Origin of the sequence: Aurantimonas manganoxydans SI85-9A1 (genome assembly GCF_000153465.1) — a bacterium.
In the GTDB taxonomy this organism is placed as follows: domain Bacteria; phylum Pseudomonadota; class Alphaproteobacteria; order Rhizobiales; family Rhizobiaceae; genus Aurantimonas; species Aurantimonas manganoxydans.
In genome coordinates, this window is record NZ_CH672387.1 from 3,987,710 (window position 1) to 4,093,837 (window position 106,128).

The 106,128-nt window shown below is 67.7% G+C and carries 90 protein-coding genes, 1 tRNA gene and 1 riboswitch (1 of these 92 running past the window's edge); of the genes, 55 read left to right on the forward strand and 36 right to left on the reverse strand.

Annotated features, from left to right (window positions below; genetic code table 11):
- On the reverse strand, positions 1-971 hold the 5' portion of the coding sequence (locus SI859A1_RS18745) for a GNAT family N-acetyltransferase/peptidase C39 family protein (RefSeq protein ID WP_009211243.1). 301 nt of this gene lie to the left of the window's left edge; 971 of the gene's 1,272 nt are visible here — the first part of the coding sequence; its start codon is at positions 969-971; the stop codon falls past the left edge of the window.
- A gap of 745 nt (positions 972-1,716) precedes the next feature.
- Complete coding sequence (locus tag SI859A1_RS18750; protein ID WP_040326028.1) at positions 1,717-1,935, reverse strand: hypothetical protein; 219 nt, start codon at positions 1,933-1,935, stop codon at positions 1,717-1,719.
- A gap of 170 nt (positions 1,936-2,105) precedes the next feature.
- Here SI859A1_RS18750 and SI859A1_RS18755 point away from each other — a divergent pair, with 170 nt between their 5' ends.
- The gene (locus SI859A1_RS18755; protein ID WP_009211246.1) at positions 2,106-2,837 is read left to right on the forward strand and encodes a glutathione S-transferase; all 732 of its coding nucleotides are present in this window, start codon (positions 2,106-2,108) and stop codon (positions 2,835-2,837) included.
- Positions 2,838-2,919: 82 nt separating this feature from the next.
- Here SI859A1_RS18755 and SI859A1_RS18760 read toward each other — a convergent pair whose 3' ends face one another.
- Both SI859A1_RS18760 and SI859A1_RS18765 read right to left on the reverse strand, forming a co-directional pair.
- Positions 2,920-3,747 (reverse strand): lytic murein transglycosylase, encoded by an 828-nt coding sequence (locus tag SI859A1_RS18760; protein WP_009211247.1) that lies wholly within the window; start codon positions 3,745-3,747, stop codon positions 2,920-2,922.
- A 305-nt stretch (positions 3,748-4,052) separates the two neighbouring features.
- Entirely contained in the window at positions 4,053-5,003 is a 951-nt protein-coding gene (locus tag SI859A1_RS18765) for a TAXI family TRAP transporter solute-binding subunit (protein WP_009211248.1), read from the reverse strand.
- Positions 5,004-5,191: 188 nt separating this feature from the next.
- On the opposite strand from SI859A1_RS18765, the gene SI859A1_RS18770 reads away from it, so the two are divergent.
- The gene (locus SI859A1_RS18770) at positions 5,192-7,363 is read left to right on the forward strand and encodes a malate synthase G (protein WP_040326758.1); all 2,172 of its coding nucleotides are present in this window, start codon (positions 5,192-5,194) and stop codon (positions 7,361-7,363) included.
- A 214-nt stretch (positions 7,364-7,577) separates the two neighbouring features.
- On the opposite strand, the gene SI859A1_RS22465 is transcribed toward SI859A1_RS18770, so the two are convergent.
- From SI859A1_RS22465 to polA, 5 genes are all read right to left on the reverse strand, one after another.
- Entirely contained in the window at positions 7,578-9,542 is a 1,965-nt protein-coding gene (locus tag SI859A1_RS22465) for a polyhydroxyalkanoate depolymerase (protein ID WP_009211250.1), read from the reverse strand.
- A gap of 256 nt (positions 9,543-9,798) precedes the next feature.
- Positions 9,799-10,092, reverse strand: a complete 294-nt coding sequence (locus tag SI859A1_RS18780) for a DUF1330 domain-containing protein (RefSeq protein ID WP_040326029.1) — start codon at positions 10,090-10,092, stop codon at positions 9,799-9,801.
- Between the two features lie 72 nt (positions 10,093-10,164).
- On the reverse strand, positions 10,165-10,872 hold the full coding sequence (gene pyrF, locus SI859A1_RS18785) for an orotidine-5'-phosphate decarboxylase (protein WP_040326760.1): 708 nt from the start codon (positions 10,870-10,872) through the stop codon (positions 10,165-10,167).
- Between the two features lie 5 nt (positions 10,873-10,877).
- Entirely contained in the window at positions 10,878-12,125 is a 1,248-nt protein-coding gene (locus tag SI859A1_RS18790) for a PAS domain-containing protein (protein WP_009211252.1), read from the reverse strand.
- A 92-nt stretch (positions 12,126-12,217) separates the two neighbouring features.
- A complete protein-coding gene (polA, locus tag SI859A1_RS18795) occupies positions 12,218-15,148 on the reverse strand; it encodes a DNA polymerase I (RefSeq protein WP_009211253.1) in 2,931 nt (976 codons plus the stop codon).
- Positions 15,149-15,784: 636 nt separating this feature from the next.
- Here polA and SI859A1_RS18800 point away from each other — a divergent pair.
- From SI859A1_RS18800 to SI859A1_RS18815, 4 genes are all read left to right on the forward strand, one after another.
- Entirely contained in the window at positions 15,785-16,894 is a 1,110-nt protein-coding gene (locus SI859A1_RS18800) for an S-(hydroxymethyl)glutathione dehydrogenase/class III alcohol dehydrogenase (RefSeq protein ID WP_009211254.1), read from the forward strand.
- Positions 16,894-17,730: an S-formylglutathione hydrolase gene (gene fghA, locus SI859A1_RS18805; protein WP_009211255.1), complete on the forward strand. Its 837-nt coding sequence runs from the start codon at positions 16,894-16,896 to the stop codon at positions 17,728-17,730. The genes SI859A1_RS18800 and fghA overlap by 1 nt, the downstream gene beginning before the upstream one ends.
- A 170-nt stretch (positions 17,731-17,900) precedes the next feature.
- On the forward strand, positions 17,901-19,292 hold the full coding sequence (locus tag SI859A1_RS18810; protein WP_009211256.1) for a M20/M25/M40 family metallo-hydrolase: 1,392 nt from the start codon (positions 17,901-17,903) through the stop codon (positions 19,290-19,292).
- A 278-nt stretch (positions 19,293-19,570) separates the two neighbouring features.
- Positions 19,571-20,404 (forward strand): MipA/OmpV family protein, encoded by an 834-nt coding sequence (locus SI859A1_RS18815; RefSeq protein WP_009211257.1) that lies wholly within the window; start codon positions 19,571-19,573, stop codon positions 20,402-20,404.
- 94 nt (positions 20,405-20,498) lie between these two features.
- Here SI859A1_RS18815 and SI859A1_RS18820 read toward each other — a convergent pair whose 3' ends face one another.
- Entirely contained in the window at positions 20,499-21,293 is a 795-nt protein-coding gene (locus tag SI859A1_RS18820) for an SDR family NAD(P)-dependent oxidoreductase (RefSeq protein WP_009211258.1), read from the reverse strand.
- A 431-nt stretch (positions 21,294-21,724) separates the two neighbouring features.
- On the opposite strand from SI859A1_RS18820, the gene SI859A1_RS18825 reads away from it, so the two are divergent.
- The 9 genes from SI859A1_RS18825 to SI859A1_RS18865 all read left to right on the forward strand — a co-directional run bounded on the left by SI859A1_RS18825 (position 21,725) and on the right by SI859A1_RS18865 (position 32,394).
- Entirely contained in the window at positions 21,725-23,992 is a 2,268-nt protein-coding gene (locus SI859A1_RS18825; RefSeq protein WP_009211259.1) for a transglycosylase domain-containing protein, read from the forward strand.
- Positions 23,993-24,496: 504 nt separating this feature from the next.
- Positions 24,497-26,425, forward strand: coding sequence for a molecular chaperone DnaK (gene dnaK, locus SI859A1_RS18830; RefSeq protein ID WP_009211261.1), 1,929 nt, complete (start codon positions 24,497-24,499; stop codon positions 26,423-26,425).
- A gap of 239 nt (positions 26,426-26,664) precedes the next feature.
- Entirely contained in the window at positions 26,665-27,747 is a 1,083-nt protein-coding gene (locus tag SI859A1_RS18835; protein ID WP_040326030.1) for an acyltransferase family protein, read from the forward strand.
- Positions 27,748-27,897: 150 nt separating this feature from the next.
- The gene (gene dnaJ / locus SI859A1_RS18840) at positions 27,898-29,040 is read left to right on the forward strand and encodes a molecular chaperone DnaJ (RefSeq protein ID WP_009211263.1); all 1,143 of its coding nucleotides are present in this window, start codon (positions 27,898-27,900) and stop codon (positions 29,038-29,040) included.
- 118 nt (positions 29,041-29,158) lie between these two features.
- A complete protein-coding gene (locus SI859A1_RS18845; protein ID WP_009211264.1) occupies positions 29,159-29,785 on the forward strand; it encodes a class I SAM-dependent methyltransferase in 627 nt (208 codons plus the stop codon).
- Positions 29,786-29,815: 30 nt separating this feature from the next.
- Complete coding sequence (locus SI859A1_RS18850; RefSeq protein WP_009211265.1) at positions 29,816-30,457, forward strand: class I SAM-dependent methyltransferase; 642 nt, start codon at positions 29,816-29,818, stop codon at positions 30,455-30,457.
- Entirely contained in the window at positions 30,454-31,038 is a 585-nt protein-coding gene (locus SI859A1_RS18855; protein ID WP_009211266.1) for an NADPH-dependent FMN reductase, read from the forward strand. The genes SI859A1_RS18850 and SI859A1_RS18855 overlap by 4 nt, the downstream gene beginning before the upstream one ends.
- A gap of 101 nt (positions 31,039-31,139) precedes the next feature.
- Positions 31,140-31,745: an HdeD family acid-resistance protein gene (locus SI859A1_RS18860; protein WP_009211267.1), complete on the forward strand. Its 606-nt coding sequence runs from the start codon at positions 31,140-31,142 to the stop codon at positions 31,743-31,745.
- 1 nt (position 31,746) lies between these two features.
- On the forward strand, positions 31,747-32,394 hold the full coding sequence (locus SI859A1_RS18865) for a hypothetical protein (RefSeq protein WP_009211268.1): 648 nt from the start codon (positions 31,747-31,749) through the stop codon (positions 32,392-32,394).
- A 9-nt stretch (positions 32,395-32,403) separates the two neighbouring features.
- On the opposite strand, the gene SI859A1_RS18870 is transcribed toward SI859A1_RS18865, so the two are convergent.
- Positions 32,404-33,159, reverse strand: a complete 756-nt coding sequence (locus SI859A1_RS18870) for an SDR family NAD(P)-dependent oxidoreductase (RefSeq protein ID WP_009211269.1) — start codon at positions 33,157-33,159, stop codon at positions 32,404-32,406.
- Between the two features lie 143 nt (positions 33,160-33,302).
- On the opposite strand from SI859A1_RS18870, the gene SI859A1_RS18875 reads away from it, so the two are divergent.
- The 4 genes from SI859A1_RS18875 (at position 33,303) to hrpB (ending at position 39,481) form a co-directional block, all read left to right on the forward strand.
- On the forward strand, positions 33,303-34,547 hold the full coding sequence (locus tag SI859A1_RS18875; protein WP_050767599.1) for an ABC transporter substrate-binding protein: 1,245 nt from the start codon (positions 33,303-33,305) through the stop codon (positions 34,545-34,547).
- A gap of 67 nt (positions 34,548-34,614) precedes the next feature.
- Positions 34,615-36,345: an ABC transporter permease gene (locus tag SI859A1_RS18880; protein WP_009211271.1), complete on the forward strand. Its 1,731-nt coding sequence runs from the start codon at positions 34,615-34,617 to the stop codon at positions 36,343-36,345.
- Positions 36,342-36,998: an ABC transporter ATP-binding protein gene (locus SI859A1_RS18885; protein WP_009211272.1), complete on the forward strand. Its 657-nt coding sequence runs from the start codon at positions 36,342-36,344 to the stop codon at positions 36,996-36,998. Before SI859A1_RS18880 ends, SI859A1_RS18885 begins: the two co-directional genes overlap by 4 nt.
- Positions 36,995-39,481, forward strand: a complete 2,487-nt coding sequence (gene hrpB, locus SI859A1_RS18890; RefSeq protein ID WP_009211273.1) for an ATP-dependent helicase HrpB — start codon at positions 36,995-36,997, stop codon at positions 39,479-39,481. Before SI859A1_RS18885 ends, hrpB begins: the two co-directional genes overlap by 4 nt.
- Before the next feature lie 277 nt (positions 39,482-39,758).
- On the opposite strand, the gene SI859A1_RS18895 is transcribed toward hrpB, so the two are convergent.
- Positions 39,759-41,936, reverse strand: coding sequence for a TonB-dependent siderophore receptor (locus SI859A1_RS18895; RefSeq protein ID WP_050767600.1), 2,178 nt, complete (start codon positions 41,934-41,936; stop codon positions 39,759-39,761).
- 434 nt (positions 41,937-42,370) lie between these two features.
- Between SI859A1_RS18895 and SI859A1_RS18900 the strand changes: the two genes are divergently transcribed.
- From SI859A1_RS18900 to SI859A1_RS18920, 5 genes are all read left to right on the forward strand, one after another.
- Positions 42,371-42,447, forward strand: a tRNA-Arg gene (locus SI859A1_RS18900).
- Positions 42,448-43,318: 871 nt separating this feature from the next.
- Positions 43,319-44,254, forward strand: a complete 936-nt coding sequence (locus SI859A1_RS18905; protein ID WP_009211276.1) for an SMP-30/gluconolactonase/LRE family protein — start codon at positions 43,319-43,321, stop codon at positions 44,252-44,254.
- The gene (locus tag SI859A1_RS18910) at positions 44,248-45,276 is read left to right on the forward strand and encodes a catalase (RefSeq protein ID WP_040326032.1); all 1,029 of its coding nucleotides are present in this window, start codon (positions 44,248-44,250) and stop codon (positions 45,274-45,276) included. The genes SI859A1_RS18905 and SI859A1_RS18910 overlap by 7 nt, the downstream gene beginning before the upstream one ends.
- A gap of 4 nt (positions 45,277-45,280) precedes the next feature.
- Positions 45,281-45,991 (forward strand): hypothetical protein, encoded by a 711-nt coding sequence (locus tag SI859A1_RS18915; RefSeq protein WP_040326033.1) that lies wholly within the window; start codon positions 45,281-45,283, stop codon positions 45,989-45,991.
- Positions 45,988-47,433, forward strand: coding sequence for a Dyp-type peroxidase (locus tag SI859A1_RS18920; protein ID WP_009211279.1), 1,446 nt, complete (start codon positions 45,988-45,990; stop codon positions 47,431-47,433). The genes SI859A1_RS18915 and SI859A1_RS18920 overlap by 4 nt, the downstream gene beginning before the upstream one ends.
- Here SI859A1_RS18920 and SI859A1_RS18925 read toward each other — a convergent pair.
- Positions 47,430-50,582 carry an ATP-binding protein gene (locus SI859A1_RS18925; protein WP_009211280.1) on the reverse strand — a complete coding sequence of 1,051 codons (3,153 nt, stop codon included), beginning with the start codon at positions 50,580-50,582 and terminating at the stop codon, positions 47,430-47,432. The two genes, SI859A1_RS18920 and SI859A1_RS18925, sit on opposite strands and share 4 nt — an antisense overlap.
- Positions 50,583-50,885: 303 nt before the next feature.
- Here SI859A1_RS18925 and SI859A1_RS18930 point away from each other — a divergent pair, with 303 nt between their 5' ends.
- Together SI859A1_RS18930 and SI859A1_RS18935 are read left to right on the forward strand one after the other, a co-directional pair.
- The gene (locus SI859A1_RS18930; protein ID WP_009207891.1) at positions 50,886-52,085 is read left to right on the forward strand and encodes an IS256 family transposase; all 1,200 of its coding nucleotides are present in this window, start codon (positions 50,886-50,888) and stop codon (positions 52,083-52,085) included.
- Between the two features lie 651 nt (positions 52,086-52,736).
- Complete coding sequence (locus SI859A1_RS18935; RefSeq protein ID WP_148233896.1) at positions 52,737-53,663, forward strand: glycoside hydrolase family 113; 927 nt, start codon at positions 52,737-52,739, stop codon at positions 53,661-53,663.
- Positions 53,664-53,677: 14 nt separating this feature from the next.
- On the opposite strand, the gene SI859A1_RS18940 is transcribed toward SI859A1_RS18935, so the two are convergent.
- The 6 genes from SI859A1_RS18940 to SI859A1_RS20510 form a co-directional block, all read right to left on the reverse strand.
- Positions 53,678-54,481, reverse strand: coding sequence for a hypothetical protein (locus SI859A1_RS18940; RefSeq protein ID WP_009211282.1), 804 nt, complete (start codon positions 54,479-54,481; stop codon positions 53,678-53,680).
- Positions 54,478-55,422 (reverse strand): response regulator, encoded by a 945-nt coding sequence (locus SI859A1_RS20505; protein ID WP_050767601.1) that lies wholly within the window; start codon positions 55,420-55,422, stop codon positions 54,478-54,480. The genes SI859A1_RS18940 and SI859A1_RS20505 overlap by 4 nt, the downstream gene beginning before the upstream one ends.
- 83 nt (positions 55,423-55,505) lie before the next feature.
- A complete protein-coding gene (locus SI859A1_RS18950) occupies positions 55,506-56,981 on the reverse strand; it encodes a hypothetical protein (RefSeq protein ID WP_040326035.1) in 1,476 nt (491 codons plus the stop codon).
- Complete coding sequence (locus SI859A1_RS18955) at positions 56,978-58,891, reverse strand: glycosyltransferase family 2 protein (RefSeq protein ID WP_009211284.1); 1,914 nt, start codon at positions 58,889-58,891, stop codon at positions 56,978-56,980. Before SI859A1_RS18955 ends, SI859A1_RS18950 begins: the two co-directional genes overlap by 4 nt.
- Before the next feature lie 5 nt (positions 58,892-58,896).
- Positions 58,897-60,948 (reverse strand): cellulose biosynthesis cyclic di-GMP-binding regulatory protein BcsB, encoded by a 2,052-nt coding sequence (locus tag SI859A1_RS18960; RefSeq protein ID WP_040326036.1) that lies wholly within the window; start codon positions 60,946-60,948, stop codon positions 58,897-58,899.
- Complete coding sequence (locus SI859A1_RS20510) at positions 60,945-61,283, reverse strand: Hpt domain-containing protein (protein WP_050767603.1); 339 nt, start codon at positions 61,281-61,283, stop codon at positions 60,945-60,947. The genes SI859A1_RS18960 and SI859A1_RS20510 overlap by 4 nt, the downstream gene beginning before the upstream one ends.
- 391 nt (positions 61,284-61,674) lie before the next feature.
- Here SI859A1_RS20510 and SI859A1_RS18970 point away from each other — a divergent pair, with 391 nt between their 5' ends.
- Positions 61,675-62,478 carry a DUF2189 domain-containing protein gene (locus tag SI859A1_RS18970; protein WP_009211287.1) on the forward strand — a complete coding sequence of 268 codons (804 nt, stop codon included), beginning with the start codon at positions 61,675-61,677 and terminating at the stop codon, positions 62,476-62,478.
- 15 nt (positions 62,479-62,493) lie between these two features.
- Here SI859A1_RS18970 and SI859A1_RS18975 read toward each other — a convergent pair whose 3' ends face one another.
- Positions 62,494-63,771, reverse strand: a complete 1,278-nt coding sequence (locus SI859A1_RS18975) for an adenylate/guanylate cyclase domain-containing protein (protein WP_009211288.1) — start codon at positions 63,769-63,771, stop codon at positions 62,494-62,496.
- A 425-nt stretch (positions 63,772-64,196) separates the two neighbouring features.
- Here SI859A1_RS18975 and SI859A1_RS18980 point away from each other — a divergent pair, with 425 nt between their 5' ends.
- The 8 genes from SI859A1_RS18980 (at position 64,197) to SI859A1_RS19015 (ending at position 69,692) form a co-directional block, all read left to right on the forward strand.
- Positions 64,197-64,562: a DUF4087 domain-containing protein gene (locus SI859A1_RS18980; RefSeq protein ID WP_040326768.1), complete on the forward strand. Its 366-nt coding sequence runs from the start codon at positions 64,197-64,199 to the stop codon at positions 64,560-64,562.
- 79 nt (positions 64,563-64,641) lie between these two features.
- Positions 64,642-65,064: a hypothetical protein gene (locus tag SI859A1_RS18985; RefSeq protein ID WP_040326037.1), complete on the forward strand. Its 423-nt coding sequence runs from the start codon at positions 64,642-64,644 to the stop codon at positions 65,062-65,064.
- A gap of 205 nt (positions 65,065-65,269) precedes the next feature.
- Complete coding sequence (locus SI859A1_RS18990; RefSeq protein ID WP_040326038.1) at positions 65,270-65,641, forward strand: hypothetical protein; 372 nt, start codon at positions 65,270-65,272, stop codon at positions 65,639-65,641.
- A 58-nt stretch (positions 65,642-65,699) separates the two neighbouring features.
- Positions 65,700-66,212 carry an SH3 domain-containing protein gene (locus SI859A1_RS20515; protein ID WP_050767607.1) on the forward strand — a complete coding sequence of 171 codons (513 nt, stop codon included), beginning with the start codon at positions 65,700-65,702 and terminating at the stop codon, positions 66,210-66,212.
- 66 nt (positions 66,213-66,278) lie between these two features.
- The gene (locus SI859A1_RS19000; protein ID WP_050767608.1) at positions 66,279-66,701 is read left to right on the forward strand and encodes a hypothetical protein; all 423 of its coding nucleotides are present in this window, start codon (positions 66,279-66,281) and stop codon (positions 66,699-66,701) included.
- Positions 66,702-66,750: 49 nt separating this feature from the next.
- A complete protein-coding gene (locus SI859A1_RS19005; RefSeq protein WP_148233898.1) occupies positions 66,751-67,176 on the forward strand; it encodes a hypothetical protein in 426 nt (141 codons plus the stop codon).
- A 195-nt stretch (positions 67,177-67,371) separates the two neighbouring features.
- Positions 67,372-68,376 carry a helix-turn-helix domain-containing protein gene (locus tag SI859A1_RS19010; RefSeq protein ID WP_040326040.1) on the forward strand — a complete coding sequence of 335 codons (1,005 nt, stop codon included), beginning with the start codon at positions 67,372-67,374 and terminating at the stop codon, positions 68,374-68,376.
- The gene (locus SI859A1_RS19015) at positions 68,373-69,692 is read left to right on the forward strand and encodes an MFS transporter (RefSeq protein WP_081451443.1); all 1,320 of its coding nucleotides are present in this window, start codon (positions 68,373-68,375) and stop codon (positions 69,690-69,692) included. The genes SI859A1_RS19010 and SI859A1_RS19015 overlap by 4 nt, the downstream gene beginning before the upstream one ends.
- 79 nt (positions 69,693-69,771) lie before the next feature.
- Here SI859A1_RS19015 and SI859A1_RS19020 read toward each other — a convergent pair whose 3' ends face one another.
- From SI859A1_RS19020 to SI859A1_RS19050, 7 genes are read right to left on the reverse strand one after another with little or no spacing between them, the layout of a single operon-like run.
- Entirely contained in the window at positions 69,772-70,977 is a 1,206-nt protein-coding gene (locus SI859A1_RS19020; protein WP_009211293.1) for a BatD family protein, read from the reverse strand.
- Entirely contained in the window at positions 70,971-71,612 is a 642-nt protein-coding gene (locus tag SI859A1_RS19025) for a tetratricopeptide repeat protein (protein WP_009211294.1), read from the reverse strand. The genes SI859A1_RS19020 and SI859A1_RS19025 overlap by 7 nt, the downstream gene beginning before the upstream one ends.
- The gene (locus tag SI859A1_RS19030; protein WP_009211295.1) at positions 71,612-72,538 is read right to left on the reverse strand and encodes a vWA domain-containing protein; all 927 of its coding nucleotides are present in this window, start codon (positions 72,536-72,538) and stop codon (positions 71,612-71,614) included. Before SI859A1_RS19030 ends, SI859A1_RS19025 begins: the two co-directional genes overlap by 1 nt.
- A complete protein-coding gene (locus SI859A1_RS19035; protein ID WP_009211296.1) occupies positions 72,535-73,497 on the reverse strand; it encodes a VWA domain-containing protein in 963 nt (320 codons plus the stop codon). The genes SI859A1_RS19030 and SI859A1_RS19035 overlap by 4 nt, the downstream gene beginning before the upstream one ends.
- Positions 73,494-73,925 (reverse strand): hypothetical protein, encoded by a 432-nt coding sequence (locus SI859A1_RS20520; protein WP_009211297.1) that lies wholly within the window; start codon positions 73,923-73,925, stop codon positions 73,494-73,496. Before SI859A1_RS20520 ends, SI859A1_RS19035 begins: the two co-directional genes overlap by 4 nt.
- Complete coding sequence (locus tag SI859A1_RS19045; RefSeq protein WP_009211298.1) at positions 73,909-74,847, reverse strand: DUF58 domain-containing protein; 939 nt, start codon at positions 74,845-74,847, stop codon at positions 73,909-73,911. The genes SI859A1_RS20520 and SI859A1_RS19045 overlap by 17 nt, the downstream gene beginning before the upstream one ends.
- Positions 74,847-75,866, reverse strand: a complete 1,020-nt coding sequence (locus tag SI859A1_RS19050) for an AAA family ATPase (protein ID WP_050767612.1) — start codon at positions 75,864-75,866, stop codon at positions 74,847-74,849. Before SI859A1_RS19050 ends, SI859A1_RS19045 begins: the two co-directional genes overlap by 1 nt.
- 206 nt (positions 75,867-76,072) lie before the next feature.
- Here SI859A1_RS19050 and SI859A1_RS19055 point away from each other — a divergent pair, with 206 nt between their 5' ends.
- Together SI859A1_RS19055 and SI859A1_RS19060 are read left to right on the forward strand one after the other, a co-directional pair.
- Entirely contained in the window at positions 76,073-77,428 is a 1,356-nt protein-coding gene (locus SI859A1_RS19055) for an ATP-binding protein (protein WP_009211300.1), read from the forward strand.
- Positions 77,425-78,063, forward strand: a complete 639-nt coding sequence (locus tag SI859A1_RS19060) for a response regulator (protein WP_009211301.1) — start codon at positions 77,425-77,427, stop codon at positions 78,061-78,063. Before SI859A1_RS19055 ends, SI859A1_RS19060 begins: the two co-directional genes overlap by 4 nt.
- 30 nt (positions 78,064-78,093) lie before the next feature.
- On the opposite strand, the gene dhaL is transcribed toward SI859A1_RS19060, so the two are convergent.
- Both dhaL and SI859A1_RS21100 read right to left on the reverse strand, forming a co-directional pair.
- On the reverse strand, positions 78,094-78,732 hold the full coding sequence (gene dhaL, locus SI859A1_RS19065; protein WP_040326776.1) for a dihydroxyacetone kinase subunit DhaL: 639 nt from the start codon (positions 78,730-78,732) through the stop codon (positions 78,094-78,096).
- Positions 78,733-78,771: 39 nt separating this feature from the next.
- Positions 78,772-80,853: a bifunctional sugar-binding transcriptional regulator/dihydroxyacetone kinase subunit DhaK gene (locus tag SI859A1_RS21100; protein ID WP_009211303.1), complete on the reverse strand. Its 2,082-nt coding sequence runs from the start codon at positions 80,851-80,853 to the stop codon at positions 78,772-78,774.
- A gap of 166 nt (positions 80,854-81,019) precedes the next feature.
- Here SI859A1_RS21100 and SI859A1_RS19075 point away from each other — a divergent pair, with 166 nt between their 5' ends.
- The 9 genes from SI859A1_RS19075 (at position 81,020) to SI859A1_RS19115 (ending at position 90,523) form a co-directional block, all read left to right on the forward strand.
- Positions 81,020-82,513 carry an ABC transporter substrate-binding protein gene (locus SI859A1_RS19075; protein WP_040326041.1) on the forward strand — a complete coding sequence of 498 codons (1,494 nt, stop codon included), beginning with the start codon at positions 81,020-81,022 and terminating at the stop codon, positions 82,511-82,513.
- 73 nt (positions 82,514-82,586) lie between these two features.
- Positions 82,587-83,522 (forward strand): carbohydrate ABC transporter permease, encoded by a 936-nt coding sequence (locus SI859A1_RS19080; protein ID WP_009211305.1) that lies wholly within the window; start codon positions 82,587-82,589, stop codon positions 83,520-83,522.
- Positions 83,519-84,346, forward strand: a complete 828-nt coding sequence (locus SI859A1_RS19085; RefSeq protein WP_009211306.1) for a carbohydrate ABC transporter permease — start codon at positions 83,519-83,521, stop codon at positions 84,344-84,346. The genes SI859A1_RS19080 and SI859A1_RS19085 overlap by 4 nt, the downstream gene beginning before the upstream one ends.
- Positions 84,347-84,348: 2 nt before the next feature.
- Entirely contained in the window at positions 84,349-84,633 is a 285-nt protein-coding gene (locus SI859A1_RS19090; protein ID WP_024350930.1) for a hypothetical protein, read from the forward strand.
- Positions 84,634-84,638: 5 nt separating this feature from the next.
- On the forward strand, positions 84,639-85,709 hold the full coding sequence (locus SI859A1_RS19095) for an ABC transporter ATP-binding protein (RefSeq protein WP_009211307.1): 1,071 nt from the start codon (positions 84,639-84,641) through the stop codon (positions 85,707-85,709).
- 42 nt (positions 85,710-85,751) lie between these two features.
- Positions 85,752-86,813, forward strand: a complete 1,062-nt coding sequence (locus tag SI859A1_RS19100) for an ABC transporter ATP-binding protein (RefSeq protein WP_009211308.1) — start codon at positions 85,752-85,754, stop codon at positions 86,811-86,813.
- A gap of 17 nt (positions 86,814-86,830) precedes the next feature.
- Entirely contained in the window at positions 86,831-87,784 is a 954-nt protein-coding gene (locus SI859A1_RS19105) for a carbohydrate kinase family protein (RefSeq protein ID WP_009211309.1), read from the forward strand.
- Positions 87,785-87,922: 138 nt separating this feature from the next.
- A riboswitch (FMN riboswitch) is annotated at positions 87,923-88,069 on the forward strand.
- Positions 88,070-88,150: 81 nt separating this feature from the next.
- Complete coding sequence (locus SI859A1_RS19110) at positions 88,151-88,612, forward strand: 6,7-dimethyl-8-ribityllumazine synthase (RefSeq protein WP_040326778.1); 462 nt, start codon at positions 88,151-88,153, stop codon at positions 88,610-88,612.
- 165 nt (positions 88,613-88,777) lie between these two features.
- Positions 88,778-90,523 carry a glycerol-3-phosphate dehydrogenase/oxidase gene (locus tag SI859A1_RS19115; RefSeq protein WP_009211311.1) on the forward strand — a complete coding sequence of 582 codons (1,746 nt, stop codon included), beginning with the start codon at positions 88,778-88,780 and terminating at the stop codon, positions 90,521-90,523.
- Positions 90,524-90,568: 45 nt separating this feature from the next.
- Here SI859A1_RS19115 and derI read toward each other — a convergent pair whose 3' ends face one another.
- Genes derI through SI859A1_RS19130 form a run of 3 tightly spaced genes read right to left on the reverse strand, consistent with a single transcriptional unit; the run spans position 90,569 to position 92,579 of the window.
- Entirely contained in the window at positions 90,569-91,030 is a 462-nt protein-coding gene (gene derI, locus SI859A1_RS19120) for a D-erythrulose-4-phosphate isomerase (protein ID WP_009211312.1), read from the reverse strand.
- A 14-nt stretch (positions 91,031-91,044) separates the two neighbouring features.
- Positions 91,045-91,809: a triose-phosphate isomerase gene (locus SI859A1_RS19125; protein ID WP_009211313.1), complete on the reverse strand. Its 765-nt coding sequence runs from the start codon at positions 91,807-91,809 to the stop codon at positions 91,045-91,047.
- Complete coding sequence (locus SI859A1_RS19130) at positions 91,809-92,579, reverse strand: DeoR/GlpR family DNA-binding transcription regulator (RefSeq protein WP_040326780.1); 771 nt, start codon at positions 92,577-92,579, stop codon at positions 91,809-91,811. The genes SI859A1_RS19125 and SI859A1_RS19130 overlap by 1 nt, the downstream gene beginning before the upstream one ends.
- 275 nt (positions 92,580-92,854) lie before the next feature.
- On the opposite strand from SI859A1_RS19130, the gene SI859A1_RS19135 reads away from it, so the two are divergent.
- Complete coding sequence (locus SI859A1_RS19135) at positions 92,855-93,823, forward strand: hydroxymethylglutaryl-CoA lyase (protein ID WP_009211315.1); 969 nt, start codon at positions 92,855-92,857, stop codon at positions 93,821-93,823.
- Positions 93,824-93,873: 50 nt separating this feature from the next.
- Here the strand turns inward: SI859A1_RS19135 and SI859A1_RS19140 are convergent, their stop codons facing one another.
- The gene (locus SI859A1_RS19140) at positions 93,874-95,175 is read right to left on the reverse strand and encodes a GGDEF domain-containing protein (protein WP_148233899.1); all 1,302 of its coding nucleotides are present in this window, start codon (positions 95,173-95,175) and stop codon (positions 93,874-93,876) included.
- Positions 95,176-95,344: 169 nt separating this feature from the next.
- Between SI859A1_RS19140 and SI859A1_RS19145 the strand changes: the two genes are divergently transcribed.
- From SI859A1_RS19145 to SI859A1_RS19170, 6 genes are all read left to right on the forward strand, one after another.
- Entirely contained in the window at positions 95,345-95,584 is a 240-nt protein-coding gene (locus SI859A1_RS19145) for a sulfurtransferase TusA family protein (RefSeq protein ID WP_009211317.1), read from the forward strand.
- A 424-nt stretch (positions 95,585-96,008) separates the two neighbouring features.
- Entirely contained in the window at positions 96,009-96,983 is a 975-nt protein-coding gene (locus tag SI859A1_RS19150; RefSeq protein ID WP_009211319.1) for a YVTN family beta-propeller repeat protein, read from the forward strand.
- A 67-nt stretch (positions 96,984-97,050) separates the two neighbouring features.
- Positions 97,051-97,650: a cupredoxin domain-containing protein gene (locus SI859A1_RS19155; protein ID WP_192847199.1), complete on the forward strand. Its 600-nt coding sequence runs from the start codon at positions 97,051-97,053 to the stop codon at positions 97,648-97,650.
- A gap of 133 nt (positions 97,651-97,783) precedes the next feature.
- Positions 97,784-98,572 carry a lanthanide ABC transporter ATP-binding protein PedB/LutE gene (locus tag SI859A1_RS19160; RefSeq protein WP_040326783.1) on the forward strand — a complete coding sequence of 263 codons (789 nt, stop codon included), beginning with the start codon at positions 97,784-97,786 and terminating at the stop codon, positions 98,570-98,572.
- A complete protein-coding gene (locus SI859A1_RS19165) occupies positions 98,569-99,417 on the forward strand; it encodes a lanthanide ABC transporter permease protein PedC (RefSeq protein WP_009211322.1) in 849 nt (282 codons plus the stop codon). Before SI859A1_RS19160 ends, SI859A1_RS19165 begins: the two co-directional genes overlap by 4 nt.
- A gap of 62 nt (positions 99,418-99,479) precedes the next feature.
- The gene (locus SI859A1_RS19170) at positions 99,480-100,292 is read left to right on the forward strand and encodes a hypothetical protein (protein WP_050767614.1); all 813 of its coding nucleotides are present in this window, start codon (positions 99,480-99,482) and stop codon (positions 100,290-100,292) included.
- A gap of 31 nt (positions 100,293-100,323) precedes the next feature.
- On the opposite strand, the gene SI859A1_RS19175 is transcribed toward SI859A1_RS19170, so the two are convergent.
- From SI859A1_RS19175 to SI859A1_RS19185, 3 genes are all read right to left on the reverse strand, one after another.
- Positions 100,324-101,112 (reverse strand): ATP-binding cassette domain-containing protein, encoded by a 789-nt coding sequence (locus tag SI859A1_RS19175; protein WP_009211324.1) that lies wholly within the window; start codon positions 101,110-101,112, stop codon positions 100,324-100,326.
- Positions 101,109-102,179, reverse strand: coding sequence for an ABC transporter permease (locus SI859A1_RS19180; RefSeq protein ID WP_009211325.1), 1,071 nt, complete (start codon positions 102,177-102,179; stop codon positions 101,109-101,111). Before SI859A1_RS19180 ends, SI859A1_RS19175 begins: the two co-directional genes overlap by 4 nt.
- A 111-nt stretch (positions 102,180-102,290) precedes the next feature.
- Positions 102,291-103,319, reverse strand: a complete 1,029-nt coding sequence (locus SI859A1_RS19185) for a sugar ABC transporter substrate-binding protein (RefSeq protein WP_040326042.1) — start codon at positions 103,317-103,319, stop codon at positions 102,291-102,293.
- Between the two features lie 266 nt (positions 103,320-103,585).
- On the opposite strand from SI859A1_RS19185, the gene SI859A1_RS19190 reads away from it, so the two are divergent.
- Positions 103,586-104,839, forward strand: a complete 1,254-nt coding sequence (locus SI859A1_RS19190) for an ROK family transcriptional regulator (protein ID WP_009211327.1) — start codon at positions 103,586-103,588, stop codon at positions 104,837-104,839.
- 219 nt (positions 104,840-105,058) lie between these two features.
- Positions 105,059-106,123, forward strand: coding sequence for a fatty acid desaturase (locus SI859A1_RS19195; RefSeq protein ID WP_009211328.1), 1,065 nt, complete (start codon positions 105,059-105,061; stop codon positions 106,121-106,123).
- Positions 106,124-106,128: the final 5 nt, after the last annotated feature.

Here is a 106,128-nt window from a genome sequence, read left to right on the forward strand (position 1 = left end):
TCGATGGCGTAGCGCTCGGCCCGGCGGCGGAAATCCTCCTGTGCGAGCCCCATCACCACCTGCTTCTCGGGATTGCGGACGCCTTCGAGAAACAGGTCGCCCGGCTCGGACACATGAATCTCGGCGGCAAGGCCCGCCTCATGGGCGGCGACGGCCAGGCCGTAGGGCTCGCAGCCGCCCGGCCCCGACATCATGAAGATGGTCGTCGCCTCGCGCCACAGCCGGATCTCGGTCACCGGCTCCAGCACGAAGCCCGGAATGTCGCGGCCCATGGCCATCATCAGGCAGCAGGCGCCGCAGGTGAAATCGGTGGTCTGCTCGTAATAGGGCACGCCGGTGTCGATCGGATGGTCGCCGCGCAGCGTCTTCTCGAAGCGCAGCGCCGTCTCGTGATCGGCGTAATAGTCGAGATAGGTGCCGATGGGGCGGAAGCCCTCGCCGCGATAGAGGGCGATGGCGGCGGCGTTGTCGGCGCGCACTTCCAGCCGCAGGGCGATGCGATCGCGGTCGAAGGCAGCGGCCTCCGCCGCCTTCAGGAGCGCCCTGCCGATGCCGCGTCCCGCCGCCTGGGGAGAGACCGCGATGGAATAGAGCCGGGCGAGACCGGTGCCGCGCCGCACGAGGAGCGCGGCATAGGCGAGAATCGGGCCGGATCGCGGCGCATCGCCAGCAGGGCGCGGCGCGGCTGCTTTTGTGGCTTCGACGCTCCCCTCGCCTGCGTCGCCGACACCGGTCGCCTCGACGACGAGGACGACGGCGCTGGGCGAGGCGATGAGATTGCGGAAGGAGCGCCGGGAAATCCGGTCGGCCTCGAAGACGGCGGTCTCGATCGCCACGAGGGGCTCGAGATCACCCGGCCGCGCGGGACGGATGACATATCCGGTGTGCGCGGCAGTTTCGGGTTGGTCATGGGATCGGGGGCGCCCGTCTTCCCTGGGGGAGACCGAACTGGTCGACGGCTGGTGCAGCATCGGGGTGTCATCGGCAGGGAGGTGACGCAAACGACACGATGCCGCCGCCTGTCCCTTCATAGGCTATCGCTTATAGGCCTGCGCAAAGGGGAATGCGACGGGAATCGGTGGCGGTGACACGCAGGTGATGGGCATCGCACAGCGTCGCATCGGCGCGACCAAGCCTGCCATACAGGTGGCCGAAAGCGCCGGATTGCTGCCTTGCAAAGACTTTTCGGCCAACCGGTTCGTGCCGCCGCAACTCCGGCCCGCAGCCATCGCCACAACGCGATCAGCGCCGTCAGCGCGCGATGACACGACGCCGAGCGACAAGCGTCGCAATGCCCTGAAGGCTCCCCTCTGCAGGCATACACGCAAGCATCCGCATCGCAGAACATCGCGATCCGGCGCTCGGAGTTGGTTCAGATCACACCCGCAGTCATGCGGACTGGGCGCAAAGGAGACTTGGGAGCAGCTATGGTTCGGGCCTTCGACGAGTGCAACAGCCCGTCAGCCGCTCCCAAGGCCTGTCAGTGAAAATGCCGCTATGCGGAGGCCCGTACAACAACCTCGGCAGTCCGTGCGGCGACATGCATAGGTGGTTCCATTCGACACCTCCCGCAGCGTCATTGACGCAGATATCAGCCTACGCTTTCAGGCCTCTGCGTCAAGTCCATGGCAGCAAAATCGGTTGCCGCTCCGTCAGCCTCGACCAAGGCTCGCGCCATGCCCATCGAGGGTCGGCCGCCTTCATCGGCCGCCGTCGTCAGCCCAAACCGGCAACGAAAGGCCGGCGCCCGGTCGGCGTGATCGTCTCGACGTACCGCAGGGCCTGCAGCCGCTGGTGGGGCGTCAGCGTGTGCAGCTTCACCTCCGCTTCCGTCGAGACCCGGTATTCGCCGCAGTGCTCGCAGTGGATTGCTCTCTGGTCCGGCTTTTCCGGCTCGAGCAATGTCGCGTCGCCCTCGCAGATCGGGCATTTCATACGCTTCCTCCTCGATTGTCAGACGCCGGCGATGATACGCGACGACGGGCTCCCCGACGAGGGCCTGCGGGGCGATTGCGGAACAGGGGTTCAGACGCGGCCTGCGGCCCCTATAGTCATGGCCGATGGACGGGCGAGCGATCGCCGCTTTGCTGCCGGCAGGAGCGACAATGGCCTATGATCTCTATTACTGGCCGATGATCCCGGGCCGCGGGGAATATCCGCGGCTGGTCCTAGAGGCTGCCGGTGTTGCCTATCGTGACGTCGCCCGCCTGCCTGAATCCGAGGGCGGTGGCATCGCCGCGATGCAGGCCTTCATCGGCGGAAAGACCGGCCATCTGCCGCCATTCGCGCCGCCCTTTCTGGTCGATGGCGATCTCGTCGTCTCGCAGGCGGCGGAAATCTGCATCCTTGTCGGCGAGCGCCACGGTCTGGCGCCGAAGGGCGAGGCGGAGCGGCTGTTCGCCCGCTCGATCGCGCTCACCACGGCCGATCTCGTCGCCGAGGCCCACGACGTCCATCATCCGCTCGGCGTCGGTCTCTATTACGAGGACCAGACGGATGCCGCGCGCGAACGCGCCCTCGGGTTTCGCGAGGAGCGCCTGCCGAAGTTCCTCGGCTGGTACGAGCGGATCCTGACCCGCAATCCGGCCGGCTCCGGCTATCTCGTCGGCGATGCGATGAGCTATGCCGATCTCGGCGTGTTCCAGACGATGGCGGGCCTGCGCTACGCCTTCCCACGGCGCATGAAGACGCTCGCGCCCGACTATCCGCGCATCGCGGCACTGGTCGAGCGGGTGGCCGCCGCGCCGCGCATCGCGGCGTATCTCGCCAGCGACCGTCGCATGGCCTTCAACGAGGACGGCATCTTCCGCCACTACCCGGAACTCGACGCGGACTAGCCGTCAAACGAAAGCGCCCCGGCGAGGGGCCGGGGCGCAGAACGCAGCAGAGGGCCGGATCTTGGTCCGGCCGGCTGGCCGATCAGTTGGCGAGCTTGGAGGCGAAGAGCGCCAGGGCCTTCTGGTAGACGCCGGCCCGGTTCCAGTCGCGCAGGATGGCGAAGTTCGGCTCGCCCTGCTGGTAGCCGGCACCCGGACGCCAGCCGTGCTGACGCAGGAAGTTCGCCGTGGAGGCGAGCACGTCGGCCTTGGAGTTGATCAGGTCGCGGCGACCGTTGCCGTCGCCGTCGACGGCGAAGCGCAGGTAGTTCTTGGCGAGGAACTGGGTCTGGCCGATCTCGCCGGCCCAGGCGCCCTTCATCTGGCTCGGCTTCATGTCGCCGCGATCGACGATCGCCAGGGCCGCCAGCAGCTCTTCGGTGAAGAAGGCCGAGCGGCGGCAGTCATAGGCCAGCGTCGCCAGCGAGTTGAAGATGTTCATCGAGCCGGAATTGGCGCCGAAGCCGGTTTCCATGCCCCAGATCGCGACGATGATCTCCTTGGGGACGCCGTAACTCTTCTCGATCGAGTTGAGCAGCCCGGCATTCTGCTGGATGATGCGCTTGCCCTTGTTGACGAAGGAGGCCGGCGCGCGGCGCTGCATGAACGCCTCGAGCGAGATGTTCATCGAATGCTGGTTGCGGTCCAGCTTGATGACCTGATTGGAATAGCTGGTCGGCATCAGCGCCGACTGCACGGTGCCCTGGGAGATGCCGGCGCGCACGGCTTCCTGGGCGAATTCCTGCTTCCACTGGTTGAAGCCACCGCCACTGTTGCCGCACTGGGCGGCAAGGGCCGGAGCGGCGCCGAGGCCGATGGTCAGGGCGAGCGATGCGGCGAGCGTCCGCAGGGACGTCAGGCGTACCTTCATGGGTCTGCTTCCTCGTTTCAGGTCGTGGGGCCGCAAGGGCCGCGTTGCGTCGAATGGGGTGAACGGCGGCGCCGGGGCGCATGGCCATCGGCGGCGGACACCGTCCGTGTGCATCCTATCACCCACTTTCCTAACCGATTGCGCGGGGTCTGCGTAGTGCAGCACTGCGACACGGGGAACGGGAAGTGCCGCGCGGGCGCTCTTCGGGCCGCAGCTCCGCCCTCAGACGCGAACGGCCGCGCCACCCCCGGGGCGACACGGCCGTCACGGGTCTGCGGCGCCCGAAAGCGCCGCACGTCGTTTGGCTAGAGCAGGCCGGCTTCCTTGTAGTAGCGCTCGGCGCCCGGATGCAGCGGCACCGGCAGGTTCTTGCCGGCGGTCTTCGGATCGATGCCCTCGGCCGCGTTGTGGGCGGCGATGAGCTCCGGCAGGTTCTCGAAGAGCTGCTTGGTCATCTGGTAGGCGAGTTCCTCGTCGACTTCCGCGGAGGTCACGAGAATGTTGGTGATCGCCAGGGTCGGAACAGCGGCGTCCTGGCCGTCATAGGTGCCGGCCGGGATTTCGGCCGCAGCGAACGGCGCACCGAGCTTCTCGGCGATCTCGGCGGGGACCGCCACGACGGTGATCGGCAGCGAGGAGGCCAGATCGCGGATCGAGGCGACGCCGAGGCCGGCGGACTGGAGCGTCGCGTCGAGCTGGCGGTTCTTGATCAGCTCGACGGATTCGGCGAAGGGCAGATATTCGGTCTTGCCGAGATCGTCATAGCTCATCTCGGCGGCGCCGAAGATCGCCCGGGCGTTCAGCTCGGTGCCCGAGGCCGGGGCGCCGACGGACAGGGCCTTGCCCTTCAGGCCGGCCAGATCGGTGATGCCGGATTCCTGCGAGGCGACGATCTGCACATAGTTCGGATAGATCGCGGCGATGGCGCGCAGGTTCTCGACCGGCTGCTGGAAGCCGGCGTCGGCATTGCCTTCGGCGGCGGCCTTCACCGTGTCGCCGAGGGCGAAGGCGATCTCGCCGCGACCCTGGGTGACGAGGTTGACGTTCTCCACCGACGCCTTGGTCGACTGGACCTGCGTCTTCACGCCCTCGATGTTGTCGGCATAGACCTTGGCCAGCGCCACGCCCAGCGGATAATAGACGCCCGAGGTGCCGCCCGTCAGGACGTTGATGAACTGCTGGGCCGAGGCGGTGGCCGGCGCGAAGGCCAGACCCGCGACCACGGCCGAGGCGGCGATGCGGTGGAAAAGCTTCATGATGTGTCCTCCCAGTGGCGAGCCGACGGGCCCGTTCGGCCAATAAGTACCAGCCGTACGGGAAAGCTCAAGGGTCCGGCACCCCGACCATCGTCGGTGGCAACTTGGCCGGGCGCGGTGCCGCGCCTCGATTGACTTCGCCGATGCCATGTCCGATGTCGATCGCAAAGCATCTCTGGAGGAAGCGCATGCCTGAAATGACAGACGTCCACGGCTTGAGCGTCGCGACGACCCTGAAGACCTTCATCGACAGTGAAGCCCTGCCGGGCACGGGCCTCGAGCCGGACGCCTTCTGGAAGAACTTCTCGGACCTCTTGAACGGCCTGGCGCCGAAGAACCGCGAATTGCTGCAGATCCGCGCGGACATGCAGCGCGCCATCGACGAGTGGCACGTGGCCCGTCGCGGCAAGCCGCAGGACATGAAGGAATACCGCGCCTTCCTCGACCAGCTCGGCTACATCGTGCCGGAAGGGCCGGACTTTGCCATCGAGACCGCCAATGTCGATCCGGAGATCGCGCTGGTGCCGGGTCCGCAGCTCGTCGTGCCGCTGATGAACGCGCGCTACACGCTGAACGCCGCCAATGCTCGCTGGACCTCGCTCTACGACGCGCTCTACGGCACCGACGCGATGGGCGACATGCCCGAGGGCAAGGGCTATGACCGCGCCCGCGGCGCGCGCGTCGTCACCTGGGCCAAGAGCTTCCTCGACGGCGTCGCGCCGCTGGAAGGCATCTCCCATATCGACGTCACCCGCTACACCGTCGACAGCGGTGCGCTCGTCGCCGAATTCGGCGCGGGCAAGACGGCACGGCTGAAGACCCCCGCCGCCTTTGCCGGCTATCGCGGCGACGCCGCGGCCCCGACGGCCGTGCTGCTCAAGCACAACGGCCTGCATGTCGAGGTGACGATCGACGCCGAGCACCGGATCGGCAAGAACGACACCGCCCATGTCGCCGACATGCTGATGGAATCGGCCATGTCGACGATCTGCGACTGCGAGGATTCCATCGCCGCGGTCGACGCCGAGGACAAGACTGCCGTCTATCGCAACTGGCTCGGCCTGATGAAGGGCGACCTCGAGGACAGCTTCGAGAAGGGCGGCGAGACCGTCATCCGCAAGCTGAATCCGGATCGCGACTATACCGGCCCCGACGGCTCGACCCTGACGCTGCCGGGCCGCTCGATGCTGCTGATCCGCAATGTCGGCCACCTGATGACCAACCCGGCGATCCGCCTCAAGGACGGCTCGGAGGCGCCGGAAGGCCTGATGGACGCGATGATCACCTCGATGATCGCGCTGCACGATCTGAAGAAGACCGGCGGCCTGCGCAATTCGCGCGCCGGCTCGGTCTACATCGTCAAGCCGAAGATGCACGGCCCCGACGAGGTCGCCTTCTCCAACGAGATCTTCGGCCAGGTCGAGGATGCACTGGGTCTTGAACGCTACACGCTGAAGATGGGCATCATGGACGAGGAACGCCGCACCACGGTGAACCTCAAGGAGTGCATCCACGCCGCAAAGCACCGTGTCTTCTTCATCAACACCGGCTTCCTCGATCGCACCGGCGACGAGATCCACACCTCGATCGAAGCCGGCCCGGTCGTGCGCAAGACCGTCATGAAGGACCGCACCTGGATCCAGGCCTATGAGGACTGGAACGTCGATGTGGGCCTGGCCTGCGGCCTGCGCGGCAAGGCGCAGATCGGCAAGGGCATGTGGGCCATGCCGGCCAAGATGAACGACATGCTCGCCGCCAAGATCGGCCACCCGCAGGCCGGCGCCAATTGCGCCTGGGTGCCGAGCCCGACCGCCGCGACGCTGCACGCGACCCACTATCACACGGTCGACGTGCTCGCGCGGCAGGAAGAGATTGCGCAGAAGGGCCGCCGCGCGGTGCTTCCCGACATCCTGACCATCCCGCTGGCCAACCGCGCCAACTGGCCGGAAGAGCAGGTGAAGGCCGAGTTGCGCAACAACGCCCAGGGCATCCTCGGCTATGTCGTGCGCTGGGTCGACCAGGGCGTCGGCTGCTCCACCGTTCCCGACATCAACGATGTCGGCCTGATGGAGGATCGCGCGACCTGCCGCATCTCGTCCCAGCACATCGCCAACTGGCTGCATCACGGCGTCGTCTCGAAGGACGAGGTCATGGACGCGATGCAGGAGATGGCCGCGAAGGTCGACGCGCAGAACGCCGGCGATCCGGCCTACGAGCCGATGGCCGGTCATTTCGACACGTCGATCGCCTTCAAGGCCGCCTGCGAACTGGTCTTCGAGGGCCGCGAGCAGCCGTCCGGCTACACCGAGCCGGTGCTGCATCGCCGCCGGCTGGAGAAGAAGGCCCAGCAGGCCGGCTGATCAGCCGAGCAACAGCATCGACCGCGCCGGTTTCCCGCGCGGCCGATGTTGCTTTGGAGAGTAGCGGTTCGGGAGGCTTCCGGCGCGGAGATCGGCTCACGCATGGGCCATCGCCGGCATGCGGATGACGCGGATGCGCTTACGATGAGCTGACAATGCAACGCGGACGACGCACTCGGCGCCGTCCGTCATGCCATTCGGTCGCGACGCTGGTTTAGCGACGGCGGCGCGTGGCTGCGGCGCGCCGTGTCTGGCGGTTGCCGCCGGTCTCCGGCTTGCCCGCCACCGGCGCCGCAGTCTTTGCCTCCGGCGCCGTGTTCCCTGCGGATGCCGAGGCCGCCACCTGTTCGGGCTTCGCGATATCCGGCTTGGCCGCTGCAACGTTCTCGCCGGGCTTTGCGGCCTCCGCTGCCGGCTTGGCGGCGGCGATGGGTCCGGCCGGCTTTTCCACCTTCGCTGCCGGCTTCACCGCTTCGACCACTGGCTTCGTCTCGGCCACCGGAGCCGGCTTGGCGGCATCGGCCGAGGCCGGCTGATCGTTGGCCGCCGGGCGCGGCTGCGGCGCAGGCGCCTTCGCTGGCTTGGCTTCCGTGACGGGTGCGGATTTGGCAGCAGCCTTGCGCGCCGCCGGCTTTCGGGCACTCGCTGGGGACTTGGTGGTCGGCTTTGCCGCGGCCGTCTTCGCCGCGCCCACGGCGCTCTTCTTCGCCTTGGCCGGGCCAACAGCCTCCGATGCCGGGGTCACGGCCGCCCGCGCGGCGGCTGCCACGGCCTTGGCGGCGCCACTCTCAGAGACGACGGCGCCGGCCAGAACCGTCTCGCCGGCACCGGTCACATCCTTGCCGAGGGTCTCGGCCTTGGCTTCGCGCTCGGCGACGGCGCCTTCACGCTCGGGCGTGCCCGTGGCCGTTGCCGGCTGGCCCCGCTTCGGCAGCGAGGCGGCCGAATGGGTGGTGCCGTGGGTCAGGGCGAAGTCGACGATGCGCGGGCAGATCTCGGCCCGGAAGCGCGAGCCGTTGAAGACGCCGTAATGCCCGACCTTGGGCTGCACGTAATGGACGCGCTTGTCGTCGGGGATGTTGACGCACAGATGCTGCGCGGCCTCGGTCTGGCCGACGCCGGAAATGTCGTCGTTCTCGCCCTCGACGGTCAGCAGCGCGGTGCGCCTGATCTTGGTCAGGTCGATCCGCTGGCCGCGATGCATCATCTCGCCTTTCGGCAGCGAGTGCTTGATGAAGACCTCGTCGACGGTCTGCAGGTAGAACTCGGCGGTCAGGTCCATGACCGCGTTGTATTCGTCGTAGAACTCGCGGTGCTTGTCGGCGGAGTCGCCGTCATCCTTGACCAGATGCCAGAAGAATTCCTTGTGGGCGGTCATGTGCCGATCGAGATTCATCGACATGAAGCCGGTAAGCTGCAGGAAGCCCGGATAGACTTGGCGCATGAAGCCCGGCTGCGGGAACGGCACCGGCATCACGACATTGTCGCGGAACCAGTCGATGCCCTTTTCCTGGGCGAGCTGGTTGACCGAGGTCGGATTGATGCGGGTGTCGATCGGGCCGCCCATCAGCGTCATCGTGGCCGGCGCGCAATCGTCGCCATCGGCCTCCATGCGTGCCACCGCCATCATCACCGGCACGGCCGGCTGGCAGACGCCGATGACGTGGGTGTCGGGCCCGAGGAACTGCAGCATCTCGATCAGGTAATCGACATAGTCGTCGAGATCGAACTTGCCGTCGGCCAGCGGCACCTTGCGGGCATCGCGCCAGTCGGTGATGTAGACGTCGGCATAGGGCAGCAGCGCCTCGACCGTGCCGCGCAGCAGCGTCGCGTAGTGGCCGGACATCGGCGCCACGACGAGGAAGCGCGGGTCATTGCCGTGCCGCTTGGGCAGCTCGCGTTCGAAATGCAGCAACTGACCGAAGGGCTTCTGCCAGACGACCTTGTCCTGCACCGGAATGCGCTGGCCGTCGACGACGGTCTCGTGCAGGCCGAATTCCGGCTTGCCGTAGACCCGGGTGGTGCGCTCGAACAGCTCGGCCGCGGCCGCCATGGAGCGACCCACAGGCATGTGGGACAGGGGATTCAGCGGGTTTTTGTAGAACAGCTTCGTGGCGTCCGCGGCGGCGCGGAGCGGGACGAGCGCGGCATGGTTCCATTCATAGAAGTGGTACAGCATCGGCTCTCGCTCGTATTGGTTTCCGGCAATCTATCAATTATTGCTGCAATGCACAAATCCGCTCCCGGTGCGGCACGCCGGGATGTGCCGTCACCGACGGATCTCCCCACGTTGCAACGCAGCGACGACCCCGGCGTTCCGGAGCCGCCGACGACGTTCGGTCAAGCATGCGCCGAAATGCTTGCGCCAGACAGTCACGGGACCGTTACACCCGGCTATCCAGCTCGGGTGCTGGGCCCATGCGCTGCGGCCGTTCTCAGCCGTCATAGCCCTCGACGATGACCATCTCGGCGTCGGCATATCGCTGCCGGATCGCCTTGGCCTTCTGGTACTGCTCGCTCTCGTAGCAGGCACGCGCCGTCTCGACGCTGTCGAACTCGATCACGACGTTGCGGCTGCGCGCCGTGCCTTCCAGTTCGACGAAGGGGCCGCCGCGCACCAGGAAGCGTGCGCCGTATTCCCTGAAGGCCGGCCCCGCGGTCTCGACATAGCCCTTGTAGCCCTCGGCGTCGTGCACATCGACGCGTGCGATCCAGTATCCCTTGGCCATGAGTTTCCCTCCGGTTGCACCACGTCCCCAGCGGCCGCGGCGGCGATGCGTGACATCGGCTTGATATTGTCGTCAGCCCAGCGCGGCGGCCATCTCGTTGAGAATGGCGATAGCGGCCTGGCGCGGATCGCTGGCGGCCACGATGGGCCGTGCCACCACCAGATGCGAGGCCCCTGCCTGCAGCGCGTCGCCGGGTGTCGCCACGCGCTTCTGGTCGCCGGCGGCGGCGCCGGCCGGGCGGATGCCAGGCGTGACGATCGCCATGTCCGGACCGATCAGTTCGCGCATCGGGCCGGCTTCGGATGCGGCCGAGACGATGCCGCCCATGCCGATGTCGCGCGCCTGCTGCGCCCGCCGGGCCACCAACTCGGGCACGGAGAGGCCGTAGCCCGCATCCTTCAGATCGGCATCGTCCAGCGAGGTCAGAACGGTGACGCCGAGGAGCGTCAGGGGCGAGCCGCTGGCCGCCTCGACCGCCGCCTTCATGGCGTGGGGATAGGCATGGATCGTCAGCATCGCGGCGCCGAGCGCCTGGGCGCTCTCGACGCCCTTGGCGACGGTGTTGGAGATGTCGAGGAGCTTGAGGTCGAGGAACACCTGCTTGCCGGCGCGGGCGAGCTCGCTGACCAGCGGCAGGCCGCCGGCATAGGCGAGCTGGTAGCCGATCTTGTACCAGAGCACCTCGTCGCCGAGCGTATCGACGATCGTCTCCGCCTCCGCCCAGGTGGGCACGTCGAGGCCGACGATCAGCCGGTCACGGGCTGCCCCGCGGCTTGTCACTGCATTCAATTGGAATCCTCCGGGGGAATGTCGACGGTCACGACCGTCCCCGCCATCTCGCTGCTGACATCGATCCGGGCGTTCAGCCCCTGCACGAGCGATAGGGTGATCCGTCCGCCAAGGCCACCCTGCCCATGGGTCCGACGCTGGCGGGCGAGCGCGTTGCCGCTGGTATCGACGACCTCGCTGCCGGTCTCTGCATCACCGTTGTCGTCGCGGCCGGCACGGCCATGGCCGATGGATTCGGCGATCTGGCGCGCGACATTGGGCTCCTGCGCCGCATCGGCGGCGCGGGCGCGATCGGCCGGCCGGTCGTCGCTCAGGTAGGGCCACTGGCTGCCGTCGGGCAGGCCGATGCCATCGTCGGACACGGTCATGCGGATGACGCCGGAAGACAGCATCTTGAGGCGCGCCTCGACCAGCCCTTCCTCGCGCCCCTCGAAGGCGTGCTTGAGCGCATTCGTCAGGAGCTCGGAGAACAGGAGCCCGATCCGCGCCGCCCGCTCGACATCGTCCTCGATGGCGTCGCAGTCTGTGTTGACGCGGATCGAGCGCCGTCCGTCGAGATGGCCGATGGTCGACGCGATCCGGCTGACATAGGCCCCCAGCGGTACGCGCTTGGACCGCGTCGACGCGATCCCGGCTTCGGTCATCTCCTGATAAAGCAGCTGCAGGCTCTCGATGCGCCGCGCCAGCGCGTCGAAGGCTTCCTTGCTGGTCTTGGCCCGGGCCTGCATGCGGATCATGCCGACGACCATGGCCAGGTGGTTCTTGACCCGGTGCTGGACCTCGCCGAGCGCCGCATCGATCCGCTCCGCCTCGCCGACCTGCCGCGACGGGTCGAAATCCGCCCCCTCGCTCATGTCCCGCTGGACGCCGAGGAAGCACTGGAGATGGCGTTCCTCGTCATAGAGCGGCGTGATCATCAGCCGGTTCAGGAACCTGGTACCGTCAGAGCGGTAATTGACGATGTCGACGGAGAAGTCGCGCTCCTCGCGCACGGCCTGCGCCAGTTGGCGAACCTGTGCGGGGTCGGTGTCGTCGCCCTGCAGGAAGCGGCAATTGCGGCCGATCACCGCGTCGGCGGAATAGCGGGTGATCTTCTCGAAGGCGCGGTTGGCGTAGACAATGGGATTGTCGTCCAGATTGGGGTTGGTCAGCACCAGCGCCAGCGGCATCTTGGCGAGGGCAGTCGTGCTGATGTCCTCGGGCATGGCGGGCGTGCCATGCGCATCTCCGTCGAAACGCCCCATCGATCCTCTCTCACCATCATCCGCCCGCGTGCCGGGCCGTTGGGCAAAGATAAAGCCGATTGCCCGCCAGGCAATGTCCGGATGCCGCCGACCTAGTGCGCCTCGTCCCAGTTCGCCGCCGCCTTGGCATCGACCTCGATGGGCACCGACAACTGGACGACCGGCAGGGCCGCTTCTTCCATCACCCTGCGGACCACCGGCAGGGTCGCGTCGATCTGATCGTCCTCGACCTCGAAGATCAGCTCGTCATGGACCTGCAGCAGCATGCGCGCCGACAGGCCGGCGTCGGCCAGCGCCGGTTCCATGCGGATCATGGCGCGGCGGATGATGTCGGCCGCGGTGCCCTGGATCGGCGCGTTGATGGCCGCCCGCTCGTTGAAGGCGCGAACCGAGGCATTGGGCGAGCGGATGTCGGGATAGTGCACCCGCCGGCCGAACAGGGTCTCCACATGGCCGTGTTCCTTGGCGAAGGCCTTGGTGGAATCCATGTAGTCGCGGATGCCGGGGAAGCGCTCGAAATAACGCTTGATGTAGGTGCCGGCCTCGTCGCGCGGGATCGACAGCTGGTTGGCGAGGCCGAAGGCCGAGATGCCGTAGATGATGCCGAAATTGATCGCCTTGGCGCGGCGGCGGATCTCCGACGGCATGCCCTCCACCGGCACCCCGAACATCTCCGACGCGGTCATGGCGTGGATGTCGAGCCCTTCGCGGAAGGCCTCCTTCAGCTGCGGGATGTCGGCGATATGGGCGAGGATCCGCAATTCGATCTGGCTGTAGTCGGCCGAGACCAGGCTGTGGCCGGCCGGCGCGACGAAGGCGGTGCGGATCGCCCGCCCCTCTTCGGTGCGCACCGGGATGTTCTGCAGGTTCGGCTCGGAGGAGGACAGCCGCCCCGTGGTGGTCGAGGCCATGGAATAGGAGGTGTGGATGCGTCCCTGTGCATCCATGTGACCCGGCAGCGTGTCGGTATAGGTGCCCTTCAGCTTGGTGAGCTGGCGCCAGTCGACGATGCGCCGCGGCAGCGGATGGCCTTCGGCGGCCAGGTCCTCGAGGACGCGCACGTCGGTCGACCACTGACCGCTCTTGGTCTTCTTGCCGCCGGGCAGGCCAAGCTTGCCGAACAGCACCTCGCCGAGCTGCTTGGGCGAGCCGGGATTGAAGGTTTCCCCGGCGATCTCCGCGATCTCGGCTTCGAGGCCCGCCTGCTTCTGGGCGAAGCGGCCGGACAGGCGCGACAGGATCTGCCGGTCGACCTTGATGCCGCGCTCTTCCATACGGGCAAGGACCGCGACCAGCGGCCGCTCCAGGCGCTCGTAGACGGTGGCGAGCCCCTCGGCGACCAGGCGCGGCTTGAGCACCTGCCACAGCCGCAGCGTGACGTCGGCATCCTCGGCGGCGTAGGCGGTGACCTTGTCGATGGCGCAGGCGGCGATCGGCCTGGCGCCCTTGCCGGAGCCGCAGAGTTCCTTGTAGCTCATCGGCTTGTGGCCGAGGAAGCGCTCCGACAATTCGTCCATGCCGTGGCCGGCCAGCGAGGCCGAGGCGTCGAGGGCGTAGGAGATCAGCATGGTATCGTCGAAGGGCGCCATGGTGATGCCGTGGCGGCGCATGACGAGATAGTCGTATTTGACGTTCTGGCCGATCTTCAGGACGGCGTCGTCCTCCAGCACCGGCTTCAGGATGGCCAGTGCCTCGTCGATCGGCAGCTGCGGACCGATCTCGTCCTCCACCGCCTTGTCGGACAGGAGGTCGGCCTCGCCCGAGGGCGAGACATGGGCGAGCGGCACATAGGCGGCGCGGCCTGCACGGGTCGCGAACGACACGCCGACGAGGTCGCATTTCATCGCCGACAGCGAACTCGCCTCGGTATCGAAGGCGAGAAGGCCGGTCTCGCGCGCTTCGTCCATCCATGCCAACAGCGTCGCCGCGTCGCGAATGGTGACATAGGCGCTGTGGTCGAAGACCGAGGCCGCGGCGGCGGCCCGGCGGCTTTCGACGAGGGCGGCGGGCGTCAGCGGCAGGGCGGCGTCGCCGGCACCGGGTGCGGCGACGGCCGATCCGGCGGGGTCGAGGTCGGGCCCGCGCGCCGGCGTGTCGACGGCGATCGCCGCGCTCTCGACCTCGGAGGCGTCGGTGCCAAGCTGGGCCGCGGCCCGCCGGGTCAGGGAGGTGAACTCCATCGCCTTCAGGAAGGAGATCAGCTTCTCGCCGTCAGGCTCGTGGATGAACAGGTCGTCCAGCGGCACGTCGAGCGGCGTGTTCTGGTCGAGCGTGACCAGCGTCTTCGACAGCCGCGCCTGGTCGGCGAAGGCGATCAGGTTCTCGCGGCGCTTGTTCTGCTTGATCTCGGCGGCGCGCTCCAGCAGCGTTTCGAGATCGCCATATTCATCGAGCAGCTGCGCGGCGGTCTTCGGCCCGATGCCCGGCACGCCCGGCACGTTGTCGGAGGTGTCGCCGACCAGCGCCTGCAGGTCGATCATCTTGTCCGGATGAACGCCGAACTTCTCCTTCACCTCGTCGGGGCCGAGGCGCTTGTCCTTCATCTGGTCGTAGAGGATGACCCGCGGCCCGACGAGCTGCATCAGATCCTTGTCGGAGGAGACGATGGTCACGTCGCCGCCCGCCTCGACCGCATGGCGCGTATAGGTGGCGATCAGGTCGTCGGCCTCAAAACCCTGCTTCTCGATGCAGGGCAGGTCGAAGGCACGCACCGCCTCGCGGATCAGCGCGAATTGCGGGACGAGGTCCTCGGGTGGCGCCTCACGATTGGCCTTGTAGTCGGCATAGAGCTCGTTGCGGAAGGTCGTCGAGGAATGGTCGAAGATCACCGCGAAATGGGTCGGCGCGACGCCGACCGAGGTGTCGCGGGATTCCTCGACCAGCTTCCACAGCATGTTGCAGAAGCCCGAGACGGCGCCGACCGGCAGGCCGTCGGACTTGCGCGTCAGCGGCGGCAGCGCGTGGTAGGCCCGGAAGATATACGCCGATCCGTCGACGAGGAAGAGATGGTCGCCCTTGTTCATGGGCCGGTCGTAGCTTGGCGTCTCGCGCGAGTCCATCCGGTTTGCGGCCTCCCCAGAGCGTGTGCCGACATAGCCCGGAGAAGGGGTTGGCGCCGCCATTTCCGCAGCTTTCCCGGTCCGCGGCAAGGCGCGCCCACGCACAAATTAGCCCGCCCCCCTTGCAATCACACGATTGTTGCTGTTTGTTACGGTTTGGCAATGGTGCGATCACGGCGATGTGATCGCCCTTCACGAGTCCATTGCTTGATTTCCCTTACCCCACGACGCATCTCTTGTTCAACGGCGCCCCGAGCGTCGTGTTCGGCCACAAGCACGTCCCCCGCTTATGTGCCGGAATGAGAGCGACACGGCCCCTTTCCCCCTCTCCGGGGCGCGCCGCTCGGACTAAGCGAGAGAGTCGTTGCGGTGTATCCCCCTCCAGGCCGCGGCGGCTCTCTTCTCGCGTCCCCACCCCCTCTTCCAGACCATCATCGTCGCAGGCTGAATCTCGTCGGCTGCTGTCGCGTCGGCGCTGATCGCAAGCGTTTGTCGCGGCTTGCCGGCTGTCATTTGTCGCCGGCGACCGCCTTTCGGGGTATTTGCATCGCGGCCCGAAACGTCTAGCAGGAACCCGGCACCGACAGTCTGGAGACCTCTATGAAGACCCGCGCCGCCGTCGCATTCGAAGCCAAGAAGCCGCTGGAGATCGTCGAACTCGACCTCGAAGGCCCCAAAGCCGGCGAGGTCCTCGTCGAGATCATGGCGACCGGCATCTGCCATACCGATGCCTACACGCTGGACGGCCTCGATTCGGAAGGCCTGTTCCCCTCCGTCCTCGGCCATGAGGGCGCGGGCATCGTCCGCGAGGTCGGCGCCGGCGTCACTTATGTGAAGCCCGGCGACCACGTGATTCCGCTCTACACGCCGGAATGCCGCCAGTGTAAGTCGTGCCTGTCGGGCAAGACCAATCTGTGCACCGCCATCCGTGCCACCCAGGGCAAGGGCGTCATGCCCGACGGCACCTCGCGCTTCTCCTACAAGGGCAAGCCGATCTACCATTACATGGGCTGCTCGACCTTCTCGAACTTCACCGTGCTGCCGGAGATCGCGGTCGCCAAGATCCGCGAAGACGCGCCCTTCAAGACCTCCTGCTACTGCGGCTGCGGCGTGACCACCGGCGTCGGCGCCGTGGTCAACACCGCCAAGGTCGAGCCGGGCGCCAATGTCGTGGTCTTCGGCCTCGGCGGCATCGGCCTGAACGTGATCCAGGGCGCCCGCCTCGTCGGTGCCGACAAGATCATCGGCGTCGATCTCAACAACGACAAGAAGGAATGGGGCGAGCGCTTCGGCATGACCCATTTCGTCAATCCGAAGGAGATCGAGGGCGACATCGTCGCGCATCTGGTCGAGCTGACCGGCGGCGGCGCCGACTACACCTTCGATTGCACCGGCAACACCATGGTCATGCGCCAGGCGCTGGAAGCCTGCCATCGCGGCTGGGGCGTCTCCGTCGTCATCGGCGTCGCCGAGGCCGGCAAGGAGATCTCCACCCGGCCGTTCCAGCTGGTCACCGGCCGCGTCTGGAAGGGCTCGGCCTTCGGTGGCGCGCGTGGGCGCACCGACACGCCGAAGATCGTCGACTGGTACATGGACGGCAAGATCCAGATCGACCCGATGATCACCCACACGCTGACGCTCGAAGAGATCAACAAGGGCTTCGACCTGATGCACGAGGGCAAGTCGATCCGTTCGGTGGTGGTGTTCTGATGGAGACCGTCTCCACCAACACCGCCCATGGCGGCGTGCAGGGGGTCTACCGCCACGCCTCGAAGGAAACCGGCACCGAGATGACCTTCTCGGTGTTCGTGCCGCCCCATGCGGACGGCGCGAAGCTGCCGGTGGTCTGGTACCTGTCGGGCCTCACCTGCACCCATGCCAACGTCACCGAAAAGGGCGAGTACCGGCGCATCTGCGCCGAGCTCGGCCTGATCTTCGTGGCGCCGGACACCAGCCCGCGCGGCGAAGGCGTGCCGGACGATGCCGAAGGCGCGTACGATTTCGGCCTTGGCGCCGGCTTCTACGTCGACGCCACGCAGGCGCCCTTCGCCAAGAACTACCGCATGTGGTCCTATGTGACCGAGGAACTGCCGGCCCTCGTCGCGGCCGAATTTCCGGCCGTCATGGCCCGGCAGTCGATCCTTGGCCATTCCATGGGCGGCCATGGCGCGCTGACCATCGGCCTCACCCATCCGGACCGCTACAAGGCCGTCTCGGCCTTCGCGCCGATCGTCGCGCCCGGCCAGGTACCGTGGGGCCACAAGGCACTGCCGCTCTATCTCGGCGACGACAGGGCGGCATGGCGCAAGCACGACGCGGTGGCGCTGATCGAAGACGGCGCGCGGGTGAAGGACCTTCTGGTCGACCAGGGCGAGGCCGACAATTTCCTCGCCGAGCAGCTGAAGCCTGAACTCCTGGAAAAGGCCTGCGCCGATGCCGGGATCGCGCTGACGCTGCGGCGCCAGCCGGGCTACGACCACAGCTACTACTTCATCTCCTCCTTCATGGAAGACCATCTGCGCTGGCACGCCGAACGGCTCGGCTGAAGCGCGCGACATCCTGCCGGGCGGCGCCGCGACGCGCCGCCCGGCACCGGCCTTGATCCCCACCCGATGTCTCCCGTAACGAAGGACATCGCGTGCCTGCGCCCCATCTTCACGGGCACGACCCGGCCCCGCCCGCCGCGCGGCCGCTCCCTTGCAGAAACGGATCTCCCATGGCCAATCTCGACAGCGTCCTTGCCTGCCTCGACCTCAATCTCGAGCGCTCGCTCGGCCGGCTTACCGACCTTCTGAAAATCCCGTCGATCTCCACCGATCCGGCCTATGCCGCTGACTGCCGCCGCGCGGCGGAATATCTCGTCGGCGATCTCGACGCGATCGGCTTCGACGCCTCGCTGCGCGAGACGCCGGGTCACCCGATGGTCGTCGCCCATCACGACGGGCCGGAGGGCGCGCCGCACGTCCTGTTCTACGGCCATTACGATGTCCAGCCGGTCGACCCGCTGGAGCTGTGGGAGACCGCGCCCTTCGAGCCCGTCGTCAAGGACGGCCCGGACGGCACCGAGCGCATCGTCGCGCGCGGCTCGGCCGACGACAAGGGCCAGCTGATGACCTTCATCGAGGCCTGCCGCGCCTACAAGGCCGAGACCGGCGGCCTGCCCTGCAAGGTCACGATCTTCCTCGAAGGCGAGGAGGAATCCGGTTCGTCCTCGCTGACCCCGTTCCTCGACGCCAATCGCGACGAACTCTCGGCCGACGTCGCGCTGGTCTGCGACACCAACATGTGGGACCGCGAGACCCCGGCGATCTCGACCGGCCTGCGCGGTCTCGTCGGCGAGGAAATCGTCCTGACGGCGGCGAACCAGGACCTGCATTCGGGCTATTTCGGCGGCGCCGCGCAGAACCCGATCCGCGTCCTCGCCCGCATCCTTGCCGACATCCACGACGCCGACGGCCGCGTCACCGTCCCCGGCTTCTACGACGGCGTCCAGGACATTCCGGACGAGGTGCGCGCCATCTGGGACGGGCTCGACTTCTCGGCCGAGGAATTCCTCGGTTCGGTCGGCCTGTCGGTGCCCGCCGGCGAGACCGGCCGCTCGGTGCTGGAGCAGGTCTGGGCGCGCCCGACGGCGGAGTTCAACGGCATTTCCGGCGGCTATACCGGCAAGGGCTTCAAGACCGTCATCGCCTCGCAGGCGATGGTGAAGGTCTCGTTCCGGCTGGTCGCCGGCCAGGACCCGGACAAGATCCGCGCCGCCTTCCGCGCCTTCGTCGAGGCCCGCCTGCCGGCCGACTGCTCGGTCGAATACCATCCCCATGGCGGTTCGCCGGCGATCCAGCTCCCCTTCGATTCGCCTTGGCTCGGCAAGGCACGCGCCGCGCTCTCGGACGAATGGCCGAAGCCCGCCGTGATGATCGGCATGGGCGGCTCGATCCCCGTGGTGGGCGAGTTCAAGGCGCGGCTCGGCATGGAATCGCTGCTGATCGGCTTCGGCCTCGGCGACGACCGCATCCATTCGCCGAACGAGAAGTACGAGATGAGCTCCTTCCACAAGGGCCAGCGTTCCTGGGCCCGCGTGCTGGCGGCGTTGGGCGTCGGCGACTGAGGTCGCCCGGGCTCTCCGACCGCTCGAACGAAAGGGCGCGGCGCCAATCGGCTGCCGCGCCCTTTCACATCGGAGCGGGGTTTTCCCGGCGCGCCATCGCACCCTGCCGGCCTGCGCCATCCTGTCACTGTGCCTGCCGCGCAACGGCGCCCCGGCAAAGCGTCGGCCGGGCTCTTCCGGCAATTGATGGATTGCGAATTTCCCGTATGAACGAAGGCAACAACACGCCACGCGGTCCGACGGATCGAAGAATGGCGTGACAGGCTGGAGTATCAGACATGCGCATTCGTACCGCCGCCTCGGCCCTTGCCCTGCTGCTCGCGACCTCGCTGAGCGCGGCTGCCGCCGATGCCGTCTACGCCCCCTACGACCCGGCACCGGCGCCGCTGGCGCCCGCCGCCAACGACTACGGCGATACCGACTTCGTCTTCGAGCTCGGCATCTCCGGCATCGTGTCGCCGGAATATCTCGGCTCGGACGAGTACCAGATCAATCCGTCGCCGATCATCAGCGTCGAATATCTGAACCTGCCGGGCATCGGCTCGTTCGGCGGCAAGGACGGCCTCGGCCTGTCGATCGGCCCCTCCTTCGACTATATCGGCGACCGCGACGCGAGCGACTATTCGGAGCTGACCGGCCTCGACGATCTCGACGCGACCTACGAGCTCGGCCTGAAGGCCGGCTACGAGTGGCAGAATGCGGAAGTCTACGGCGCCGTGCGCTACGCCTTCGGCGGTGCCGACGGCTTCGTCGGCGACATCGGCGCGAACCTGATCGCCCGGCCGACCGAGCGTCTGGTGCTGAAGGCCGGCCCGACCGTCAGCTTCGCTTCCAGCGACTACATGGATTCCTATTTCGGCGTCAGCGCCCGCGAATCGGTCGCGTCCGGCTTCCGCCTCGGCGCCTACGATCCCGATGGCGGCTTCAAGAGCGTCGGCGTCGCCGCTTCGGCGCGCTACGAGATCTTCACCGACTGGTTCATCAATGCCGACGCCAAATACGACCGGCTGGTCGGCGACGCCAAAGATTCGCCGATCGTGCAGGCCGGCGACGAAAACCAGTATTTCTTCGGCCTCGGCGTCTCCAAGCGCTTCTCGCTCGACCTCTGGTAGGACGGCAGGCTTTCAGCGCTTTTCTCTTCAAGGGCCCGGTCGCCAGCGACCGGGCCCTTTTCGTATCGGGCGCCGCGTGCCGGTATCCTAGGCGTCAGGCGATGGTGTCGACCACGCCGCCGTCGACGCGCAGCGCCGCGCCGGTGGTCGCCGAAGCCTCCTTCGAACAGGCATAGACGATCATGTTGGCGACCTCCTCGACCGTCGCGGGCCGGCCGATGATCGAACTCGGCCGTGCCGCCTTGACGAAGGCAACGCCCGCCTCCTCGATCGAGATACCCTGTTCCGACGCCATGTCCGCCAGCATTCCCTCGACGCCTTCCGACATTGTGGGCCCGGGCAGCACCGAATTGACGGTGACGCCGGAGCCGCCGGCGAGTTTGGCGAGCCCGCGCGAAATCGACAGCAGCGCGGTCTTGGTGAAGCCGTAATGGATCATGTCGGCGGGAATGTTCAGCGCCGATTCCGACGACAGGAACACCACGCGACCCCAGCCGCGCTCCATCATGGCCGGCATCCACGCCCGCGACAGACGCACGCCGGACATGACGTTGAGCTGGAAGAAATCCTCCCAGACATCGTCCCCGATCTCGAAGAACGGCTTCGGTCCGAAGATTCCGACATTGTTGACGACGATGTCGGGGTCCGGCACCGCTCTGACCAGGGCCTTGCAGCCGTCGGCGGTCATCAGGTCGGCGGCCGCGCCCGAGACGTCGGCCCGCGGCACGGTGTCGACCACCTTGCGCACGGCGGTCTCCACCCGGTCCTCGCCGCGCCCGTTCACCACCACGCTGGCGCCGGCGCGGGCCAGGCCGGTGGCGGCGGCCAGGCCGATGCCGCCGGTCGAACCGGTGACGACGGCGCGCTTGCCGGACAGGTCGATATTCATGGCGTCTTCCTTCTCGCGAATGTCTGCGGACGGGTCGCGCCGTCCCGCTTCGGCGCAGGACATGGCGCGCCACCCGGCCGGCATCAACGGCGGCGACCGTGCGGCAAACTCCACCGCCGCGGCCGTCAGTAACCTCTCCGGATCGCTGCCGCATTGCTTAACGTCCCGTTAATTCGCCGCATTTAGGCTTCATCGCAGATTGGCAGAAATGTATGCGACGGGGCTTGGGGTCCTGTCGGTTCGTGCGTGGCCGTTCGGCCATGCCGGCGTTTCGGCTCTGGGACGTCCGATCGGGCGCGCAGGCTCCTCGACGGCGCCCGTCGCCGCGAGGCATGGGGTTGAGAGCCGACGTTCGCCCGGTGCGGCGCGACTCTCCGAAAACGAAAAGGACCGGACGCGACGGCGTCGGTTCGTGAGGGAAAGACGTCCGAATGGCGGCACGACGGCACGAGCGCATCGAACCCAGCTTCGGCGGTTCCGAACTCGGCGACGACGATTTCCGCATCAGCGCCGACGATCGCGCCGTTCCGAACGCTTCCAGCGGTCCGCGCCGCAAGACCGCGAAGAAACCCGTCAACGACCGCAAGCCGGCGAAGCCCGCCGCCTCCAGCCGACGCGGCCGCGGCAAGACGCAGGGCGGCGGTGGCTCGGGCCGCGGCAGCGGACGCCGCCGGCGCAGCTTCCTCGGCCATGTCTTCCGGCTGTTCCTGATGCTCGGCGTCGTCGGCGGGCTCACGGTGGCGGCCGTGGTCGGCTACATGGCCGCCAAGCTGCCGCAGGAAGCCTGGGCGATCCCGGACCGGCCGCCCAACGTCAAGATCGTCTCGGTGGGCGGCGAGCTGATGGCCAATCGCGGCCTGACCGGCGGCAAGGAAGTCTCGCTGGACGAGATGAGCCCCTATATCCCGCAGGCGGTGATCGCCATTGAGGACCGGCGCTTCTACGACCATTGGGGCGTCGATCCGATCGGCATCACCCGTGCCTTCATGCAGAACATGGCGGCGGGCGAGACCGTGCAGGGCGGCTCGACCCTGACCCAGCAGCTCGCCAAGAACGTCTTCCTCAATCCCGACCAGACGATCCGCCGCAAGATCCAGGAAGCGATCCTGGCGTTGTGGCTGGAGCAGAAATTCACCAAGGACCAGATCCTCGAGATGTATCTCAACCGGGTCTATTTCGGCTCCGGTTCGACCGGCGTCGAGGCGGCGTCCCGGCGCTATTTCGACAAGCCGGCCGAAGAGGTGAATCTCGGCGAGGCCGCGCTGCTGGCGGGCCTCCTGAAGGCGCCTTCGCGGCTGTCGCCGGCCAACGATCCGGCGGCCGCCAAGGCGCGGGCCGAGGTGGTGCTGGCGGCGATGCGCGACGAGGGCTTCATCAGCCAGGCCGAGTATGCCGACGCCAAGGCGCAGAAGCCGACCAATGCCAAGAGCTACTGGACGGGCGGCGAGCATTATGCCGCCGATCTGGTGATGCGCGACATCAAGCAGCTGGTCGGCGACATCGATCAGGACGTCATCGTCGAGACCACCATCGATCTGGGTCTCGAGAAGAAGGCCGAGGAGGTCGTGCGCAAGACCGTCGACGGCGCCTCGCAGAATGTCAGCCAGGGCGCCCTCGTCTCGGTCGACGGCACCGGCGCGATCCGCGCGCTGGTCGGCGGTCGCGACTATGCCCAGAGCCAGTTCAACCGCGCGGTCGACGCCAAGCGCCAGCCGGGCTCGACCTTCAAGCCCTTCGTCTACGCCACCGCGCTGGAAAAGGGCTGGCGGCCGGAATCGATCATCGACGACGCGCCGGTGCGGATCGGAAACTGGTCGCCGCAGAACTACGACAACAAGTTCCGCGGTCCGGTCACCGTCGCCGACGCTCTGCGCCAGTCCCTCAACACCGTCGCGGCCCGGCTGGTGGACAGCGCCGGCGCCGACGCGGTGATCGAGACGGCGCATCGCATGGGCATCAAGTCCGACCTCGTCGACAACGCCTCCATCGCGCTCGGCACGTCGGAAGTGTCGCTGGTCGAACTGACCGGTGCCTTCGCGGCGCTGGCCAATGGTGGCTACCGGGCGACGCCGCATCTGGTGAACCGCGTCGTCACCGAGCAGGGCAAGGTGGTCTGGGAACGGGGCGCCGAAGTGCCGCCGGTCGTCGTCTCACCGGAGATCGTCGGCATGATGAACGCCATGCTGACCCGCGTCGTGTCGGCCGGCACCGGGCGCCGGGCGGCGATCGACGGCTGGCAGGCCGCCGGCAAGACCGGCACGACCCAGGACTTCAAGGACGCCTGGTTCGTCGGCTACACGGCCAACCTGACCACCGGCGTGTGGCTGGGCAATGACAACGGCGCCAAGATGCGCAAGGTCACCGGCGGCTCGCTGCCGGCCGAGGCCTGGCACGATTTCATGACGGCCGCGCATGAGGGGCTGGACCCGATCCCGCTGCCCGGCGACTACCGGATCGGCGAGGCGCAGGCGCCGCTGACGGCCGATAGCGGCTATTCGGATGGCGGGTTCTACGAGGGGGAATCGGCCGATCCCTATTACCGCCAGAACGGCGAGGCGCCGATCCCGCCGCAGGGTCTGCCGGCCGAAGGGGGCGGCCGCGTCTATGACAGCGCACCGCCGCCGGGGGTGACCGTCGAGGGCCCGGCCCGGGGCCGCTCCAGCGACCGTTCGCTGTTCAGAAGCATCTTCGGGGGCTGACCGGCCTTGCATTGGCCGGCGGCATGTCCGCCGGCTGTCTTTGTCGGTCTGCGCGTTCAAGGCCTTCCGCGACCCTCGTGGCCGCAGGAGGTGGACGCGTCGCGTCGAGTCCTTAGAGGACGCCGAGCAGCGACAGGACGATGGCGACGACGACGACCAGGCCGACGAGATAGATGATGCTGTTCATGGCTTGTCTCCTTCAGACCGGCAGGAGGCGGACCATCCGCGCGCCGGCGTATTCGGTGGGGTAAGTCCCGACCGTCCGTTGCGGTTCCAACCATTTTCGGATTCAGCCGCCCCAAGGCCCGGGGAAAGCGAACTCACGAAAGCGCGACCGTCCGTCTTGCACCCCCAAATGCCACTTCATATATACCCGCCAGCCCCGCCGAAGCCGGCGACGCAGTCGTTTCGGCCCTGCGGTTCATCCCAGAATTTCCAGGGGCTGCCCAATCCGGAATGCCTCTTCGAGGGTCCCGGGCGGCTCGCTAAACAAGGAGACTATGCATGGCGAAGGTAATCGGAATCGACCTTGGCACGACCAATTCCTGCATCGCGGTCATGGACGGCAAGAATGCCAAGGTGATCGAGAATGCCGAGGGCGCGCGCACCACGCCCTCCATGGTGGCCTTCACCGACGACGGCGAGCGCCTCGTCGGCCAGCCGGCCAAGCGCCAGGCGGTCACCAATCCCGAAGACACGCTGTTTGCGATCAAGCGCCTGATTGGCCGGACCTTCCAGGATCCGACGACGCAAAAAGACAAGGGCATGGTCCCCTACAAGATCGTCAATTCCGACAATGGCGACGCCTGGGTCGAGGCGGCCGGCGAGAAATATTCGCCGTCGCAGATCTCGGCGATGATCCTGCAGAAGATGAAGGAAACCGCCGAGGCCTATCTCGGCGAGAAGGTCGAGAAGGCGGTCATCACCGTTCCGGCCTACTTCAACGACGCCCAGCGTCAGGCGACCAAGGACGCCGGCAAGATTGCCGGTCTCGACGTCCTGCGCATCATCAACGAGCCGACCGCGGCGGCGCTGGCCTACGGCCTCGACAAGAACGACGGCAAGACCATCGCCGTCTACGATCTGGGCGGTGGCACCTTCGACGTGTCGGTCCTGGAGATCGGTGACGGCGTCTTCGAGGTGAAGTCCACCAATGGCGACACCTTCCTCGGCGGCGAAGACTTCGACATGCGTCTGGTCGATTACTTCGCGTCGGAGTTCAAGAAGGACCAGGGCATCGACCTGAAGAACGACAAGCTCGCCCTGCAGCGCCTCAAGGAGGCCGCCGAGAAGGCCAAGATCGAGCTGTCCTCGGCCTCGCAGACCGAAATCAACCTGCCGTTCATCACCGCCGATGCGTCGGGTCCCAAGCACCTGACCATGAAGCTGACGCGCTCCAAGTTCGAGAGCCTGGTGGACGACCTCGTGCAGCGCACGATGGATCCGTGCAAGGCGGCCCTCAAGGATGCCGGCGTCACCGCGTCGGACATCGACGAGGTCGTTCTGGTCGGCGGCATGACCCGCATGCCGAAGGTCCAGGAAGCGGTGAAGAACCTGTTCGGCAAGGAGCCGCACAAGGGCGTCAACCCGGATGAGGTCGTCGCGATGGGCGCCGCCATCCAAGCCGGCGTTCTGCAGGGCGACGTCAAGGACGTGCTGCTGCTCGACGTGACGCCGCTGTCGCTCGGCATCGAGACGCTGGGTGGCGTGTTCACCCGCCTGATCGATCGCAACACCACGATCCCGACCAAGAAGAGCCAGGTGTTCTCCACCGCCGAGGACTCGCAGAACGCCGTGACCATCCAGGTCTTCCAGGGCGAACGCGAGATGGCGCAGGACAACAAGTCGCTCGGCCGGTTCAACCTCGAGGGCATCCCGCCGGCACCGCGCGGCGTGCCGCAGATCGAGGTCACCTTCGACATCGACGCCAACGGCATCGTCAACGTGTCGGCCAAGGACAAGGGCACCAACAAGGAGCAGCGGATCACCATCCAGGCTTCCGGTGGTCTGTCCGACGCCGATATCGAGCAGATGGTCAAGGACGCCGAGGCCAATGCCGACGCCGACAAGAAGCGTCGCGCGGCCGTCGAGGCGAAGAACCAAGCCGAGAGCCTGCTGCATTCGGCCGAGAAGTCGCTTGAGGACTATGGCGACAAGGTCTCCGAGGAGGATCGCGCCGCGATCAGCGCGGCGATCGAGGACCTGAAGGCCGAAGTCGAGAAGCCGGAAGCCGACGCCGAGGCCATCAAGGCCAAGAGCGACCGGCTTGCCGAAGCGTCGATGAAGCTCGGCCAGGCCATGTACGAGGCGGCCCAGGCCGAACAGCCCGAGGGCGAGGACGGCGCCGATGCGTCGGAAGCGGCCAAGGACGACGTCGTCGATGCGGACTTCGAGGAAGTCAACGACGACGCGGACCAGAAGAAGTCCGCCTGATCCATCAGGCAACGGGCAGGCCGGATCGGCCTGTCCCCCCGATCGCCAAGACCTGCAAAGCCCCGGCCCCCGTGCCGGGGCTTTGTCGTTCGGGCACCACATCGGTCCCGAGGAGCGCGGCGTTTACCGTTAATTCATCCTTGGCTTGCAGGCTGCGGTGTCTCGCGCGCCTATGGGCTCGGCGGACAGGGCGCGCGGCGCAAGGCCCCCGTTCCGATCGGGTCGCGACAGGAGCAGCCATGCACTTCCGTGTCTTCGATTGCTGGCGTCTGACCGCAGCGATGTTGATCATGGCCTATCACTTCCTGTTCTTCGCGCCCTACGGCGTCGAGGCCGGTACGCAGTTCCTGCACCGGTTGCTGCCGCTGCTCGACATGTTCTTCATGATCTCGGGCTTTCTGATCGCCAGCCGCTACGCGACCCGCATCGCCTCGGTCGCCGACTACGCCAATTTCATGCGCCGGCGCATCGCGCGGCTCTATCCGCTGCATTTCCTGACCACGATGTTCTTCGCCGCCATCGCGCTGGTGGCGCTGGTCGTCGGCTCGGCCCACCATCCCTGGGCCCGCGACCTCGCGGCGCTGCCGCTGCACCTTCTCGCCCTCCACGGTCTCGGCACGACGGACGAGCTGGCGCTCAACTATCCGTCCTGGTCGGTGAGTGCGGAATTCTTCGCCTATGCGCTGTTCCCGGTCATCCTCCTGGCGTTCCGCTGGAAGGGGCTCGCCGGATTGTTCGCGCTGCTGGCGGTCTGGGTCGGCGGGCTGGAATACGCCTCCTGGCGTGGCGTGTTTCCCTCCGGCCACTGGACCGGCGCCGACACGATGGGCGCCTACCGCGCCTTTGCCGACTTCATCGCCGGCTCGGCGATCGCCGTCGTCGTCGGGCGGCGGATGATCTCCATTACCGCCCACTGGCCCGGCATCGTCCTCAGCGTCGCGGCCGTCGCGGCGATGATCCTGCAGGCGCCGCCCTACCCGACGCTCCTGCTGCTGGCGCTGGCGCTGACCGCCACGGCACTGGCCGAGACGGCCCGGCCGGACTCCACCGCCATGCTGGCACCGCTGATGCCGGTGACGCGGGTGTCCTTCGGGATCTATCTCCTGCATCCCGTCATGGAGTTCGTCTTCCTGACGGTGATCTGGCAGCGCGTGCTGGAGCCCCTCGGGATCATCAGTTTCTACGTCTACTGGACCCTGCCGATGGTCGCGACGGTGGCCGTGGCGATGCTCTCCGACCACTTCGTCGAGCGCCGGTTCGGCGGCTGGATCGCCGGTCCGCGCCGGCCCGAAGGCAAGCCCGCGCGCATGGCCTCGGCCTGAGCCGCAAAGGAAGCCGCGGTTCCTTTCGGGACGCCGCTATGGTATCGCGCCCCAACCGTTCCTACATCGAAGGCATGTTGTCGCGGGCGCGGCGGGCGAAAGCTCCTGCTGCCGCGCAAATCGTCTGTCCAGAACCCATGGAAGTCCTGAATGAAGGCCGATTACTACGAGATGCTCGGCGTGCCCCGCGATGTCGACGAAAAGGGGCTGAAGTCCGCGTTTCGCAAGCTCGCGATGCAGTATCACCCCGACCGCAATCCCGGAAACGCGGACGCCGAGGTGAAGTTCAAGGAACTCGGTGAAGCCTATGAGGTCCTGAAGGACGGGCAGAAGAGGGCCGCCTACGACCGCTTCGGTCATGCCGCCTTCCAGAATGGCGGCGGCGGCAATGCCGGCTTCCGTGGCGATTTCTCCTCCTCCATGGCCGACATCTTCGACGACATCTTCGGCGAGATGATGGGCGGGCGCGCCCGCGCCGGACGCCAGCCCGGCAACGGCCGCGAGCGCGGTTCGGATCTGCGCTACAACATGGAAATCAGCCTCGAAGAGGCCTATGACGGCAAGACTGCCGAGATCGGCGTGCCGACGACGATCCAGTGCGACGAATGCACCGGCAGCGGCGCCAAGCCCGGCACCAGCCCGAAGACCTGTCCCACCTGCGCCGGTGTCGGCCGCGTCCGCGCCGCCCAGGGCTTCTTCTCCATCGAGCGCACCTGTCCGAACTGCCAGGGTCGCGGCCAGGTCATCGCCGACCCCTGCGGCAAGTGCGGCGGCGATGGCCGGCTGCCGGAAGAGCGCAGCCTGTCGGTCAACATTCCGGCCGGTATCGAGGACGGCACCCGCATCCGCCTTGCCGGCGAAGGCGAGGCGGGCCTGCGCGGCGGACCGCCGGGCGATCTCTACATCTTCCTGTCGGTGAAGCCGCACGAATTCATGCAGCGCGACGGCGCCGACCTGTTCTGCCAGGTGCCGCTGTCGATGGTGACCGCCGCGCTGGGTGGTCATTTCGACGTCTCGACGCTGGACGGCAACACCACCCGCGTGAAGGTGCCCGAGGGCACCCAGACCGGCAAGCAGTTCCGGGTGAAGGGCAAGGGCATGCCGGTGCTGCGCTCGCCGCAGGTGGGCGACCTGTTCATCCAGGTCTCCGTCGAGACGCCGCAGAACCTGTCGCGCCGTCAGCGCGAACTGCTGGAGGAATTCGAGGAGATTTCCTCTTCCGACAATTCTCCGCAGTCCACAGGCTTCTTCTCGCGGATGAAGGAGTTCTTCGAGGGGTTGAGTGAAAATTGATCCGCGACATGTTTATTGAGACGCAGAGCGCATCGACGGCTGCGTCGTAAAGCCGTTACACAGGCACGGCATCACGTGTTGCCGGACCTCGGCCGTCGGGCCGGACTGGAGGACACGAGTGTTGGGAACCCCGGAGCCGCGCCAAGCCACCCCGCTGCGCAAGCGCAAGAAGGTCAGCGACGAGGCGCGTTTTTTCCGGGGATGGCTGCAGCGGCCACTGGTGATGGGGGCGGTGTCGCCCTCCTCGCGCACGCTCGGCAGGGCCATGGCCGCCTATGTGCCCGATCCCGCCGATTTCGACGCGGATTCTCGCGTTCTCGAACTGGGTCCCGGCACCGGCGTCGTCACCCAGTGCCTCGTCGACCAGGGCGTGCCGGAAGCTGCCCTCGTCCTCGTCGAATATTCCCCCGAATTCTGCATCCTGCTGCGGGCGCGCTTTCCCGCCGCGCTGGTCATCCAGGGCGATGCCTACGCGCCCAGCGCCGCGGTGACCCGTGCGATGGACGGAAAACGCCTGGAAGCCGTGGTTTCCAGCCTGCCGCTGTTCACCAAGCCGGACGCCAAGCGCGAGGCCGTCATCGGCGGTTCGCTGTCGCGCATGGCCCGCGGCGCGCCCTTCATCCAGTTTTCCTACGCGCTGACCATGCCGGTGAAACCCGAGCGGATCGGCGCCGAACTGATCACCAGCCCGTGGATCAAGCGCAACCTGCCGCCCGCCCGCGTGTTGGTGTATCGATCCGCCTGACGGCGGCAGCATCACGGGAGAGGACGGCAGATGGCGGGCAACGGCGCACGGGGCGAGACGACGCAGGCAGGTGAACGCTACGAAGGCGACTGGGCGCGCTTCTTCGCCAACTGGGTTCGCCATCCGGTGAAGATGGGTGCGGTCGCCCCCTCCAGCCGGGCTTACTGCAACATGATGGTCCGGCACGCCACGATCGATCTCGACGGACCGATCCTGGAACTGGGACCCGGCCTCGGCGTCGTCACCCGCACCCTGCTCGAGCATGGCGTCGCCCCTGAGCGCATCACCTCGATCGAGTATGATTCCGAGTTCGCCCGGCAGCTCCAGCGCCGCTTTCCCGGCGTCAACGTCATCAACGGCGACGGCTTCGACCTCGACCGGACCCTCGGCGGTCGCCGGGACGAAAAATTCGCCGCGATCCTGATGGCCATCCCGATCGTCAGCTTCTCGCAGGAAAAGCGCCAGGCGCTGTTCACCGACTATCTGTCGCGGCTCATGCCCGGCGGCAATCTGACGGAGCTGTCCTACATGCTCACCCCGCCCGTGAGGCCGGTTCCGGGCGTGTTCTCGGTGTCGTCCTCGCCGCGGGTCTGGAACAACATCCCGCCCGCCCGGGTGTGGATCTACTCGCAGGACACGGCCCCGGCAGAGAATGCGGCGTCGGCTTCGTGAGCGCCAACATCCTCGTCCTGCCGGGTTCGCTGCGGCTTGCCTCGCACAATCGCAAGCTGGCCGCCGAGGCGACCCGCATGCTGGCGCTGTCCGACGCGGTGGTGACCCGGCTCGATCTCGCCGATTATCCACTGCCGCTCTATGACGGCGACCACGAACAGGACAACGGCATTCCCGAGAACGCCGTCCTGCTCGCCCACCGCATCGCGGTGCAGGACGGGCTGCTTCTGGTCAGCCCCGAATACAATCACTCGATCCCGGCGGTGTTGAAGAACGCCATCGACTGGGCAAGCCGCGTACGCAAGGTGCAGGGCCGGCCCGTGCAGCCCTTCAAGGGGCTGGTGGTGGGCCTTGCCTCGGCGTCGCCCGGCCGCTTTGGCGGGGCGCGCGGCCTCGAAGCCCTGCGGCTGGTGATGCGGGCGCTGGGCGCCGAGGTGCTCACCCAGCAATGCAGCGTCGCCGACGCGGCCAACGGCTTCGACGAAAACGGCCGCCTGTCCGACGACATTGCTCGCACCTCGCTGGAATCGCTGGTCGACAAGCTGCTCGACACCTCGCGCAGCCTCAGCCGTCGCGGCTGACGCGGTCCGCCGAACGCCGAACGCGGCGAGCGCCGCGGGTTGGAACCGGGCACGGGCGCCGCGAATTTCGGTTCGAACAGCCGACGGCAAGGGAACGCGACATGAGCATCGACCCGGACCATCCGCAGACGCTGCGTCCGCGGGATCTCCAGCGCACGGTGGAACGCCATCTCCACGACCACTGGAAATCCTACGCCTTCCAGGGCGGCCTGATGGTGGTCGTCGGCGTTCTGGCGATCCTCGCCCCCTTTGCGGCGACACTGGCGACGACCTTGCTGTTCGGCTGGCTGCTGATCTTCGCCGGCATCGTCGGTGCCGTCAGCGCGTTCCGCGCGAAGGGCGCACCGGGTTTCTGGTCCAGCCTCCTCCTGTCGCTGCTGGCGGTCGCGCTGGGCGCCGTCATCATCTACGATCCGGTGGCCGGCTCGATCACCCTGACCTGGATGCTGAGCTTCTATTTCCTGTTGTCCGGCGTGTTCAACTTCTCCATCGCCCGCGCCTTCCAGCCGTCGACCGGGCGGTTCTGGCTGCTGGTGGTCTCCGGCATCGTCGATATCGTGCTGGCGGCCTTCCTGATCCTCGGTCTTCCGGGCACCGCGGTCTGGGCCGTCGGCCTTTTCCTCGGCATCTCGCTGATCACGTCGGGCATGGCGCTCCTGTTCTCGGCGCTCGACGCGCGCAACAACGCGCCCACCCGGGGGACATGACATGAGCCGATCGCAGGAGGATCTGGTCGCGCGCCTTCTGGAGCGCAGCAATGGCGCGACCTTTGCCGACGATCTGGGGGTCGATCTCGGCCGCAATGAGCCGATGGGGCTGTTCCTGTGGCTGGTCGCCGCGAACCTGTCGTCGGCGCGCATTTCCGCCGATCAGGCGCTGCGCGCGGCCAAGGCCCTGAAGGATGCCGGGCTGACGACCGCGCAGCACATGGCCGATGCGACCTGGAAGGAGCGCGTCGTCATCCTCAACCGCAACGGCTATGCGCGCTTCGACGAGAAGACCTCGCGCTTCCTGCAGGACATGGCCGACCACTGCCTGGCCGAATATGACGGCGACCTGCGCAAGCTGCGCGCGGCGGCCGGACAGGAACCGGCCGAGGAGCGCCGGCTCCTGAATGCCTTCAAGGGCATCGGCGATGTCGGCGTCGACATCTTCTTCCGCGAGGTGCAGATCGCCTGGGAGGAGATCTATCCCTTTGCCGACAAGCGCGCGCTCAAGGCTGCCGAAGAGCTCGGCCTCGGCAAGGATGCCGAGACCCTGGCCGATCTCGTCCCGAAGCAACGCTTTCCGGCGCTCCTGGCGGCGCTTCTCAAGGCCGATCTCGACAAGGCGCTCGACGAGATCGCGAAGGGCTGAACCCCGGCGTCAGACGTGCTGGCCGCCATTGATGTGCAGTTCGGAGCCGGTGACGTAGGACGCCTGCCCCGAACACAGGAAGTAGATCACGTCGGCGACTTCCGCGGTCTGGCCGAGGCGGCGCAGCGGGATGTCGTCGATCATCTTCTCGGTGCCCGGCGACAGGATCGCCGTCTCGATCTCGCCCGGCGCGATGGCATTGACCCGGATGCCGGCCGGGCCGAAATCATGGGCCATCTCGCGGGTCAGCGAGTTCAGCGCCGCCTTCGACGTGGCATAGGCCGTCCCGGCGAAGGGATGCACCCGGCCGCCGGCGATCGAGGTGATGTTGACGATCGAGCCCCGCGCCTTGGACAATTCCTTGAACAGGCCGCGCGCCAGCATGATCGGGGCGAAGAAGTTCACCTGGAACACGTCGCGCCACGCATGCATGGGTGTGCGGATCGAATCCATCCGCGAGCCGCCCTCGCCCTTGGGCGAGATCGCCGCGTTGTTCACCAGCGCATGCAGTTCCGAGCCGTTGGCCTCCAGCCGGCGCCGGATCTCCGACACGGCGAAGCCGACATCCTCCTGATCCGACAGGTCGACCCGGATGTGATCCTCGGGCCCGGCCGGCCACGGGCAGTCGTCGGAGAAATCCTGACGTGAGCAGGTGATCACCCGCCAGCCTTCGCGGGAGAAGCGCTTAACGGTCGCGTGACCGATGCCCCGCGACGCGCCGGTCAGAACCAGCGTCTTGCGGTCGTCATGCGCTGTATCCGCCATTGATAGAGGCCCTCTTCGAAACTCGAAATCCGCGCCCGGCGATCACGGAATGATCAACTTGTCCGATGGCGCGCGACATGCGGTTGCTTCTAGCACGTTCGCCGATGCACATAGGCGTTCCGGGAAGCGGAGACGAACAATTGATGGTGCGTGTCGGCAAAAATGCTCGTCTCGTCGCAAGACAGTGCGTCGCTGCTCTGGCGACGGCCCTGCTGCTGGCAGCGCCTGCCCGCGCCGCCGATCCCGATCCGTCCGACTGGCCCGCGGTTCTCGACGCCGCCAAGGGGCAGACCGTCTATTTCAATGCCTGGGGCGGCTCGCAGAACATCAATGATTACATCGGCTGGGTCGCCGACACGGTGAAGGACCGCTTCGGCGTCACCCTGCAGCACGTCAAGCTCGACGACACCGCCAACGCCGTGGCCGCGGTCGTGGCGGAAAAGGCGGCCGGCAAGGATACGGGCGGCTCGGTCGACCTCGTCTGGATCAATGGCGAGAACTTCGTCTCCATGCAGGAGCAGGGCCTCCTGGCCGAGGGCTTCGCCACCGCGCTGCCCAACTGGGAATTCGTCGATATCGACAATCCCAGCGTGACCACGGACTTCACCGTCCCGACCGAGGGCCAGGAATCGCCCTGGGGCGGCGCCAAGATGGTGTTCTTCGCCGATACCGCCCGCAGCGGCGCCATCGCCGAGATGCCGCAGGACACCGACGCGTTGCTGGAATGGGCCAAGGCCCATCCCGGCCAGTTCTCCTATCCGGCGCCGCCGGACTTCATCGGCTCGAGCTTCCTGAAGCAGGTGTTGATCGAGCAGGCGCCCGACGCCGCCGTGCTGCAGGAGGCCGCGACCGACGCGAATTTCGCCGAAGCGACGGCGCCTTTATGGGCCTGGCTCGACGCGATTCGCCCGGTGCTGTGGCGCGAGGGGCGCGACTATCCGCAGAACTACCCGGCCATGAAGCAGCTTCTGGGCGACGGCGAACTCGGCATCATCTTCGCCTTCAACCCGTCCGAGGCCTCGGCCGGCATCGCCGCCGGCGAACTGCCGGACACCGTGCGCTCCTTCACCTTTCCCGGCGGCACGCTCGGCAACAGCCATTTCGTCGCCATTCCGTACAATTCCTCGGCCAAGGCCGGCGCGATGGTGGTTGCCGACTTCCTGATCTCGCCGGAAGCGCAGTTGCGCAAGGAAGATCCTGCCTATTGGGGCGACCCGACGGTGCTCGCCATGGACCGGCTGGCTGCGGCCGATCGCGCGGCCTTCGCCGCCATCGACCGGGGCGTCGCCACGCTGCCCCCGTCCGGGCTCGGTCCGGTCCTGCCGGAACCCCACGCCTCCTGGATGACCCGCATCGAGGACGAGTGGAAGCGCCGCTACGGCGGCTGATGACCCGCACGGACGCCCCCGCTCGAACGCCCGGTCTACCTCAGAGGGCGCCCGGCGGGCTGACTCCATGAAGGGCGACGCGCGTCCCTGCCGGCTGTGTTTCGCCGCGATCCTGCCGGCGCTTCTGGCGCTGCTCCTCGCCGCGCCCGTCGCCGTCGGGCTGGCCGGGGTGGCCCTGCCGGCCTTCGGCTATCTGCCGGCGCTGGGCGGCGACGCCTTCTCCCTTGAACCGCTGCGGGCGGTTCTGGCCGCGCCGGGCATCGGCGTCTCGGTCGGGCTCAGCTTCGCGGCCGGCCTCCTGACGACGGCCGTCTCGGTCGTCGGTATCGCGCTGTTCCTCGCCGCCTTTTCCGGCAGCCGGGGCATGGGCGTGGTGCGGCAAGCGCTGGCGCCGCTTCTGGCCGTTCCCCATGCGGCGGCAGCCTTCGGCATTCTTTTCCTGATCGCGCCGTCAGGCCTCCTCTTCCGCCTCGCCGCGGTGCCGCTCGGCCTGGAGCGTCCGCCGGACCTCCTGATCGTCGGCGATCCGCTGGCCCTGTCGATGATGGCGGCGCTAATCGCCAAGGAAATGCCCTTCCTGATGCTGGTCGCCTTCGCGGCCCTGCCGCAGGCCGATCCCGAGCGCCGGCAGCGGCTCGGCCGTTCGCTCGGCTATGGGCGGATGGCCGCCTTTCTCCTCACCGTCTGGCCGTCGGTCTATCGCCAGATCCGGCTGCCGGTGATCGCGATCGCGGCCTTCGCCTCGGCCGTCGTGGACGTGGCGCTGATCCTCGGGCCCTCGACCCCGGCGCCGCTCGCCGTCCGGCTGATCGGCTGGATGAACGATCCCGATCTGGCCATGCGCTTCCAGGCCTCCGCCGGCGCGCTGGTGCAGTTGGTGGTGACGCTCGCCGTCATCCTCGCCTGGCTCGGCCTCGAGCGGGTCGGCGGCTGGCTCGTCCGCCGGGAGGCGGCGAAGGGCCGGCGCCACGCTTCCGACGCGGCCCTGCGCGGTCTGGCCGCCCTGCCCGTGCCGCTCGCCGCTCTTGCGGTATTCGTCGGGCTTGCGCTCCTTCTCCTGTGGTCGGTCGCCGGCTTCTGGGGCTTTCCCGATCTCCTGCCGCCGACCCTCAATTTGAACAGCTGGCGCCGCGCCCTCGGCGCCGCCAGCGGGCCTCTGTGGACGAGCTTCGCCGTGGCGCTGGCTGCCGCGACCATCGCCCTCGGCCTCGTCGTGACCCTCCTGGAAGCCCGTCGCCGGCGTTTCCCTGCCGCGCGTGCCGGCGAGATCCGCCTGCCCTCCGCGATCGCCGGCCTGATCTACCTGCCGCTGATCGTCCCCCAGATCGCCTTCGTCTTCGGCCTGCAGGTGCTGATCCTCGTTGCCGGCCTGACGCCTTCGGTGCCGCTGCTGGTCGCCGCCCATCTGATCTTCGTCGCGCCCTATGCGGCGCTGGCCCTGGCCGATCCCTGGTTCGCCCTCGACCCGCGCTACGAGCAGGTGGCAGCCGGGCTCGGCCGGTCGCGCCGCGCGATCTTCTTCCGCGTCCGCCTGCCGATGCTGACGGCGCCGATCCTGACCGCGCTGGCCATCGGCTTTGCCGTCTCGATCGGCCAGTATCTGCCGACCGTGCTGATCGGCGCCGGACGCCTGCCGACGATCACGACCGAGGCGGTGGCGCTGGCGGCCGGCGGCAACCGCCGGGTCATCGGCGCCTATGCCCTCCTGCAGACCGCGCTGCCCTTCCTTGCCTTCGCCGCCGCCAGTCTCGTGCCGGTCTTGCTTGCACGCGGCCGTCGCGGCATGAGGGCGCCATGACCACAGACGAAGGATTGCGCCTCGACGCGGTCGAGATCAGCCTTGGAACCCGCCGGCTCCTGACCCTCGACCGGCTGGTGCCCCCGGGCCAGACGCTCAGCGTCATGGGACCGTCCGGCTCGGGCAAGTCGACGCTGTTCGCGCTGATCGCCGGCTTCCTCGATCCCGCCTTCACCGCCACCGGGCGAGCGCTGCTGAACGGCCGTGACCTGACCGGGCTTCCGCCGGAGCGGCGCCGGGTGGGCCTGCTCTTCCAGGACGCGCTGCTCTATCCGCACATGTCGGTCGGTGGCAACCTGCTCTTCGGCCTGTCGGCGCGGGTGACGGGCCGAAGCCGTCGCCGCGCCGCCGCCGAGGCGATGCTGGAGCGCGTCGGCCTGCCGGGCCATCTCGACCGCGATCCGGCAACGCTCTCGGGCGGCCAGGCCGCGCGGGTGGCCCTTGCCCGCACGCTGCTGGCCGACCCGGAGGCGCTGCTTCTCGACGAGCCCTTCTCGCGGCTCGACACGGATCTGCGCCAGACCGTGCGGCAGTTGGTCTTCGACCTCGTCGCCGAGCGGCAGATTCCGGCCCTGCTGGTCACCCACGACCGGGCCGACGCCGGGGCCGCCGGCGGACCGATCGTCGATCTCGGCGCGGGAGCCGCCTCGTGACCCCGGCCCCCCTGCCCGATCTTCCGGTCAAGGACGTTCTCGGCGAATTGTCGGCGGCGATGGCGGTACGCGGTCGCGCCGTCCTCGTTGCGCCCCCCGGCGCCGGCAAGACGACGCTGGTGCCGCTCGCCTTCCTGGCCGAGCCGTGGCTGGGCGACGGCAAGATCATCCTCGTCGAGCCACGGCGCCTTGCCGCCCGCGCCGCCGCCCGGCGCATGGCCGACCTTCTCGGCGAGGCGGTCGGCGACACGATCGGCTGGCGCATGCGGCTCGACACGAAGGTGTCGCGCAGGACCCGCATCGAGGTCGTCACCGAAGGCGTCTTCACCCGCATGATCCTGTCCGACCCGGAGCTGGCGGGCGTTACCGCCGTCCTCTTCGACGAATTCCACGAGCGCTCGCTGGACGGCGATTTCGGCCTGGCGCTGGCCATCGACGTCGCCTCGGCGCTGCGCGAGGATCTGAAGCTCCTCGTCATGTCGGCGACGCTGGACGGCGCCCGCGTGGCGACGCTTCTGGGCGATGCGGCAGGCGGCCCGGTCGCCGTCGTCGAAAGCCATGGCCGCGCCTTCCCGGTGACCCTGCGCTATCGCGACCGGCCGGGCACCGAGCCGGTGGAAGATGCCGTCGTTGCCGCGATCCGCGCCGCGCTCACAGAGGAAAGCGGCAGCCTGCTGGTCTTCCTGCCCGGCCAGCGCGAGATCGAGCGGGTTGCCGAGCGCCTGCGGCCGCTGGTGGGAGAAACGGTTGACGTCGCGCCGCTCTACGGCGCCATGGAGGGCACCGCCCAGGATCGCGCCGTACGCCCCGCCCCGGAAGGGCGGCGCAAGGTGGTGCTCGCCACCTCCATCGCCGAGACCTCGCTGACCATCGACGGCGTGTCGGTGATCGTCGATGCCGGGCTGCGCCGCCAGCCGGTCTTCGAGCCGGCGACGGGCCTGTCGCGACTGGAAACCGTGCGCATCTCCAGGGCTGCGGCCGACCAGCGCGCCGGCCGCGCCGGACGCACCGCGCCGGGCACCGCGATCCGCCTGTGGCGCGAAGAGCAGACGGCGGCGCTTGCCCTCTTCGACCGGCCGGAAATCCTTGCCACGGACCTCTCCGGTCTCGTCCTCGACTGCGCCGCCTGGGGCGTTGCCGAGCCGGCCGACCTCGCCTTTCTCGATCCCCCGCCCGGCCCCGCCGTCGCCGAGGCGCGCGCGCTCCTGACCGAGCTCGGCGCGCTCGACACCGACGGCCGGCTGACGCCGACGGGCGAGGCCATGCGCGGCCTGCCGCTGCCGCCGCGACTGGCCCATATGGTGGTCGCTGCCGGTGACACGGCGCGACGCGGCGCGGCGCTGCTGGCGGTGCTCCTGACCGAACGCGGCCTTGGCGGCGCCGACATCGATCTCGGCGAACGCCTGCGCCGGCTGGCCGGCGACCGCTCGCCACGCGCCAGGGCCGCTGGCGGCCTTGCCGGCCGGATCGCCAGCGATGCCAGGGCGACCGCACCGCCGCGTTCGGAGGAGCCCGCCACCGAGCCCGGCGAATTGCTGGCGCTTGCCTATCCCGATCGCATCGCCATCGCCCGCGGGGCGCACGGCCATTTCGTCCTGGCCAATGGCCGCGGCGGTGTCGTGGATGCGGCCTCAAACCTTGCCCGCGAACGCTTCCTCGTCGTCGCCGAACTCCAGGGCCAGGCCCGGGCCGGCCGCATTCTCTCGGCCGCCCGCCTGTCGTCCGAGGCGATGGACCGGCTCGTTGGCGAACGCGGCGTCAGCGAGGACGTCGTCACCTTCGACACCGCGTCCCGGCAGGTGCGCGCCCGCCGGGTGCGCCGGCTCGGCCGCGCCACCCTGTCCGAAGCGCCGTTGCCGACCCCGACCGGCGAGGCGACGACGCGCGCATTGGCCGACGGCCTGCGCCGTCTCGGCTTCGCCGTCCTGCCGCTCGGCAAGGACAATGAGCGGCTGCTGCGCCGCTTGCGCTTCCTCGCCGCCGCCTATGGCCCGCCCTGGCCGGACCTTTCCGACGTCGCACTGCTCGCCGGCCTCGAGGACTGGCTGATGCCCTATCTGCCGGGCGTCACCGGGCTGGCGCAGATCACGCCCGGACAGATCTCCGAGGCGCTGCGCGGCCTCGTCCCGCCCGCGGCGGCCAACAGGCTGGAAGCGCTGGCGCCGTCCCATTACGAGGCGCCGACCGGCTCGCGCGTGCCGATCCGCTACGAGGCCGACCAGCCGGTGCTGGCGATCCGGGTGCAGGAGCTCTTCGGCCTGTCGCAGCACCCCACCATCGCCGATGGCCGCCTGAAGCTGACCGTCGAGCTGCTGTCGCCGGCCCATCGCCCGATCCAGATCACCCGCGACCTGCCCGGCTTCTGGGCCGGCTCATGGGCCGACGTGCGCGCCGACCTGCGCGGCCGCTATCCCCGCCACGCCTGGCCGGAAGACCCGGCCAGCGCACCTCCCACTGCCCGCGCCAAGCCACGCGGACAATAGGGGCCCGGGGCGCTGCAGCCATCGCCGCCGCGGCAGAGTCTCCCGTCGACACCGGTCGCAGACGCCTTCGAGCGTTCTTCAGGGGAGGTGGCAGAGCGGTCGAATGTACCGCACCCGAAATGCGGCATACGCTGGATGGACCCTGCCTCGCCTCCGGCCTCAGTCCTTCCGAGCCCTCGGCCACTCTCGGGCTTGTTCCTCTGCGAGGAGGATAGGATGCGCCGAGGCAGCCACTTCGCCCAGCGCGTCCAGTTCTTAAGTCGCGCAGAAGTGTCCATCACCAAGTGTAGGTGAGGCTCGCCGTGACCTTACGGGGATCGCCGTAGAAGCAGGAGGTCTCACCGTTGCAGGAGGCGACGTAGCGCTTGTCTGCGAGATTGGCGACATTGACCTGACCGCGCCAGTTGCCTCGCTCATAGGAGATCGCCGCGTCGAAGACGGTGAAGTCCGGGACTTCCAGCGTATTGGCGAGATCGGCGTAGGACTTGCCGGTCCAGCGCACGCCGCCACCGACACCGAGCCCCTTCAGCCAACCGCTCTGCACCTTGTAGTCCAGCCACAGCGAGGCGAACTGCTCCGGCACCGCCACCGGCGTCAGTCCCTGGTTGATGTCGGATGTCTCAGTGACCTCAAGATCGTAGGCCGTATAGGCCGCAACGGCAGTGAGGCCGTCGGTCAGAGCGAGAGTCCCCTCCAGTTCGACGCCCCTGGACCGGATCTCGCCGACCTGGATCTGGGTGAAGGCGCGGCCGCCGGCGACGTCGTTGACGAGCACGTTGCTGCGGGTGAGATCGAACAGCGAGGCGGTGACGAAGCTGTCGAAGCCGGCCGGCTGATACTTCAGGCCGACCTCGTATTGCTCGCCTTCACCCTGCTCGAAGGGCCGCTGGGTGTCGGGATCGACGCCAAGCACCGGGGTGACGAAGCGCGAGTAGCTGATGAAGGGCGCGATACCGGAATCGAAAACATAAGCCGCGCCCGCCCGGCCGCTGAAATACGTGTCGGACGCTTCGGCGTCGGCGCCCAGATTGTTGTCGAGCGCCGTATCGATGATGTCGGCACGCCCGTTCAGCGTGACAACCAGCCGATCGAACCGGATCTGGTCCTGAGCATAGAAGCCGGTCTGGCGCAGCGTCTGGGTATTGTCGATGTAGATGTTGTCGATCGGCCCGATATTGATGCCGTAGACCGGGTCGTTGATGTTCAGCCGCGAGTAGAGCGTGCTCGTGCCCTGAACATCGTCGATCCTGTAGTCGCGATAGTCGAGGCCGGCAAGAAGCGTGTGGTCGAACGCCCCGGTCGCGAACCTGGCTTCCATCTGGGTGTCGACATTGAAGGAATCGGCCTCCGGCGTCGTGCGGAAATGCAGCCGCGCCAGCTCGTCGGACGTGCCACCGGACAGGCCGTTGAGGAAGGACAGATCGCTCGCATAGCCGAAGGGATAGACATAGTCGTAGGTCGAACGCGTATGCGCGTAGCGCAGATTCTGGCGGACGGTGAAAGTCTCGTCGAAGCGGTGCTCGAACTCGTAGCCGATCATCGCCTGTTCGCGGGAATACTCGTCGACCGACGGATCGCTGGTGAAGAGCTTCGGGTCGATACGACCGAACGTGCGCGGACGGACCGTGCCGTCATAGGGCAGGAAGCCGGGCAGATTGTTGGAATCCTCCGACTGGTAGTAGCCGCGAACCGTCAGGGTCGTGTCAGCATCGGGCGCCCAGGTCAGGGAGGGCGCGACTACGCCCCGGAATTCCTCGCCGATGTCGGCATATGTATCGCCGCCCAGGATCACCGAATTCCAGCGATACGACAGCGAAGCGTCCTCGGTCAGCCGTCCGCCCATGTCGATCATCGAATAGGCCTGCCCGTCCTCGTCGATGCCGGCGGTCAGCGAGAACAGCGGTTCAGTTACCGGGTTCTTGGAGACGAGATTGACGAGCCCGCCGGGCGAGGTGCCGCCATAGAGGACCGAGGCCGGACCCTTCAGGATCTCGACGCGATCGAGGGCGGCCGGATCGATGCGCCAGCTGGCAAAGGCGGTCGAGAACAGCGACAGGCCGTCGAGGAACAGGCCATCCTGCTCGGCAGGGAACCCTCGAATGGTGAACCAGTCGACCCTGTTGTTGGCGCCGAACTGCTGCGAACGGATGCCCGAGGCATAGCGGGTTGCCTCGTCGATGGTGCGAACGCCCTGGTCCTCAAGCTGCGCTTGCGATACCACCGAAACCACCTGCGGCGTCTCCAGCCGCGACGCCGCGCCTTTTGTCGCGCTGGTCGCCTCGGCTTGCACATAGGCCGCACCGCCGGATGCAGAAGACACGACGGGAGATGCCGTCGCAGTCCCGGCGGACGCAGCCGTATCGGCAACCCCGGACTGTCCATCCACCACGACCGCATCGAGGACGACGACGCCGTCTTCCTGCGACTGCGCTGCCGCGAGTCCAGGCAGTCCCATGCACAATGCCCCTGCAAGCACGGACACAAGGCATCCGTTATCCGATTTTGTCACCATGTTGTCCCCGCAATATGACCCCGAGGCGGGATAAGATAAGTTGATAAATGGAGTCAAGTTAATTGCGGCAACGGTCCTCTCACGCCGTTCTCGACAAACCGGCAGCGCCCGCACCGTCCTTGTCGACCCACCAGCACTCGCCTCACTCTCGGCCCCCTGTCCCCGCACCGCTTCTTTTCGGCTCGCGACCGCCACGCGGCAAAGCGCCAGACCCGACGGCGATGCACCCGACAGGATTGTGACCTCCTGCCTTCGGAGGGGAGCGCAGGGCAGCCGATCGCGCTCTGCCGATCAACGCTTCTTGCCGTGCGGCCCGCGATCGGCTAGGGAGATTTCGGTCATGCTGATCCGTTCGCCGGATCCCGCCCGCGACCCGGGCACCCGTAGCTCAGCTGGATAGAGCGCTGCCCTCCGAAGGCAGAGGTCACAGGTTCGAATCCTGTCGGGTGCACCATTCCTGAATACCAGTGGGCACTGTCAGTGCTCCTTCATTGTGAGTTGCCACGAGCGTTCTAAGCCCGTCTCTTGGAACACGAGGTGCTGAAAGTTTGCGATTGCGGCTGCGCAACGCTGCCCGGACCGCTTCGAAGCCCCGGGGATCGACAATCGCGGGGCAGCGAACTGTGACGTGGCCGGTCGTGTCCCCAATCGTGGTGTAACTCGACGGCGGCGTCGCCGATCTCGTCAAACAGACTCTAACCACCGGCCGGATTTTACTCCGGCCGCCGCTGCATGAGCGCCGCCGCTCCGTGGCCTGATTTGTCACCGCCCTACACAATCGATTGATGTCATCAAACCGCGATCGGTGACGATGTGCGGTCCCAAGCCGTTCGAGTACCGTCGAAGGCCCAGGTGAAATTGATCCCGCAATCCCTCGCAAACCCGCCATGCCGTCGATACCCGCGTTGTCGCGAGTTGCGTCCCCGTTCCACCAGATGGATCGAGATTTGGTCCTTTGCCGGCTCTTGGATCGGCAAGGTGCTCGACGACGTTCGGCCTGGGTCGAGCGGACCACCCTTGGAAACCGCAGCGGAGCGGATCAAGGGGCAGGGTCGCCCCGTCGGGCTGAGTACAGGATGGCTTCGGACACGCCAGCGCGTTCGGGTCAATCTTTCGTAGGGGGAGATGGCTCTGGTGGTTTATATGTAAAAGTAGAATTGCGGCCTTTCCGAAGCGAAGCAGTATCATACCAATCGATCTCGGCTCCCCATTGCCCGGAGAACGGAGAGGAGTTACGGTCTACAGCCATCGCTCGTCTCCTTCTCGCTCAAGATTACATCTTCTAATCGGGCGCTGGTCGTTGATACGATTGGGGCAGCGCGCGGATGGTGTTGGAACTGAAAGACGTTGCGGAAGGTCTCGGCTTTCCGGAGGGGCCGGTCGCGATGTCGGACGGCTCCCTGCTTTTCGTCGATATAGCGAGAGAGACGCTCGCCCGGCTATTGCCGAATGGCCGGGTCGAGACTGTGGCTTCGTTGCCTGGCGGGCCCAATGGCGTGGCGATCGGACCCGATGGCGCGGCCTATGTGTGTAACAATGGTGGCGTCTACAGCTTCGTCCCGTTCGGTGACGACCATATCACGGTACCCGCGCCAACGCGTCCGAACTATCGCGGCGGCTCGATCCAGCGGGTCGATCTCACGAGCGGCGAAGTCACGCTTCTCTATGACGCTTATGAAGGCAAGCGGTTGCTTGCACCGGACGACATCGTCTTCGATGCGGCTGGCGGCTTTTGGTTCACCGACACGGGTTACCAGGAGCCGGACCTGCTCCGTACCGGTTCGCTCTATTACGGCGACATCCATGGCGCACCGCTGAAGTGCGCCGCCTCGATCCCGACGGCGAACGGCGTGGGTCTCTCGCCCGACGGCAGGACGGTCTACGTTTCCGACACGATCTTCGGGCGGCTTTGGGCGCTCGATATTACTGGCCCTGGCACTGTGGCCGCCGGGCCGTTGCCGCAGATGCCCGGACGTGTCGTCGCGACCCTGCCGGGTTATCAATGGCTCGACAGCCTGAAGGTGGAGGCAGGCGGTCGCGTCTGCGTCGGAACGATTTTCAACAGCGGGATCACGGTTTTCGACCCGACTGTGGGGGAGAGCGAGGCCCCGCAGCACGTTGCGGTGCCGGATCTCTTCACAACCAACCTGTGCTTCGGTGGCGCGGACATGATGGATCTGTGGATCACTGCGTCGAGCACCGGCAGGATCTACAAGACCCGGTGGCCGCGTCCAGGCCTTCGCTTGGCTCACCAATGCTGACGGCTGCCGAAGACGACAGCCGTCTCGCCGAGAAGCTGGTCGAAGCGCTCTACCGGCCCGACGGCAGCCGCGCCCTGCGACCGGTGCATGCGCTCGGCATCGGAGCGACGGGAACATTCGTCGCGTCGCGGATTGCGAGCGACTTCTGTGTGGCGGAACATTTCTCCGGCGAGCCGATCACCACGACCGTCCGCTTTTCCAACGGATCGGGATGCGCAACGGCGCATGACGGATGGTCGGACGTGAGGGGGATGGCGACGCGCTTTCATCTTGCGGACGCCGCCGCGACCGACCTCGTCGCGATGACGCTGCCCGAATTCTTCACGGCGACGCCCGAAGCCTTTCTCGACTTCGCCGCCGCGGCCCGCCCGGCGCCGTATAAGGGCGAGTCCGTCTGGCGCAAGTTGCGCGCGCTGCTCCGCCTCGAATTGCCGCTGCGCAATCCCTATCCGGGCGAGACCATCAGCCCTGATTCCGGTGCGATCGCTTTTGCGGACGTTCATCCGAACGCCCGTCTCGCCGTGTTCGGGGCAGCGGCGATCGGCGCTCCGCTCAGCTATGTCCGAGCTTCCTATCATGCGGTTCACACCTTCGTCGTTACGGGAAAAGACGGTACACGGCGTCACGTGCGTTTCAGCTGGCAGCCAATTGCCGGTGTCGCCAATACGAACAAGTCCGAGACGCCGGTCGACAGCTACCTCTTGGCTGAGTTGCGGACACGACTGGAAAAGGGGTCGGATCGCTTTTCACTCGTGATGACGATCGGCGAGACGGGCGACGCCTTCGATGACCCTACGCGGCCTTGGCCGCCCCACCGCGTGCGCATCGTCATGGGCACGATGACTATCGAGGCCGTCGCCGACGATCAGGCCGAGGCGAGCGAGCGATTGAGCTTCAATCCCTGGCTTCTCGTCCACGGCATGGAGGCGTCCGACGACCCAGTCCTGCGCGTGCGCAAAGAGGCCTACAAGATTTCGAGCGCGCGCCGCGGCGGCGCGCCTTGTCCATTTGCGGGGGGGTGAAGGAATGTCGCTGGAAAGCCGCTTCGGCCGATACGTCGACGCTCTGCCCGAAAAGGCCTGGTTCAAATTTCTCGCGACGCATGTCGTGGTGCCGTACTGGAACTGGCTTGACCCTAAGCCGAAGCTGCCGGGCGGCCCGCGACCATCGACCCAGCCAAGCGAGAACGTGCAGCGCATGATGAATCTCGTCATGCCGCTTGCCGACACATCTTCCCTCGGTCGCGCCAAGGCCGTGATGGCCATCGCCCAGAACGCCGAAGAGATCTTCGCCGGTCTCGACAATGTCGGCACTGTCCACACGGCGCGCTTCGTCATCCTCGAGGACAATTTGTGCATGATCTCCGTCTATGACGGCGACTTCAGCAACTACATCCGCGACTTCATCGAAACGATCGGTTCGGTCTTCGACGACGTCATGTCCCTCGTGAAAGGTGGCGAAGTGCTCATTCCCACGGCGCAGAACGTCGATGCGTTCATCGATTGGGTGCACGAGCACGACCTGTTCCAGGCCCCCGACTTTCCCACGGAACTGTTTGCGCTCCAAGACGAGCGGGCGGGCAGGAAGCAGGGGACGCCGCACGAACTGCGCTCCCTGCCGCGCGAACTGATCCTGCAGTTGCAGGCCAATCGCAACCTTTCGCTCGGCGGCGGCTACCGGGCTTATCCCGGGGTGTCGGCGGCGCAGGTGCGAAGCCGGTTCGGGATGGGCTGGTGAGCCAGTTTCCCGACCTCGCCGAGCTGCAGGGCAATATCCTGCACGGGTACCGCCGGGCCGTGGTGCGCCATCTCATGCTGGAGGTCGTGGACCGGGCGGCTGCACAACGCTTTCTCGCCGCCAGCATCGCCGGCGACAGCTCCGATGTCCCCGCCATCACGCGGGGGACGATTCTGGAAAAGCTGCCGGATGTCTGCTTCAATCTGGGCTTGACCTACGAGGGCTTGCGAGCGTTCGGAACGCCGGCGACGCACCTGGCGTCCTTCCCGACCGAGTTCGTCGAGGGGATGGCGCGGCGCGCTGCGAAGCTCGGAGATTTCGGCGCGAGCGCGCCGGAGAATTGGCCTTCGCCCTTCGATCGGCCGGAACGCGTCCACGTCGTCGCCACCTTGTACGCCGACAAGACCGCTTCGCTCGATCGAGCGACCGAGCAGGTTGAGAATTTCGCCGTAGGGTCGCATTCCGCTTTCGCCGTGGCCGGTGTCCGCGACGGCCGCAACCTCGACGGAAACAAGGTGATCTTCGGCTACAGAGACTCCATCTCGCAACCGAGCATCAGAAATGACGATATTCCCGACAAGGAAAGGGATCCGCCGGGCACGGTCCTGCTGGGCTATCCGACGCGTTCCGAGGGAATCGTGTTTCGCGTTCCGACGCCACCGGTGCTCGGCCGCAACGGTACCTTCAGCGTCTTCCGCGTCCTCGCCCAGGACGCATTCGGTTTCGAAGACTATCTCGATCGCGCCGCCGATGAACTCATCGCAAACCATGACGTCGATCGGTTGCTCGCGCCGGGTGCCGAAAGGCGCATCGGCAGCGGCCTCACCCAGCACGGCGCCTTGCGAGAGATCGTGGCCGCGCAGATGTGCGGACGCTGGCGCGATGGTACGCCCTATGCCGTTTCGCCCGATTGGCCCCTGTCCGGCTCGACGGAACTCGGCATGGAAGAGTCCGACGGAACGCCGCCCAGGTCCTGGGACTTGCGAAACGATTTCGACTACGGCCCAACCTCGCGCTGTCCCGTCGGCTCACACATGCGCCGCGTCAATCCGCGTGGCGGGCTGATCGTCCAACGGATCGCCAACCACACGCGGCGCCTGGTGCGGCGCGGCATGACCTACGGTCCCGATTTCGATCCCGCCATCCGCGACGACGAGGAGCGCGGCCTGCTCGGCCTTTTCATCGGTGCCAACCTCGGCGCCCAGTTCGAGGCCGTCATGTGCGACTGGCTGAATCTCGGCCTGCACCATCCCGATATCACCGGTTCCAATGATCCGCTGATCGGCGCGAACCAGCCGGAGACGAGCTGGTTCGACCTCACCGCCCGCGACGGCGGCGCGATCCGGCTACGCGGCTTTCCGCGTTTCGTCACGACGCGCGGGGGTGCCTATACGTTCCTGCCCAGCCTGCCCGCGCTCGGCTACTTGTCAAAGCTGCCCTAGCGGGCCCCGAGTTCGGCGAGTGCAGTTTCGATGCGCAACAGCATCGGCGATGCGCCGGACGATGCAACGATGCGCTGCGCCGCCGTCAGATGTTGAATCGCCAACCGCTTCCTTCCGCGGGCCCGGTTCACCATGCCCAGAACCATCTCCGCATGGCCGATATGTTGGCCATCAGCGTCGAATTGCGGGTTCGAGCGTGCATGATCGACCAACGCCAAGATGTGTCTCGGCCCAAACAGAAAAATTCCCGATAGCGAGAAGAAGTTTCGTGCCAGCACACCAGGCGAGGCGTGGCCGGACCCGGACAAAATCGCCAGATACGCCTCGCACAAGGTCAGACGGTTCCAGTCGGCGGCTACGCGGTAACCTTCTTTCTCGCGTTGCACGATGCATCCCTCGATGTGGCGCAAGCCGGCGCTGATACGTCCGTCCATTACCAGCGCGATGCCCTGCATCGTGTCCGGTCCGGTTAGGAAAAGCCCCCAATCCTGCTGCCTGCAGTATGCCACAAAGGCTGCAGCTTCCGCCGAAGCGCCCGGCACGCCCAGCACCAATCGGGAGGCATGGCGCGCGGCGCTGGCGATCGCTTTTTCGAACGGCGCCTTCGAAACCTCGAGCGCCTGCTCGGCCCTGTCCAGCGCCGCCCCGTAGTCGTTGCTCATCATCGCGATGAGCGCCTGCATGGCGGTGCCGTAGCCAAGCGCCCGCGGATCGTTGGTTCGGTGACCCACGGCGATCATATCCGAGGCGACGTCGCGGGCTTGTGCCATTCGTCCGCGCGTGACGCTGTTCCAGCCGAGGTGGGCCCGGAAGATGTTGTGAAGATAGGCGTCGTCAATGTCTGCGAGCAGCACTTCCGCCCGCTGGCGCTGGGCCTCGAAGGCTTCGCTGCTCAATTGTCCGCAATAGCAGGACAGCGCCATCTCGCTCACCAGCGCGTAAGCGAGCGCGCGTTTGTCGTCGAGCCGGTCCGTCATCGCCGACAGTTCGTTCTGGACATCGAGAGCGGTACGATATCGGCCGCACCAGATCAGGCAAAATATGTAGTGGTGCAGGAAATAGGCGTGTTCGCGGCTGTCGCCGAATCCCTCGAGGATCGGTCGCACCTCCGTGGCCAGTTCCAGCATCGTCGTCACTTGCAGCGAGATGTTCGACGAAAGCGCATAGTCGGCGAGAAAGGCGGCGAGTTGTTCCGGCTGGGCACATGCTGGGTCTCGCCTGTAAATGGCAATCGCCGAGGCCAGATACCCATTGGCCTCGCCGAGAGAGAAGACACTCAGGCTGCTGGCCGCCGCGCGGGCGGTGTAAGTGAAGGCCAGATCGGTGCAATCGGTGTGGGCGTAATGGTAGGCCAATGTCTGGGCGATCTCGGACAGCCGCCCCGCATGACGATTTTCCAGCGCCCGTGCGACGGCTAGGTGAAGGGCGGTGCGCCGGTCCGACAGGAGACTGTGATAGACCGTGTCGCGCATGAGAACATGCCTGAAGGCGTGGCTTGACGAGCCCGGTTCACGATCAATGATCCCCTGTGAATGCAGCCGATGCAACGCGGCCCCCGAATCCACGAGCCCAACGACGCTTGCAAGAAGGCCAGGGTCAAAACGACGTCCGATAGCCGCGGCTGCCTGCAGGAGCGCGCGGTCCTCCGGTTCCAGCCGGTCCATCCGGGCGGCAAGAAGGCCATGAAGGCTTTCAGGCAAGGCGGTGTGGCCGATTTCATCGTCGTACTCCACCCGGTCGCCCGCGACACGCAATGCCCCTCGATGGAGCAGTGAATTCAACAATTCCTCGACGAACAGGGGGTTACCGCCCGCGCGTTCGCCCAGCTGCCGCACCAATGCGTCCGGCAGTTCGGCGACGCCAAGCTGCGCGCGGGCCTTGTCGCCAATATCATTGATGGCGAGCGGTTCGAGCCGCAGCGTCGTCACGGAATGACGGTTGCACCATTGGGGGTCATAGAGCGGTCGACGCGTCTGAATGATCATGAGGTTCGGCTGGCTGCCGCCTTCGACCAGCCCCAGCAGCAGTTCCGCCGACGCGCCGTCGATCCAATGAATATCTTCCAACAAGATGACGACATGCGTGTCGCGACACCGCTCCGCAAGCAAGGCTGGCAGCAGGTCGCGGGTGCGCAGCCCGATGAGGACGCCGTCCATCCCGTCGAGCGCGCCCAGCGGCACGTCGAGTTCCAGCAGATTGAAGAGCAAGGCGAGATTTTCGGTCGAATGCAAGCCCGATGCACGCAGCCCCATTTCCAGCTTGCGCGAGATCTCGTCGAGTGAATCCTTGGTGGCGATTGCGAAGGCGCTGCGCATGATCTCGATGAAGGGAAGGAATGGCGTCCGCTGCCCGATTGCCGAGCATTGGCCGGTAAGAACCAGCAGATTCCAGTCCCGTACCCGCTGCAGGAACTCGAAGCTCAGGCGGGTCTTGCCGAGGCCGGCGTCACCAACAATGTCAACGACTTGCAACTCTTCACGCGATGCCTCCAGCGCTTCCAACAGGGAGGTGACCTCCGCGTCACGGCCAACGTGAAGTCCCAGGCCGCGCGAAACCGAGGCGGTAAAGCGCGTCGCATCCTCGCGCACCGCATTCAGATGCCAGAGTATCTGCGGCGTCGAAATGCCCTTTATGGGGTGTTCGCCTTCATAGCTTACCTCGGCCAGCCATTCGACCAGCCGTCGCGTGGCATCGCAAATCAGGCAACCGCCTGAAGGCGCGAGCTTTTGCACCCGTGAAGCCAGATTCACGCAATTGCCGACAACGGTCAGCGGTCCCGTCTCTCCTTCGACCGAGGCCATGACAACGATGCCTGAACTGACGCCCACGCGCATCTGCGGGCGGACACTGAACGCCGCCTCAAAGCTCTCGGCAGCTTGCGCGAATGCGGTTTGGATCCACAGCGCCGCCCTACACGCGCTCAGCGCGGCATCTTCCTGCGCATCGGGAACGCCGAAAATCGCCATGACGCTGTCACCACCGAAGGCGCGAACGGCGCCGCCGTATTTCTGCACGGCCTCTGTCAGTCGATCATAGACCATGCGCGTGAACGCGAGTGACCGCTCCTCCCCCAGTTGCTCTATGACGGCAGTGTAGCCCACCATATCGGCAAAGAGCACGGTAGCTAGACGACGTTCTCCCGCCTGCATCGTCCCCTCCCGAGAACATCGCAGATAGCTGCGTGATCCGGACTGTAGGACCTAGGAAAAATCCCGCATAGCGATATTTCGTCAGATGTCGTCGTGATAGCTGAACCGCACCGACTTCGGGGAAAGCCGCCTGTGAGACAAGTGGCGGTCGTGTCCCCATAGGTGGTGTAGCTCGGCGATAGCGTCGCCAATCTCGTCCGCGCCTTTCATCGCGCTGTAGGACGAGATTGGCGGCGCGGTGGTCACCAGCGGTTTCCGGTTAGGCTTGGGTTGCGAGACCTAACTGCAACCGGAGATCCCCTGATGACCAATGACATGATGGGCCTGCGCAGCCTTCTGGAGAAGACCCCTGATGCCGATCTGCTGCGCGAGATGATCGGCTTTGCCGCCGAGCGGCTGATGGAACTGGAGGTCGGTGCCGCGACTGGCGCCGGCTATGGCGAGAAGAGTGCCGAGCGCCTCGCCCAGCGCAATGGCTACCGCGACAGGGACTGGCAGACGAGAGCCGGCACAGTCGAGTTGCGCATCCCAAAGCTGCGCAGGGGCAGCTACTTTCCCGGCTTTCTGGAGCCGCGGCGCATGGCCGAGAAGGCCCTGACGGCCGTCATTCAAGAGGCCTATGTCCAGGGCATCTCGACGCGCTCGGTCGACGACCTGGTCAAGGCGATGGGCATGACCGGCATCTCCAAGAGCCAGGTGTCGAGGCTGTGTGAAGAGATCGACGGCAAGGTAAAAGCCTTTCTGGAGCGGCCGATCGAAGGCGACTGGCCCTATCTCTGGATCGACGCCACCTACCTCAAGGTCCGCCGCGGCGGCCGCATCGTCTCGGTTGCCGTGATCATCGCCGTCGGCGTCAACGCCGATGGCCGGCGTGAGGTTCTCGGCATGGAGATCGGCACCTCGGAAGCCGAGCCGATCTGGACCGAGTTCCTGAGAAAGCTGACCCGACGCGGCCTTCGCGGCGTGAAGCTCGTCGTGTCCGACGCTCACGAGGGCATCAAAGCCGCGGTCACCAAGGTGCTAACGGCGACATGGCAGCGCTGCCGCGTGCACTTCATGCGCAACGTCCTGGCCCATGCTGGCAAGAGCGGCCGTCGTGTCGTCTCCGCCTTCATCGCCACCGCCTTTGCCCAAGAGACGCCAGAGGCCGCCAGCCAGCAATGGCGCTCCGTCGCCGACCAGATCCGGCCAAAGGTGCCGAAGCTCGCTGCCATCCTCGACGAGGCCGAGCCCGACGTGCTGGCCTACATGACCTTCCCTAGGGAGCATCGGGCCAAATTGCACAGCACGAATCCGATCGAGCGGCTGAACGGCGAGATCAAGCGGCGCACCGACGTCGTCGGCATCTTTCCCAACGATGAGGCCATCCAGCGCCTCGTCGGCGCGCTGCTGCTCGAGCAAAATGATGAGTGGGCGGTTCAGCGGGCCAGGTACATGACACTGGAATCCGTCGCTCCCCTGAGCGATGATCCGTTCGTTAGCCTGCCAGCCGTGGCACGCTGATCAATCCGGCTTGGCCGGAACCGCACGGCCATCGCCGTCAGCTACACCACATGGTGGGACACTATCCAAGTGGCGTCCCCCGGAAGAGATGGATGCGCTGTCGGTTCGAGCGGGTAATTAGCCCGGAGCCGGTCGATGCACTTTTCGTATCGTTCGGTGGTCTCCGCAGTTCGCGAAGTCGATCCGGTGAGACACGATGTGGAATCAGTCAGTTGCGTAGCGGTCGCCATCACAGCGCGACCTTCAACGTCCAGCGCCCAGCTTCATCCTGTCGGATGCATCATTTCTGGACAGAACTGCAAACAGGATCCATGCCATCGGTAACGTTGCCTCAATTCTGACGTTGGACAGGCAGTCACGGAACTTGGTCTGCCCGGCGGACAGCCCCTCAACCGTGTTCAGGCACTGCAGCGCCGCGGTCGGGAATCAGCGGGCTGCGATCGAGGGAGTGGTGCCGGTTTGGGCTTGCGAACGACGATAGATGCGGGACGCCCCTGCGCGGAGGATATCGGCAGGCGCCCGGCGCGGCGCGCGACAGGCTGGCTGGCGACGGCCGGCGCGTGGGGATGCCGCCTGCTCGCGGCCGGGATCGCGATGACGATGATGGCGGGCGCCGCTTTTGCCGCGCCGGCCTGTTCCGGGGAGCGACGCTTGCAGACCAACGGCGTCAACCTGATCCGCACCGAGAACGCGCCCTTCGGGTCGCCGGCCAGCCGCGAGAGCCTCGCCCGCCTGGCGAAGCTCGGCGCCGACAACGTGGCGATCGTGCCGTTCCTCTGGCAGCCGGGGCCGCACGATCCGCAGATCGGGCTCGGGTCCGACATGAGCCTCGACGAGCTGCGCGTGGCGATCGCGGCGGCGCAGGCTGCGGGCCTCGACGCCTTCGTCAAGCCGCATGTCTGGGTGCCGCAGACATGGGCCGGCGCCATCGCCATGCCCGATGATGCGGCGTGGACCACCTGGTTCGGCCACTACCGCACGGCATTGATCGACATCGCGCAGGTGGCGGCTGATGCGGGCGCGACGTCCCTCGCCGTCGGCACCGAGCTGGTGCAATCCACCGGCCGGCCGGAATGGCCGGCCCTCATTGCGGAGATCAGGGCGATCTTCCCCGGCACGCTCGTCTATGTCGCCCACAATGCCGACGAGGCCGAGACGGTGCCGTTCTGGGCGCAGCTCGACCGGATCGGCGTCAGTCTCTATCCGCCGCTCGGCGCCGACGACGCGCGTCAGGACTGGGCCGCAGCGATGGCCGATCAGCTCCGGCGTATCGCGGCCGTGTCACGAAAGAGCGGGCGGAACGTCTGGGTGGCGGAGTACGGATTGCGATCGGCAGCGGGCGCTGCGGCCAAGCCCTGGGAGAGCGCCGAGGAACGCGACGCCGCGGCCGACGACGTCCTTCAGGCGGCGGTGATCGCCGAATGGCATTGCCAGTTCGACCCGGCCGTCGTCGAAGGCGCCTGGGTCTGGCGCTGGTTCACCGATCCCGACGCCGGTGGGCGGACCGACACTGATTTCACGGTGCAGGGGAAACTGGCCGAAGGCGTGCTGTTCTGCCACTGGCGCGGCGGCTGCTGAGCCGCCGGGGCGGCTCAGAACCGGTGCCAGACGGCGGCGACGAGGCCGCGTTCGCGCAGGGCGTTCTCACCGGCGATGGTGGCGACACCGCCGAGCTGCAGCGACCAGCTTTCATTGACGTCCCAGACGCCGCTGAGCTGCAGCTTGTGTTCGCTACCGCTGACGAAGAACGATTTCTCGCTGCCGTCGCCGATCGAATTGAACGACTGGACCAGCAGCAGAAGGTCGTCGGCCGGGCGGGTGCCGAAGGTCACGTCGGCCTTGAACTCGCTCGGCGGATCACCGAAGCGGGCGCGATAGCCGAGCTGGACATCGAGGAAGGACGACCAGCTTCCGATGCCGAAGGAGCGGCCGTAGAGCATCCGCATGTCGAGTTCGGGATCGGTGTTGCCGATGGAGGCCGGATCGTCGTCGTCATAGGTGCCCGGGATGCGGGCGACGACCTGTCCCGACAATACCGAGACGTCGTCGGACCACAGCCTGACGCGGCCGCCCAGCTCGGAATAGCCGAGCCCGAAGCGCGACGCGTCGGTCGGTTGGCCGATATCCACCGACTGGAGCTGCGGCTGCAGGATCGCCGTCACCGCGTCGGTGATGCCGTATTCGATCAGCGTGTTCAGTTCGAACTTGCGATAGTCGGGGATGTCGACGGCGCTGCCATCGTCATCGAAGCCCTTGGGCGAATCCGAATAGGTGCCCGAGACGATGACCTGGCCGTGGCCCTTCGCCTGGGTCCAGGCGCCGGCATGCGCCGCGGCCGTGCCGGCCCCGACGATCGCGGCGGCGAGCAGCGCGCGCAGGGCGACCCGGCCGATCATGGGACGAGCAGCGCGGTGCGGGAGACGACGCGGTCGCCGCCATCCTCGGCGGCCCGCTCAGCCGCGGCGATCGCGTCCGCGACCACGTCGCGCGGGGTCCGCTCGCGCCCGTCGGAGATGACCGTGCCGACGCTCAAGGTCGTGCCGGTGCCGGCGACACCGGAACGCGCGCGTGCGGCGAGCTCAGCCAGTTCGGCCTCGGTGCAGTTTCTTGCAAAGGCGACGAAGATGCCGTCGTCGTAATGCGCCAGATGGTCGCCGATGCGGGCCGGCAGCGCCTCCAGCACGCGTGCGGTGCTCTTGATCAGGTCCCGCGCCGCCTGGTCGCCGTCGCGGACGCGCACCCGGTCCAGATCGTCGATCTGCCAGGCCAGCGCCCCGAAGCGGGGCGCGTCGGCGGCGGGGGCCCGCTGGACAAGCGCCTCGAAGGTTTCCCAGCCGAGAAGCCCGGTCAGCGGATCGACGAAGGTCAGGGCACTGGCGGCCCTGCCGGCTTCCGGCCCGCGCCCGGTTTCCAGAAGCTCGGCCTCGCGGGCCTGGCGCAGATCGCGCTCGCCGCGCAGGCGGGCGATGCTGCGCACCCGCGCCAGCAGCTCGAGCCGATGGATCGGCTTGGTGACGTAGTCGTTGGCGCCGGCGATGAAGGCCTGGGAAAGGGAGTCGGAATCACTGAGGGAGCTGACCATCAGGATCGGCAGATCCTGGTGCCGGGCATCGGCGCGGATGCGCGCACAGACCTCGATGCCGTCCATGCCGGGCATCATCACATCGAGCAGCACGAGGTCGAAGGCGTCATCCGACCCGCTGCCGCCCTGTGCCAGACGATCCAGCCCCTCCTGCCCGGAGGTGGCGAAGGTCAGATCCTCGTAGCCGCCGGACGACAGGGTGACGGCCATGATGTCCCGTGCATCCTCGGAATCGTCGACCACCAGTATGCGCATCACTTCCCCCTTGAACGCGCCCGGCCCGTCCCGAAACCCGCTACAGCGCGGGCGCGGTGCGGGCCGCCGCGGCCGCCCCTGTCTCATCCGGCAGGCTGCGGCTCCGGTTCCGGCCGGCGTGCATCGCGGACCAGTCTTTCATACACCCGCCATCCCTCGAAATGGTAAACGAGCCCATAATCCGTGGCACCGTTGCGGAAGAGCCGCGGAAACGCCTGGTTGATGCGATCGCGCACCACGATGTCGACCGCCGGGTCGCGGACCGCGACGAAACGCGTCTGCAGCCGGGCCGCCAGAAGATCGAGTTCGAACCGCGTCGAGCCCGGCACGACAAGGCCGGCACCGGTGCCGCGCAGGGCCACCAGTTCGGGATAGGCATTGGTGTCGACGAGGATCTCCGACCGGGAGGCCAGGAAACCGGCCAGCTGACCGAGCGGGGTCGGCACGGCCTCGGACCGTCCCAGTGCGGCATTGCGCCACGCGGCGGTGTCGGCGGTCGGATTGTCCGCCAGCCAGAAGACGCTGCCGACGAGGCCAGCGACGAGAAACAGGATGGTGCGCGTCATGCGCCGGCTGTTGCCTGAGGCGAAGATGGCAAAGGCGGCGGCAAGCCCGAGGACCGGAGCCAACGCCACCGCCGGATCGAAGCGGGCGCCCAGGAGGCCCGACAGGGCGAACCCGAGGATCGGCAGACTCAAAAGCGCGATCATCGGCACGAACAGCGCCGGATTGCGGCCTGCCCGCACGGTGGCGAAGATCAGGACCGGGGCGCACAGCACCAGACCGCCGATCATGCGCAGGGCCGCCTGGCCCGGGGTCTGCGGCAGCGCATAGGCGTCGAAGGGCGCGGCCAGCGTGCCGAGAAACGCCCAGGGCGCGTCGGCGAAGACCTGCCCGACATAGGCAAAGGCGAGGAAGGCGAATCCGAGCGGGAAGAGCAGCGACAGATAGAGGCTGCCCGGCGTGCGTTCGATGAGCTGCGGCGCGCAGGCCAGCGCCAGCAGCGGCAGGGCGGCCAGGGCGAGCGCGATGCCATAGGGATGCGAGAAGGCCATCAGCGCCAGCGCGAAGGCCAGCGTCATCACGTGGGAGGCGGTCCCGTCCGCCCGCAGGCCGATGAAGCCGGCGGCGAACATGAAGACGGAGGTCACCAGCAGCACGACGCCCGGCCCTTCGGCCAGTGCCCGCAGGAACAGCGGGTTGGCAACCAGAAGCAGGGTGATGATCGCGGTGGTGACTTTGCCGATGCCGGCACTGCCGAGGCTCGACGCGACGACGACCGCGAACAGGCCGCCGGCCAGCGCGGCGGCGGTCAGCGCCGGCAGTTGCGACGCATCGCCGACGAGCGCGGCGCCCAGCGACAGGAGATAGGGCAGCGGCGGATAGGCCGTGGCGACCGCACCGAAGCTGTCGCGCCCCTCGGCGGCGAGGATCGCCTGTCCCGAGGAGGCCAGAACGCCCGACGAGACATAGCCATGCGCGGCGGTCCAGAGCAGCGCGGCAAGGCAGACCAGGAAGAAGACGGCCCAGATGGCGAGGAGGCGCAGCGCGGCGATCATGCCGCCACCGCCACCGCCACCGCTTCGGGCTTCTCGCCGTCGGCGCTCTTGGCCTGCTCCAGCTCATTGGCGGTGAACTTGGAAATGCCGTGCTGGGTCTTCTCCCAGTAGAACGGATTGACGATGAGCTGCCACAGACCCTTGTAGGCGGCGATCGAGGTCAGCACCCAGTACCAGACGACGGTGATGCCGTAGGGCGCGAGTTCGAGCCAGCCCCGGCGGAAGGGCGCGATCATCGTCAGGTAGATGAACAGGCCATTGCCGGCGAGCAGGTTGAGCAGGGCGAAATACAGGATCGTCTGCGGGAACAGCGCGTCGAAACCGGTGGTCTCGCTCAGGAGCCAGCCGGCGAAGATCAGCCAGAAAATCGGGTTGAGCAGCCCCGACAGCATGGTGCCGCCGATGAAGAAGACGAAGCCCGCCACGCCGAGCGGGCCGATGCTGCGGATCAGATGCAGCGGCCGGCGGGTGTGGACGAGGAAGGTCTGCATGTAGCCCTTGATCCAGCGCGAGCGCTGCCGGATCCAGTTGCCGGTGTTGCAGTTGGCTTCCTCGAAGGTGGTGGAATCGATCACCCGGACCCGGTAGCCCTTCTGGGTCATGCGGATGCCGAGATCGGCGTCCTCGGTGACGTTGAACGGATCCCAAGCGTGCAGTTCGCGCAGCACGTCAATCTTGAAATGGTTCGAGGTGCCGCCGAGCGGGATCGGCACACCCAGACGCTCCAGACCCGGCAGCATCAGGTCGAACCACAGCGCGTAGTCCAGCGTGAACATGCGCGTCAGCCAGTTTTCCTGCGCATTGTAATAGTTCAGGCGGCACTGGATGCAGGCGGTGTTCGGCTCGCTCCGGCGGAAGGCGGCGACGACCTTGCGCAGCTGGTCGGGCTCCGGCTTGTCCTCGGCGTCGAAGATCACGAGGAGATCGCCGCGCGCGAATTTCAGCGCGTAATTGCAGGCCTTCGGCTTGGTCTGCGGCATCGAGGCGGGCACCCGGACGATTTCGAAGATGCCCTCCAGCCCGAGGGCCTTGGCCGCATCGATCGTCTCGTCGTCGGTCTCCTCCAAGACGATCTTGATGTCGAGCTTGGCCAGCGGATAGTCGAGATTGCGCAGGGCATGGGCGAGGATCGGCAGCACTTCGGGCTCCCGGAACATCGGCACCAGGATCGTGTAGACCGGCAGGTCGGCCTCGCGCAGCAGCCGCGCGTCGACCTCGATGGTGCGGCGGCGCCGGGACTGGCCGAAGCCGCCATACCAGACGAGGCCGGCCTTGAAGGCGAAATTGCCGAGATAAAACAGCGTCACGAGACAGTTGATGGCGATCATCGTGCCGAGCGGTGCCAGGTAGAAGCCGACGGCCAGCAGCGTGAACAGGCCATAGGCGCCGACGATCTGATTGGTCGTGATGACCCGCTGGGCCGACATTTCCGGGTCGATCTCGGCGAGCTCGTAGACCGCCTGGTGGGACAGCTCCTCGCGGAACACACGCTGCAGCGACCAGACGATGTCGAATTTCGACGTGACGACGAGATCGAAGGCCGGGCCGAACTTGCGGCGCAGGAAGAGAATGACCTCCGGACCCGGCCGGGCGGTGGCGATCTGCAGCCGGCCGTTCACGCGGCGCCACGGCAGGACGAGGTTGCGGGCGCAGTCGTCATGGTCGGCCGGATCGAGCAGCGCATCGTCCGGCGGCTCGTCGATCAGGTTCACAAAGGGCAGGTCGAAATGCTCGGCGACGGTCCGGTACAGATCGAGCGGCCGCGCCCAGGTCCGCGTCAGAAGCACGTCAATCAGGCTAACGTTCCAGGCTTCAGCGCGGGTGCGCGTCTCGTCCAGCTGGGCGAGCGTGATGAGCCGCTTCTGGACGAGACGGTTGCCGATCGCGACGTCGGTTGCGCTCAACGCCATCGCGGTCAGCCGGCCCGGCGACGCCGGTAGATGCGCGACAGGAGGGTGACGAAGACGAGCGTGCCGATGATCCAGAGCGCGCCGATGATCCACGGCCAGTATTGCCGCGCCAGATCCGTCAGCGAGAGATGATCGGGATAGGTGACCTGCACGAGCTGGTCGCGTGTGGTCGAGAAGGCGAAGGCCAGGCCGGCCTCGTCGACGAGGGCGACGTCACCCCGGTCGAGGGCGACCGGCACGATTGGAGCCGCCGCGTCGCCGGACCCTGCATCGGCGTCGGGCCGGATCCAGAGACCCGTGACGTCGCCGGCCCGCACGATCTGCACGATGGTGTAGTCGTCGAGACCGCCGATATCGAGCAGCGGATCGCCCCCGGCATCGGTCAGCCGGACGCGCCCCTCGTCGAAGCGGACGGGGCTGTCGATCCCTTCCGGCAGCGTGTCCGCCACGAGGATGAACGGCGCCTGCGGCGCTTCGCCAACCGGGCCGTAGCGCAGATCGAAGGGCGTGTCCGCCGAGATTATGCCGGCGACCAGCGAGGCAGCGACCGCTCCCTGGGGCGAACCGGCGGCGGCCTCGGGCATGAAGACCGTGACGCCGGACCCGAAGGCCGAAGTCGCCTCGAAAAACTCCGCCGCCGGCCGGCCGAGCGCGGTCGTCTCGATGCTGCTCGTCGGCAGAAGCTGCACGGGAAAGCCCTGCGGCGGGTTGGCGCAATCGCCGGTATCGGGCTGGCGCTGGGCGAGGATCCGCAGCGCGTTCTCGCGGCCGGCCAACCCGGCGGGGATCGATGCCGACAGGGTCACCGGATTGCCGCCCGGCGAAGTGGTGCTGGCCAGCAGGTAGTTGTTGAGGAAGGCCGCGATGGTTACGTCCGAGCCGCGGGTGTCGGTCGCCACCGCCAGATCGAGATCAAGCCGCGACGGCCGCGTGCCGGCCGGCAATTGCGAACCGAGGAAGGCGGCGTCGAAGACGACCTGATCGACCAGGCTGGCGCTGGTGAGCGGGATGCCCAGATCGGCAAAGCTGGTCGCCGAAGCCGTGTCCTGGCCATCGTTTGCCGCTGCGACCGACAGGGACGATCCGAGCGCCAGGGCCTGCCAGCGCGACGACAGCAGCTCGGCGGCGGCCTGGGGACGGTCGCCGCTGACCAGCAGGCCGGGCGCGCTGCCGAGAGACAGCACGGACAGGCCGCCCGCGCCGGCGAGCGCGGGACCGGCATCGGCCGGCGGTTCGAAGCCGAGAGCGATCGTGCCGGTCGACCACAGCGCGTCACCGGAGGCGTCCGCCGACGCCGGGTCGGCCGCGCGGTCGAAGGTGACGCGGGCGTTGCGTGCGACGAGCGCCGCGTTGATGCGGATCAGCGCAGCCATCTCGGCTTCGCGCAGGTCGCGTTCGGGCATGCGGATGACGACGTCGTCCGGCATCATCGCCAGCACGCGATCAATGGTGTCGAGCGCCGCCGGATCAAGCGCCACCTCCAGCGCCGAATCCGGCAAGACCGACAGGAAGTCGCCGGCAACGCGCTGATCGACGCAGCGATCCTCGGTGATGGCCCCGCTATAGCGCAGGGTCACCTTGACGAAGCCGTTCTCGACGCTGGCCGGGTCGATGGCCTTCTCGACGGTGAAGCTCTCGTCCTCGTTGCCGAGCCCGCGCGCGAAGACGATCTGGTCGCCGACCAGCACCTGCATGCTGCGCCGGCTGGCGAAGGCGCTCTGCGAGCGGAGCGACAGGCGCAGGACCATGTCCTGTGCGGCCTCCGCCACGACGGGGAAGAACAGTTCGCGCTCGCCGTTCAGCCCGGAGAACTGCAAACCCTCGTCGAAGCCGAGTTCGCCGAGGCCGATGACACGGCGGATACCCGCTGCGCGCGTCGCCGGGGCATCCGTGGAGGCTGCTGCCGGGCTTGGCGCCGTCGCCGGTACGCCCTGCACGGCCTGCCCGCCCTGGTCCGGCTGCCCCGCCGGCGCGGTCTGGGCCATCGCGGTTCCCGAGGCGGCCGCGTAGGCCATGACCGAGATCGCGACTGCGACCGTCTTGCGGGCAAGCATCATGAATAGGTCTCGTTCTGTTCGTCCCGAAGCGCGCGAAGGGTTTCGAGGCCGTCCTCGACCTGCCGCTTCTCATAGTCCGTCAGGCTGCGGTTGGCTTCGGCGGCCGGGGCGATCACCGCTTCAAGCCGCCGCGCCTCCGTGCCGATCTGTGGAAAGCCGAGGGTCGGCGCGTTGCCGGCCATGGCGTGAAGCGCCATGCGCAGGGACACCACGGCCGCAGGGTCGGCAGTCGCCGTCGCCAGGGTCGCCTCGAGCTCGCTCAGCTGCCCCGGCAACCGGGCATGGAACCGCTGGCCAAGTGCGAATATCCGGCTGCGGAAGTCGTCCGTGCCCATAACGCAGTATTCCTCGCCTTTCGACCACAAGCATCGTGTGAACTCTTGGCTGATCCCACCACGATGCGGCCCGTTGCTGGCATTGCCGCAGAATTCGCGCGAATCCCTGCAGCGTCCGTCAGCACGATTCCGGAGCTATCGGATATGGCCGGATCGGCAAGTCCGTAAATCTGGGGATTGACTTGTGCCGGCTGCGCACCCGTCGCATCCACCGCAAACGCGCGTCTGACGTGAACGAAAACGTGATGCCGGAATGCCTCACGGCCCGGTTCGTGATGGACCGCTTCTGCTGTCGGGTGTACCCTTGCGGCATGAGCGGCGGCGACGGGCCGGCAGGCGCTCAGGCCCGGCCGCTTCGCTTCATTCGACCACTTCTGAAAGGAGCTGGACGATGACGACCGCACCAAGCATCCCGCATTCCGCCGAGACAATCGGCCCGGACATCCGCCGGATCGGCACTGCCGATCTCGTCGCCTGCCTGAAGGCCGGCATCGCCGATTTCATGGCCCGGCCGACCCATTACGCCTTCCTGTGTCTCGTCTACCCGCTGATGGGCTTGGCGATCGGCGTCTGGGCGGCGGGTCAGGACATCCTGCCGCTGATCTTCCCGCTGGTCGCCGGGTTCGCCCTCATCGGCCCGGTCGCGGCGATCCCGCTCTACGAGATCAGCCGGCGGCGCGAGCGCGGGCTCGACGCAAGCTGGTCGGACGCCTTCGAGGTGCTGCGTTCGCCGGCACTGCCCTCGATCCTCGGCCTGGCCAGCCTGTTGCTGCTGATCTTCGCGGCCTGGCTCTATGCGGCCCAGGCGATCTACATCTGGCTCTATGGCAGCCTGTTCGTGACGACGTCCTACGGCGCGTTCCTCGGCGAGCTGGTCACCACCACACGCGGCTGGACGCTGATCGGCGTCGGCAATCTGGTCGGCCTCGGCTTTGCGCTCGTGACGCTGGCCATCACCGTGGTCTCGTTTCCGCTGCTGCTCGACCGGCATGGCGGCGTCGCCGAAGCGATGGCAACCTCCGTGCGGGTGATGCTGCACAATCCCGGCACAGTGCTTCTGTGGGGCCTGATGGTCGCTGCGCTGGTCTTCGCCGGCTCGCTGCCGCTGCTGATCGGCCTGCCCATCGTGCTGCCGGTGCTGGGCCACGCCAGCTGGCACCTCTACCGCCGCGCGGTGGCGCCAGCCGGCGGCTGAGCGCAGCGGGCGGCGCTACGAAACCGCTGCGACTGCCCTTTCGCTGATGGCAGTCGCTTCGCATCCCGTGCCGGAGAAGGCGAAGACCTCCATGTCCTCGCCGACGCCGCGCAGCGGGAAGCTGCCGAGGCTTTCCAGGGCCGAACTGCAGCTCGCCCGCTCGGCGAAGGCCCGCGACAGGAGCACCGGCCGCTGCACCGTCTTGGTCAGGTTTTCCAGACGCGCGGCGGCGTTGACCGCCGGGCCGATGACGGTGAAGTCCAAACGGTTGCGCGAGCCGATATTGCCGTACATCACGTCGCCGACATGGATGCCGACGCCATAGCGCAACGGCTCGCGGCCGGCCGCGACATGGGCGGCGTTGAGGACATCCATCGCCTGCTGCGCTTCGGCCAGCGCCTTCAGCAGGTCGTCGCAGGCGGTCGGCCGGTCGAGGGGGAAGATCGCCAGCAGGCCGTCGCCGATGAATTTCAGGATCTCGCCGCCATGGCGCTCGACCGGCTCGCAGATCGCGTCGAAATAGCCGTTCAGAAGCTCGATCACGTCGTCGCGCGGCCACAGCTCGGAGATCCTGGTGAAGTCGCGAAGGTCGCAGACCATGATCGCGCCGGCGACCGTCGTGCCGCTGCCCCGGGTGATGGCGCCGGCGAGAATCTGGTCGCTGGCATGGGGGCCGACATAGGTTTCCAGGAGGGTGCGCGCGAGCCGGTTCTTCAGCCGGATCTCGCTGACCAGCGCGAAGGCCGGCAGGAGGTCGGCAAGGAAGGCGAGATCGGCATCGGAAAAGCCCTCCGGCGCATCGCTGGCAAACGACACCACATGGCGCCGGCCGAAAGTGTGCTCCAGCGGCCAGGCGACATAGTCGGTCATGCCCTCGGCACGCAATTCACCGAACAGCGAGTATTCGTCGGCGGCCGCCGGCTCGCGGGCGAGGCGCAGGCGCACTTCGCTGGCGCCGCCATGGACCGCGGCGATGGGGCTTTCGAGATATTCCGCCGTTTCCAGCGCGCCGTGCTGATAGGTCTGGATGTCGGCATCGGGCGTATTGCGGCGCCACAGGATCCGCGCGCCCAGCCATTGCGGATGGTGGATGCGGAAATGCACCGTGGCGCGGGCCACCGGCAGCCCGCCCGCCCGCAGGCGGTCGCAGAGCTGCTGGAAGATGTCGTCGATGAACCGCTCGTCCTGGGTCTCGCGCACCAGCCAGTCGAGAAGCCGCGTGCGATGGAGCGGCCAGGTCCCGGTGTCGCAGGAATCGAACCGGCCTGCAGAGCGAGTGGGCTCCATCGTCATGTCCTCGAATGTCTGGCGCTGATACCGTTGGAATGGGGATGCCAGCGCCGCGGCGCAAGAGCGCCCGGACGCCGCCGCCGGTAGTGTTGCCGGCCGGCACCGGCGGCCTCTGTCGTGGGGCCGCACCACGGTTCGGCGGCTCGAGCCCTGGAATTCTGGGACATGGATGCGGGACGCGGAGGCATTGCCGCGACCGCCGCCACTGCCGATGATGACGGCGCAGCGTGAGACGTGGATGCGGTGAACGAACCGTCGCCCGCGCGTCGCACAGATTCTCGGCGTCGCGGCAATCGCGCCGGCGCACCGGAAACCGGGAGTGACAACGCGTGTCCGAATTTCGTCGCGGGGCCCTCCGCCTTGCCCTCTGCACCATCGTGATTGCCGGATCCTTCGTCTCCGCGCCGGCCGGCCAGGCCGCTTCAACGATGGCCGCGCCTGTTTCGGCGGACACCCCGGTCCGCATGGCCGTCAACGGGACGCGGGAGATGGCCGAGCGTCGCTGCGGCTGGCTGGCCAATCCGACACCGGCGAATTTCTGGCTGACGGATGCCGACGGCACGTGGACCCTCTCCGAACAGGGCCGCGATCTCGGCAACCGGTTCCACGACATCTCCTGGCCGGAATTCGCCGCCGACCAATGGGTCGAGACGAACGGCTCCTACGGCTATGGATGTGCCTGTTTCGACGGGGTCGTCGATCACCGCAGCGCCATCGTGGTGCGGATCGACCGGCTGCAGCCGCGACCTCTGAATGCCTGCCTCGCCGATCCCGCCCTGCCCTCGATCAACTGACAACCGGCACCGGCCGCCTCCAAGTCGGATTTCGGTCCGACGGCGCAACGGCAAGTCCCAGCTGAACAGGAGCCTTCCCATGCAGAAGAGAGTGTTCGCAGCGCTGTTCGGCGCCGCCCTTTGCGCGTCGCCGGCACTCGCCGACGAAGCCTGGGTTCTCCCCGGCGGCAACGAGGTTACCTGGGACGACGATGTCAACGGCGTCTCTGTGCTCAGCTATCCCGTCGGCCGCTCGCGCGAGCGGGTGCGCCTCTATGTTCCGGGCCTGTCTGCCGCGATCGACGATCGTGGCACCTTCCACGGCTACTGGATCGGTCCCAGCGGCGATTCCGACTGTGCCGCAACCCTGACCGGCCCCGACGGGACCCGGTCTGCGGCGTTCGGCCAGGCCATCATCACCTTCGACCAGCCCAGCTTTCCTTCCGGATGGTCTGTGCTGATCGGCCAGTGCTTCGACCCGCCCTCGGACGAGATGCGGGCGGATGCGATCTACGGCAACTAGATCGTCGTGCCGCGCAATTGAGGCGCAGTGTTCCGGCACCGGGCTGCAAGGATGGACGTGCAGGCCAAAGAGCGGGATGGACAGGCATTCCGCAGGCGCAGCTGCCAGCCTAGACCTTCCGAGACCGGATCGTACCGGCTCAAACTGTTCCCGTGCCGCGACGCGGCATTCGTAGCCAGTCCCCAATCGAACGAGGCGACGATCCATGACGACCATCATCCGCAGCATTCTCGTGGTCGCCGGCCTGGTGCTGGCGTCGCCCGCGGCCGCGCAAGGCATCGTCGACGAATTCTGCACGACCATCACCGAGAACGACAAGTCGGCCTCCGACGGCTTCCAGTTGACGGATGCGGCCTCGATCCTGCGTCAGGATCGGGCCAACTTCCACAAGTTCGGGTATCGTGACCGCGGCGACCGGGGTGACCGCACGTTCGGCTCGAGCAGTGCCCGCGCCCAGATCCCGGCCATGCTCGACAATGGCCAGACCGACCCCAGCGTTCTGCGCGCCATCGTCCGGGGAACCCCGCGCATCTGCGTCGAGGTCTATCCCGGCTATCTCTACGTCTACGTCAATTGACAATCGCGGCTGCGCCGGCGGCTGGCGCCAGATGTCCACTTCAACAGGTATCCAACCGATGAAATCCGTCACGATCTGCGCCGCGGCCATTCTCGCATCGACCTTCTATGCGAGCGGTCCCGCCTGGGCACAGGCGCTCGATCCGTGGTGCGAGCAGCAGGCCCGGCTGACCTGCGGCGACCGGAACGGCGCCCTGAGCATGACGGACTGCAGCAACGAGCCGGATTTCTGGTCCGCTGTTCCGAACGAATGCGTCGGCGATCTGCAGACCATGGTGGAGATGGAACGTGAAGCCGGCGGCGTCAGCGGGACAGCATTCGCAGCCGCCGGCACGATGATCGGGTTTTCCTATGGCGGCGTGCTGCGCGAAGGGCCGGGGATGGATTTCCGCAGGATCGCCTCGCTGCGAGACGGCGACGAGATCGAAATCCTGGAAGACACCGGGATCTGGTTCGACGGCTACAAATGGTTCCGGGTCGCCACGGCGCGCGGCACCGGTTTCCATTGGGGCGGCATCTTCTGTCACGAAGGCCGCGCCAACGTCGACGGCATTCTGTCGAGCTGCAACTGAACCGCGACATCCGGCGCGGGCCATTCGGGCCACGCCGCCGATCGATCCCTGCCTGAAGGCCTCCGTATGAACCGTCCCGTCCTGATAGCCGCCTGTCTCGGTTTTGCGCTCCTGGTCGGCGCCACGTCGATCGTCCTGGCCGACACGCTCGTCGCCACCAGCACCACGGCCATGGCGATCACCGGCGATGTCGAGATGGACGATTTCAGCATGGTCTTCGCCGACGGGACCCGCCTCGATTTCGATGAGCTGGTGGGCGACAGCTTCGTGGTGGACGGCGAACCCGTCAACGCTTCGGTCTATTCCGTCGCGGCGCCCATGGATCCGGTGCTGCTCAACGGGAACCGGCTCTGCGGCTCGGGACCGGTGACCTATGTCGCCAGCTGGGGCAGCGACAGCGACGTCGCGGTGGCCGTCTTCGACACCCAGGACATTCCCGGCAGCGACGCCGACATGTGCGCCCTCTACTATTATACCTACCCCAACTAGGCTTGCCGGTGCCGCCCCTCGCCGCGCGCAACCCCGCCCGACACAGTTGATGGGGCCGAACAAACCCTCAGCGCGCCGGGCTCTCGCCCGGCCGTTGGCGCTGACGACGCTCGCGCTCTACGGCCTCTATCTGACCGGCGAGTTCCTGGTTGCCGGCGCCCTGACCATGGCGTCCGACATCGGGTTCAGCGTACTGATGCTGGCCGCCTGCATCGCGCCGGTCGCCGGCCTTGCCGGGCTGGTCTTGGCGACATCCGGCCGGTTTCGCGGCGTTCTTCTCGGCCTTCTCCTGATCTGCGCGGCCGGTGGCGCCGCACTCGACGCCCATGCGCTGCATTTCGCGGCGCCGGACGGCCAGAACGCCATCGTCGTCGCCATGGTGGCCGTCTGGCAGTTCGTCCTCCTGATCCTCGCCGGCGCCGCGGCGCTGGTCTTTCGGCGCGTCACGCGTCGCCGGTCGGAAGCCGCGCGCTGAGCGTTCCGGCTACCGGTCCCCGACACCCTCCACGTCCCGATCGGTGCAGACCGGTCACCCCTTCGGCATTTCGCCTCTGAGCCATTGCGATTGAACGGATTTTCCCCTTAGACACGATGGGGGGACGTTGCATGAGGCGGGGAGTGACCGGTGTCGACGAGTGAGGATGGGCGCGCACGACCCGACGTTCCTGTCATGCGGTTTTCCAGCGACGCCTTCGCCCTGAAAGACCGTTTCGAGGCCTATCGCGATCTCTATGCCGGCGGCACCGAGGTCATCCGTCTCGGCGCCGGCTTTGCGGCGCAGTTCGAGGCGCGGCCGCTCGGCGAACTGGTCATCTTCGAGCGCTGGCTGAACAACGTCGCCCACGAACGGTCGGCGCAGCGGATCCGTCAGGACGGGTTCGAACATTTCGTCATGCAGCTCAACCTGTCCGGCGTGCTGGTCGTCGAGACAGCCGACGGGGCTACGACCGTCAAGCCCGGCGAGATCATCATCCTCGATACCGGGCGGCCCTACGGCAATCGCTGCGGGAACGCCCATGTCCTGACCTTCTCGGTGGCGCGATACGTCGTCGAGCGCGCCTATCTGGGTGGCCAGGATCTGCACGGCCGCATCCTGGGCGCCGAGCGCGGCGCGCTCCTGGCGGATTTCATGGCGTCGCTGACCCGCAATGCCCGCACGCTGCCGGCCGACGCCGTCAACGGCATGGTCGGCATCTTCTCCGAGCTTCTGATGATCACCCTACGCCAGGACGACGGCACCGCCAGCGCGGAGGCGCGGGGCAAGCTGAAGCTCGCCCAGGAGCTGATCGAGGAGGGGCTGTCGCGGCACGATCTCGACCCGGCCGTGATCGCCGCGAAGGCCGGCATTTCCCGCTCGCGACTCTACGAGATGTTCAAGACCCATGGCGGTGTCGCCAGCTACATCCGGCGGCGCCGGGTGCATCGCTTTCGTGCGCTGCTCAGCCAACGGCGCGACATGCGCAGCATCGCCGAACTCGCCTTCGCCTGCGGTTTTGCCAGCGAGAGCCATGCCAGCCGGACCTTTCGCGAGGTCTTCGCCATGCCGCCGGGGCAGTTCCGGCGACGCCAGGGTGGCCCGGCCTCGCTACCGACGGCGATGGCGGTGCCGGGACGCGACGGCTTCGCGCCCTGGGTCAGCTCGCTCAACATGCGGGCGCAAGCCGTCCGTTCATGAACCCTGACATGCGGGCGGGGCCGAACGGGGCGTGGAACCTGGCGCTCGCTCTGGCCATGGTGCATCTGGTCTCCTCGCTCGACCGGCATCTCCTCAGCCTCGTCCTCAGTCCGATCAAGACAGAGCTCTCACTGAGCGATACCCAGCTCGGATTCCTGCACGGCACGGCCTACGTCCTGCTCTATGCCGCCGCGATCGTCCCGCTCGGTTACCTGGTCGACCGGTTCGACCGGCGCCGCATCATCCAGGCCGGCATCCTCGCCTGGACCGTCGGGACGGCCGCCTGCGCGCTGGCGCAATCCTATCCGCAACTGGTGCTGGCGCGCATGCTGGTCGGCCTCGGCCAGGCGGCGCTCGTGCCGGCCGCGACCAGCCTTCTCGCCGACAGTTTCGCCGGCCGCGGGATCGGCAAGCCGATCGCCGTCTTCACCTCCGCCGCGACGTTCGGTCGGGGACTGGCACTCCTGGGCGGCGGCGCGGCGCTCGGCTGGATCGGCCTGTGGGCTCCCGGCAGCCCCTTGGCGAGCCTTGCGCCCTGGCGCACTCTGCTGCTCCTTTCGCTGATCCTCAACCTCGTCGCCTTCGCCTGGCTTTCGGCGATGGACGAGACGCCGCGCAGCCAGGGCAACGCGCCCCGCCCGCCGGGAATATTCGCCGCCGCTGCCGGCCGCTGGGGAACTTATCTGGCCTATCTGGGCGCCTCGGCAGCAGCGATCCTGCTGGTCCAGGTCACGGCGGCCTGGGGGCCAACGCTGCTGGTCAGGGGCTTCGACCTGACCCCGGCCGCAAGCGGTCTGCTGTTCGGCCCGATCGTGGTCGGCTTCGGCCCGGCGGGAAACGTCTTCGGGGGCTGGGCGATCGACGCGCTGACACGGCAGGGGGTGCGTGCCCCTTCGGCCTGGGCCGCGGTCATCGCCCTGCCCGCGGCGCTGTTCGCCGGCGCGGTCTTCTGCCTCTCGGCCGACCTCGTTGTCGCGCTCTGCGCGCTGGCGGCGATCACCTTCTGCCTCGGCTTCACGACGCCGGCCGGGCTCGTGGCGATCCAGCGGATGACGCCACCGGGCCTGCGCGGCCGGGCCACGGGCCTCTTCGTCCTCATCGTCACAATGGTCTCGCTGGGGCTCGGGCCGCTGACGGTCGGATGGTTCAGCGACCATGTCTTTACCGGCCCTGCCGGCCTGCGCCAGGCGATCCTCGCCGTCCTCGCCCTCGGCGCCCTGCTCGGGACGCTCTCGGCGCTTCAGGCCGCCAGGCTCGAGCGCCTGGCGGGAACGGACCTGCCGGATGATGCCGGCGCGCGGAAACTCCGCGCCTGAAAGCTCGGCGCGACGCCAGAGGTCCTATGTTCCGCGTGGTCGCACCGATCCGTCCCCAGCCCTTGCAGCGGAATCCGCGTCACCGCCTCCTGCCCGCCTTCCGCCGCGCCAGAACCTGTGCTGCGAACCCCTTGAGATCGATGTCCGGGGCCGGCGGGAGGCCGAAGAGGTGGCGGTCGAGCCGGGCGAACGCGGGGCCATGCGCGATGCGTACGCCCTTCGGCAGCGCCATGGCAGCAGTCCGGGCGGCGCGGGCGTCGTTGCGGGCGGCGGCCCGGCGAAGCGCCAGGGCGTTGCGGTCCGGCAGGAACCGGCGCAGGCGGCGGCCGATCTCGGCGGGCGAGACCAGGCGCCGGCCCGGCAGCGCCAGGAGCAGCACCGCGAAACAGGCTGAAAGCCCCGCGAGAAGCGGTGCATTGCGGGCGATGAGGCCGGACCAGCTGCTGGCCTCGGGCTCCTCGGCGATCGCGGCGAAGGCGATGCGCTGGGATTTCAGCACCGCGTCGCGCATTTCCCGCGTCGTGGTATCGAACCAGGGAATGTGAAAGGCCTCCAGCCAGCCCGGCTGCGAGGAGACCGGCCGCATGCGCCATTGCCAGACGACAGTGGACACCGGTCCGTTCTCGGTTAGTTCGACGCTGCGGCTTTCGGGTGCGATGAAGGAGATCAGCCAGGGCGCGATCATCTTAGGCGGCGGCGGTAGCGAGCCGGGCGGCACCCCTTCGGCGACGATCGTCACGGTGCGCGTCGCGGTCTCGCCATTGGCCAGCATCGCGGGATCCATGTCCCATTCGTCGCTGTAGCTCAGCGAACGGGCTGGCAGCCACCAGCCGCCCTCGGTGGCCGGGCGCGGGACGGCGGTGATGGTGACGGGCTCGGAGACGACATTGTGGACAAAGCGCTCGCCATTGTTGGCGACCAGCGTCAGCCGGTGGGCGAAGGCACCCACGGTCAGGTCGCCGCCGCGTTCGGGGAAGATCGCCAGCCGCCGCTCGAAGACGGTCAGCTGGCGGCCGTCGATGCGTTGGGTCGTCCAGCTGTCGCGGCCAAGCTGCATCCAGGAGAAATTGCGCAGATCCGGCTGAACCAGCGTCTCCAGCGCGATGGTCACGTCGTAGAGGCCGCGAATGGTGACCAGCACCATCTCGTCCTCATAGGGGGCCGCCGGCATCGCATCGACCACCACGGCCAGCCGCGCGTCGCGCGCCGACACCTGCGGCGCCGCGCCGGCGGGTCCAGCCGCGGCGAAGAGGAGCAGCGACAGGGTAAGAAGCCGTCCTACCATGCGGTGTCCTCCGGCGGGTTGGCGAGGCCAAGATCCTGCCGGCGCTGATGCTCGGCGCGCAGCCGCAGCTTCAGAAAGGCGCCAGGATCGTCGGGCAGCGTCGTCAGCCAGTCTTCGCTGGCGACGACGCCCTGGCCGGTGCGCGGCCGCACGACGGAGCGCTGCTCGGCGAGTGTGAGCGCTTTGGGCACGTCGCGCTTGGTCGGCTGGGCGGCGGCGTCCTCAGCCTCGATATTGGCGGCGATGCCGTCGATGTCGTTGGACTCACCCACCACCGGGTCGATGCGGGCTGCGACGAGGGCGCGGTTGAAGCGGGCGTCGGCATCGGACGGATCGGCGAACAGCACCGCGTCGAAGTAGGCGACGGCCTCCGCGTAGCGGCCGAGCGCGGCAAGCCCGACGCCGCGATTGTAGGTGGCTTCGGAGCCGGCCTCGCGAAATGCCAGATCGGCTTCGGCGTATCGGCCCGCACGGTAGAGCGCGACGCCGCGCACCGCCGGCTCGGTGGTCAGGCTGGCGGCCAATCCCGGCAGGCCAGTGGAAAGCGCCAGCCGGCCGAAGGCAGCGGGGCCGGCGGCGAGCGCTGCGGCCGTGGCCACAACAAGCGCGAGGAATGGCAGGACCCAGCGCCGCATCACACGCTCCTGCGGAACAGGGCGAGCGCCGGAAACAGCGCCAGCACGAGGAGATAACGGCCATAATCGGTGTAGTGCAGCACCGCGTAGTCGCCTTCCGCCAGAGCATCGGAGCGACGCCGGCCAATCCCCTCCGCGACGGCGAGCGGCGCGGTGGCGTCGGCGAAGAAGCCGCCCCCGGCGGCGGCAAGACGCTCCAGCCCCGCCGGATCGGGCGGCGGCATGTCGCCGGGGCGCTGGCTCGGCGCGACATGGATCGCCGATACGAAGGCGCCCTCGGCGCGCAAGGCCGTCACCTCGTCGAAGGCGGCGGGGCCTAGCCCCTCCCCGTCGGTGACCAGCACGACGTCGGCGCGCAGGACCTGCGCCTCCGCCAGGGTGCGGCGTGCCAGCGCCAGCGCCCGGTCGCTGCGGCTGCCGGGGTCGGGCACCGTCTCGCCGTCGAGGACGGCGACGATGGAGCCGAGCGCCCCGGGATCGGTGGTGAAGGCCGTCGCCACATAGGCTTCGCCCGCATAGACGATGAGGCTGACGGGCCGGGTGCCGGCCCGCTGCAGGACAAGCTGCGCGGCGGCTTCGGCGTCGTCGAGGCTGCCGCCCTCGGCGATGGAGCGTGACAGGTCCATCGCGACGACGATGCCGTCGAGATTGCGGAAGGTGGGCGCGCCGCTGTCGCGCTGGGCGGGGCCGACGAGGGCCAGCGCCACCAGGCCGGCCACGGCGATGGGCAACCAGGCGTGGCGGGCACTGCCCGGGACCAGCCGACCCAGCCGCGACAGCGCCGCCATCAGGGCCGGATCGACGGCGCGCTCCCAGCCGGCCAGCCCGCGCGACCGGCGGGCGAAGACGACGCCGGCCACGAGGGTCAGCACCAGGACCGCCAGCCACCAGGGCCGCAGCAGCAGAAGATCGCCCGGCAGGCTCATGCGCCGCGCCTCCATCCGATGACGAGACCGAGCGCGCAGAGAAAGCCGAGGCCGGCCGGCCAGATCCAGTAGGACTTGTAGATTTCGGCCGCAGGCCGCTCGAAGGCGCTGGTCTCCAACGCGTCGATGGCGCGCGCCACCTGCCGCAGATCGTCGGTGGTGCGGACCCGGAAGGTCTCGCCGCCGCTGGTTTCGGCGATGGCCCGCAGGGTCGCGGTATCGACGGCGTCGCGGGACTTGGGATCGGTCTCCAGATCGGCCGGGCCGAGGGCGATGGTGTGGACGCGGATGCCGAGTCGCTCGGCCAGCGATCCGGCATCGCGCGGCTGGACGGCGCCGGCATTGTTGACGCCGTCGGACAACAGGACGACGACGCGCGAGCGCGCATCGGAGCGGGCGAGCCGCTTCAGGGCGAGGCCCAGCCCGTCGCTGATCGCGGTGGAACGGCCGGAAATGCCGATCGTCGCCTGGTCGATCAGGCGACCCACCGCCTCGACGTCGAAGGTCAGTGGTGCGGCGAAATAGGCGGTCTCGGCGAAGATCACCAGCCCGACACGATCGCCGGCCCGGGCGCGCACGAAATCACGGGCCACCGCCTTCACCGCGTCGAGCCTTGAGACGGTTCTGCCGTCGAGGACGAAATCCTCCTGCTCCATGCTGCCCGACAGGTCGATGGCGAGGACGAGGTCGCGGCCGCTCGCCGGCAGGGCCTCGACCGCTTCGAGCTGCTGCGGGCCGGCCAGCGCCACGACCAGCGCGATCCAGGTGAGCGCCGGCAGAAGCTGGCGGACGCGGGCGCGCATGCCGTCCGCCGCCCCGGTGGCCAAGCGCGCCGCGATGGAGCCGGGCACGACCAGCGCGCCGGTCGCGGCCTGGCGCGGCAGCAAAAGCAGCAGCGCGGCGAGGGGCAGCGGCAACAGAAGCAGGGCGTAGGGGGTGGCGAAGCTCCACATGGTCATGCCCTCGCCCGCAAGCGCCGGCGGCCGCGGGCCATCGTCAGGATCGCCGCGTCGATGGCGTCGAGGTCGGGCGTCGTGCCCGGCCGGTAGAGCGAGGCACCGATGTCTTCGCGCAGGATTGCGCCGGAATCGGGCCTGGTGCCTTGCCTCGCCGGCGCGGCGTCGCGGCGCAGCCGGTCGATCAGCGCCGCCTGCCGGAACAGGCGATCCTCGGCCGGCAACAGGCGCGCCGCGGCAATCTCGCGCCGAGCCATGGTGAGGGCGGTGTCGCGTCGGCGGGTGACGAGATGCAGCAGCGCCAGGAGCAGGAGCCCGGCGAGAATGCCGAGCGCCGCCGCAGCCAGCACTTCGGATCTGTCGAAGGCGGCGAAATCGGCGGGCAGCCGCACCGGGCGCAGCCGGGCGACGAGATCAGGATCGGTCGACATCGTCGCGCTCCAGAGCCTCGGCCATCCTGTCGTATTCGGCATCGGCCGCCACGATGCGCACCTCCGCGCCGAGCCGTTCCAGCCGCTCGCGGCGCAGATCGGGTCTGGCGGCCGTATCGGCGCCCGACACGAAGGCCCAGCGCAGGCCTGTCAGCCCGGCCGGCGCATCGCCGGAGAGGAACGGATAGGCGCCGCGCGGCGGGGTCTCCTCGAACGCGTCGCGCACGAGGATCGTGACGATCCGCGCCCGGCGGCGCAGGGCCAACGCCAGACCGTCGAAATCCGTGCCCGGCACGTCGAGGCCGGTGGCGAGAAACAGCGTGCCGCCCCGCGGCACCAAGCGGCCGGCCGGTTCCAGCAGCCGGTCGAGCGGCGCATCGTCGAGATGGCCGGCGGCGGCGCGATCGACCGCAATCGCATGGGCGCGGGCGAGACCGCCGGCGATCGCGGCCATGCACTTCTCGCGGGCCTGCGGCGCGACATAAGCCGGCTCACCGAGGCCGAGGGCCAGCATTCCGACCCGGCCGCCCGCCTGAACGACACGCCATCCGGCCAGCATCAACGCGTCGGCAGCGGCGACCGAGCGCAGGCGCCGGCGGGTGCCCCAAAGCATGGCCGGGCGGAAATCGGCGACGAGCAGCGCCGTTTTCTCGCGCTCGTCGCGGAAGGTGCGCACATGCGGCCGGCCGGTGCGGGCCGTCGTCGCCGCGTCGAGATGGCGGCTGTCGTCGCCCTCGGAGAAGGGCCGCACGTCGACGATCTCCAGCCCGTTGCCGCGGCGCTTGCCGGCAAAGCCGCCGGGCCGGCCGGTCGGCGCCAGCCGCTGCTCGGGAATGTGCCGAACGTAATGGCGCAGCCGGAACAGCGCGTCGGCATCGACGGCGATGCCGGCATGGTCCGCCGGCGGGACGATGCGGCTCATCAGAGCGGCTGGACGAGGTCGACGAGCCGGGCGACGAGATTGCGCGCCGTGACGCCGTCGGCCGCGGCCCGCCAGGTCGGCACGATGCGGTGGGCGAGAATGTCCGGGGCGAGCTCGCTCACATCCTCCGGCACGGCGTAGTCGCGGCCGCGCAGATAGGCGCGGGCCTTGGCAGAGGCCGCCAGCGCCAGCGTGCCGCGCGGCGACACCGGATGCTCGATCGCCTTGCGGATGTCGGGGGCCGGCTGGTCCTCGCGCGTCGCCATGACGAGGCGCACGATGTAGTCCTTCAGGGCCGGCGCCAGATGCACCTTCGCGGCCGCCTGCCGGGCCGCGACGATCGCCGCGCTGGTCACCGGATGCGGCATGGCCGCCTCGGTGCCGCTCGCCTCGCGCTCGACGAGGTCGAGGATGGCGAGCTCGGAGCGGGCGTCGGGCATGTCGACGAGAACATGCATCAGGAAGCGGTCGAGCTGAGCCTCGGGCAGCGGAAAGGTGCCCTCGTGCTCGATCGAGTTCTGGGTGGCGACCACCATGAAGGGATCGGGCAGCGCATAGGTCGTACCGCCGGCGGTCACCTGCCCCTCGGCCATCGCCTCAAGCAGGGCCGACTGCACCTTGGGCGGGGCGCGGTTGATCTCGTCGACGAGGACGAGGGAATGGAATACCGGGCCCTGGACGAATTCGAAGACGCCCTTTTCGGGGCGGAAGACCTGTGTACCGGTGAGGTCGGCCGGCATCAGGTCGGGCGTGCACTGGATGCGCGAGAAGGGGGATTCCAGCCCGTCGGCCAGCCGCTTGACGGCGCGGGTCTTGGCGAGGCCGGGGGCACCCTCGATAAGGAGATGGCCGCCGGTCAGGAGCCCGATCATCAGCCGTTCGACAAGGGGCTGGTGGCCGATCAGGCCGGTCTCGACGGCCCGCTGCAGGGCCGAGAGGGCATGGGCGCCGCCGCCATCCGGCCAGTCGTTCGACAGAGCGGGTTCGGCGTCGCGCGAGACCGCGGTTGCATCCTGCATGGCACTCATATCCCGATAGATTCACGTCGGCGCCGCGGGCCGGTGCCACTCCACCCGGACGCCGGCACTATGTCGGATGCGTCGCGTCTTGGGTAGGGCATCACGCCCGGCCGCACACAGGCAATTTGCCCGATCGATCGCGCCCCCCCTTGCGGCGGGGCTCCGGCTTGGGCCTGATCGTCGGATCGACAGGGGGAGCGTTCGCCATGAGCCTGATGATGGGGCTGATCCTGCGGCTCTTCGGCGTCGCCTGCGTGTGCCTGGCCGGCGCGATCGTCTATGTCGTCGCCGATACCCAGGCGGCGATCCGGACCGAGCTGAAGGCGACCGAGGCCCGCGTCGCCTTCCAGCTCGAGCGCATCTACATGCTGGGCAGCGGCGGCGTGGAATCGACCCATATCGCCCGGCGCTCCATCGAGATCGTCTCGGTGATGACCCCCGGCACCTGTGTCGCCTTCACCGAGCGCGACGGCGGGACGCGCCGCTTGTGCTCGGGCTGGAACGCCTTCGGCTCGGTCGCCCCGGGCTGGTTTCGCGCGGCGCTGGCCGCAGGCTTCCGGCATCCGGCGGCGCTCGAACGCGAGGTGCGCATCTTCGGCGAGGACGGACGGCGGCTGCGCACCAGCTTTGATCCGGTTGCCGCGGCCACGCGGATCTGGCAGCAGGTGCGGATCGCGGCGGCGCTGGCGCTGGCGCTGGCGGCCGCGATGATCGCCCTGTCGAGCCTGGCCATCGCCCATGCGCTGCTTCCCGTGCAGGCGATCGTCGACGGGCTGAAACGGCTGGAGATGGGCGATATCGGCAGCCGCCTGCCCTCCTTCCGCACCGCCGAGTTCCGCCGCCTCGCCATCGCCGTCAATCGCCTCGCCAGCCGGCTGGAACGCTCTACCGCCGAGCGCGCGGCGCTGATGCGCAAGCTGTTCGAGGTGCAGGAGGACGAGCGGCGCACGCTGGCCCGCGAACTGCACGACGAGTTCGGCCAGTGTCTGACCGCTGCCGGCGCCATGGCCGCGTCGCTGGAGGCGGCCTCGCCGGCGGGCCGCGACGACATCGCCGAGGACGCCCGCGCGATCGGCCGCATGGTGAAGCGGATGATGGCGACCCTGCGCGGTGCCTTCGTCCGGCTGCGGCCGCCCGACCTCGATCAGCTCGGCCTCGAGCCGAGCCTGCGCACCATGCTGCATGGCTGGGAGGCGAGCCTTGGCGGGCGGACCCGTTTCGTCCTGGAAACCGAGGGCGATCTCGCCGGCCTCGACGACGCCGCGGCGCTGAACCTCTACCGGATCGTGCAGGAATGCCTGACCAATGCCGCCCGGCACGGCTCGGCCCGGCGGATCGTCGTCCGCGTCGTCCGCGACAGCGCCGGCGGCGCACCGGGCGTTGAACTGACCGTGATGGACGATGGCGGCGGACGGCCCGAGGCGCTGGAGCGTGGCACCGGCTTCGGCATCGCCGGCATCCGCGAGCGCATTGCGGCGCTGGGGGGCACGCTCTCCATCGGCGAGGCGCAGGGCGGCATCCGCGTGGCGGCGACCATTCCCACCGGGGCGCTGCGGCCATGAGTACCGCGCGGATCATGCTGGTCGACGACCATCCGATCGTGCGCGAGGGCTATCGCCGGCTGATCGAGCGGCGGCCGGGCTATGCGGTGGTCGCCGAAGCGGCGGATGCCGGCGAGGCCTATCGCCTCTACCGCGAGACGACGCCCGACATCGTGGTGATGGACCTGACGCTGCCGGGGCCCGGCGGGATCGAGGCGACGCGGCATATCCGGCAATGGGACGGCGCCGCCCGCATCCTGATCTTCACCATGCACCAGGGCTCGGCCTTTGCGCTGAAGGCCTTCGAGGCCGGCGCGTCCGGCTATGTGACGAAGAGCAGCGATCCGGCCGAACTGGTGCAGGCCATCGAGGCGATCCTCGCCGGCCGGCGGGCGATGAGCCCGGACATCGCCCAGGAGATCGCCGAGGAACGGGTCGAAGGCCGCGCGACGGCGATCGCCGATCTCAGCCCGCGCGAGACGGAGATCCTGCGCATGCTCGCCTCGGGCATGACCTCCGACGAGATCGCCGCCGGCCTCTGCCTCAGCGTCAAGACGGTCCAGAACAACCACTACCAGATCAAGGCCAAGCTCGGCGCGCGCACCGACGCCCATCTGGTCTGGGTGGCGATCGAGGCCGGGCTGGTCCGCCGCTAGCGCAGAACCTCGATCGCCGGGACGTCCGGCTCAGCCGGTGAGCTGGGTCGCCATGACGCCGACGATCAGCGCCGTCGAGGCGGCGCCGGGGTCGATATGGCCGAGCGAGCGGTCGCCGAGCCGGGCGGCACGGCCCTTGGAAGCCCGCATCGCCTTGGTCGCCTCGGCGCCCTCCTCGGCGGCCCGGGCCGCTGCCCGGAAGCACGCGGCCAGATCGTCGCCGCGCTCGGCCGCCTCGCCGATCGCCTCGGCCGCCGGCAGCCAGGCATCGACCATGGTCTTGTCGCCCCGCTCGGCCTTGCCGCGGTCCTGGATCCCCTTGGCCATGGCGCAGAACGCCTCGACCATGGCGTCGCGGTCGAGTTCCGGCTTGCCCTTGGCCGCCGCGCCGGCCCGCATGAAGGCGGTGGCGTAGAGCGGCCCGGAGGAGGCGCCGACGGCGTTGAGGAAGGTCTTTGCGGCGGTGTTGAAGACGATGGCCGGCTCGTTCTCGGCGGTGTCGAGCTGGCCCAGCGCCTCGCGAACGGCGGTGAAGCCGATCCCCATGGTGACGCCGTGGTCGGCGTCGCCGATGACGCCGTCCAGTTCCGACAGATGGTCCTTGTGTTCCTCGATGGCATCGGCGATCGCGACGAACATCGCGACGAGATGCTGGGTGGTGATGGTCATGGGCATGGTCCGTATCGGGTTGGCGGGGTCCGGCGAGGCTTAGCCAGCACGGAACATCGCACAATCGCAAGGATGGTCGAGAAGCTCGGTCAGCTCGTCGTCGAGCAGGATCAGCGTCACCGACATGCCGGCCATTTCGAGCGACGAGCAATAGGTGCCGACCCAGGTGGCGTGCACGTCGATGCCCTTGCGCTCGAGGCGCTCGTGCACCCGCCGGTTGATCACGTAGAGCTCCATCAGCGGCGTCGAGCCGAGCGAGTTGATCAGCACCGCGACCTTCGAGCCCTTCTTGGCCGGCATCTCGGCGAAGATCCGCTCCAGCATGTCGTCGGTGACGTCGTCGGCGGTGCGCAGCGGCTCGCGCGTGACGCCCGGCTCGCCATGGATGCCCATGCCGATTTCCATCTCGTCCGGGCCGATCTCGAAATTGTGCCGCAGGGTCTGGGGCAGCGAGCACGGCGCCAGCGCCACGCCGACGGTAAAGGTGTGATCGTTGGCCTTGCGGGCGACGCGCTCGCATTCGTCCAGCGACCACATGTGGTCGGCGGCCGCACCGGCGATCTTGAAGATGAAGAAATTGCCGGCAACGCCGCGGCGCTTCTCCTTCTGGTCGATCGGCGCCGAAGCGACGTCGTCGGTGGACAGCACCGTGCGGACCTCGATGTCCTCCATCGCCGCCATCTCGGCCGCCATGTCGAAGTTCATCACGTCGCCGGCGTAGTTGCCGTACATGTAGAGGACGCCGGCGCCGCCATCGACGGCCTTGGTGCATTCCAGGATCGGGTCCGGCGGCGGCGAGGCGAAGACGTTGCCGATGGCGCAGGCATCGGCAATGCCCTTGCCGACGAAGCCGACGAAGGACGGCTCGTGGCCAGAGCCGCCGCCGATGACGATCGCCACCTTGTCCTTGCGCGGGCCGTCGACGGCGATCACCGAGCGCGGGCTGTGTTCGAGCTGGCGCACATGTCTGGGATGCGCCTTCACGATCCCGTCCAGCATCTCCTCGATGATGTTCTTCGGGTCGTTGATGAGCTTCTTGGTCTTCACTGGATTGCCTCCCTGTAGCTGTGTGCGTCTGGTTCCTCGCAGGGCGCCGAGCGACTCGGGCACCCCCTCCGCCTGCAGAATGCTGTGCGCCGTGGCCGCGTCGGTGATCAGGATATTCGCATAGCCCCCGCGCAAAGCCGCCAGGATCGCCGGCACCTTGCGCGCCCCGCCGGCCACCGCGATGCGCACCTTGATCGCGCTGATCTCCTCCAGCGTCAGCCCGATGGTGCGCGCATCCAGCGGCGCGCGCACCGGCACGCCGCGATCGTCGATGAAGCGACCGGCAACGACGGCCGTCGCCCGGTGAAAGGCCGGATGGGACAGCTCCTCCTGACGCACCAGCCCGCTGGCGTGGATCGTGCTGTCGGGCCTAGTCGAGCAGATGCCGAAGACCACCTTGTCGGCCCGCCGCGCCATGTCGAACTGCTCGCGCAGCTGGGGCTCGTCCATCAGCACGTCGCGGACCGCGGCGCTGGAGACGACGGCCGGCGCGGTGATGTTGATCGAGCGCGCGCCGAGTGCCGTGGCCAGTTGCGAGGCGCAGAGTTCGGGCGTGAAATCCACCGGCGCCGAAGTGCCGCCGGTGAGCTGGATCACCGACAGGTCCGGAACCCGGCCCGGGCCCATGCGCCGCGCCAGCGCGATCATCGTGCGGCCCCAGGCGATGCCCAGCGTGTCGCCGGGCCGGATCAGCCGCTGCAGCACCCGCGCGCCGGTCTCGCCCAGCCGCTCGTCGAGGCCCTGGTCGGTCTCGGCGCTGGGAATGACGATGCAGTCGCTGAGATTGAAGCGGTCCTTCATCGCCTGGGCGATCATCAGCTCGCTGAGCCGCGATGTCTCCATCGACAGGGTGACGATGCCGCGGGTGCGCGCCTCGGCCAGATAGCCGTTCACGGTCGCCCGCGAGACGCCCATCGCCATGGCGATCTCGTTCTGCGTCATGCCGTCGCGGGCATAGAGCCAGCCGGCCCACAACAGTGGATCGTCGCGGAACGGCAGCGGGACCGGAGTAGCCCCGGCAGTGGGCCGACCGGAGGCGTTCTTGCGCGCTATGGAGGTGTTCAAGGAAGCCATCTTGACATTTGTCTTATAGGATTTGAATATTGTCGCCAATAGGGTTTGCCAATCGCGATCCGACGGTCCTGGGAGGGATTCAGCCGTCGATGCCACGCGGTTGCACAGCAGCGCCGGAACGCCACGGGCCGCCGGCGGCCACTATTGCAACTGGGAGGAAACAGGCATGACGAATTCATTCGACAAACGGGCCGGCTCCGGACTGATGGTCCCGCGCCGCAGCCTTCTGAAAGGCGGCGCCGCCCTCGGGCTGTCGACCGTCCTCGGCGCCCCCTTCATCAACCGACTGCACGCCCAGGAGAGCCATCCGCTCGCCGGCCAGTCGATCGAGATGAACATTCTCGGCATCGCCGGCTGGGTGCCGTCGTCGCTGGGCGTGAAGATGTCGCCGCTCTTCGCCGAATATGTGAAGGAGAAATATGGCTACGACGTCTCCTTCAACTTCCAGGAAGCCCCCTTCGCCGACCTGTTCCAGAAGGCCGCGACCTCGCTGGTCACGCGCAGCCAGGAATTCAACATCATCATTTCCGACAGCCAGTGGCTCGGCGCGCTCGCCCAGCCGGGCTGGATCCTGCAGCTGAACGACGTCATCGCGCAGAACCCGGCGCTCGACATCGACTGGTACTCGAAGACCGTCGTCGACACCTACATGACCTATCCCGACGGCAGCCAGAACATCTGGGGCCTGCCCCAGGAGGGCGACGTCGAGGCCCTGTTCGTGCGCAAGGACTGGCTCGACGATCCCAAGGAGCGCGAGGCGTTCAAGGCGAAGTACGACGTCGATCTGCCCTCGACCTTCGAGGACTTCGAGAACCTGACGATGGACGAGTTCGAGAAGGTCGCCGACTTCTTCACCCGGCCGGACGAGCAGCGCTGGGGCTTTGCCCAGCAGTACAGCCGCGTCTACGACTTCGCGACCTGCGCCTTCAACAACTTCCTGTGGAGCCGCGGCGGCGAATTGTGGGATGCCGAGACCGGCCAGGTCGAGGGCGTCCTCAACACGCCGGAGAACGCGGCCTCGCTGGAGGAATACAAGCGCTGGCTGAAATACTGCCCGCCGGGCGCCACCAATATCGGCATCGCCGAGGGCATCGACGTCTTCACCCAGGGCAAGGTCTTCGCGACCATCCAGTGGGCCGCCGTCGGCCCGGCGATGATCACCGAGGAACTGCAGGGCAAGGTGCTGGTCGTGCCGCCGCCCAAGCACAAGGCGCCGGGCGGCGAAGCCAAGCGGGTCTACTCCATGGGCGGCCAGCCCTGGGTGATCAACGCCTTCAACGACGAGCAGAAGATGCGCGTCGCCATCGACTTCATGAACTGGTGGTACCAGCCCGAGACGGCGCTGGAATTCGCCAAGCGCGGCGGCAATCCGTGCGACAAGGCGACCCTGTCGCGGGACGATTTCGACGACATCAACCCGTGGAACCGCACCTACAAGTTCATGCTCGAGGACGGTCGTTCGCAGGACTTCTGGCATGACCCGAAATACTCGGAGATGCTGTCGGTCCAGCAGGAGGGCTATTCCTCCTTCGTGACCGGCCAGTCGACCGACGCCCAGGCGGTGATGGACTACATCGCCTGCGCCCAGCAGCAGATCCTCTACGATTCCGGCACGGCGAAAGAAGCGCCGTCCGACAGCTGCGCGATGACCTCGCTGTAAGCAGGTCCACCGATCGGCCGGACGCGGAGCCCTTCCGCGTCCGGCCATCCAGTTCCAAGATCGAGGCCCGATAATGCCCCCCGTCCAGCAGCGTCGGCGGCCCTTTGCCCGCCTGTTCGACAACCGCGCCACGCTGATCCTCACGCTGCTGGCGCCGGTGATGATCTTCTTCATCGTGTTCAATACGATCCCGACGCTGTGGCTGCTCGGCCTGTCCTTCTACAATTTCTCGCTGACCAGCGGCATGCCGCCGGACTTCGTCGGCTTCCGCAATTTCTTCGCCATCCTCGCCAGCAAGAACGGCATCTGGTTCGACCTGTCGCGGACCTTCACCTTCGTGCTGTGCGGCGTCACCATCCAGACCCTTCTCGGCGCCATGCTCGGCTTCCTCTTCTGGGGATCGAAGGACATGCCGGGCCGGCGCATCGCCCTGACGCTGCTGTTCGCGCCGATGGTGCTGACGCCGGTGGCCTCGGGCACCTTCTTCCGCTTCATCTACGACCCGACCTTCGGCGTGCTGAACTATCTCGGCCGGGCGCTGTTCGACAGCGGGCCCATCGACTTCCTCGGCAATCCCGAGCTCGCGTTCTGGGCGGTGCTGGCGGTCGATTGCTGGATGTGGACACCGTTCATGACGCTGATGACGCTGGCCGCGCTCGGCTCGGTGCCCAAGGCCGAGCTGGAGGCCGCCGAGATCGACCGCGTGCCGTTCCTGCGGCGCCTGACCCTGGTCATCTGGCACCACGGCAAGTTCATCATGATGCTCGGCATCCTCCTGCGCACCATCGACAGCTTCAAGACGCTCGACCTGATCATCCCGATGACCAAGGGCGGGCCCGGCCAGACCACCCGGCTGGTGGCGCTAGAGCTGAACAAGCAGGCCTTCGAAAGCTTCAACATGGGCTGGTCGTCGGCCTATGCCGTCCTTCTCCTCCTGATATCGATCGCCATGACCAGCGCCTTCATCTTCGTGCTCAGCCTGCGTCGCCGTCGGGAGAACGGAGCATGAGCCGCCTGCGCGAATGGCTGTACTACGCCGCCCTGTGGCTGATCGCGCTGATCTTCTTCGCGCCGATCGCCTGGATCGTCATGTCGTCCTTCAAGACCCGCAGCGACATCCTGGCGATGCCGCCGAAGCTGTTCTTCAAGCCGACGCTCGACAACTACGTCGACCTGTTCAATCGCGGCGAGATCTTCCTGCAGATCGCCAATTCGGTGGTGCTGTCGATCGGCGCCGTGCTGATCGCCGTCGTCGTGTCCTTCCTGGCCGCCTTCTGCTTCTCGCGCTTCCGGCCGAAGGGCACCGACTTCCTGATGTTCCTGCTCCTGTCGATCCGCATGCTGCCGGGACCGGCGGTGATCCTGCCGGTCTTCCTGATGTATGTCGCCTTCGGCTGGAAGGATTCGCATCTCTGGCTGATGCTGTTCTACGCGATGTTCTCGATCCCCTTCTCGGTGTGGATCCTGAAGGGCTTCCTCGACGGCGTGTCGACACGCTTCGACGAGACCGGCATCGTCAATGGCGGCTCGTGGTTCCACGTGATCTTCAAGGTGGTGATGCCGCAGGTCCGGCCCGGCCTGATCGCCGCCTTCATCTTCAACCTGATCTTCGTGTGGAACGAATATCTCTTCAACTTCATCATCGGCGGCGTGAATACCCAGAACATTCCCTACGCCCTGTCGGTCGGAACCTATTCCGACGGCGGCGTCAACTGGACGTTCATTTCCACCATGACCTCGGTCTACATCATCGTGCCGGTGGTCTTCATCTACATCTTCCAGAAATATCTGCTGGTCGGGATGACCTTCGGCACCGTGCGGGGAGAGGTCTGAGCATGAAAGCCACCCGCACCTTTCCCGAACGGCTGGAAACGATCCTGATCTTCGGGCTGCTCGCCGGCATCCTGATGATCGCCCAGCGCTACAATCTTATGGTCTACAAGGTCGGCCTGTGCGTGCTGGTCGCCTCCACCCTCCTGCAGATCGCCGTCGGCAACCTGCGCAAGGACGCCTCGGCCGGGGCCAGCCTGTTCTTCATCCTCAAGGTCCTCCTGGTCATCGCGGCCGTGTTCTCGGTCGGCATCCTGATGGTCCCGACATTCTCGCAACTCGGTCGCTGATCTCCATGTCGCTGCAGTTCCAAGGCATCACCAAACGCTACGGCAAGACCGTCGCTCTCGACGCGCTGACCCTCGACGTCGCCCCGCAGAGCTTCACCGTCCTGTGCGGCCCGCCCCAGTCCGGCAAGTCGACCCTGTTCCGCATCCTCGTCGGGCTGGAAAAGCCTGATGCCGGGCAGATCCTTTTATCGGGCCGCGACATCGTCGGCGATCCGCCGGCCGAGCGGCCGATCGGCTACGTGCCGCAGAACTTCGCGCTCTACCCGCACCAGACGGTGGCCCAGAACATGGCCTATCCGCTGACGCTGGCGCGCTTTCCCAAGGACGAGATCGCCGCCCGGGTCGACCGCACCGCCGGCATCCTGTCGATCACGCATCTCCTCGCAAAGACGCCGGACCAGCTCTCGGGCGGCGAAAAGCAGCGCGTCGCCGTGGCGCGCGGCCTCCTGAAGGATGCCCAGATCTTCGTCCTCGACGATCCGCTGGTCGGCCTCGACTACAAATTGCGCGAACGGCTGATGGACGAGCTGAAATCGCTGCGCGAGGAGCTGAACGCCACCTTCCTCTATGCCACCTCGGATTCGCTGGAGGCGCTGACCATGGCGCAGCGGCTGGCCGTCCTCGACCAGGGCCGGGTGATCCAGGATGGCGAGGTGACCGCGGTCTATCACCAGCCGTCCCAGGCCCGCTCGCTGGACCTTATCGGTTTTCCCAACGCCAATCTCTATCCCGGCAGCGTCGCCGACGGCACGGTGACGGCGGGGCCGTTGCGCCATCCCGCCGCCGGCCTTGAAGAGGGCAGCGCGGTGATTGCCGGCATCCGGCCGGAGCATGTGCGGCTGAACCCGGAGGGCGACACCGCCGGCACGATGCAGGCGCGGGTGACGCTGGTGGAAAATCTCGGCGGCGAGGCGGTGGTCTATCTTGATCTCGACGGCCACTCCCTGACCAGCGCGATCCCGCTGTTCGATCGCGCCCCGCCCGAATTCGACAGCACGGTCGGCGTGCGGATCGACCCGGCCGACATCCTGCTGTTCGACGGCACCAGCGGGCAGCGTCTGGCAGGTTCGCGATGACCGTGTCGCAGGCCCAACGCGTTCGAGCAGGACAGAACATCCATGGCTGAAATCGTCATCGAGCACGTCACCAAGCGCTTCGGCAGCTTCACCGCCGTCGACGACGTCCACATGACCTTCGCCGACGGCGAGGTCGCCTGCCTGCTCGGGCCCTCCGGCTGCGGCAAGACCACGCTGATGCGCATGCTGGCGGGGCTGGAACGCCCGAGCGAGGGCCGCGTCCTCTTCGGCGGACGCGACGTGACCCGGCTGCCGCCGCGCAAGCGCAATGTCGGCATGGTCTTCCAGTATCCGGTCATGTACCCGACCCTGTCGGTGGCCGAGAACCTGGAGCTGCCGATGCGCCACGACCGCAGCGTCTCGACCGCCGAGCGCAAGCGCCGCGTCGACGAGGTGCTGGACGTCCTCGACCTGCGACCGCTGGCCGGCGCCTTCATCGAGCAGCTCGACGCCGGCAGCCGCCAGAAGGTCGCCGTCGGCCGGGCCGTGGCCCGCCAGTCCGAGATCGTCCTGTTCGACGAGCCGACCACCAATGTCGAGGTCAACGCCAAGCTGCAGCTGATCCGCGCCTTCAAGCGGGTCACCAAGCGGCTGAAGCAGACCATCGTCTACGTGACCCACGACCAGACCGAGGCAATGACGCTGGCCGACCGGATCGCCCTGATGAAGGACGGCCGGATCATGCAGTATGACCGCCCGCAGGTGCTCTACGGCCAGCCGACCACCGAGTTCGGCGGCTGGTTCCTCGGCAATCCCGGCATGAACTTCATTCCCGCCGAACTCGACAGCCGCGGCATCCACGCCCCGATCCTCGCCGAACCGCTGCCGGCCCCGGCCAGCCCTCCCCGCGGCCAGCTGACCCTCGGCATCCGGCCCGAACTGGTGCGCATGACCGGCGCGCCGACCGAAGGCAGCGTCGGCGCCATCCTCGTCGACCAGGCGATCGGCATTGCCGGCCGCTATCTGACCAAGGCGAAGATCGGCGAGACCGTGGTCAAGGTGAACACCGACGGCCGCCCGCCGGCGGCGCTCGGCGGAGCCGTGCATCTGTCGGTGCCGCGCGACCGGCTGATGCTGTTTGCCGACGGCAACCGCGTCTCCTGACAGGGGAAGGGACGACCATGCGCTACGATGTCTCCGTCGTCGGGCTCTACATCCTCGACATTCTCGGCCGCCCCGTCAGCCGCATCCCGGATCGCGGCAATGTCGAATTCATCGACGAGATTCGTCTGACCGTTGCCGGTACCGCTGGCGGCGTGGTGGTCAACACCGCCAAGCTCGGCCTGAACAGCCTGGCCGTCGGCGCCGTCGGCAACGACGAGAAGGCCGATTTCGTCCTCGGCGCGATGGACCGGCTCGGCATCGACATCTCCGCCATGCAGCGGCTCGACGGAATCCCCACCTCGGCGACGATCCTGAACATCCGGCCGAATGGCGAGCGCCCGGCCCTGCACATGCGCGGCGCCTCGGACCATTTCGACGTTCCGCCGCGCCTCTACGACCAGATTTTCGACGCGCCGATCCTGCATCTGGGCGGCACCGGCCTCCTGAAGACCCTCGACGGCGAGCGCAGCCGGCTGCTCCTGGAAGAGGCCAAGCGCCGCGGCTGCACGGTGACCTTCGACCTGATCGCCGCCAGCGCGGAAACCGCCGGCCTGGTGCTGCCGCTGTTGCCGTCCATCGACTATTTCATGCCCTCGATCGAGGAAGCCCGCGACATGTCGGGCCAGACGTCGCCGGCCGACTGCGCCGCCTTCTATCTCGACCGGGGCGCGCAAACCTGCGTCTTCACCCTCGGCGGCGAGGGCGCCTATTACGCCGCCGCCGACGGCACGCGCCTGCATGTGCCGGCCTATGATATCGACGTGGTCGACACGACCGGCTGCGGCGATGCCTTCGACGCCGGCTTCATCACCGCGTTGACCCACAGGATGGACCCGGAAGCCGCCATCGATTTCGCCCAAGGCGTCGCAGCGCTGGTGGCCAGCGGCCTCGGCTCGGATGCCGGCGTCGTGTCCTTCGACCATACGAAGGAGCGGGTTGCAGCACTGCAGGCGGGGCGCCGCAAGGGCTGACGGCCCGAAGAAGGCCGGGCCCATCGCAGCGCTACCTCGGCCCGCCATGATGATCGCGGCGCGCGCGATCCGACCTGACGTCCCGCCCGTTGCCGTGCCATGCGGCTTGCACGCACGCGTCGGCGGTGCTTTATCTCCACCCGTTCTCAGGGCGGGGTGAAAGTCCCCACCGGCGGTATGCGGTGGTTGCCGCGAGCCCGCGAGCGCTCTTCGGCTTCGAAGGGATCAGCAGATCAGGTGCGGTGCCTGAGCCGACGGTCATAGTCCGGATGAGAGAGAACGTACGCAATGCGCGCCAGGCGAAAGCCTCGCGTATCCGCGTCCGTGATCGCCTTGGGTGACGTGTCCGTTGCGAAGGAGATCACCATGGCACCCACCCGCTACGCATTCATCAAGGCCAACTGGCACGCCGACATCGTGTCGCGCGCCCTCGAAGGCTTCACCCAGATCATTCCCGCCGATCAGGTCGACGTCTTCGACGTGCCCGGCGCCTTCGAGATGCCGCTGATGGCCCGCGATCTCGCGATGACCGGCCGCTACAAGGCGGTCGCCGCCGCGGCCCTCGTCGTCGATGGCGGCATCTACCGGCATGACTTCGTCGCCCAGGCCGTGGTCGACGGGCTGATGCGCGCCGGCCTCGACAGCGGCGTGCCGGTCCTGTCGGTGTCGCTGACGCCGCATCACTACCAGGAGACGGCTCATCACGAGGCGATCTTCCGCGAGCATTTCGTCACCAAGGGCCGCGAGGCGGCCGAGGCGGCGCTGATGATCGTCAAGACGCGCCAGTCGATCGAGAAGCCCACCGCCGCCATCCACCGCGTCGCCTGATCGGGGCGGCGTCCGGCCTCGGACGATGATCCTGCGACCGCAAGGCGCGCGCCACGGCGCGCAGACGATTGCAGTCGGCGCGTGGGCGTGGCTACGCTGTTCCGGCCCCGCCGATTGCGGGGCGGCGTGTCGCGCACGGGCGGCACAGGGGGATCGGACGCAGGAATGAATGCCACGGACTTTCCGGCCGGCGCGCCCGATGCCACGGACGATCTCGACGCTGCGTTCCCCTTCGACCTGCCTCCCCTCGTCGAGGGCGATCCCGTGGATGTCGTCATTCTCGGCGCCGGGGTGAACGGCGCCGGGCTCTTCCGCGATCTCTGCGCGCAGGGCGTCAATTGCCTGATCGTGGATCGGGGCGATTTCGGCGGTGGCGCCAGCGCGGCCGGCTCGCGGCTGATCGAGGGCGGGCTTGCCGAGCTGGAGATCGGCGATCTCGCCGGCGCGAGACAGGCCGCCAGCGAGCGCAACCGCCTTCTGAAGAACGCGCCGCATTTCGTCGACATGCTGCCGGTGGTATTTCCGGTCTTTTCTTGGCTCGGCGGACTGGGCGCGGCACTGGCGACGCTTCTCGGCACGCCCACCGCCCCGCGGCAGCGCGGCGCGATCCTCGCCCGCCTCGGCCTGGCGCTTCACGACCGCATTGCCGCTGCGCCCGTCGACACGCCGCGCCACCAGCTCCTGAGCCGGCAGGCGGCAGGGGCGGCGTTCCCCGAACTGGCGTCGGGCATCGCCGCCGCCGGCCTCTACCAGGATGCACGGATCACGGCGCCCGAGCGGCTGGTCTACGAGATGGTGAAGGACGGGCTGGACGCCTGTCCCGCTTCCCGGGCCGCCAACTGGACGCGCCTCGTCTCCTGTTTCGGCGGGAGCCTCTCCTTCGAGAGCGAGGACAGCACGGATTTCGCCGTGCGCCCGACGCTGGTGGTCAATGCCGCGGGGCCGTGGATCGACGAGGTCAACGCCGCCCTCGGCGCGCCCGAGGCGCAAGTTGCCGGGCGACGGCAGAGCCACATCCTGCTCGACCACGAGGCGCTGCGCCGCCAGCTCGATGGTCGGGTGCTGCGTTTCGAGATGGCAGGCGATGGCCGGGTCCTGACCGCGCAGGACTATCTCGGCCGGGTGCTCGTCGGCGCGACGGACGCCCCCACCGACAATCCGGACGAGGCGCGCTGCCCGGACGAGGACATCGCGGCGCTGCTCGATGCCCTGCGCACCGTCCTGCCGGATCTCGAGTTTACGGCCGATCAGGTGGTCTGCACTTATGCAAGGACCGTTCCGGCGACGGCGCCGGACGAGGCGACCGGCCAAACGCCGCGCCCCGGCGGGCCCATCCCCATCATAGAGGCGGACGCGGACCGGCCATTCCCGATCCTGTCGCTGGTCGGCGGCCGGTTCACCACCTATCGCCAGTTCGCCGAAACCGCGACCGACACGATTCTTCAGCGCCTGCAGCGCAGCCGTGTCCAGTCGACCGAGCATCTGGCGATCGGCGGCGGCCGCAACTATCCGGGCAATCCGCTGGCGCGGTCAGTGTGGCTCGCCGAGGCCTCGGTGGCGACGTGGCTCGACGAGCCGCGGCTGGAGACCCTTCTGGAGCGTTATGGCACGACGGCGCTCTCCATCGCCCACCACATCTGCGATCATGTCGATGCCGACCGGCTGCCGGATTCCCGCTCGGTGAGCCTTCGCGAGATTGACTGGATCGCCCGCAACGAGGATGTGGTGCGGCTGGAGGACATCGTCCTGCGGCGCCTGAATCTCGGTGTCGCCGGCCTGTTCACCTCACGCGACATCGAGGCCATCGCCATCGTCGCGGCGAGCGCGCTGAAATGGTCGCCGGAGCGGCGGGCGGCGGAGATCGAGGCGGTGACGACGCTGCTCCGCGATACGCGCCGCATGCGGGTCTGAGGACCTGCGCGGCGCATCCGTGACGCGCCGCGCGAAGAGGTCGGATCAGGCCCCGTGATATTTGGCGTCGAGGGCGTCGATCGCCTTCACATTGTCGGCCGAGCGGCCGTTGGGATCGAATTCGCAGGCCAGATACGCCTCGGCGATGCTCTTGGCGAGCTCGGAGCCGACCACCCGGGCGCCCATGGTGATGATCTGGGCGTTGTTGGACAGGGCCGCGCGCTCGGCCGAATAGGTGTCGTGGGTCTGCGCGGCGCGGATGCCCGGCACCTTGTTGGCCGACAGGCAGACGCCGATGCCGGTGCCGCAGCACAGGATGGCCCGGTGATAGGTGCCGTCGAGAATGCCGCTGGCGACCCGGTCGGACAGGTCGGCATAGAATTTCTCGGCGCCTTCGGGCGGGTTGCTGACCTCGGAGACCTCGAGGCCGGCCTTGCCGGTCAGATGTTCGGCAAGGGCCTTGGCGAGGGGAGCTCCGGCGCTGTCGCCGGCGATCGCGAGTTTCATGGGACGTCCTTTCTTCAGATGGAGGCGGCGCAGCGGGACAGGATGTCGAGATAACCCTCGACGTTCCAGGCCGACCGCCCGATGAACAGCCCGTCGATATGGGGACAGGCGATGAGTTCAGCGCAATTGCCGGGATTGACGCTGCCACCGTAAAGGCACGGCAGCCGGCGTCCGGTGATCTCCTCGGTCGCCGCGATGATGCGCGCCTGGCGTTCGTCGGCATAGTCGGGCGCAGCGGGCGTGCCGCCCTCGCCAATCGCCCAGACCGGCTCGTAGGCGAACAGGATCGGGGCAGCCTTCTGGGCCTCGGACAGTTTCGACAGGGCACCCTCGACCTCGCGCAGCAGCACGGCGTCGGCACGGCCCGAGGCCTTGTCCTCGGCGCTCTCGCCGACGCAGATCAGCGGGATCAGGCCGTGGCGGATGGCGGCCTCGGTCTTCAGCCCGACCGTCTCGTCGGTCTCTCCGAAATGCGCCCGGCGCTCCGAATGGCCGAGCTCGACCATGTCGGCCCCGCAATCGGTGAGCATCGGCGCGGAGATCTCGCCGGTCCAGGCGCCCTCGTCCGCCCAGTGCATGTTCTGGGCGCCGACCTTCACGTCGGTGCCGGCGAGGATCGCCTTCACCTCGCGCAGGGCGGTGAAGGGCGGAATGACGAAACGCTGGATGCGATCGTCGCCGGGTGCCTGTCCGAGCGTCTCGGCGAAATGCCGTGCCGCGCCCAGCGTCTTGTTCATCTTCCAGCTCGTGCCGATCCAGACTTGCGGTGCCTCAACCATCACGCGTCGTCCTCTGCCAGATACAATCGAATGCCGTCCTCTTCGAGCGCGGCGGCCTGTTCGCGGGGCAGGGCCTGCGACGTCACCACCCCGTCGAACACGCCCAGATCGGTGAACAGATGCAGGGCGGTGCGCCCGAACTTGAAATGATCGACCATCAGATAGCGCTGCGCCGACGAGGCGATCATCCGCCGCTTGACCGCCAGCACCTCCTGTTCCTGATGGAACGCCGTCCGGCCCTCGATCGAGGAGCTCGACAGCAGCACGATATCGGCCCGCAGCGAGGCCAGCGCCGTTTCCGTCACCACGCCGAAGAAGCCGTTGAACTTCTTCGAATAATTCCCGCCCAGCGCAATGAGTTCGATTCCCGCCTCGCCGGCCAGGCCGGCGATCACCGCCATGTTGTTGGTGACCACGGTCAGCGGGCGCTTCTCGCGCAGGAACGGCACCAGACTTCCCGCCGTCGAGCCGTCGTCGACCATGACGCACATGCCGGGCTGGACGAAATCCGCCGCCCGCGCCGCGATCGCTCGCTTCTCCGCCGCGGCCATGCGCGCCCGGTAGCGGAAATCGCTCTCGAACTGGCCGCTCGCCTCGATCGTCGCGCCGCCGCGGGTCCGGCGCAGGAGACCGTCCGCCTCCAGCTCGTCGAGATCGCGGTAGATGGTCATTTTCGAGACGCCGAAATGCAGCGCCAGGCGATCCAGCGTCGCTGCGCCTTCCTCGACGAGGATATCGACGATGCCGCGTCTGCGATCGTCCCGCTTCACGATGACCTGTCCTTCCCGACCGCGCAGGTTCAGCTTCATGTAACAGGCCGCGGGGAATTCGCAACACACCTCTTGTGATTTTGTTATATTCGACTGTGGCACTGTAGGCTCGCGTCGCCTTTGCATAGTCTGGCCGCTATCGAGGCGCGAACCCGGCGGCATCCCGGCGGATGCTTGGCAGGCGGCCGGCCTTCGGCGTAGAACCGCAGCGATCCGGACCGTGCGTCCTTGGCGCTGCCGGATCGGCTGCCCCCCCGCGCCCGCCCCGGCGGCGCATGATGGACCTCGAGGAGCGTATCACCATGACCCTGTCCCTGCCCGCCAAGGTCCGCATCGTCGAGGTCGGTCCGCGCGACGGCCTGCAGAACGAGCCGAAATACTTGCCGACGGACCAGAAGATCGAACTCGTGCGGCGCCTGGCGGCGGCCGGCCTGACCGAGATCGAGGTGACGTCCTTCACCCATCCCAAATGGATCCCGAACCTGGCCGACGCGGAAGAGGTGACGCGCGCCGTCGCCGACCTGCCGATCACGCCCTTTGCGCTGATCCCCAACCGCCGCGGCCTCGACCGGGCGATGGCCGCCGGGGCCAAGGGCGTGACGCTGGTGGTCTCGGTGACCGACGCCCACAACACCGCCAATCTCAACCGCACCACCGAAGCCTCGGTCACCGAATTGCTGGAGCTGGAGGCCGAGGCCCGGCAGGCCGGCCTGAAGACCCGCGTCTCCCTGTCGGTGGTGTTCGGCTGCCCCTTCGACGGCGCCGTCGCGCCGGAGCATGTCGCCCAGATCGCCAGCCGCTTTGTCGAGGCCGGGGCGCCGCGCATCGGCCTTTGCGACACGATCGGCGTCGCCAATCCGGCGCAGGTCCATGCCCTGTCGACGCTGATGCTGACCAGGTTCCCAAACACCGAGTTCGAGCTGCATCTGCACGACACGCGCGGCCAGGCGCTGGCCAACACGCTGGCCGGCCTGCAGGCGGGCATCCGGTCCTTCGACGCGGCGGTGGGGGGCCTTGGCGGCTGCCCCTACGCGCCGGGTGCGACCGGCAATTCGGCGACCGAGGATGTGGTGGCGATGCTGCATGCCATGGATGTGGCGACCGATGTCGATCCGGCCACCCTCCTCGACGCGGCGGCGCTTCTGGCCGACTGGCGCGACACGCCGCTCGACAGCGCCGCCTGGCGGATCGCCCGGTCCGGCGGCGCAGCCTGCGGAACCCCGGCGGTCCGCGCCACCGCCTGAGCGTCTGCTGGAAACGGATGTGACGGCCGGCCGACGGCCGCCTCAGGCCGTCAGGCGTCCTCGGCCAGCCGTGATCGATCCAGGCAGGCCGCATCGGCGCCATAGAGCACCACGCGGTTGCGGCCGGACTGCTTGGCCAGGTAGAGCGCCGCGTCGGCGCGTTCCTGCAATTGTTGCGGCGTGACGTCGCCGTCGCCAGGCTCCAGGGCCGCGACGCCGATGCTGATCGTCACGCGGGACGCGACACGCGACCCAGGATTGGCAAGCCCGGCGTCGCCGATTCTGCGACGGATTCGCTCGGCGGTGACAAGCGCCGCCCGCGTATCGACGTCGCGCAGGAGAACCAGGAACTCCTCGCCGCCGTAACGGGCGACCTTGTCCCCGTCCCGCCGCACGCAATCGCCGATGAGCTTCGCCACTTCGATCAGGCAGCGATCGCCTTCGCCATGGCCGAGGCGGTCGTTGAGGTTCTTGAAGTCGTCGATGTCGCACATCAGCAGGGCGCCCGACACCCGGGTCCGCTGAGCGCTCCAGAGCGCGTCGAGGATCTCCGTCATCCAGCGCCGGTTGGCCACGCCGGTCAGGGGATCGGTCCGGGCGAGTTCCTCGAGCCGGCCGTTCGCGGCGGCCAACTCCGCGACGCGGGTCTTGTCACGCAGGTCGAGCAGAAATGCCTTCTGCGCCAGAAGCGTCATGCTGCGCCGGGCCACCACGGTCGCGCCGATGCCGCAGGCGAAGAACAGCGTCCAGGCCACGGCGCTGCCGATTCCCAGACCCGGATTGCGGAGCTGGAAGATGCAGTAAAGGCAGACGGTGATGGCGGCGATCGCCGCTGTCCAGCGCAGCGGAATGCCGAAGATGACGATGGCCGAGATCGCCACCACCATCATGATGTTCAGATAGCGTTCGTGATAGCCGCCACCTGCCGCCTCGCCGATCAGGGCGATGGACAGGAGGATGATCCCCATGCCGGCGACCAGGGCGACGCGCTGCAGGCGCTGGGCACGGGGCTCGCGCCAGATCAGGAAGACCGCGATGGCCACCGACGACAGGACCGCGCCGGGTACGAGCATTGACAGGGTCACGGCCGGCGGCAGCGTCAACCAGGGCAGCGTCAGCATCAGAACGTTGAGAATCGCCACCCAGAGCATCCAGGCGCGGATGATCTTGGCCGACTGGGACCAGATGCGATCGCGGAAGAGCGTGCCGATCTCGCCGTCCAGGCGGATGTCCCGCGTCCGCATGGCCAGCAATTGCTCGATATCGGTGATCGCGGGCCGCGAGCCATAGAACCGGACGCGCGCAAGCGGGCCGGATCGTCGCTTCGGAACGGGCGCGGGCGGAACTGTCATGCGCGGCACATTGGTGATGTCTCCCGCGTCCAGCATCGCAGACAAGCGTAAAAGCAAGCTTGCCATATCGTACCGGATCAGCCCCTTCGTCCGGCCCCGCCTGGCTGTTCGGCGCCCGGCGACATCGCGGCGATTGACGAGCCGTCGCCGCTCGACCATCGTCGCCCGCATGACCACGATCCTCGACCTCACCGGGCTGAAATGCCCGCTTCCGGCCCTGAAGACCCGCAAGGCGCTTGGCGGCATCGCGCCGGGCGAGCTCTTGGAAGTGCGCTGCACCGATCCGCTGGCGGTGATCGACATTCCCAATCTGGTCGCCGAGATGGGCTACCGGCTCGCGGCCACCGAACGAGAGGGCGAGCGCAGCATCTTCGTGATCGAGAAATCGGCCCCGACCGCCGCCGCCTGACCGGTCTGCCGAACGCTGTCCCGCAGTGACGGGCGGCGATGGATGGCATCGTCCGACGCCCCGTGAAGACCGCGAAAGCGGCCTGCGACAAAGACGGGAACTTGTCCCGTTGCCGATCGCAAGGACGCCGGGCTAGCGTCACTGCAACGGTCGTCTCCCGGCTTCCTGCCCCTCCCAAAGGCAGCGGGGCCGGGGCGACCGGGTCCAGTTTTCCCGCGGTCCCGGAACGGAGGCCGATCCGCGGGTCATCCGTCCATCGCCGGTTGCGACGGCCCGGTCAGACGGGCGCGGACGGGCGCGCCGCGGATCGGCGGGCGACGGGAAAAACACGGCTCGCGGGGACGGGTCGCCATGGCGTATGGTCGGCCGCCCCTAAGGGCCGCCGAGACAGACGCAGACGGGGCCAGCCCCGCCGGGAGGAAAGATGAGACGACTGACCCTGACGGCGCTCGTCGCCACGCTCGCCCTGTCGGCGAGCCCCGCCTTTGCCTACAAGATCTTCGTGTCGAACGAGAAGGGCAACGACATAACGGTGCTCGACTCGGCCGATTTCGCCGTCGTCGACACCTTCGAGGTCGGCCAGCGGCCGCGCGGCATCGCCGTCAGCCCCGACGGCAAGCATCTCTATGTCTGCGCCAGCGACAGCGACACGATCCAAGTCTACGACACCGAGACCTACGAATTCATCCGCACCCTTCCGTCGGGCCCTGACCCGGAGCTCCTGGTCGTTTCGGCGAGCGGCGACCGGCTCTATGCGGCCAATGAGGACGACAATCTCGTCACCGTCATCGATCTGGAAACCGGCGCGCGGCTGGCCGAGATCCCGGTCGGCGTCGAGCCGGAAGGCATGGGGATCTCGCCCGACGGCGCGATCATCGTGAACACCTCAGAAACCACCAACATGGCGCATTTCATCGATCGGGAGAGCCATCGCATCGTCGCCAATGTGCTGGTGGATTCGCGGCCGCGCTTCGCGCAGTACAAGAGCGACGGGTCGGAGGTCTGGGTGACCGCCGAGATCGGCGGCACGGTCAGCGTGATCGACACCGACACCAAGGAGATCAAGAAGAAGATCACCTTCGAGATTCCCGGCATCCGATCCGAGGCGATTCAGCCGGTGGGCGTGCGGATCACCGACGACGGCTCCAAGGCCTATGTGGCGCTCGGACCGGCCAACCGGATCGCCGTGATCGACGGCAACACCTACGAGGTGCTGGACTATCTGCTGGTCGGCCAGCGGGTGTGGCAGCTCGCCTTCTCGCCCGACCAGACGCATCTGTTCACCACCAACGGCATTTCCAACGACATCTCGATCATCGACGTGGCGGCCGACAAGGTCATCAAGTCGGTGCAGGTGGGACGCGAGCCCTGGGGCGTGGCCGTGGCGGGGGACGAATAGCCGGCCGCGCGTCGCGGGGAGGATCTGAAGGGCTGCGTCCGGCAGCCGTGTTTTGGGGAGAGAGAGCATGAAACCAGTCTGGCTATCGCTGATGGCGGCCTTCCTGGCCTTTGCGCCCGCGACCGTCGCCGCCGCGCAGGACAGTGGCAGTGCGTCCGTCACCGCCGATGACGACGATGATGAAGACGATGACGACGCCCATGGCGGCGCCATGGTGCCGCCGGCCAGCGAACTGGAGATGATGCCGGGCTCGGAATTGATGCCGGCCAGCGCTCTCAACGGCGACCAGATCGGCCTGCCGCCGCTGTCGCTCTCCTCGCAGATCATCACGCCCCTGACGATCGGTTCCAGTGACGATCCCTATGCGGTCAGCGCCAAGGATTTCGTCCTGCGCGCCGGCCAGCCCTATCGCTGGGACATCGTCTCGGATGGCGGTGTCGAGTACAAGTTCCATGCCCCGGCCTTCTTCCGAAGCGTCTGGAACAACCAGATCGTCATCGAGGATCGCGAGATCCACATGAACGGCGCGCCGGCCTGGCTGGAATTCGACGCCAAGGGCCCGATCACCGTGCAGTTCCAGACCATCCGTCCGGGCCGCTACGACTGGTATGTCGAGGGACTGGACGAGAAGGAAGGCATGAAGGGCACGATCACGGTCGTTCCCTGATCCGCACCTTTGTGAACGATCACGGGCAGCCCGCCCCGCCGGACCGGCGGGCGGGTTGCCGGTGTTTTGGCGGGTGTTTTCTCCCGGCTGTCACGGTAAGGTCGGGCGGGCGCAAAGATTGCAACGGATGACGATGGTTTCAGCCACCAAGCCGCATGAGCCAGGGGTCACTGCCCTTTCCGTCGCCCATGTCAGCCATGCCTATGGTGCCCGCAAGGCGCTCGACGACGTGTCCTTCACGGTGCCGCAGGGTTCGTTCACGGCGCTGCTCGGTCCCAATGGCGCCGGCAAGTCGACGCTGTTCTCGCTGGTGACGCGCCTGTTCAACGTGCGCGAGGGCCAGATCGAGATTCTCGGCTGGCCGCTCGATCGCCATCCCGGCGAGGCGCTGCGCCGGCTGGGCGTGGTGTTCCAGGCGCGTACCCTCGATCTGGAACTGTCGATCGGCCAGAACCTGACCTATCACGCCGCGCTGCACGGCATGTCACGCGCCGCGGCGAAGCAGCGCATCGCGGAGATCCTGCAGGGCTCGGAGTTGATCGACCGGCTCGGCGACAAGGCCCGCAGCCTGTCGGGCGGCCAGTTGCGCCGTATCGAGATCGTGCGCGCCTTCATGCACCGGCCCCGCCTCATCCTGCTCGACGAGCCGACCGTCGGGCTCGACATCCGCTCGCGCGCCGAGATCGTCGCGGAGGTCCGCCGGCTCGTCGCCGACGAGGGCGTCAGCGTCCTGTGGGCGACCCACCTGATCGACGAGATCGACGAAAGCGACCGGGTCGTCGTTTTGCATCACGGCAAGGTGCTGGCCGAAGGCCGGGTGCCGGATGTCGTGGCGGCGGAAAGCGCCGGCTCGATCCGCGACGCCTTCTCTCGTCTCACGGGGCTGGCGACGCCGAAGGTGGAACCGGAGACGATGCCATGAGCGCGACGCCCGACATGGCCGGCCGCGAGCCGGCCCGCGGCTTTCCGCTCGCGGCTTATGCGATCTGCCTGCGCGGCATCGTCGGGCGCGAGGCGCTGCGTTTCCTGCATCAGCGCGAACGCTTCGTCTCGGCCCTGGTGCGCCCGCTCCTGTGGCTGTTCATCTTTGCAGCCGGCTTCCGGCAGGTGCTCGGCGTGTCGATCACCGCGCCCTACCAGACCTATATTCTCTACGAGGTCTACATCACGCCGGGGCTGGTCGGCATGATCCTCCTGTTCAACGGCATGCAATCGTCGCTGTCGATGGTCTACGACCGCGAGACCGGGACGATGAAGACGCTGCTGGTGTCGCCGCTGCCGCGCTGGTTCCTGCTGGTCGCCAAGCTCGGTGCCGGCGTCGCCGTCGGCATCCTGCAGGTCTACGTGTTCTTCGCCATCGCCTGGTTCTGGGAGGTGCAGCCGCACTGGTCGGGCTATCTCTACGTGCTGCCTGCGTTGATCATCAGCGGCCTGATGCTCGGCTCGCTGGGCATGCTGCTGTCGTCGCTGGTGCAGCAATTGGAGAATTTCGCCGGGGTGATGAACTTCGTGATCTTCCCGATGTATTTCGCCTCCTCGGCGCTCTACCCGCTCTGGCGGGTGCAGGAATCGAGCCCGCTGCTCTACCAGATCTGCCTGTTCAACCCGTTCACCCACGCCGTCGAGCTGGTGCGGTTCGCGCTGTACGGCCAGCTCAACGCCCCGGCGCTGGCGATCGTCGTCGGCTGCACGATCGCCTTTCTCGGCGGCGCGATCATCTCCTACGACCCACAGCGCGGGCTGATCAGCCGCAAGCGCCAGCAATAGGCAGCATCCGGCGGCCGCCGATGCCGGGCCGCCATCGTGCGCCGCGATACAGGGAGGATCCCATGCTCGTCCGTCTCACCGCCCGCCGCTCGGTCGTTGCCGCCGTGTCGCTGCTGGCCATCACGACCGCGATCGGTGCCGGTACAGCAGCGGCGCAGGACGGCGCATCGCCCCGCGCCGTGCCGGAGGGCTTCGTCGTGCCGGGCCCCGCCCCCACCAATGCCCCGCCGGCCAATGCAGCGGCGCCGGAGGGAAGCGCTGCGGAGACAGACGCCGAGCCGGCCGCCGGCGACGACGCGCCGGCCGATCCGATGAGCTTTGCGCGCGGCGGCGAAAAGGGCACCACCGACTGGCCCTGCGTCCAGCGCCGGGTGGAATCGATCACCCCGGCGCAGATCTGGGCGGGACCCGATCTCGCTTTGGCCGACACGGTCGAACGGACAGCCGAGATGCGAGCCCTGATCGACCTTGTGGTGGCGCGCCGCCTGCCGCTGGAGGAGGCCGAAGCACTGGTTCGGGCGCATGTCGCCGACCTGCCGGAGGCCGAGCGCGAGGCTGCCGCCACGGCGCTGTTCGTCGACATGCTGGCGCGGCTGAACAACGAGCGCAGCGAGGTGATGGGGGGCATCGAGCGCTACGGCGCCAAGCAGAAGGCGCTGGCGGCCAAGCTGCGGGCGCAGTCGGCCGACTTCGCCAGGGTGCAACGCGATCCGGCCTCCAGCAACAACGACATCGAGAACGCCCGGCAGGCGCTGTTGTGGGACACGCGCATCTTCAACGAGCGCCGGCAGTCGCTGACCTATGTTTGCGAGGTGCCGATCCTGATCGAACAGCGGGCCTTCGGCCTGGCGCGGGCCATCGCCGGCGCGCTGTAGGACCGCAGCGCGCGCCGACGGGTCGCGGCTGTCAGGCCGCCTGCATCGCCGTTTCCGGCGTCTTGGCGCCGGTCATCAGCGCCACGGCGTCGTTCATCGAGGCGGTCTTCGGGTCGATGACGCAGAGCCGCTTGCCGAGACGGTGAACGTGGATCCGGTCGGCGACCTCGAAGACATGCGGCATGTTGTGCGAGATCAGGACGATCGGCATGCCGCGCGAGCGCACGTCCTGGATCAGCTCCAGCACCTTGCGCGATTCCTTGACGCCGAGGGCCGCCGTCGGCTCGTCGAGGATCAGCACCTTGGAGCCGAAGGCCGCGGCGCGCGCCACCGCGACGCCCTGGCGCTGGCCGCCCGACAGGGTCTCGACCGCCTGGCCGATGTTCTGGATGGTCATCAGGCCGAGTTCGGAGAGCTTGTCGCGGGCGATCCGCTCCATGGCGGTGCGATCGAGCATCCGCAGATACTTGCCCATGAAACCGGGTTTGCGGATCTCGCGGCCGAGGAACATGTTGTCGGCGATCGACAGCGCCGGCGACAGTGCGAGGTTCTGGTACACCGTCTCGATGCCGGCATCGCGGGCCTGCATGGGCGAGGTGAAGCGTACCGGCTCGCCGTTCAGGCGGATCTCGCCCTCGTCGATGCTGACGGCGCCGGAGATCGCCTTGATCAGCGAGGACTTGCCGGCCCCGTTGTCGCCGATCACGGCGAGAATCTCGCCGGGATAGAGATCGAAATCGGCGTGATCGAGGGCGGTGACGCGGCCGTAGTTCTTGACGATGCCGCGGGCCGAGAGGACGGGTGTCTGGGACGTGCTCATGCGGAGACCTTCCTGATCCACTGGTCGATCGCGACCGCGAGAATGATCAGCCAGCCCGTGGCGAAGAGCTGCCACAGGACGTCGACGCCGGCGAGGCGCAGGCCGGAGTTGAAGACGCCGACGATCAGGGCGCCGATCATCGGTCCGATGATCGAGCCACGTCCGCCGAAGAGCGAGATGCCGCCGATCACCACGGCGGTGATGGATTCCAGATTGGCCTCGAAGAAGGAGGTCGGGCTGACCGAGCCGACGCGGCCGATCGAGGCCCAGGCGGCCAGGGCGCAGATGAAGCCCGAGACCATGTAGACCGAGATCAGCGTCCGGTCGGTGCGGATGCCCGACAGTTCCGCCGCTTCCTTGTCGTCGCCAATGGCGTAGACATGCCGGCCCCAGGCGGTGCGGTTGAGGACGAACCAGAGCACCACGAAGATCACGACCATCAGGACGACGCCCCAGGTCAGCACCGCGCCGCCGATGTTGAAGCGCTCGCCGAACAGCTTCAGCAACGGTGCCTCGGCATCCAGCGTCTGGCTGCGGATCGTCTCACGATTGGAAAAATAGTAGTTCAGCGCCAGGAAGACGTTCCAGGTGCCGAGGGTGGTGATGAAGGGCGGCAGCCGCACCTTGGTCACCAGGATGCCGTTGAGAAGACCGGTCAGCGTGCCGACGACGAAGCCGGAGAGGATGGCCAGCGGCACCGGCAGCCCGGCCTCGACGCTGAGCCGTCCCATGATCACCGAGATCATCACCATCACCGCGGCGACCGACAGGTCGATGCCGGCGGTCAGGATGACGAGGCTCTGGGCCGCGGCGAGGATGCCGACGATCGCCACCTGCTGCATGATCAGCGACAGGTTGAAGGCGGAGAAGAAATTGTTGGAGACCACGCCGAAGACGGCGACCGACAGGAGCAGCACGATCACCGGTACCATGGTCGGTGCGCCGTGGAGGAAATGCTGGGCCGCGTCGAGCGGGCCGCGCGAGCGGCGCTCGAAGGCTGCGACCGTCACGTCACTGTCCTTCAGGGAGGATTCGAAATCCGCTCCCCGGCTGGTCGGATCACTCATGTCGTCTCACTCCGGTCGGCCCTGCCATGCCCCTGCATCGGGCCGGCTCGGCGAAGGTGGAAGCGGGCTCGCAGACGGAAGGGGCGGCCCTGAAGGCCGCCCGCTCGTCCATCATCCCCAGCAGCGATCGAGGCCTTCCGCCACGCTGATCGACTCCACGCCGTCCACCGGCGCGTCGGTCACCAGGTTGACGCCGGTGTCGAAGAAGTCGAGCCCTTCGGTCGGCTGCGGCACGGTGCCGTCCTTGGCATACTGGGCGATCGCCTCGATGCCCTTGGCCGCCATGTCCAGCGGGTATTGCTGGGAGGTGGCGCCGATGACGCCCTCCTCTACGTTCTGGACGCCCGGGCAGCCGCCGTCGACGGAGACGATCAGGACGTTGCCCTCCATGCCGAAGGATTTCAGCGCCTCGTAGGCGCCGGCCGCGGCCGGCTCGTTGATCGTGTAGACGAGGTTGATGCCCGAATCCTTCTGGAGCAGGCTCTCCATGGCCGTACGGCCGCCCTCTTCATTGCCCGAGGTCACGTCGTGGCCGACGATACGCGGATCGTCCTCGTCGCCGATCGTCGCCTCGTCCTTCACGTCGATGCCGAAGCCCTTGAGGAAGCCCTGGTCGCGCAGGACGTCGACCGAGGGCGCCGAGGGCGACAGGTCGAGCAGCGCGATCTTGGCGTCGGCCGCCTTGTCGCCCATCGTCGCCTTGGCCCACTGGCCGATCAGCAGCCCGGCCTTGAAATTGTCCGTGGCGAAGGTCGCATCGGCCGCATCGATCGGCTCCAGCGGCGTGTCGAGGGCGATCACCAGAACGCCGTTGTCTCGGGCCCGCTTGACCACGTCGGTGATCGCCTTGGTGTCGGAGGCGGCAATCAGGATGCCCTTGGCGCCGGCCGCGATGCAGCTCTCGACCGCCTGGACCTGGGTCTCGTGGTCGCCATCGACCTTGCCGGCATAGCTGGACAGCTCGACGCCGAGTTCCTCGGCCTTGGCCGTGGCGCCTTCCTTCATCTTGACGAAGAACGGGTTGATGTCGGTCTTGGTGATCAGGCAGGCGCTGGCCTTAGCGTCCTGCGCGGCGGCCGGCGTGGCGAGGGCGGCGAGGCCGACAATGGCGGTGGATGCGAGTAGCGTGCGGAATGTCACGTTGAGAACCTCCCAGAACCGTCGGCCAACCGGCCGACATTGACGCGCCGTGAAACGCGGCGGGCCAGCCTCCTCGCCAGCCCGATCGAGCCTACGAAACACCAAGCCGGAAACGCTGTCAACGATGATAAATCACATTGATTTATTTATTGACGGCAGCCGGGTTCGATGCAACGATCCGGCTATTGCGAGCCGTCGTGGAATATGGGGCGTGGTCCGCCGGGGGCGACCGTGCCGGACCGCCTGAACGCCCGCGAGGAGGAAGCATGGACCCGCAGGCTGAAGGCGTTCCGCCAGAGATACCGTCGTCATCAGGCCGCATGCGCGGCTCCAACCAGTCCGGCCTGCGCGCCCACAACGAGCGCACCGTCCTGAGCCTCATCCGCCAGCATGGCGAACTCGCCAAGGCCGAGATCGCCCGGCGGACAGGACTTTCGGCCCAGACCGCCTCGGTGATCATGCGGGCGCTCGAGGCGGAGGAACTGGTGCTGCGGGACAAGCCACGGCGCGGCCGGGTCGGCCAGCCCTCGATCCCGATGCGGCTCAATCCCTCCGGGGCCTTCACCTTCGGCCTGAAGATCGGCCGCCGCTCGGTCGAACTCGTCCTGATGGATTTCCTTGGCGTGGTGCGGTCGCGCGAACGGCTGACCTATGCCTATCCCGATGTCGCCCTCGTCCTCGATTTTGTGCGCGAGGCGCAGCCGCGCGTCGCCAGCGCGATCGAGGCCCGGCTGCGCCTGCGGATCGTCGGCCTCGGCGTCGCCATGCCCTACGAGATGTGGTCCTGGGCCGAGGAGATCGGCGCACCGGCCGAACGCATGGACGCCTGGCGCCAAGTCGACATCGTCGCCGAGCTCATCGCGATCACCGGCCTGCCGGTCAACCTGGCCAATGACGCGACGGCGGCCTGCGCCGCCGAGAACGTCTTCGGCACAACGACGTCGCTGGACTATGTCTATTTCTTCGTCGGCGCCTTTGTCGGCGGCGGGATCGTCATGGGCGGCGACCTCGTCACGGGGCGCACCGCCAATGCTGGCGCGCTGGGCTCGATGCCGGTGCCCCGCGCGGCCCGCGAAGGCGTCGCCGGCGTCCGGCTGGACGGCTTCGAACAGCTGATCAACTTCGCCTCGATCCATGTCCTGGAGAAGATGATCGCGGCCGAAGGCGGCGATCCGCTGGTCCTGTGGAAGGATGCCGGCGCCTGGGACGAACTCGGCACGGTGCTCGACCACTGGCTGGGCATCGCCGCGCGCGGCCTCGCCTATGCCATCGTCTCCGCCAGTGCGGTCTATGATTTCGAATGCGCGGTCATCGACGGCGGCTTTCCCGAGAACGTACGGGCACGACTGGTCGAAGCGACCCAGCGCGCCATGGTGCGGCTCAGGCGCCAGGGCCTCACACCCCTTGATATCCGGGCCGGAACAATGGGCGCCAGCGCCCGCGAGATCGGTTCGGCGAGCCTGCCGTTCTTCGCGCGGTTCCTGCTCGACCACCGGGGGCTGTCCGCAGAGGCAGCGTAAGGGCGGCAACACGCGTCACGGGGAATTTGATCGGCCGGGCGCGTCGCAACCTTGCCTCAATGCGCCATGATGATAGACACGTCAGCAGGGAATACCCCCTGCCCTCGGAGGAGCGCGAGCCGGTTCGCTCCCGCATCTCTCCTCGTTTTCCCGCCGCCGCCCGATCCGCGATCGGTCGATGGCGCCCGGTCGGCGAGGGCACCCCAGCTTGGATACTCCTTGACCTCCACCGATACGGTCGGCACCGCCGCCGACGCCAAGACCATCTCCTGGACCAAAGCGCTTGCCCGGTACCGCAAGCCGGATACCGCGCGCAGCGTCTGGGAGATCGCCATCACGGCCATTCCCTTCGTCGCCCTGTGGGCCTTGACCGCCGTCGCGGTCACCCACGGCCACTGGTGGGGGCTGATCCTCACCGTGCCGGCCGCCGGCTTCCTGGTGCGGCTGTTCATGCTGCAGCACGATTGCGGCCATGGCTCGCTGTTCGCCCGCCGGGCGGTCAACGACTGGACCGGCCGGGTCATCGGCGTCGTCACCTTCACGCCCTATGATTACTGGCGCCGCACCCATGCCGTCCACCACGCCACCACCGGCAATCTCGACCAGCGCGGCATCGGCGACGTCGATACGCTGACGGTCGCCGAGTACAACGCCCTGACCAAATGGGGCCGTATCCGCTACCGGCTCTACCGCCACCCGGCGGTGATGTTCGGGCTTGGACCCGCATGGCTGTTCATCTGCCAGTACCGCCTGCCGGTCGGCCTGATGCGCGCCGGCGTGCAGCCCTGGACGTCGACGCTCGCCACCAATCTCGGCATCGCCATTCCGGCGGCGCTGCTGATCTGGGCGATGGGCCTCGTGCCCTTCCTGGCGGTGCAGCTGCCGATCACCCTGATGGCCGCCACGGCGGGCGTCTGGCTGTTCTACGTGCAGCACCAGTTCGAGGAGACCCACTGGTCGGAAAGCGACGAGTGGAAGTTCCAGCACGCCGCCCTGCACGGCTCGTCGCATTACGACCTGCCGCCGGTGCTGCGCTGGTTCACCGGCAATATCGGCATCCATCACGTGCATCACCTGTCGAGCACGGTGCCGTTCTACCGCCTGCCGGAGGTGCTGCGCGAATTCCCCGAGCTGCACGGGCTCGGCCGCATCACCATTCGCCAGAGCTTCAACTGCGTGAAGCTGGTGCTGTGGGACGAGAGCGCCCGGCGGCTGGTGTCGTTCCGCGACGCCGCCAAGTCGCTCGGTGCACGGCTGGAACCGGCCCCCGCCGCAGCAGCATGAGGCGC

Excerpts from the sequence above, each read along its gene's own strand:
- SI859A1_RS18750 (WP_040326028.1), bottom strand. The coding sequence starts at position 1,935 with ATGAAATGCCCGATCTGCGAGGGCGACGCGACATTGCTCGAGCCGGAA.
- SI859A1_RS18755 (WP_009211246.1), top strand. The coding sequence starts at position 2,106 with ATGGCCTATGATCTCTATTACTGGCCGATGATCCCGGGCCGCGGGGAA.
- SI859A1_RS18760 (WP_009211247.1), bottom strand. The coding sequence starts at position 3,747 with ATGAAGGTACGCCTGACGTCCCTGCGGACGCTCGCCGCATCGCTCGCC.
- SI859A1_RS18765 (WP_009211248.1), bottom strand. The coding sequence starts at position 5,003 with ATGAAGCTTTTCCACCGCATCGCCGCCTCGGCCGTGGTCGCGGGTCTG.
- SI859A1_RS18770 (WP_040326758.1), top strand. The coding sequence starts at position 5,192 with ATGCCTGAAATGACAGACGTCCACGGCTTGAGCGTCGCGACGACCCTG.
- SI859A1_RS22465 (WP_009211250.1), bottom strand. The coding sequence starts at position 9,542 with ATGCTGTACCACTTCTATGAATGGAACCATGCCGCGCTCGTCCCGCTC.
- SI859A1_RS18780 (WP_040326029.1), bottom strand. The coding sequence starts at position 10,092 with ATGGCCAAGGGATACTGGATCGCACGCGTCGATGTGCACGACGCCGAG.
- SI859A1_RS18790 (WP_009211252.1), bottom strand. The coding sequence starts at position 12,125 with ATGGGGCGTTTCGACGGAGATGCGCATGGCACGCCCGCCATGCCCGAG.
- polA (WP_009211253.1), bottom strand. The coding sequence starts at position 15,148 with ATGAACAAGGGCGACCATCTCTTCCTCGTCGACGGATCGGCGTATATC.
- SI859A1_RS18800 (WP_009211254.1), top strand. The coding sequence starts at position 15,785 with ATGAAGACCCGCGCCGCCGTCGCATTCGAAGCCAAGAAGCCGCTGGAG.
- fghA (WP_009211255.1), top strand. The coding sequence starts at position 16,894 with ATGGAGACCGTCTCCACCAACACCGCCCATGGCGGCGTGCAGGGGGTC.
- SI859A1_RS18810 (WP_009211256.1), top strand. The coding sequence starts at position 17,901 with ATGGCCAATCTCGACAGCGTCCTTGCCTGCCTCGACCTCAATCTCGAG.
- SI859A1_RS18815 (WP_009211257.1), top strand. The coding sequence starts at position 19,571 with ATGCGCATTCGTACCGCCGCCTCGGCCCTTGCCCTGCTGCTCGCGACC.
- SI859A1_RS18820 (WP_009211258.1), bottom strand. The coding sequence starts at position 21,293 with ATGAATATCGACCTGTCCGGCAAGCGCGCCGTCGTCACCGGTTCGACC.
- SI859A1_RS18825 (WP_009211259.1), top strand. The coding sequence starts at position 21,725 with ATGGCGGCACGACGGCACGAGCGCATCGAACCCAGCTTCGGCGGTTCC.
- dnaK (WP_009211261.1), top strand. The coding sequence starts at position 24,497 with ATGGCGAAGGTAATCGGAATCGACCTTGGCACGACCAATTCCTGCATC.
- SI859A1_RS18835 (WP_040326030.1), top strand. The coding sequence starts at position 26,665 with ATGCACTTCCGTGTCTTCGATTGCTGGCGTCTGACCGCAGCGATGTTG.
- dnaJ (WP_009211263.1), top strand. The coding sequence starts at position 27,898 with ATGAAGGCCGATTACTACGAGATGCTCGGCGTGCCCCGCGATGTCGAC.
- SI859A1_RS18850 (WP_009211265.1), top strand. The coding sequence starts at position 29,816 with ATGGCGGGCAACGGCGCACGGGGCGAGACGACGCAGGCAGGTGAACGC.
- SI859A1_RS18860 (WP_009211267.1), top strand. The coding sequence starts at position 31,140 with ATGAGCATCGACCCGGACCATCCGCAGACGCTGCGTCCGCGGGATCTC.
- SI859A1_RS18865 (WP_009211268.1), top strand. The coding sequence starts at position 31,747 with ATGAGCCGATCGCAGGAGGATCTGGTCGCGCGCCTTCTGGAGCGCAGC.
- SI859A1_RS18870 (WP_009211269.1), bottom strand. The coding sequence starts at position 33,159 with ATGGCGGATACAGCGCATGACGACCGCAAGACGCTGGTTCTGACCGGC.
- SI859A1_RS18875 (WP_050767599.1), top strand. The coding sequence starts at position 33,303 with ATGGTGCGTGTCGGCAAAAATGCTCGTCTCGTCGCAAGACAGTGCGTC.
- SI859A1_RS18880 (WP_009211271.1), top strand. The coding sequence starts at position 34,615 with ATGAAGGGCGACGCGCGTCCCTGCCGGCTGTGTTTCGCCGCGATCCTG.
- SI859A1_RS18885 (WP_009211272.1), top strand. The coding sequence starts at position 36,342 with ATGACCACAGACGAAGGATTGCGCCTCGACGCGGTCGAGATCAGCCTT.
- SI859A1_RS18895 (WP_050767600.1), bottom strand. The coding sequence starts at position 41,936 with ATGGGACTGCCTGGACTCGCGGCAGCGCAGTCGCAGGAAGACGGCGTC.
- SI859A1_RS18905 (WP_009211276.1), top strand. The coding sequence starts at position 43,319 with ATGGTGTTGGAACTGAAAGACGTTGCGGAAGGTCTCGGCTTTCCGGAG.
- SI859A1_RS18910 (WP_040326032.1), top strand. The coding sequence starts at position 44,248 with ATGCTGACGGCTGCCGAAGACGACAGCCGTCTCGCCGAGAAGCTGGTC.
- SI859A1_RS18915 (WP_040326033.1), top strand. The coding sequence starts at position 45,281 with ATGTCGCTGGAAAGCCGCTTCGGCCGATACGTCGACGCTCTGCCCGAA.
- SI859A1_RS18925 (WP_009211280.1), bottom strand. The coding sequence starts at position 50,582 with ATGCAGGCGGGAGAACGTCGTCTAGCTACCGTGCTCTTTGCCGATATG.
- SI859A1_RS18930 (WP_009207891.1), top strand. The coding sequence starts at position 50,886 with ATGACCAATGACATGATGGGCCTGCGCAGCCTTCTGGAGAAGACCCCT.
- SI859A1_RS18940 (WP_009211282.1), bottom strand. The coding sequence starts at position 54,481 with ATGATCGGCCGGGTCGCCCTGCGCGCGCTGCTCGCCGCCGCGATCGTC.
- SI859A1_RS20505 (WP_050767601.1), bottom strand. The coding sequence starts at position 55,422 with ATGCGCATACTGGTGGTCGACGATTCCGAGGATGCACGGGACATCATG.
- SI859A1_RS18950 (WP_040326035.1), bottom strand. The coding sequence starts at position 56,981 with ATGATCGCCGCGCTGCGCCTCCTCGCCATCTGGGCCGTCTTCTTCCTG.
- SI859A1_RS18955 (WP_009211284.1), bottom strand. The coding sequence starts at position 58,891 with ATGGCGTTGAGCGCAACCGACGTCGCGATCGGCAACCGTCTCGTCCAG.
- SI859A1_RS18960 (WP_040326036.1), bottom strand. The coding sequence starts at position 60,948 with ATGATGCTTGCCCGCAAGACGGTCGCAGTCGCGATCTCGGTCATGGCC.
- SI859A1_RS20510 (WP_050767603.1), bottom strand. The coding sequence starts at position 61,283 with ATGGGCACGGACGACTTCCGCAGCCGGATATTCGCACTTGGCCAGCGG.
- SI859A1_RS18970 (WP_009211287.1), top strand. The coding sequence starts at position 61,675 with ATGACGACCGCACCAAGCATCCCGCATTCCGCCGAGACAATCGGCCCG.
- SI859A1_RS18975 (WP_009211288.1), bottom strand. The coding sequence starts at position 63,771 with ATGACGATGGAGCCCACTCGCTCTGCAGGCCGGTTCGATTCCTGCGAC.
- SI859A1_RS18980 (WP_040326768.1), top strand. The coding sequence starts at position 64,197 with ATGGCCGCGCCTGTTTCGGCGGACACCCCGGTCCGCATGGCCGTCAAC.
- SI859A1_RS18985 (WP_040326037.1), top strand. The coding sequence starts at position 64,642 with ATGCAGAAGAGAGTGTTCGCAGCGCTGTTCGGCGCCGCCCTTTGCGCG.
- SI859A1_RS18990 (WP_040326038.1), top strand. The coding sequence starts at position 65,270 with ATGACGACCATCATCCGCAGCATTCTCGTGGTCGCCGGCCTGGTGCTG.
- SI859A1_RS20515 (WP_050767607.1), top strand. The coding sequence starts at position 65,700 with ATGAAATCCGTCACGATCTGCGCCGCGGCCATTCTCGCATCGACCTTC.
- SI859A1_RS19000 (WP_050767608.1), top strand. The coding sequence starts at position 66,279 with ATGAACCGTCCCGTCCTGATAGCCGCCTGTCTCGGTTTTGCGCTCCTG.
- SI859A1_RS19005 (WP_148233898.1), top strand. The coding sequence starts at position 66,751 with ATGGGGCCGAACAAACCCTCAGCGCGCCGGGCTCTCGCCCGGCCGTTG.
- SI859A1_RS19010 (WP_040326040.1), top strand. The coding sequence starts at position 67,372 with ATGCGGTTTTCCAGCGACGCCTTCGCCCTGAAAGACCGTTTCGAGGCC.
- SI859A1_RS19015 (WP_081451443.1), top strand. The coding sequence starts at position 68,373 with ATGAACCCTGACATGCGGGCGGGGCCGAACGGGGCGTGGAACCTGGCG.
- SI859A1_RS19020 (WP_009211293.1), bottom strand. The coding sequence starts at position 70,977 with ATGGTAGGACGGCTTCTTACCCTGTCGCTGCTCCTCTTCGCCGCGGCT.
- SI859A1_RS19025 (WP_009211294.1), bottom strand. The coding sequence starts at position 71,612 with ATGCGGCGCTGGGTCCTGCCATTCCTCGCGCTTGTTGTGGCCACGGCC.
- SI859A1_RS19030 (WP_009211295.1), bottom strand. The coding sequence starts at position 72,538 with ATGAGCCTGCCGGGCGATCTTCTGCTGCTGCGGCCCTGGTGGCTGGCG.
- SI859A1_RS19035 (WP_009211296.1), bottom strand. The coding sequence starts at position 73,497 with ATGACCATGTGGAGCTTCGCCACCCCCTACGCCCTGCTTCTGTTGCCG.
- SI859A1_RS20520 (WP_009211297.1), bottom strand. The coding sequence starts at position 73,925 with ATGTCGACCGATCCTGATCTCGTCGCCCGGCTGCGCCCGGTGCGGCTG.
- SI859A1_RS19045 (WP_009211298.1), bottom strand. The coding sequence starts at position 74,847 with ATGAGCCGCATCGTCCCGCCGGCGGACCATGCCGGCATCGCCGTCGAT.
- SI859A1_RS19050 (WP_050767612.1), bottom strand. The coding sequence starts at position 75,866 with ATGCAGGATGCAACCGCGGTCTCGCGCGACGCCGAACCCGCTCTGTCG.
- SI859A1_RS19055 (WP_009211300.1), top strand. The coding sequence starts at position 76,073 with ATGAGCCTGATGATGGGGCTGATCCTGCGGCTCTTCGGCGTCGCCTGC.
- SI859A1_RS19060 (WP_009211301.1), top strand. The coding sequence starts at position 77,425 with ATGAGTACCGCGCGGATCATGCTGGTCGACGACCATCCGATCGTGCGC.
- dhaL (WP_040326776.1), bottom strand. The coding sequence starts at position 78,732 with ATGACCATCACCACCCAGCATCTCGTCGCGATGTTCGTCGCGATCGCC.
- SI859A1_RS21100 (WP_009211303.1), bottom strand. The coding sequence starts at position 80,853 with ATGGCTTCCTTGAACACCTCCATAGCGCGCAAGAACGCCTCCGGTCGG.
- SI859A1_RS19075 (WP_040326041.1), top strand. The coding sequence starts at position 81,020 with ATGACGAATTCATTCGACAAACGGGCCGGCTCCGGACTGATGGTCCCG.
- SI859A1_RS19080 (WP_009211305.1), top strand. The coding sequence starts at position 82,587 with ATGCCCCCCGTCCAGCAGCGTCGGCGGCCCTTTGCCCGCCTGTTCGAC.
- SI859A1_RS19085 (WP_009211306.1), top strand. The coding sequence starts at position 83,519 with ATGAGCCGCCTGCGCGAATGGCTGTACTACGCCGCCCTGTGGCTGATC.
- SI859A1_RS19090 (WP_024350930.1), top strand. The coding sequence starts at position 84,349 with ATGAAAGCCACCCGCACCTTTCCCGAACGGCTGGAAACGATCCTGATC.
- SI859A1_RS19095 (WP_009211307.1), top strand. The coding sequence starts at position 84,639 with ATGTCGCTGCAGTTCCAAGGCATCACCAAACGCTACGGCAAGACCGTC.
- SI859A1_RS19100 (WP_009211308.1), top strand. The coding sequence starts at position 85,752 with ATGGCTGAAATCGTCATCGAGCACGTCACCAAGCGCTTCGGCAGCTTC.
- SI859A1_RS19105 (WP_009211309.1), top strand. The coding sequence starts at position 86,831 with ATGCGCTACGATGTCTCCGTCGTCGGGCTCTACATCCTCGACATTCTC.
- SI859A1_RS19110 (WP_040326778.1), top strand. The coding sequence starts at position 88,151 with ATGGCACCCACCCGCTACGCATTCATCAAGGCCAACTGGCACGCCGAC.
- SI859A1_RS19115 (WP_009211311.1), top strand. The coding sequence starts at position 88,778 with ATGAATGCCACGGACTTTCCGGCCGGCGCGCCCGATGCCACGGACGAT.
- derI (WP_009211312.1), bottom strand. The coding sequence starts at position 91,030 with ATGAAACTCGCGATCGCCGGCGACAGCGCCGGAGCTCCCCTCGCCAAG.
- SI859A1_RS19125 (WP_009211313.1), bottom strand. The coding sequence starts at position 91,809 with ATGGTTGAGGCACCGCAAGTCTGGATCGGCACGAGCTGGAAGATGAAC.
- SI859A1_RS19135 (WP_009211315.1), top strand. The coding sequence starts at position 92,855 with ATGATGGACCTCGAGGAGCGTATCACCATGACCCTGTCCCTGCCCGCC.
- SI859A1_RS19140 (WP_148233899.1), bottom strand. The coding sequence starts at position 95,175 with ATGACAGTTCCGCCCGCGCCCGTTCCGAAGCGACGATCCGGCCCGCTT.
- SI859A1_RS19145 (WP_009211317.1), top strand. The coding sequence starts at position 95,345 with ATGACCACGATCCTCGACCTCACCGGGCTGAAATGCCCGCTTCCGGCC.
- SI859A1_RS19150 (WP_009211319.1), top strand. The coding sequence starts at position 96,009 with ATGAGACGACTGACCCTGACGGCGCTCGTCGCCACGCTCGCCCTGTCG.
- SI859A1_RS19155 (WP_192847199.1), top strand. The coding sequence starts at position 97,051 with ATGAAACCAGTCTGGCTATCGCTGATGGCGGCCTTCCTGGCCTTTGCG.
- SI859A1_RS19160 (WP_040326783.1), top strand. The coding sequence starts at position 97,784 with ATGGTTTCAGCCACCAAGCCGCATGAGCCAGGGGTCACTGCCCTTTCC.
- SI859A1_RS19165 (WP_009211322.1), top strand. The coding sequence starts at position 98,569 with ATGAGCGCGACGCCCGACATGGCCGGCCGCGAGCCGGCCCGCGGCTTT.
- SI859A1_RS19170 (WP_050767614.1), top strand. The coding sequence starts at position 99,480 with ATGCTCGTCCGTCTCACCGCCCGCCGCTCGGTCGTTGCCGCCGTGTCG.
- SI859A1_RS19175 (WP_009211324.1), bottom strand. The coding sequence starts at position 101,112 with ATGAGCACGTCCCAGACACCCGTCCTCTCGGCCCGCGGCATCGTCAAG.
- SI859A1_RS19180 (WP_009211325.1), bottom strand. The coding sequence starts at position 102,179 with ATGAGTGATCCGACCAGCCGGGGAGCGGATTTCGAATCCTCCCTGAAG.
- SI859A1_RS19190 (WP_009211327.1), top strand. The coding sequence starts at position 103,586 with ATGGACCCGCAGGCTGAAGGCGTTCCGCCAGAGATACCGTCGTCATCA.